A 111,827-nucleotide genomic window follows, 5' to 3' on the forward strand; every position below is an offset into this window, starting at 1 on the left:
ACACACCACAGGGGCGGCACGCCACGGCACTTTCAACCAATAAATAATTGGTATCAACAAACTTGGCACACTATTGAGTTCTCAAACAACAGGAGCAAACGAATACTCTCCAAAACAATTTCTTCCGAAATCCGCTTTGCTTTTCTTCGCTGCGATGTTTCTACTTTATTTCATTCCTTTTCTTTCTGTCAAATCCGCGTTTCCGCTTCATTTACCTCGAGAAAAGGAACCCATCACAAAAACCCAGCTAATTCGCCTGCGCACTCGGGCGCATGACAGTCGCTGTCTTTTTATCGAAGGGGCTTGTCGCGTTCCGGCCGGCTGTTTCACAACCAGCGGCGGCGACTCAGAAAACATTACACGGCACCGGACGGGCCCGCAAATCGCCGGCGGGTGATGCCCGCCACTGATGCCGAAGGGCCCGCGGCCTCCCCTGACCAGGGGGACTGCGGGCCCTTCGACGTGGCCGGCTGACGTGCGAACGCCCGTGGATTCAGGCAGACACTTCGACCATGGCGAGCGTGCGCTTGCCGCGGCGCATCAACAGGTATTTGCCATGCAGCAACTGCTCGCTCCCGACTGCGGCGTCCGGATCGGTAATCTTCTGGTTGTTAACGTAGGCGCCGCCCTCGGCTACGGTCCGCCGCGCCGCGGAATTGCTGGCGGCCAGGCCCGACTGGACCAACAGGTCGATGATGCCGGTGGTAGCTGCACCGGTCACAGCGCTGGGCAGCTCGGCAGTGGCGGCGACAAGAGTCGCCTCGTCCAACTCGGCCAGGTCGCCCTGCCCGAACAGGGCCGAGGACGCGGCGATCACCTTCTCGGTGGCTGCGGGGCCGTGCACAATCGACGTCACGTCGTAGGCCAACGCACGCTGTGCCTCACGGGCATGCGGCCGTTCGGCTACTGCGCGCTCAAGCGCTTCGATCTCCTCGCGGGAACGGAAGGTAAAGACCTTGAGCCGCTGCACCACGTCCGCGTCGGCAGTGTTGAGCCAGAACTGGTACATGGCGTAGGGGCTGCACATGTCCGCATCCAGCCAGATGGCATTGCCCTCGCTCTTGCCGAACTTGGTTCCGTCGGAGTTAGTGATCAGCGGCGTGCCGACGGCGTGGACAGACTGGCCCTCCACCTTGCGGATCAACTCGATGCCGCTGGTGAGGTTGCCCCACTGGTCGGATCCGCCGGTCTGCAAGATGCAGCCGTACTGCCGGTACAGCTCCAGGTAATCCATGCCCTGCAGGATCTGGTAGCTGAATTCGGCGTAGCTGATCCCCTCGTCCGAGTTCAGCCGGGACGCGACGATGTCCTTCTTGACCATCGTCCCCACGCGGAAGTGCTTGCCGATGTCGCGCAGGAAGTCCAAGACACTCAGTGGCGCCGTCCAGTCCAGATTGTTGACCATTCGCGCGGCGTTCGTACCGTCGAAGTCCAGGAAGCGCTGCACCTGTCCCTGCAGGCGGTCCACCCATTCGGCGACGGTTTCCTTGGTGTTCATGGTGCGCTCGGCGGTAGGTCGGGGATCGCCGACCAGCCCGGTGGAGCCACCTACAAGGCCCAGCGGCTTGTGCCCCGCCAGCTGAAGCCGGCGCATGGTCAGCAGCTGGACCAGGTTGCCCAGGTGAAGGCTGGGTGCGGTGGGGTCGAAGCCGCAGTAATACGTGATCGGGTCCCCCGCCAGCAGCTTCTCCAGTTCGGCTTCATCGGTCGAAACATGGACAAGGCCGCGCCACTTCAGTTCCTGCCACACATTGGCAAAACCAGGGTCGTTGCGTTGGGAAGCCAGAAACGTATTATTCACGGATACCAAATTATCAGCCTTCGATGCCCTCGGGGACGTCGCCTTCGGCCAGCAGCCGGAGCCGCTGGGTCGGACGGGTCATGGCAACATAGAGATCTCCGACGCGGCCGCCGACCCGGTGCAGCAGCTCACCCGGCTCAAGCACTACGACGGCATCGAACTCCAGGCCCTTGGCCTCCTGCGGACCCAGCACGCTGATGTCCTGTTCCATCCCGCCGGCACCGCCGCCCACGCGTGCCCCGTAGGCCGCGGCCAGCGCACTCCGGACGTCCGGCAGGCGGTGGTCGGAGGCAATAACAGCCAACAGACCGCCGTCGGCGGCGGCAAGCTCCTCGGGCATGACCTCCAAAAGCCGTTCGACCATGCGACCCTCCGGCACCCGGTCCACGACCGGCGACCAGCGGCCGTCGCGCACCGCCTTCGGAGCCGTCACGACCAGGCCCGCTGCGTTGGCCATCCGGACGGCGGCCTGCGCAATCTGGGAGGGCGTGCGGTAGTTCACGGTGAGTTCTTCAAGCTGCCAGCGGTCGCCGGCGAACGGCTCGAGCGCCTGCTGCCACGATTCCGCGCCGGCGGGAGAGCTCGTCTGCGCGATATCGCCGACGACGGTGAACGACTTGAGCGGGCAGCGGCGCATCAGCAGCCGCCACTGCATGGCCGACAACTCCTGCGCCTCGTCAACCACAATGTGGCCAAAGGCCCAGGTGCGGTCAACGGCGGCCCGTTCGGCAGCGGTGAAGCGGGTCTGCTGCGCCTGGTTGTAACCGGCCAGGTCCTCGGCGCTGACCACGCCGTCGATCCCGATATCACGCAGCATCTGGTCGACGTTCCGCAGCGACTGCTCCGCATTGGCGACGTCGCGGGCCCGCTCGGCATCTCGCTGGGCCTTGTCACGCCCGGCCGAGGCATCCATGTCCCCGAGCAGCTCCGCGGCTTCATCCAGCAACGGCACATCGGCTTCCGTCCACGGCGCATCCGCGGGGCGCAGCAGCAGCTTGCGTTCGGCGTCCGTCAGATCGGGAGCGGCCGCCTCGAGATGGGCCGGCTTGCTGAGCAGTTCCCTGACCAGCTGTTCCGGGGTCAGCGGCATCCAGCACAGATTAAGCGCCACCCTGACATCGCGCGAGGTGCGCACGTCTTCGATCAGATAGGCACGGTCCGCGTTGGTTCCCGGTCCGGACGATTTCTCCAGTGCCTCCCCCAACTGGTCCGCCAGTTCGCGCAACAGGATTTTCACGAACGTAACCCGGGCCGTGTTGTGTGGTTTGCCGGTCGCCCGTGCCCGGTCGCGGGCCCGTGCCACTTGGCGCGGCGTCAGCGTCAGCATGGTGCCTTCGACGTTAAGCCTGCGCGGTTCCGCCGGAAGCCTCTGCCGGTTGGCCACTGCGTTGGCCACGACGCCGGCCATGTCCAGGCGGCCTTTGATCTCGGCCACGGCCGGGTTGCTCTCGGACACGGCCCGTACGCCGGGCATCAGGCCGCCCAGGGTGGACATCACCACTCCGGTCTCGCCCAGCGAGGGAAGCACCCGCTCGATGTACTTCATGAAAGAGTTCGATGGCCCCACCAGCAGCACGCCGGCCGACTTCAGCCGTTCGCGGTGCGAATACAACAGGTAGGCCGCCCGGTGCAGGGCGACGGCGGTCTTGCCCGTACCGGGACCGCCCTGCACCACGAGGATCCCCGGCATCGGGGCCCTGATGATGCGGTCCTGTTCGGCTTGGATAGTGCCGACAATGTCGGACATGGCTCCGGTCCGCTTCGAATTCAGCGCCGCCAACAGGGCCCCTTCGCCCTGCAGGACCCCGTCCTCGGAGAGCATGGTCGGATCCAGCACGTCGTCTTCGATGCCCTTGACCTGGTGCCCCTGCAAAATCAGGTGCCGGCGCCGCCGGACTCCCAGCCGTTCGAAGGCCGTAGCCTGGTAGAACGCCCCGGCTTCGGGGGCCCGCCAGTCCACCATCAGCTGCTGCAGGTCTGCCGTGCTGAGTCCGATCCGCCCGATGTAGCGGCGGTCGCCGTCGTCCAGATCAAGTCGGCCGAACACCAACCGGTCGTCCACGGCGTTCAGTTGCGCCAGCCGGTCTTCGTACATGGTGGCGAACGCGTCGCGCTCGGAGATGTTCTGCATGCTTCCCACGGCGCCGCTGCTGCGGACGCGGGCCAACTGTTCCTGTTTCTCGGCGCGCAGTTCTTCCAGCCGACGGTACAGCCCCGCCACATAGGCGCGCTCAAGTTCTAGCTCGGCATGGGCCGAAGGCGATTCAGGCATACGTGTTCCCTCCCCAAAAGGCAGACCGTCCATTCTACTACCGGCGCGCCAAATTTTCTTCCGCCGGAACGACCGCGGGCGGGTGGGCACGCACCCTTTCGCCAAGGACGCAATAGCCGGGGCTATTCACGCACCAGCGAGCGGATGCGGTGTCCGGTCAGGGCAGACCTGCCCCGCAGGGCCGAGAGCTCGAGGACCACGCCGAATCCGGCAACCTGCACCCCTGCCCGTTCGAAGAGACGGCACGCCGCGCCGAGGGTCCCGCCGGTGGCCAGCACATCGTCCAGAATCAGGACGCGCGAACCCGGCACCAGTTCATCGGCATGGATTTCCAACGTGGCCGTGCCGTACTCCAGCGCGTAGTCTTCGGAAATCGTCCTGCGCGGCAGTTTGCCTTTCTTGCGCACAGTGATGACCCCGGTGCCCGAGGCATACGCGGCCGCGGCCGACAGCAGGAAGCCGCGGGCCTCGACACCGGCGACGGCGTCGAATTGGCCCTCGAACGGGTCGATTAGGGCATGCACCAAGGCGTGCAGCGCCTCGCCGTCGGCAAATACGGGAGTAAGGTCCCGGAAGATGATCCCTGGCTTCGGATAGTCCCGAACCGTTTCAGAAAGACGGTTGACCATGGCTTCAACTGATTCGCGGGGACGTTCATTCACCCGTCTACCCTACCCGCTGCCGGCGCGCCGGCGCGGCTTCGCGGCCCGGTACTGCGAGACCGTCGGGTCCCCTTCAAGCCAGAAACGCCATGGGTAGGCCGCGGTGCCGCCCTCGCCGCTCACGCCCACCCGCGGTCCGGTCCGCACATGCTGATGGGAGGCCCGGACTGCCGGCCGTGCGAGTTCCAGTTCCCCCTGGGCGAAGGCCCTGCCGTTGTCGGCAAGCGTCAGCCCCAGGGCAGTGGCCAGCCGGGCCGGCCCCCGTGCCAGTTCCGCATCGTTTTTGGCCGAAGCACGCCGGCTTCGGGCAAGGTCAAGGCCTTGGGTGATTTCACCGGCGCGGAGCAGGGCCCCGGTGGCCTGGCCGTCATGGCCGCACACGATATTCACGCAATGGTGCATGCCATAGGTGAAGTAGACATAGATGTGGCCCGGCGGGCCGAACATCGCCTTGTTGCGGTTTGTCGGGCCGCGGAAGCCATGCGATCCCGGGTCGTGCTCGCCCATGTAGGCCTCTACCTCGGTGAGCCGTACGGCTACTGTTCCCTCGGGCGTGGTGTGTGTCAGGCGGGCGCCGAGCAGCCCCGGAGCAACGTCCACGGCGGGCCGGGCAAGCCAGTGAAGTAACGCTGCGTCCACTAGGCCGGCTGCACCCGCTGGTAGAAGCGCGTCAGGGCTTCGAGCCGGTGGGCCGAATCATGCACATGGCCGCCGCCCAGCACCGTGGCGAGGGCATCCAGCCGCGCGTGCCAGCGGGCCATTAGGGCTTCGGGCGATATCTCTCGCCCGATGTTGTGCACCAGCAGCAGGCGGGTCTTGCCGTCGGCCGGTTCCAGCATCCAGTGCACGGTTCCGCTGCCCTCCGGAGCGGTCCAGGTGTAGTCGAGACGGCTGCCGGCGAGCACATACTCAACGTCCCCCTCAACCGTCCGTTCCGGCAGGGTGAATTCGACGGCGCCGCCGGTCTGCAGCTCCACGCGGCCGGGGCCCAGCCACTTGCCGAACAGATCCGGCTCGGTCAGGGCCGCCCAGACCTCCGTTGCGGCGGCGTCGAGCAACCGTTCGAAACGCAGGCTTGTGCGCCCCGAATCCTTTTGGGCGGTGCCCATCGAGTGCGAGAGCCGGAAGTGGCGGGCATAGGCCTCGCGCAGCCGTGCCCATCGACCGGGCTCCGGGTTTGACGGCCGCCCGCCAGCGACGGCGGCGAGTGCGTCCAGGATTGTTTGCCAGCCCGCGCTGCCTTCGGTCAGGAAGTCCGGCCCCTCGGCGCGCGAGCGGAACTGCAGCAAGGTACCGCCGTCGCTCTCCAGCACCCGCCATTCGATGACCGCTTCCTGCCCCAGCTCATCCTCCCAGCTGATCTGCAGGCTGAGCGGCGGATTCAGCTGCAGGACCGTACCGCTGGTGGTGCCGCCGCCCAGATCCAGCTCATAGGTATGGCCCAGCTGCCAGTCGGCGTCCAGCGTCCCGAGCCATTTAGCGACGTTGTCCTTTTCCGCCAGAAGGCTCCAGATGTAGCTGCGCGGGTAATCGAGCTGTCGGTCGAAGGCCAGGACGTAGTCCCCGTCAACCCGCTCGATCCGACCCTCCGGCACCAGCTTTTCCTCGTCCTGGCTCAGCGTCGACATGCTCGCTCCCTCGGCTCAGTGGCTCTCGACCCGTCGCTTCACAAACTACCGCAGCACTATTTGCTACCGGCCGGTAACTTACCCGTGCCGGGGTGCGGACGGCTCAGGGGCGGCCGCCGGAGACGTAGCCGCGTGCGCCGTCCAGCGCTGCCTCAAGCGCCGCGATCTGGGCGGCCACGGCGGTCGGGGCGGTGCCGCCCTGCGAACTGCGGCTGGCCAGCGAACCTTCGACCGTGAGCACTTCACGCACCTGTGGAGTCAGCTGCGGGGAAATAGCCGCGAATTCCTCGTCCGTCAGGTCCCAGAGTTCAACTCCGCGGCTTTCGGCCTGTCTTACGGCGGCACCGGACAGCTCGTGAGCTTCCCGGAACGGAATGCCCTGACGGACCAGCCATTCGGCGATGTCGGTGGCGAGCGCGAAGCCTTGCGGGGCCAGCGCCTCCAGCCGCTCGGTATTGAAGACAAGGGTTTCGATCATGCCGGCGACGGCGGGCAGCAGCAGCTCCAGGGTGTCTGCCGCGTCAAAGACCGGTTCCTTGTCTTCCTGCAGGTCACGGTTGTAGGCCAGCGGCAGGCCCTTGAGCGTGGCCAAGAGCCCCGTCAGGTCGCCGATCAGCCGGCCGGCCTTGCCGCGGGCCAATTCCGCGACGTCCGGATTCTTCTTCTGCGGCATGATCGAGGAGCCCGTGGAATAGGCATCGTCCAGCGTCACGAAGGAAAATTCCTTGGTGGCCCACAGGATGACTTCTTCCGATATCCGGGACAGGTCCACGCCGATCATGGCCGCGACCCAGCTGAATTCGGCAAAGACGTCCCGCGCGGCAGTTCCGTCGATCGAGTTCCAGGTTGCGGAGTCGAAGCCGAGGTCCGCCGCGACGGCGTTGGGATCCAGGCCGAGCGAGGAACCGGCCAGGGCACCGGAGCCGTAGGGAGAGACGGCGGCCCGCTTGTCCCAGTCCGCCAGCCGCTGGACGTCCCGCAGCAGCGCCCAGGCGTGGGCCAGCAGGTGATGGGACAGCAGCACCGGCTGCGCGTGCTGAAGGTGGGTGCGGCCCGGCATGGCAACCTCCGGATACCGGCGGGCCTGGGTGAGCAGCGCATCGATGGTTGCCAGCACTCCCCCCGCGATGATCCGTGCGTGGTCGCGCAGGTACATCCTGCCCAAGGTGGCGATCTGGTCGTTGCGGGACCGTCCGGCCCGAAGTTTTCCGCCCAGCTGGGCGCCGGCCCGTTCGATCAGCCCGCGCTCCAGGGAACCGTGCACGTCCTCGTCCGACTCGGCCGCCACATACGCGCCCGACCGCACGTCGTCGTCGAGCCGGTCCAGGGCGGCGAGCATGCCTTGCAGTTCGGCGTCGTCGAGCAATCCGGCCTGGTGCAGGACCTTGGCGTGGGCCCGGGAACCTGCGATGTCGTACTGCGCCAGGCGCCAGTCGAAATGCGTGGACTTGCTCAACGCGGCCAGGGCATCGGCCGGGCCGCCGGCGAAGCGGCCGCCCCAGAGGGCGCCTTCGTTGGTGTGCCCGGTGGGGCTCTTCGGTTCCTGCGTCACGTTGTGTCTTCCCTTTCCGCCAGGTTGCCCTGGTGACGGTTCCGCACCCGGCCGTGCCGGCCGGCGGAGATGGCTCGTTGTGCCGGCTTCCGCGCCGGCGTCCGCTGCTCCTGCTGCTGCTGCTGCTGCTGCGACTAGGTTATGGGGTTCAGGCGTTGCGCGAGGATTCGTCGGCGAACTGCAGGAACCGTGCGGCGAGCGCCGCTCCGCCGGCCGGATCCCGAGTCACCAGCAGAACGGTGTCGTCGCCCGCAATTGTGCCCAGGACCGACGGCATGACCGAGTGGTCGATGGCCAGCGCCAGGAAGTTGGCCGCCCCCGGCGGTGTCCGCAGGACCACCAGGTTTGCGGAGGCCTCGGCGGTGACCAGCAGGTCGGCACAGAGCCTGGCCAGCCGGGCGTCCAGGATCTCCTGGGTGACACCGCTCTGCGGCGTGCGTTCCCCGCCCTCGCCGGGCACCGCGTAGATCAGCCCGCCGTCCTGGCCGCGCACCCGTACCGCACCCAGTTCCACCAGGTCCCGCGAGAGCGTGGCCTGGGTTACCTGGACACCCTCGTCCGCCAGCCGGGCGGCCAGTTCCGCCTGCGAGCGCACCGACTCGCCGGTGAGGATCGCGGTGATCTTGGCCTGGCGGGCGGTCTTGGTGGCCGGCATCGTGTTCACCGCCGTCAGCTCCCGGCCAGTGGAGCCAGCGACGACCGGTCCATCAGCCATGCCATGAGCGCCTTCTGGGCGTGCAGCCGGTTCTCCGCCTCGTCCCACACCACCGACTGGGGGCCGTCGATGACCTCGGCGGCGATCTCGTAGCCGCGGTAGGCGGGCAGGCAGTGCAGCACGACGGCGTCGTCGGCTGCCAGCTTCAGGGCCGCCTGGTCCACGGCGTAGTCCTTGAACAGTTCCAGCCGCTCCGCCTTCTCCTCTTCCTGCCCCATCGAGACCCATGTGTCCGTGGCGACGACGTCGGCCTCCGCCAGCGCCTTGGCGGGATCCGTGGTGACCAGAACCGAGCCGCCGGTTTCGGCGGCGCGTGCTTCGGCTTCGGCCACGACCGACGCCGCCGGGAGGTGCCCGGCGGGTCCGGCGATCCGCACGTGCATCCCCGCCGTCGCTCCCGCGAGCAGGTACGAGTTGGCCATGTTGTTGGCCGCATCGCCCAGATAGGTCAGGGTGAGTCCGGCCAGCTTGCCTTTGTGTTCCTGCACCGTCAGCAGGTCGGCCAGCAACTGGCAGGGGTGGTAGTCGTCGGAGAGCGAGTTGATGACCGGCACACGGGACAGCGCCGCCATCTCCTCCAGCCCGGCATGGGCGTAGGTCCGCCAGACGACCGTGGAGACCATCCGTTCCAACACCTTGATGGTGTCGGAGACGGACTCTTTGTGTCCCAGCTGCGATTCGCCGGGATTAATGACCAGCGGCACCCCGCCCAGGTCCGCGATTCCGGCGGCGAAGGACACCCGGGTGCGGGTGGAGGTCTTGTCAAAGATCACGGCCACGGTCTTACGTCCCGCCCCGTCGCCGGCATACGGCTGGTAGCGGTAGGGGGACCGCTTCATGTCGGCGGCCAACTGCAGCACTTCCGCCTGTTCGGCCGGGCTGAGGTCGGTGTCCTTCAGGAAGTGGCGGGTCATGATGCGTCCTTGCTGGTAGCGGCGGCCAGGGCAGCCGCGGTGGTCAGGATGTCCGGCAGCGCGGCGGTGAACCGGGCGGCCTCTTCGGCGGTCAGGATCAGCGGCGGGGCCAGCCGCAGCGTGCGCGGGCCGGGATTGTTGATGATGAAGCCGGCTTCCAGGGCGGCGGCCACCGCGGCAGCGGCGATGTCGGCATCCAGGTCGATCCCGATCAGCAAGCCCTCGCCGCGGACCTCGGCGACGTGTTCCAGGCCGGCCAGCTCCGCGCGCAGCCGCTCCCCCAGTCCGGAGGCGTGGGCCAGCAGCCCGCGCGACTCGATGGCCTGCAGCGTCGCCAGGCCTGCCGCCGTCGCCACCGGGTTTCCGCCGAACGTCGTTCCGTGCTGGCCCGCCGTCAGGAGTCCGGAAGTAGTTGCCCCGAAGGTGATCAACGCGCCGACGGGCAGCCCGCTGCCCAGGCCCTTGGCCAGGGTGATGGCATCCGGGACGATCTGCTCGCCACCGGCCACGCCGCCCTGGAACGCGAACCAGTTGCCGGTGCGGCCGACGCCGGTCTGCACCTCGTCCAAAATCAGCAGCGCGCCCGCGGCCTTGGTAGCTTCGCGCGCCGCCTTCAGGTAGCCCGCGGGCAGCGGCCGGACGCCCACCTCCCCCTGGATTGGTTCCAGCACGACGGCGGCCACGGACTCGTCGACGGCGGCGCGGAGGGCCTCCTCGTCACCGAAGGGAAGGTGGACCACGCCGCCGGGCAGCGGTTCGAACGGTTCGCGGTAGGACTCCTTGGCCGTCAGCGCCAAAGCCCCCATGGTCCGGCCGTGGAAAGCGCCCTCCAGGGCCAAAATCTTGCTCCGGGTGGGGCTCGAGTTTCGCCGGGCCAGCTTGAACGCCGCTTCGTTGGCTTCGGTGCCGGAGTTGGCAAAGAACACCTTGGAACCTGCCGGAGCGGCGGCGAGCTGCAGCAACCGCTCCGCCAGCGCAATCTGTGCCGGGCTGGTGAAGAAGTTGGAGACGTGGCCGAGGGTGGACAACTGGGCGGCCACGACCCCGGTCAGGAACTCGTCCGCGTGGCCGAGCGCGTTCACCGCGATCCCGCCGAGCAGGTCCAGGTATTCCCTGCCGTCCGCGTCCCACACGATGCAGCCCTTGCCGCGCACCAAGACGCGCTGCGGGGTTCCGAAGACCCCCATCAGCGACCCGCGGTATTTCTCCAGCAGCTGCCGGTTGTCCAGGCCTTCCAGTGCTTCCAGCCCGGCGAGGCCGGCGGCCGGGGAAACGGTATGCGGGGTGTTCATGCTGCGTCTCCGTCCGGGACGACCTGGGTGCCGATGCCGGCCGCGGTAAAGATTTCCAGCAGGATCGAGTGCGGCATCCTGCCATCGACGACGGCGGCGCGCTCCACTCCCCCGTCGACCGCCTTGAGGCAGGCTTCCATCTTGGGAATCATGCCGGACTGCAGCCGCGGCAGCAGCTCGCGCAGCTCCCCCGCCGTCAGCGACGAGATCAAGGAGGACTTGTCCGGCCAGTTGGCGTACAGCCCCTCGACGTCGGTGAGGATGACCAGCCGTGAGGCGTGCAAGGCGTCCGCCACCGCAGCGGCCGCGGTATCGGCGTTGACGTTGAGCACCTGGTTGGTGCCTTCGCCGTCGCCGCCGATTTCCGGTGCCACGGTGGAGATCACCGGGATGCGCCCGGCGTCGAGCAAATCCAGGATGGCGGACGGGTTGACGCCGACGACTTCGCCGACCAGGCCCAGGTCGATGTCTTCGCCGTCCACCACGGTGCCCGTGCGCACCGCCTGCAGCAGCCCGCCGTCTTCACCGGAGAGGCCCACGGCGTACGGCCCGTGCGAATTGATCAGGCCCACCAGTTCCCGTCCGACTTGTCCGGTGAGCACCATGCGCACCACGTCCATGGCCTCGGGGGTGGTGACCCGCAGTCCGCCCTTGAACTCGGACTCGATGCCCAGCCGCGAGAGCATGGCGTTGATCTGCGGTCCGCCGCCGTGGACGACCACCGGCTTGATGCCGGCGTGGTGGAGGAAAACGATGTCTTCGGCGAACGCCTGCCGCAGTTCATTGTTGACCATGGCGTTGCCGCCGTACTTGATCACCATGGTGGTGCCGGCGAACCGCTGGATCCAGGGCAGGGCCTCGATCAGCGTGGCGGCCTTGTCCTGGGCCATCAGCATCGTGTTCATCTCGGTCCTCAGCTGGAGTAGGCGGAGTTCTCATGCACGTATTCGTGCGTGAGGTCGTTGGTCCAGATGGTTGCGGTCTCGCTGCCGGCATTAAGGTCGATCACCACGGCCACGTCGCGGCCGTTCAGGTCCACCAGGTCGCGCGGTTCGCCCACGCCGCCGTTTCGGCAGACCTGCACGCCGTTCATGCTGACGTTGAGCTGGTCCGGCTCGAAGGCGGCGTCGGTCGTGCCCACCGCGGACAGCACGCGGCCCCAGTTCGGATCTTTGCCGAAGATGGCGGTCTTGAACAAATTGGAGCGGGCCACTGCGCGGCTGACGGTTTCCGCATCCCGCTCGGAAGCGGCGTTGATCGTGGTGACCGCGATGTCGTGGCTGGCGCCCTCGGCATCGGTAATCAGTTGCCGCGCCAGCTCCGCGCAGACGCCGGTCAGCGCCGCGGTGAAGTCCTCCAGCGCGGGAATGGCCCCGGAAGCGCCCGAAGCCAGCAGCACCACCGTGTCGTTGGTGGACATGCAGCCGTCGGAATCCGTCCGGTCGAAGGTCAGCCGCGTGGCCTCGCGCAACGCCACCTGCAGCGCCGGCGGTGCGAGTTCGGCATCCGTGGTGATGACCACCAGCATGGTGGCCAGGCCCGGGGCCAGCATGCCGGCGCCCTTGGCCATGCCGCCGATGCTGTACCCGCCGCCGGTGAACAGGGCCTGCTTGGAAACGGAATCGGTGGTCATGATGGCTTCGGCCGCGTCGGCGCCGCCGTCGGCGGACAATGCCGCTGCAGCAGCTTCGACACCCGGCAGCAGCTTGTCCATCGGCAGCTGCTCGCCGATCAGCCCGGTGGAACATACGACCACGTCGCCCGAGGAAATACCGAGCAGGGCTGCGGTTTTCTCGGCGGTGGCGTGGGTGTTCTGGAAGCCCTCGGCCCCGGTGCAGGCATTGGCACCGCCGGAATTCAGCACCACCGCGTCCACGCGGCCGTCGCCGACCACCTGCCGCGACCAGTGCACGGGAGCGGCCGCCACGCGGTTCGAGGTAAAGACTGCCGCCGCCGCCCGCTGTGGTCCGTCGTTGACCACCAGCGCGACATCGGGCTTGCCGGAGGCTTTCAGGCCGGCGGTGGCACCGGCGGCACGAAATCCCTGTGGTGCGGTAACGCTCACGGTGCTATCCCCTGCTGGGTCAGGCCGGCGGTCTCGTCGAGGCCGAGGGCGATGTTCATGGACTGGATGGCGCCGCCGCCGGTTCCCTTGGTGAGGTTGTCGATGGCGCAGGTGACGACGGCGCGGCCCGCGTGCTCGTCGAAGGCCAGCTGCAGGACGGCATGGTTGCTGCCCTGCACCGACTTGGTATTCGGCCACTGGCCCTCGGGCAGCAGGTGCACGAACGGTTCATCAGCGTAGGCGGCCTCCCAGGCGCGGCGCAGCGACGCGGCATCCGTACCGGGTTTGATGCGCGCCGTGGCGGTGGTCAGGATGCCGCGGCTCATCGGCGCGAGGGTGGGAGTAAACGAGATCGTGACCGCCTCGCCGGCGGCCGCCGAGAGCCCCTGCTCGATTTCCGGAGTGTGCCGGTGTCCGCCGCCAACCCCGTAGGGGCTCATGCCGCCCATTACTTCCGAACCGATCAGGTGTACCTTCGCGGACTTGCCGGCCCCCGAGGTGCCGGACGCGGCGACAATCACCACGTCACCGGGCTCCAGCAGCCCGGCCGCGAAGCCCGGGGCCAGCGCCAGCAGCGAACTGGTGGGATAGCAGCCCGGGACGGCGATCCGGCGGGCGCCGCGCAGCTTTTCCCGGTGCCCGGGAAGCTCCGGAAGGCCGTAGGGCCAACTGCCGGCGTGGGCGGTGCCGTAGAACTTCTCCCAGGACACCGGGTCCACCAGCCGGTGGTCCGCGCCCGCATCCACCACCAGGGTGTCTGCCGGCAGCGCGGCGGCGATCTCAGCGCTGGCGCCATGCGGCAGCGCCAGGAACACCACGTCGTGCCCGGCCAGGTTCTCGACGGTTGTGTCGACCAGGACTTTGTCCGCCAGCGCATGCAGGTGCGGCTGCAGTTCCCCCAACCGCGAACCGGCACTGCTGTGGGCGGTGACGGCTCCGACGGAGACCTCGGGGTGGTTCGCCAGCAGGCGGAGGACCTCGCCGCCCGCGTAACCGCTGGCGCCGGAGACTGCAACCTTAATTGTCATGGCATCCAGCATACAGCAAGACTATGCACTGGAGAGGATAATTATGCATCGTCCTGCATGCCCTGCCGGCGGAAACGGCGGGCCGGGGCGCGGACGTTAGCGCCTACGATGGGTTCTGAGCCGGCCGGCCCTCAGCGGCCAGATTCCACCGCCGGCACCGACTGTCCCGAGTACCTTAAGGAGACCCTACATGGCCAAGGCGATCGTGGCCGCCGCACCCGGCGGTCCGGAAGTACTGCAACTGCGCGAGGTCGACACCCCCCGGCCCGGCCCGGGCCAGCTGCTGGTCAAAGTTGCCGCGGCGGGTGTGAACTTCGTCGAGACCTATGAGCGCAGCGGCGTCTACAACGTCCCGTTTCCGTACACGCCCGGCTCCGAAGCCGCCGGCACGGTCGAGGCCGTCGGCCCGGGGGTCGACGGCTTCGCCCCCGGTGACCGCGTCGCCTTCGCCGAGGGCGACCGCACCTACGCTGAGTTCACCGTGGTCTCCGCCGACGCGGCGCTCCCGGTGCCGGAAGGCGTGGACGACGACGTGGCGGCCGCCATCCCGCTGCAGGGCATGACGGCGCATTACCTCATTAACTCCAGCTTCAGGGTCCAGCCGGGCCAGACCGTACTCACCCATGCGGGTGCCGGCGGAGTAGGCCTGATCCTGACGCAGCTGCTCAAAGCCAAGGGCGCCCGCGTGATCACCACGGTGTCTACCGACGAAAAGGAAGAACTGGCCCGCAGCGCCGGCGCGGATGAGGTGCTCCGCTACGACGGCTTTGCCGGACAGGTGCGCGAACTGACCGCCGGCACCGGGGTGGACGTGGTGTACGACGGCGTCGGCAGGGACACCTTCGACGGTTCGCTGGCCAGCCTGCGCACCCGCGGCATGCTCGTGCTCTTCGGCGGCGCGTCGGGCCAGGTGCCCCCGTTCGACCTGCAGCGGCTCAACCGGGGCGGCTCCTTGTTCGTCACCCGCCCCAACCTCGCCGACCATCTGCTCACGCCGCAGGAGCGGCGCTGGCGCTCCAGCGAATTGTTCGACGCCGTCCTGTCGGGCCGCCTGGACATCCGGATCGGCCGGACATATCCGCTGGCCGAGGCGGCGCAGGCACACGAGGACCTGCAAGCCCGCCGCACCACGGGCAAGCTGCTGCTGGTTCCGTAAGGGCGGCCCCCGGTTGCCGTCGACGCCCGCCCTCGCTGCCGGCGCCGGCGGTCCCGGCGCCGGCGGAGGAGGAGGAAATTGCCGCGGACGGGGAGTGCGGGCGGAGCGCCTGCCCTCCCCGTTCAGCCCTGGACAGCCGCAGTTTCCCGGTAGGTGATTTTCGGGTCGGCCGACCCGCCAACGGCCAGCGCCGCGGCGAGGCCGGGCGGCACTTCCCCGCCGGCATCCGCGAGGGTGAGGTCCAGCAGTTGCAGCCCGGGACGGTCTCCCGCTTCCCCGGGCCAGCCGGACAGCTGGGGTTCGCCGTCCGCACCGGCGACGCCGATCGTATCGGGCGGCAGCCGCAGGCCGTGGCCTGTCGACTTCAGCACGGCCTCTTTCCTGGTCCACAGCCGGGCCCGCAGCAGGCGCGGGTCGGCTGCCTGCTCCACCAGGGTCCGCTCCGCGTCCGTGAGCATGACGGCGTCGATGTTGTCCTCCGGCCGAAAAGCGTCCGCCCAGGCGTCTTCGATGTCGACTCCGAGCAGCACGGGCCGGAAGGACAGCGCGGCCAGCAGCCAGCGGCCCGAGCGGGCGTAGCTCAGGCGGGCGGGGGCCGGAGCGCCGTCCAGCAGCAGGTGCGGCTGGCCATGCCGGCCATCGTTGCCCCGCGTGCATTGGCGGCAGTCGAAGGCGAGCCGCATCCGGTCGGGGTCGACGTTCAGTTCCCGCGCCGCCAGCAGGCGGACGGCTTCGCGGTTGTGGGCGCGGACGCTGGGGCGCCGGTCCGGCCCGCTGGCGGCCGGGAACCCGTTTGGCAGCTGCACCAGCTGCAGTATCACCTGGGCCTTCATGCGTTCCTTTTCCCTTTCCCCCACGACGGCGGGGCCCACCTGCGCCGGTGGGCCCCGCCGTCGTCATTCATGGCAGTAACCGGTTACCGCTGAACGGCACCGCAGCGGGCTGCGGCCAGCTCCACGGCCTGGGCCCGTGCCGCGGAGGCCTCGTCGGCGGTCAACGTGCGGTCATTCGCCCGGAACCTGAGCCCGAAGGCCAGCGACTTCTTCCCGTGCTCGATCCCGGGGCCCGCATAGACGTCGAACAGGGCCACATCTTCCAGCAGTTCACCGGCGCCTTCACGCAGCGCCTCGCGGACTGCTTCGGCCGGAACCGACGAATCGACGACGAGCGCTACGTCCTGGGTGGAGACCGGGTAGGTGGACAGATGCTTGGCCACAATCACATCGGCGGCGGCCTCAAAGAGTGCCTCGCCGTTCAGTTCCATGGCGGCAGTCCGCGCCGGCAGGTCCCCGTCCTGGAGCAGCTTCGGATGCAGCTCGCCGGCGTAGCCGACGACCTCGCCGGTGCGCAGGGACAACTGCGCGGTCCGGCCGGGGTGGAAGGCCTGGTGCTGTCCCTGGGCGACGACCAGTTCAATGCCGAGGACGTCGCCGACGGTCAGTGCGGCGTCCAGTGCGTCCGACCATTCCCAGTGGCGGGGCGTGAACCCTGCGCCCGGTGCCGCCTCGTGCCCGATCAGGACCGCGGCCACATGCCAGGGCTGGTCCGGGATCCCTGCCTGCAGTTCCTCGAGCACCTCGTCCGACGGCCTGGCGCCCAGCGGGGGCAGGACCGGAGACCCGATCTTGCCGCCGGGCAGGAACACCAGGCCGCCTTCGTACAACGCCAGATCGCGGAAGCCGCGGGAATGGTTGCGCCGTGCAGTCTCCAGCAGTCCCGGCAGCAGGCTGGTGCGCAGGTACCCGAATTCGGCGGAGATCGGGTTCGCCAGCTTGACGGCGGCCGCACCGGAGCCGGCCTCGGTAGTTCCGAACGTTTCGTTCTGCCCGGTGGAAACGAAGGGGTAGCTGAGCACCTCGGTCAGGCCGGCGTCCGCCAGGGACTGCAGCACGCGGCGGCGCTGCTGCTGCCCACGGGACAGGCCGCGCCCCGGCGGGGCCACCGGCAGGGTGGCCGGAATCCGGTCATAGCCCACCAGCCGGGCTATTTCTTCGACCAGGTCCTCCTTGATGGCCAGGTCGGGCCGCCAGCTGGGCGCCGTGACGCGCAGGCCGCCGTCGTACCGTTCGAAGGAAGCGCCGATGCCGGTCAGGGCGGATTCAATCTGCCCTGCCGTGTACTCGAAGCCGATGAGGCGGGAGGCGAAACCGTCGGGCAGGTCGATCTCGACGGGTGCCGGACGTGACCCGACATCCGTCGCGGCGGTGTCGGCCGTGCCGCCGGCGAGTTCGACCAGCAGGTCCACGGCGCGCTGCGCCGCCTCATCCGCAATTTCCCAGTCCACTCCGCGCTCATTGCGCTTGGACGCCTCGGACGGCAGCTTGTGGCGGCGCCGGGTGCGGCCCATGGAGACGTCGTCGAAATGGGCGGACTCAATCAGCACATTCGCGGTTCCGTCCCCGACCTCGGTTTCGGCACCGCCCATCACCCCGGCCAAACCGATGGCGCCGCGGTCATCCGTAATCAGCAGGTCCTCGGTGGAGAGCCGGCGCTCCTTGCCGTCCAGGGTCACCAGGGTCTCGCCCGGATTGGCCCGGCGGACCACGATCGGGCCCTGGAGTTTGTCCGCGTCATAGAAGTGCAGCGGCTGGCCCAGTTCCAGCATCACGTAGTTGGAAATGTCCACAACCAGCGAAATGGAGCGCATGCCGGCCAGGCGCAGCCGGGAGGCCATCCACTGGGGCGTGGGCCGCGACGGGTCGACGCCGCGGACCGTGCGTGCCACGAAGCGGTCGCAGCCGGGCTTGCCGTAGACCGGGGACTGGTCTTCGAGCCGGACGGGGTGGCCCTCGCCGGCCGCTTCGGGAACAACGACGCGGCTGGCCGGGTCGACGAATTCGGTGCCGGTGGCCAGCGCGTATTCACGGGCCACCCCCCGAATGGAGAAGCAATAGCCGCGATCCGGCGTCACGTTGATCTCGGCCGCCTCGTCGGTCAGGCCGAGCAGTTCCATCGCGTCGGTGCCGATCTCCGGGTCGAGTCCCAGCCGGGAGAGCACGATGATGCCGTCGTGGTCCTCGCCGATGCCGAGCTCTCGGGCGGACGCGATCATGCCGGCGGACGTGTGGCCGTAGGTTTTGCGCGGGGTGATCCGGAAATCCCCCGGCAGCACCGCGCCGGGCAACGTCACCACGACTTTGTCGCCCACCTCGAAGTTGTGGGCTCCGCAGACGATGCCCTGCACGCCGGACGGGTCGATGCCGTCGCCGCTGAGCGGCTGGCCGGCGCCTTCGGGCGCCACACGCACCTGGCACCAGTTAATGGTCTTGCCGTTTGACTGCGGCTCCTTGACCAGGTCGAGGACCTGTCCCACCACGATCGGTCCGGAGATCGAATCGGACGGACGGTGAACGTCCTCTTCTTCGAGTCCGACCTTGACGAGGTCGGCCATAACGTCCTCGGCGGTGGCGTCTGCGGGAACCTGCGCGTACTCGCGCAACCAGGAAAGGGGAATACGCATAGTTCTAGATCTCCATCCCGAAGTGCTGGCTGAAGCGGATGTCGCCTTCGATCATGTCGTGCATGTCCGGGACGTCGTTGCGGAACATGAGGGTGCGTTCGATGCCCATGCCGAAGGCGAAACCCGAGTAGACCTCCGGATCGATGCCGGCAGCGCGCAGCACATTGGGGTTGACCATGCCGCAGCCGCCCCACTCGATCCAGCGGGGGCCGCCCTTGGCGCCCGGATGCCAGATGTCCATCTCCGCGGAGGGCTCGGTGAACGGGAAGTAGGCCGGGCGCAGGCGGATCTTGGCCTCGGCGCCGAACATCTGCCGCGAGAAGTGCTCCAACGTGCCGCGCAGGTCGGCCATCGTGAGCCCCTTGTCCACGGCCAGGCCTTCAAACTGGTGGAAAACAGGCGTATGGGTCGCGTCCAGTTCATCGGTGCGGAACGTCCGGCCCGGGCACAGCACGTACACGGGCAGGTCCCGTTCCAGCATGGAGCGGACCTGCACCGGCGATGTGTGGGTCCGCAGCACCAGGTGCGCCTCGGGCGGTTCCACGAAGAAGGTGTCCTGCATCTCCCGTGCGGGGTGGTCCGGCTTGAAGTTCAAGGCGTCGAAGTTGAACCACTCGGATTCCACCTCCGGCCCCTCGGCGATCTCCCAGCCCATGCCGACGAAGATGTCGCTGACCCGTTCCTGCAGCGTGGATAGCGGGTGCCGGGCACCGGCGCGGCGGCGGCGCGGAGCCGCGGTAACGTCCACTGCCTCCTCGACGAGGATCTGCGCCTCCCGTTCGGCCTCCAGTTCGGCGGTGCGGGCGGCCAGCGCCTGGTTGATGCGCCCGCGGGCCGGACCCACGATCTTGCCGGCCGCCGCCTTGTCCTCCTTGGCCAGCTTGCCGATTTCGCGGTTGGCCAGGCTAAGCGGGGACTTCTCGCCGGCGTGGGCGAGCCGGGCAGTCTTGAGCCCGTCCAGGTCGGAGGCAGCCTTGAAAGCCATCACCGCCTGCTCGACGGCGGCGGCTACCGCGGCTTCGTCGAGGGGGCTCGGCACGGGTGGCTCCTGGACTGGGGGTGTCACGTCAGACATGTGCTGTGGGGACCTCGGAATAGGTTAAAGGGTTTCCGCCCGCGTACGGGCAACCAGTCCAGTCTAGTTCACGGGCCGGCACCGACCCGAAACGCTTACGATGGGCCCATGACGCCGTCCGAGAAGCTGCGTGCCGCCTGGAACCTGCTCAACGGCTCCACCCTGTTGGGGCTGACCCTCGCCGCCGCGGTCCGCTGCAGCCTTCATCCCGGACCCCATGGCCTGATCCTGGCCCACGGCTTTCGGCCCGGGCTGCCGAAGGCCGCTGCCTTTACCGTGGGCAACGTGGTGCTGTTCCGCGACGCTGCGGCCGGGCTGGCCGGCAATCCGGTGCTGCTGGGCCACGAATCCCGCCACAGCAGCCAATATGCCTGGTGCCTGGGCCTGCCGTTCCTGCCGCTATACGGCTTCGCTGCCGCCTGGTCGTGGTGGCGGACCGGCGACCCGGCGTCCCGGAACATCTTCGAGCGGCTGGCCGGGCTGCAGTCGGGCGGCTACACGGAGCGGCCGGTGCGGCGGAGGACTGGACCGCGCGGCTCGCGGACCGTGCGGGCGGCCGGCTGAATTCCCTGCGGAAGCCCCCTCCTGGCCCTGTCGCCCGGTTCGAAGATGTGTTCTACTTAAAACATGAGGTGGTCCTCCCAGCAAGCGGAACCAGGCGCACTGCTCCCGTTGTCCGGACTCGTCCGGAGCGTCCAGACCCCCGGTTTCGCCGGCATCACATTCCATGAGGTCATGGCCAAGTCGGCGCTGAACCGCGTGGGCGCCGGCTCGCGGATGCCGTTCGAATGGACCATCAACCCCTACCGTGGCTGCAGCCACGCGTGCGTGTATTGCTTCGCCCGCAAGACGCACAGCTACCTCGATTTGGACACCGGACTGGATTTTGACAGCCAGTTGGTGGTCAAGGTGAACGTGGGCGAGGTCCTCCGCCGCGAGCTTGCCAAACCGTCGTGGAAGCGCGAACACGTGGCCATGGGCACCAACACCGATCCTTACCAGCGGGCCGAGGGCCGCTACAAGCTGATGCCGGAGATCATCAAGGCCCTGGCCGGGTCAGGAACCCCGTTTTCGATCCTGACCAAGGGCACCTTGCTGGCCCGTGACCTGCCGCTGCTGCGTGCGGCGGCCGGGGACGTCGAGGTCGGCATGGGGATTTCGCTCGCCATGACCGACGCCGGACTGGCCCGCCGTGTGGAGCCGGGAACACCCGCGCCGCGGGCCCGGCTCGAGCTGATCGCCAAGCTCAGCGACGCCGGCCTGCCGTGTTCGGTGATGGCCATGCCGATCCTGCCCTGGCTGACGGACTCGGAGGACGCGCTCGACGGGCTGTGCGCGGCCGTTGCGGCAGCCGGGGCCACCAGCATGACGGCGGGCGCGCTGCACCTTCGTCCCGGCGCCAGGGAATGGTATCTGCAATGGCTGGCCAAGGAATACCCGCAACTTGTGGGCAAGTACCGCCGCCTCTACGACGGCGGCACGTATGCCGCCAAGGACTATCGGGTCTGGCTGGCGGACCGGGTCCGGGAAGCCAAGCGCCGGCACGGATTGGAAAACGCTGCCCGGCTGCGCGACGTGCCCGTGCGGCCACCGGCGGAAAGTCCGGCAGCGCCGTCGGGCACGCCGGCCGCAGCGGGACAGGCGACGTTGTTCTAAGTGTCCGGGCAACGCTTCGGCCCCGGCAGGACGACGGGTACCGGCGGGAGCCGTTACGCGGGACGGGCGGCGGTGCGGCCTGCAGCGGTCAGCACGGCTTCGAGGATCGGAAAATCGGCGGGAATCCACGGCAGGGCCGCGGCTTCTGCCGCCTCCAGCCGGACCCAGCGCAATTCGTCGTGATCTTGCAGCGGCTTCGGCAGCCCGTCGGTGATGTAGGCACACCATACGCGCATGGCCGCCGCCTCATTCAGCGGCCAGCCCTGCGGGAGCGGACCGGAGACTTCGACTCCCAGCTCTATTCCGACCCCCAGTTCCTCGCGGATTTCGCGGCGCAGGGCGTCTTCGCAGCTCTCCCCCGGCTCCACCTTGCCGCCGGGAAACTCCCACAGGCCGGCCAGCGCCTCCGGCGCGGTGCGCCGGGCGGCCAGTAATCTGTTCGGGGCGTCGCGGGCGTCGAGGATGGCTGCGCCGACAATCTGTTTCAGGCTCGTTTGCACGCGGTTCAGTCTACGGGGCGGGTCCGGCCCGGTTCCCACGGCCCCGGACTATGCCGCAGACCACAGGCCACACGGGTCCGGAATGGGATGCCGTGCCGCCGCGTTGCCGTACAGTGGCAGCCGGCGCCCGCAACTGCCGCCCGTGCCCAGGCCCCGGCATGCAGGCTTGCGCCGGCGCCCAGTTGTCCGTCCGACCGAAAGCCGATCATGAATTCCCCGACACTCGTCACCGCACGGAGGCAGACCGAAAACCGCCGGACGGCGTGGGCCATCGTCGCCTTGGCCATGGGCGGCTTCGGCATCGGCACGACGGAATTTGCCATCATGGGCCTGCTGCAGAATGTGGCGGCCGGTTTGGACGTCTCCATCCCGGAGAGCGGGCACCTGATTTCCGCCTATGCCCTGGGCGTGGTGGTCGGCGCGCCGCTACTCGCAGCCCTCGGAGCCAAGCTTCCGCACAAGCACATGGTCCTGGGGCTGATGGTCCTGTTCACGCTCGGGAACCTCTCGTCGGTGTTCGCGCCCGACTACGCCACGATGCTGGCCACCCGGTTCATTTCCGGCCTTCCGCACGGCGCCTATTTCGGCGTGGCCGCCGTCCTGGCCGCCTCGCTGGTCTCGCCGACCCGCCGCGCGCAGGCGGTCGCCATGGTCATGCTCGGGCTCTCGGTGGCCAACGTCGTCGGCGTCCCGTTGGTCACCTGGCTGGGCCAACAGTACGGCTGGCGCCTGATGTTCGTGGCCGTGGGCATCGTCGGCGCGGTGACGATACTGATGCTCCAGCGCCTGGTTCCCTTCACCCCCGCGCACGCGGAGGCCGGCATCCGTCGGGAACTCGGCGCCCTGAAACGGATCCAGGTCTGGTTGGCGCTGTTGATCGGTGTCGTCGGCTTCGGCGGATTTTTCGCGGTGTATTCCTACATCAGCCCGACCATGACCGAAGTGACAGGCCTCGCCCCGGCCGCCCTGCCGCTGATTGTCGGCCTCTACGGCCTGGGCATGGTCGTCGGCACCTTCATCGGCGGCAAGTTGGCGGACCGCTCGGTGATGGGGACCATCTACCAGGTGATGACGGCAATCATCGTGATTTTGGTGTTCTTCTGGGCGGCCTCATCCATTGCCGCCCTGGCAATTCCCCTCGTGTTTCTCCTCGGGGCCGCAGGATCGAGCCTGATCCCGGCCCTGCAGACACGCCTGATGGACGCCTCCCCCAACGCCCAGACCCTGGCCGCCTCGCTGAACCATTCGGCGTTGAACATGGCCAATGCCCTCGGTGCTTTCCTGGGCGGCCTCGTGATCTCCTGGGGCTGGGGATATGCCGCGCCGGCGCTGGTCGGCGCCGGGCTGGCATCCTTGGGGCTGGTGATCGCCGCTCTCAGCGGGGCGCTCGAGAAACGGCGCAGCCTCGCCTGAGGCGGATCGTGCGGCGGGCCGGCCGGCCAACAGCTAGCCTGCAGGCCCGCGTCGACGCTGGGACCTCGCGGAGGCGTACAGGCAGACGGTGGCCGCCGTGCCGACGTTCAAGCTTTCGGCCTGGCCGTAAACCGGCACGGCGACCCGGTGGTCCGCGGCGGCCAGTTCTTCCGACGACAACCCTTGGGCTTCGTTCCCGAAGAGCCAGGCGGTAGGCGCTGCCAGATCCGGCAAACTGCCGGCCACGCCCTCGTCCCCGGCCGCGGGAGTTTCTCCCAGCCGGGCCAGGGCGCTGCGGTCCTGCAAATCGTCCAGATCGAGGGTGCCGTAGCCGTCGGCTGCCAGCATGGTTGCACCGGCGGCGCGCACGGCCGCCGCCACGTCACCGAAATCGTGACCGTTCACCACCGGAAGGTGGAAGAGTGATCCGGCCGTGGAACGGACGGCCTTGGGATTGTAGATGTCCACGCTGGAGTTGGTCAGGATCACGGCATCGGCGCCGGCGGAATCGGCGGCCCGCAGGATGGTGCCGGCGTTGCCCGGGTCCTGCACGCGGACCATGACCGCCAGCAGCAGGGGTTTGCTTTGCAGGACCTCGTTCAGCGGACGGTCCAGGTAGTGGCAGACGGCCACGATCCCCTGCGGGTTGACCGTGTCTGCCATTGCCGCCAGCACCGCATCGGTGGCCAGCCGCAGCGGCACGCCGTCGGCGAGGTCCGCCAGTTCAGGCGAGCGGTCCAGGCAGGCTTCGGTGGCGAAGACCTCGGCCACGATGCCGCTGTTTCCGGCGCCAAGATGCGCCCGGTGGGCGGACAGGGCCTCGCGGACAGCCTGCGGGCCTTCGGCCAGGAATTGGCGGCGCTTTAAACGCACCGAGCGCCCGGCAAGCTTTGCCACGTCCCTGACCCGATCGGCTCGGGGGTTGGACATGATGGCTTGCGGGCGCCCGGTAGTGCTCATACAGCGACTATAACGTCGCCACATAAGCGTTTATGCATCCGGTGCTTATTCGGCAACCTTCTGGCGGGCCTCGCCGCCGGCGGGCTCGAAACCGGCGGCCTTGGCGGCCTCCACGGACTCGAACCAGTACACGGGAGTGGTGTTCTCGTACCAGGTGGAGCCCGGGACGTGGTACTTCTTGGACTGGTTGCCCTTGATGGTGTATCCGGCGGGAGCGTCCTCGCCGTCAACAGCCTTCACGGCGCCGGCAACTTCTCCGCCTTCAGCGGCGGGCGCGGCAGCCTTGGCGGCGGCCGGAGCGGTCTTGGCGGCGGCGACAGGCTTGGCGGCGGCGGTCTGGCGCTCTGCCGGAGCCGAAGTGTCGGCCGGCAGGGCGTCCTTGGCTACCTGCACCAGAGCGGCGAAGGCGCCGGCGTCGGACACGGCCAGCTCGGCCAGCATGCGGCGGTCGACCTGGACCTCGGCGGCCTTCAGGCCCTGGATGAGGCGGTTGTAGGTCAGGCCGTTGGCGCGGGAGGCAGCGTTGATGCGCTGGATCCACAGGCGGCGGAAATCACCCTTGCGCTTGCGGCGGTCGCCGTAGCTGTACACGAACGAGTGCAGCAGCTGTTCCTTGGCCTTGCGGTACAGGCGGGACCGCTGTCCGCGGTATCCGGCAGCCCGGTCCAGAATGACCCGGCGCTTCTTGTGGGCGTTGACCGCCCGCTTCACACGTGCCACGTGCGTACTCCTTTTGATGATTGGTGCCCGGTGCTCGGCCGCCGCGATCGGCGGCCGGGGGCAAAACTAGCTGGATGGCCCTTGCGGCGTCGCCGCGCGGACCAGAGGGGAGAAAATCAGATGCCGAGCATCTTCTTGATGTTGCGCACGTCGGCCGGAGCAACGATCTTGTCACTGGCAAGGCGTCGGGTCAGCGTGGAAGGCTTGTGCTCCAGGTAATGGCGGCGGTTGGCCTGCTGGCGCTTGAGCTTGCCGCTGCCGGTGAGCTTGAAGCGCTTCTTGGCGCCGCTGTGGGTCTTCTGCTTCGGCATGGCTGCCGTTCTCCTTACGTCTCCTCGGGTCGCTGCCGACCGTCGGCTCGTGCGGTGCCGCAAAACGGGCACCGGCGGTTTACTTGTCTACCGGCACCGGGCACTGAACCGTGCCCGGCGGTTGCCGGATGCTCTCTGTACGGTCTTAGTTCTTGGAACCGGACCGGCCAGCAGGTTTGGGTGCTGCAGGCCGCGCTGCCGGCTTGGGCCGGGCGGCGGGCTTGGGTGCCGCGGGCTTGGCCTCTGTGGCGGGCGCCGCGGGCTTCGCCGGAACCGATGGCTTGGCCTCGGCCGCCGGCTTAGCCTGCGCGGCAGGCTTCACCTGGGCGGCAGGCTTCGCTTGGGCGGCAGGCTTCGCTTGGGCGGCAGGCTTTGCCTGGGCGGCCGGCTTGGCCTGGGCGGCAGGCTTGGCCTCGGCTTCCGGCTCGACCGCAGGCGTGGCCTCGACCTCAACCTCGGGCTCGGCCGCGGCCGCAACCGCAGCCTCGGCTTCCGGCTGCTCCGCGGGCTCGGCCTCGGGCACAACCTCAACCTCAACCGCAGGAGAGGCATCGGCCGGCGCAGGTGCTTGGGCGGTTTCCTCCGGCTGGTTTGCCATTGCGGCAAGGCCTTCCGGCATAAGGTCGCCCAGGCTCTGCGTCAGCGGGTCCTGGTCGGCGGAGGTGTCCACCTTCTGCTTCTTGGCCTCGTTCGTTGCCTTCGCGTCGGCCTTCTGCGCGGCCCGGCGGGCTTCCGCCTTGGCTTCGGCCTTGTTCTTGGTCGGGCCGATCACCATGACCATGTTGCGGCCGTCAATGCGGGGAGTCGATTCGATCACGCCGACCTCGGCGACGTCCTCGGCGAACTTCTGCAGAAGGCGGATGCCCATTTCGGGGCGCTGCTGTTCGCGGCCGCGGAACTGGATCATGGCCTTGACCTTGTCGCCGGCTGCGAGGAACCGCAGCGCGTGGCCGCGCTTGGTCTCGTAGTCGTGCTTGTCGATCTTCAGGCGGAACCGGATCTCCTTGAGCACAGTGTTCGTCTGGTTCTTGCGCGCCTCACGGGCCTTGACCGCAGCCTCGTACTTGTACTTGCCAAAATCCATAAGCTTGCACACCGGAGGCTTTGCCTGCGGTGCGACCTCAACCAGGTCAAGATCCGATTCCGTGGCCAGGCGCAGGGCATCCTCAATACGGACGATCCCAACCTGTTCGCCGTTCGGTCCGACTAACCGCACCTCGGGAACGCGGATACGATCATTGATTCTTGGCTCGCTAATGTGTGGCTCCTGTCACTAATATCGGCTGCCGCTTGCAATGAAAGAAGGCCCCCCATTGCAAACGCAATCGAAGGCCTCGAAGTGGCGGCAGGCGGAAACAAGCTAGGGTTCCACCGGCTGGCCCGGGCACCTCACGCGAGGGTTTCCGGCTACAGCCTGCCGACCTGGACCCGGCAGCTCTGGCTAGCCATACCGACGGGTGGGAGAGGACTCCGCTTGCAGATCGGATCCTGCTCCGCACGTGCTGTGAGGCACATAAGTAACGGGATCCAATTGGTCTGTGACAAGCTTACCAGTATGAGCAGCTCAGATAACAATCCGCAGACCGACGGCCACCGCCACAGCTTCGCGCCCGACGCCGGTCCTGCCTCCAGCCAGGAACAGGAAGTCCTGGGCCAGATGCGCGACATCGCCGAAGTACCGGCCGTGGAAGTCATCACCACCGCGGCAGTCCATCTGATGAGCGCCGCCGCGGTTAAGTGCGGCCTGGCCGCCGGAGACGACGCCGAAGAGCTCAAGGACCTGGACGAAGCCCGCAAGCTGATCACCGCCTTGGCGGGGTTCGTCACCGCTGCCGCGCCGGAAATCGGCAGCCAGCATGCCGGCCCGTTGCGCGATGGCCTCCGGTCCCTGCAGCTCGCCTTCCGCGAAGCATCGGTCATCCAGGACGATCCGGGCAAGGGCCCGGGCGAGAAGTTCACGGGTCCGGTCAACTGACCGGCCCGGGCTCCCAGAACTGAACAAGGACGACGCCGGTGCCACGCACCGGCGTCGTCCTTTGTCTTTGCGCTTCTGGTTGCGGCGTTCGCCGGCGGGGTTCAGCGGGTGAACTTCAGCTCCAGCGAATCAACCCGTTCGGCAAACTCTTGCCGGGACTGGAGCCGCTGTTGGATCCGTCCCGCCAGGGCGCCCAACTCCTCGCGCCCCAGCCCGTCCCGCACCTGCAGGACCAGGCGCAGCTCCGGGCCGTGGCCTCCGCCGGCCACCACGGCTCCATCTGCCGCCCGAACCGCGATCCCGGTCCCGGGCTCCACGAACGAGGCCATGACCGCCTCCTCGCCGCCCGTGGCCTCGGCCACCCACTCCAAGAGCGCCGGATCGCGGTAGGAGGGCACCCACTCGTGCTGTTTGGCCAACGCCCACACTGCCGGCCGCCGGACAACGAACGTCAGGGCGGCGCCCGGATCCATAACCATCAGTTCGGCGTCTTCGGACACGGCCGCCAAGGCCGCCCGCGGCGCCTCCACGGCGACCGGCCGGGCCTGGGGATGCCAGGCTTCCAGGGCGGCCGTGTTACTGAACACCGGCAGCGCCCGGCGCCCATCCGGCGCCTGCAACGTCACCACGGCCATGTCGGCCTGTTTATCCGCTGTCAGGCCGTGGCTGCCCTCGGCCTCTTCTCCCAGCGTCGCCACGATGGGCACGAAAACGCGGGCGTTCGCCAGGGCAGCCACTACTTCCGCTTCGCCGCCGGTTCCGGCGGCAAGCCATTGCAGCGCCGCCTCGTAGCCGGGATCCGCGCTGCCGTCATCGTGGTCGAACTGGTGGAGCGGGTTTCCTTCACCGCTCAGGTCCCGTCCGGCCCAGCTTTGGCCGGCCGAGTCCCCCGCCCCGCCGGCTCCCGCCAGCGCGGCGGCGATATGGGCGGGCAGTTGCTTCTTGCCCATGCTGGTCCCTCAGCGCCGTCCCGCAACATCGAGGGCTTCGGGCAGCGTGAACTTGCCCGCGTACAGTGCCTTGCCCACAATCGCTCCCTCGACTCCGGCCGGAACCAGGTCGCGCAGCGTCCGCAGGTCATCCAGGCTGGAGATCCCGCCCGAGGCAACCACCGGCTTGTCGGTCCGCTCGCACATCTGCCGGAGCAGATCCACGTTGGGTCCGCGCAGCGTCCCGTCCTTGGTCACATCGGTGACCACGTACCTCGAGCAGCCGGCGTCTTCGAGGCGGGCCAGCACCTCCCAGAGGTCGCCGCCATCCTGCGTCCAGCCGCGGGCCGCGAGCGTGGTGCCGCGGACATCGAGGCCGACGGCGATGGCGTCACCGTGCCGGGCAATGGCGCGTGCTGTCCATTTCGGGTTTTCCAGCGCGGCGGTGCCCAGGTTGACACGCGCGGCCCCGAATTCAAGCGCGCGCTCCAATGACGCGTCGTCGCGGATGCCGCCGGACAGCTCCACCTTGATTTTCAGCTCGTCGGCGACGCGGCGCAGCACTTCCGTATTGTTGCCCCGGCCGAACGCCGCATCGAGGTCCACCAAGTGCACCCATTCCGCCCCGTCGTTCTGCCACGCCAGCGCAGCCTCCAGCGGATCCCCGTAGCCGGTCTCGCTGCCGGCTTCGCCTTGGACCAGCCGGACGGCCTGGCCGTCGGCAACGTCGACCGCGGGCAAAAGTTCAAGGATGGAGGTTTGGTTCGTCATGGTTCTTCCGCTTTCTGCGCGCCGTCAGCGGGCGCGGGATGGGTGTGGTTACTCGGCCGGTCCGAGGGTGAGCAAGTAGGCAGCCAGCAGCGACAGGCCGGCCAGGATCCAGAAGACGATCACCAACCACTTGGGCAGCCGCTGCTGCCGGAACGAGATGGCGCCGCCGGCCAGCAGCCCGGCCAGGCCCATCAGGAGGATGCTGCCCATGGCTACCTCAGCGTCTTCAACCAGTTGCGCAGCAGCTCCGCGCCGGCGTCTCCGGACTTTTCCGGATGGAACTGGGTAGCACTCAGCGGACCGTTTTCAACGGCCGCTATGAACGGGGCGCCGTGCGTGGACCAGGTCACCAGCGGCGGCGTCATCGCGGGTTGGGTGACGTCGAAGTTCCAGTGCTGCACACCGTAGGAGTGCACAAAGTAGAAGCGCTCCTCTTCGATCCCGGCAAACAGCCGGCTGCCCTCCGCGGCGTCCACGGTGTTCCACCCCATGTGGGGCACGACCTCCGCCGGCAGCGCTTCCACGGTTCCCGGCCATTCCCCGACGCCCTGCGTGCGGACGCCATGTTCCACGCCTTCTTCGAACATGACCTGCAGGCCAACGCAGATTCCCAGCACGGGCCGGCCGCCGGCCACCCGGCGTCCGATCCAGCGAAGCGCGTCCACGGACTTGAGCCCCTGCATGACCGTGGCGAAGGCGCCGACGCCGGGAACCAGCAGGCCGTCTGCGTCGAGGACGTCGTCGGAGGCATGGCTCAGCGTGACGTCGGCACCCACGTGCTCCAGCGCGCGGACTGCCGAGCGGACGTTCCCGGAACCGTAGTCCAGTACGGTGACCTTGGGCGCAGCCGTCACAGGGCTCCCTTCGTCGAGGGAATGCCCTCGACACGTGGATCGGCTTCGACGGCGGCGCGGAGTGCCCGGGCGAAGGCCTTGAACTGGGCCTCGACGATGTGGTGGGGGTCCCTGCCGCCCAGCACGCGCATGTGCAGGCAGATCTGGGCGTGCAGTGTGATCGATTCGAACACGTGGCGGGTCAGCGATCCGGTGAAATGTCCGCCGATCAAGTGGTACTCCTGGCCTGCCGGTTCTCCCGTGTGCACCAGGTAGGGCCGGCCGGAGATGTCCACGACGGCGTGGGCCAGCGCCTCGTCCAGGGGCACCGTGGCTTCGCCGAAACGGCGGATCCCGGCTTTGTTGCCCAGCGCTTCCTTCAGGGCGTCGCCGATGGTGATGGCGACATCTTCGACGGTGTGGTGCGCGTCGATGTGCGTGTCCCCGCTGGCCTTCACGGTCAGGTCGACGAGCGAGTGCTTCGCCAGGGCGGTGAGCATGTGGTCGTAGAACGGCACGGTGGTGCTGATCTCGGAACGGCCGGTGCCGTCGAGGTCCAGTTCAACCAGCACGGACGACTCGCTGGTGATGCGTTCGAGGCGTGCGGTACGTCCGGTGGTGGTTTCCACGGTCATGGGAGTCCTTTGACGAATTGGTCGACCGGCACGAGCCGGTTCGCTCTTACTAGTTTAGGAGACGGGGCTCGCCACGAGGGCCTTGATGCCGTTGAGGAAGGCTGTGGTCTCGGCCTCAGTGCCGGCGGTTACCCGCAGATGGCCCGGGATCCCGACGTCGCGGATCAGCACGCCGGCTTCCAGCAGTCCCTGCCACACCGAGCGGGGGTCCTCCAGCCCGCCGAAAAACACGAAGTTTGAGTCGGACGGCGCCGGGTCGAGTCCCAGCTCGGCCAGCCCGTCGACAATGCGGTCCCGTTGCGCCTTGATGTCTTCGACGTTGGCCAGCAGCGCATCGGCATGGTCCAACGCGGCCAGGGCCGTTGCCTGCGTAACGGCGGAGAGGTGGTAGGGCAGGCGGACCAGTCGCAGCGCATCGGTAATCTGCGGTGCGGCGGCGAGGTACCCGACCCTGGCGCCTGCCAGCGCGAAGGCCTTGCTCATGGTGCGGGAAACGATGAGCCGCTCCCGCCCCGGCAACAGTGTCAGCGCGCTCGGCGTTCCGGCGTGGGCGAACTCGGCGTAGGCCTCGTCCACGATCACGATGGCCTTGGAGGCTTCCCCCGCTTCATACGCCGCCTCCACGACCTCAAGGCCCAGGGCGGTGCCCGTCGGGTTGTTCGGGGAGCAAAGAACGACCACGTTTGCCGCGGAGCCGGCCACAGCGGCGGCGGCAGCGTCCGGGGACAACGTGAAGTCTGCCCCCCGCGGAACGGCCACATAATCCGTGTCCGTCCCGCTGGCCAGCAGCGGGTACATGGAATAGGTGGGCGGGAAGCTCAGCAGGGTGCGGCCGGGGCCGCCGAAGGCCTGGAGGATTTGCTGCAGGACCTCGTTCGATCCGTTGGCGGCCCAAATGTTCTCTGCGGTGAGGCCGTGCCCCAAGTAGCGGGCCAGCGCCGTCCTCAGCTTCGTGAACTCGCGATCCGGATACCGGTTCAGACCCGCGGCAGCCTCGCTGACGGCCGAGACGATGGCCTGACGGACAGCATCGGGCAGGCCATGGGTGTTTTCGTTGACGTTCAGGAGGACGGGAACCTCCAGCTGGGGCGCACCATAGGGCTCCAGGCCCCGGAGATTTTCCCGCAACGGCAGGCGGTTCAGGCGTTCTAACTGCTCACTCACCGGTCCAGTTTAAGCTTCGGCCCGCCCGGGGCAGGAATCGGGCGGGCCGAAGCAGCTCATATTACGGCTGCCTCAGCGCGCGGACGGGACCAGCAGCTGCTGCCCGGCGTGGACGATGTCCCCCTGCAGGCCGTTCAATTGCGCGATCTCGAAAATGACATCGTGGGGGTTGCGGTCCGGCGCGGACTGCACTGCTATGTCCCACAGTGACTGGCCGCTGCCGACCGTGACGGTCGCCGCCGGCCCCGGCCCCAGCCCCCCGGCGGCGGCCATTGCCGGAGCAGTGAAGAAACCGATCAGGGTCAGGGCTGCGGCCGCGGCGAGCATCAGCGGCAGGCCGATCAGCAACAAACGGCCGCGGCGGGTCAGCCGCAGGCCTGTGCTGGTACGAAGGCCAGCGGGCTGCGGTGCGAGCTGGGCGGACATGGTGCCACCTTTCCGATATTCGATCTATTTCGGCTGGTTTCGATCGTCTTGCAACGGTATTCGAACGTATCTTCGAATACGTCTTCTACAGTTTTAGCACTGGTGATCGAACATTGTCGAGACTCAGTCGAACAAATGTTTGAAATTCGCTACCGCCTCGCCTAGCGTTGTAAGCGTCGGGCGGCAGTAAGAGCAGTGCATCAGCCGCCACCGACAAAACAGTTGAGACAACAGTCCATGTGCGGTTCCGCTACGGCGCCGGCGCAGGGACCACTACGGGGAGACCGGGGCCGGACATGTCGGAAGAGACCACCACCACTGCCGGAGCGAAGCGACGCGGCCGGCCCGTCAAAGTGGGGCGCAGCCTGACGCCGAGGCAGAAGAAGATCCTGGAAACCATCCAGCGCTCCGTTATGTCACACGGATACCCTCCGTCCATGCGCGAGATCGGTGACACGGTCGGTCTGGCAAGCCTGTCCAGCGTCACGCACCAGTTGGCCCAACTGGAGAAGATGGGCTACATCAGGCGCGACCCCAAGCGTCCCCGTGCCATGGAAATCCTGACCCCGCTGACACTCGAGCACGGGGGTGTGGAAATCGTCGGAGTCGATGAACCGCAACAGCTGCGCAGCTCCAGCGGCGTCGCCGTATCCGAGCTGACCACGTCATCCGACACGGCGATGGTGCCGCTGGTGGGAAGGATCGCAGCGGGCGGGCCGATCCTGGCGGACCAGGCGGTCGAGGACGTCATGCCCCTGCCGCGGCAACTGGTGGGACACGGCGAGTTGTTCATGCTCAGGGTCTCGGGCGATTCCATGATCGATGCGGCCATCTGTGACGGCGACTGGGTCGTGGTCCGCCAGCAGCACACGGCCGAGAACGGCGACATCGTGGCGGCGCTGCTCGACGACGAAGCAACGGTCAAGACCTTCCGGCAGCGCGACGGCCACACCTGGCTGTTGCCGCAGAATACCCAGTACGAACCGATTCTTGGCGACCACGCAACCATCATGGGCAAGGTTGTCTCGGTGATGCGGGCCCTCTGACGCGCCCGGTCTCCCCGGTCCGCGCTGCAGCCACCCCGGGATCCCCTGCCCGCACGGGCGGTCCCCGCGCAGGGCCCCGCTCGCTCCGGAACGGGCGTGCCCCCAACCCGTTCAGGCTGAGGCCGTAGCCAGCCTTTCCAAGACCTGGCGGGCCGTGGCGCCGTCCTTGGTACTCCAGAAGGGCGGCAGGGCGCTGCGGAGGAAACTCCCGTAGCGCGCCGTCGCCAGCCGTGAGTCCAACACGGCCACCACTCCACGGTCGTTTGACGCGCGGATCAGCCTCCCGGCTCCCTGGGCCAGCCGCACGGCCGCATGGGTCGCCGAGACCGTCATGAAACCGTTTCCCCCGGACTGCGCCACGGACCGGGTTCGGGCAGTCGTGAGCGGGTCATCCGGCCGGGGGAACGGAATCCGGTCGATGACCACGAGCCGGCACGCGGAACCGGGAACGTCGACGCCCTGCCAGAGCGTCATGGTGCCGAACAGGCAGGTGTCGGGCTCTTCGGCGAATTGGCGGACCAGCGCGCCCATCGACGATTCGCCCTGGCACAGGATGGTCAGGTCGGTGCGCCCGCGCATCTCGGCCGCGGCTTCTTCTGCCGCACGCCGCGAGGAGAACAGGCCCAGGGCGCCGCCGCGCGAGGCCAGCAGCAGCTCCTCGAGTTCATCGAGCTGTTCCGGGCTGGTGCCCCGGCCCGGCTTCGGCAGATGCGACGCCACGTAGAGCACGCCCTGCCTGGGGTAATCGAAGGGGCTGCCCACGTCCACGCTGGAATAGGCGGGCGCGCCGGCTCCGAGCAGTCCGAGCGACCCGGCGACGGCATCGAAGGTCCCCCCGACCGACAACGTCGCCGATGTCAGCACAACGGTATGTTCGTCGAACAAGCCCTCACGCAGCCGGGACGCCACCGAGAGCGGCGCTATGTTCAACGTTGCCGGCTGGTCGTCATTGGCGGCGTAGTCGCCGGCCTCGCCATAGGTGCTGGGACGGGTCGCCCAGATGACCTCCCGGGAGTCCGGAGCGGACAGCAGCCGTTCGGCCAGTTCCAGCACGGCCGCGAGCCGTGAGCGCGCCATCTGCCGTCCGCCGTCCGCTGCCCCCGCACCCTCGGGCTTCGAGTCGGAGAGCGCCGCGCGGGCCGCTTCCCGTACCTGCGCAAGAACCAGCTCATGCTCCTCGCGGAGGCCGGCCGCCAGCAGGCCGGTGGGCACCGACTGCAGGACGTCCTCCAGCGCATCGGCGGCGGAGTTCAAAGGCTCCACGCTGATCCCCGTGTGTTTGCGTGCCGTCGAGGCGGCGGTACGCACCATGGCGGCGGAGAGTTGCCCCGCGACGGCGCTGGTGACGCGGTCCTGCAGCTCATGGGCCTCGTCGATGACCACCACGTCATAGTCCGGGAGTACCGCGACGCCCTCGAAGGCGTTGATGGCCAGCATGGCATGGTTCGTGATCACGATGTCTGCCTCCGCCGCGCGGCCCCGTGCCAGTTCGCTGAAGCACTCGGCGGCCAGGGGACACTTCTGGGCGCCCAGGCACTCCATGGAGCCGACGGAGACCTGTCGCCAGGCCCGGTCGCTGACACCGGGCACCAGTTCATCCCGATCCCCGGTGTCGGTCTCCTGCGCCCACTCGCGCAGGCGCACGACTTCCTTGCCCAGCGCGCCCGAGGCGCCGGAAGCCGACGCTGCGCCGGCCGGAGCAGGATGCGGAACCGCGTCCTCGCCGAGGCTGAACAGCGCCGCCGGCGCGTCCTCGTCCGGAAAGCCGCCCGCGAGCTTGTGCAGGCAGAGGTAATTGTTCCTGCCCTTGAGCAAAGCGACGTCCAGCGGCCTGGGCAGCTCGTCGGCGACGGCCTCCAACAGCCGGGGCAGGTCCCGCTTGACGATCTGCGATTGCAGCGCCAACGTTGCCGTGGAGACGATCGCCGGCTTCTCCCCCTCCAGCGCCTGGACCATGAGCGGCACCAAGTAGGCCAGCGACTTGCCGGTGCCTGTGCCCGCCTGCACCAGCAGGTGTTGCCGGCGCTCGAAGGCCTCGGCCACTTTCGCCGCCATCTCGTGCTGGCCGGCACGGTGCTGCCCGCCCATCTCCTGTACGGCGACGTCAAGCAGCCGCAGCGCCTCACCGGCGGGAACCTGGAGGTCAGTCATGCCGGAGGAACTGTTCCAGCTCCGATGCCAGACCCTCGCGCACCATCACGTCGAGCCGCGTGCCGTCCCCGCCATGCTCCATGGAGAGGATCTCGGCGTCTTCATTGTGCAGGCGGCTAATCACTTCGCCGCGGTCGTAGGGCACCAGCAGCTGCAGCTTCACACTGGGCCGCGGGATTGTCTCGCTGACGAGCCGAAGCAGCTCATCAATGCCCTGCCCGGTCCGCGCCGAGACCACGACGTGCCGCGGTTCACGCTGGCGCAGTCGCTCGACCACGAACGGATCGGCGGCATCGGCCTTGTTCAAGACGACGATTTCCGGAATGTGCCGTGCTTCGATTTCGGTCAGCACCTCGCGCACCGCGGCGATCTGGCCCTCCGGGTCGGGATGCGAGACGTCGACGACGTGCAGGATGACGTCGGCGTCGGCAACCTCCTCCAGGGTGGAGCGGAAGGCTTCCACCAGCTGCGTCGGCAACGACCGGACGAAACCTACCGTGTCGGCGAGCGTGTAACCGATACCGTCCGGTGTTTCCGCCCGGCGGACGGTCGGATCCAAGGTGGCGAAGAGCGCGTTCTCGACCAGCACACCCGCATCGGTCAGGCGGTTGAGCAGCGACGACTTGCCGGCATTGGTGTAGCCGGCGATTGCCACCGACGGCACGGCATTGCGGCGGCGGTTGGCGCGCTTGGTTTCCCGTGCGGGCTTCATGCCGGTGATCTCCCGGCGCAGCTTCGCCATCCGGGTACGGATGCGCCGGCGGTCCAGCTCGATCTTCGTCTCACCGGGCCCGCGGGAACCAATGCCGCCGCCGGCCGCCCCCACCCGGCCGCCGGCCTGCCGGGACATGGACTCGCCCCAGCCTCGGAGCCTGGGCAGCAGATACTCAAGCTGGGCCAGCTCTACCTGGGCCTTGCCTTCGCGGCTCTTGGCATGCTGAGCGAAAATATCCAGGATGAGCGCGGTGCGGTCAATGACCTTGACCTTCACGATGTCTTCCAAACCGCGGCGCTGCGACGGCGAAAGCTCGCCGTCGACAATGACCGTGTCGGCGCCGGTGGACATCACAATGTCGCGCAGTTCCTGGGCCTTGCCGGAGCCCAGGAAAGTCCCCGGATCCGGCTTCAACCGGCGCTGGACAATACCGTCCAGCACCTCGGAGCCGGCTGTCTCGGCCAGCGCTGCCAGCTCCCGCAAGGAATTGTCGGCGTCGTCGGCCGTGCCTTCGGTCCAGAGACCGGCGAGGACAACGCGCTCCAGGCGCAGCTGCCGGTACTCAACCTCGGTGACGTCCTCAAGCTCGGTGGACAGGCCGGCTACGCGCCGCAGGGCGCGGCGTTCCGCGAGGTCCTGCTGGTCGCCGTCGAATTCGGAATGCTCGGCATCAAGTTCGGAGAGTGCCTGGGCTCTGCCGCCGACGCCCTGTTTGCCGCGCGCGGCGGTGTCGCGGGCCAGGATACGGTCGATGACCGCCTGGATTTCGTCAGGCGTCATTTCCGGTTCCGGTGTCGGCTGGGGGTGGTTGGTGGTCATGCTCTCCTTCGAAATGTCCGTGGTCTTATCGTAGTCCTCCGGGATGCGGCCGGCAGAGCCCGAAGATGCAGTTTGTGGATGATTCGCCAAAAGTCCTCCTGGCATGGGCCCGGGCGCTGCCGGGCGGGAAAGGCGGGGCTGCCGCCCGGCCGGGCGGCAGGGCAAGCAGCGGGTGCCGGGGGCCGCCGCAGCCCTTGCGGCGGCTGCGGCACCGGATCAGAAGGGACTCGAGTGAGCCTTCGGGAACGGTGATTGCCCGGCGGCCGGGGAGGTCAAGGCCTCAACCATCGGCACGCGCTGTCCGGCTACGAACGGGGACAGCAGGTTACGGCGCAATCACAGGTTTTTCATGCCTCCCACGGTATCAGAGCCGACGTTGCTTAGGTGGGCCTAGATACCGATTCCGCGGTCGGCGCACTAATCTGGCCGATTATGGGAACAGAGCACTACTTCAGCGCGCAACCAGGCAATCCCGAGGTTCGCCGCACCCTCACCGTCGAGCTGGATGGCCACATGCGGCAGCTGCAAACAGCCGGAGGCATCTTCAGCCCGGACGGCCTCGACAAGGGCACGGCGGTGCTTCTGGACGAGGTCCCGCCGCCTGCTCCGGAAGGCAACCTGCTCGATGTCGGCTGCGGGTGGGGACCGCTCGCGCTCACCATGGGGCTGAAGTCCCCCGGTGCCACGGTGCTGGCCGTAGATGTCAATGAACGCAGCATCGCCCTGACCAACGACAACGCCGCGTCGCTGGGGCTGGCCAATGTCCGTGCCTGCCGCCCGGAAGACGTTGACCCGGCCCTGCAGTTCCACACCATCTGGTCCAATCCTCCGATTCGGATCGGCAAGAGCGAGCTTCACGCACTGTTGCTGATGTGGCTGCCCCGCCTCGCACCGGGGGGCACCGCCTGGCTGGTCGTCCAGAAGAACCTGGGATCGGACTCGCTGCAGCGCTGGCTCGCGGCCGAACTGCCGTCAGACTACGCGGTCAGCCGTGAAAGCACCGCAAAGACGTTCCGGGTGCTCTGCGTGCGGCGGGCCGGTTGAGCCGCTTCGGTCAGGCCACCACGCCTCGGGACACGAGCACGGCGGGGCCGCTCAGCTCCACGTGTTCCCGTCCGTCGGCCGCAGGGATGAACCGGACCCGGACAACGCCGCCCGGCACGCCGACCTGCCAGTCGTCGGGTGCGCCCGCACCCGCCCAGTAGCGGATGGCGGCGGCGGCAGCGCAGGCGCCGGTCCCGCAGGACTGGGTCTCCCCTACCCCGCGCTCGTGCACGCGCATGCTGATGTGCCCGGCGCCGTCGGCGACGAGGGGTTCCGCCGGCACGACAAATTCAACATTCGTTCCGTTCTCCGGGACCGGGTCCACCGCCGGCGCGTGGAACAACTCGGTGGCGGCCAGTTCTTCGAGCCCGGCGAGGGCGACCACGGTGTGCGGGTTCCCCAGACTCACCGACAGTGCCGGCCGCGGCACCTGGAGGCCGCCTGCGCTGACCGTCGAATCCATCGCCCTGGCGGCAGCCTCCGCCGGGTAGATGAACTCCCACGGCCCCATGTCCACGGCGTAGCCGTTGGCTGACCGGCTGACCGTTTTGGTTCCCGCCCGGGTTCCGATGGTCAGCGACTCACCGGCCGGCAGCTGGACGAGTCCTTCGGCCAGCAGAAAGTGCACGAAGACGCGGACCCCGTTGCCGCACATTTCCGAGGTCGAGCCGTCGGCGTTGTAGTAGTCCATGAACCACTCGGCCTCCGGCGCGCTCTCCAGCAGCTCGCGGCCCTCGGGAAGGTGCCGGGACCGGACCGCACGGATGAGCCCGTCGGCGCCGATGCCGAGGTGGCGGTGGCAGAGGCCGGCGACCGCCTCGGCCCCGAGGCGCTTGGCCCCGTCGGGATCGGCAATGAGCACAAAGTCGTTGCCGGTGCCGTGTCCCTTGGCAAAGGGCAGCCCGGCGAGGGCCGACAGATGATCAGGCATGGGGTTGTTCACGGCTCAAGCTTAGCGATGAGCGCTGCCGCCTTGTCCGCCGCCAGCGGATCCTCCCAGTCCAGCCAGTGAATCCTCGGATCGGCGCGGAACCAGGTCAGCTGGCGCCGGGCGAACTTGCGGGTGGCGGCGATGGTGTCCTCGGCGGCCTCGTCCCGGGTCCATTCACCGTCGACCACCTTCAGGAACTGGGCGTAGCCGAGCGCGCGCGAGGCAGTCCGGCCCTGGCGCAGGCCCTGCCGGTCCAGTGCCGCGACTTCCTCCAGCAGCCCGCGTTCCACCATCGTATGGACGCGGCCGGCCAGGCGGTGCTTGAGCCGCTCGCGGTCCACCCGGAGGCCGATCTGAACGGTCGGGCGGACATACTCCCGCTCCGGCATGTAGGAGCTGAACGGACGCCCGGTCAGTTGCCGCACTTCCAGCGCCCGGATGACCCGGCGGGCGTCGGCCAGCCGCCCGGCGGACACCGGGTCGACCTGCCGCAACCGCTCCCGCATCGCTGCGAGGCCGAGCCTTTCCAGCTCCTCTTCGAGGCCGCGGCGCAGGGCCGGATCGGTACCCGGAAACTCGATCGCATCCAGGGCGGCCCGTACATACAGTCCGGAACCACCGACGAGGATGGCCCGGCGCCCCCGCCCGTGCACGGCGTCGATCGCTTCCCTGGCCTGGTGTTGGTAGGCAGAGACACTCGCCTCTTCCGTCACGTCGAGGATGTCCAGCAAGTGGTGCTCGATGCCTTGCCGCTCGGCCGGATCGATTTTGGCCGTGCCGATGTCCATGCCGCGGTAAAGCTGCATGGCGTCGGCGTTGATTACTTCCCCGCCCAGCCGCCGGGCCAGCGCGACGGCGAGATCCGATTTTCCGGAGCCGGTGGGACCGACGACGGCGATGACCGCCGGGCCGCGCGGCGCTTGGGGGTGGACCGGCATCGCCGTCAGGCGGTTCGGCCCGGCAGCGCGGGCATGCCCAGCGACACCTGGGAGGGCTTGCCCGCGGCGGCCGGTACCGCACAGGAATCCGCCTGGGAGCGGTCCCACGCGTCCCCGGCGCGCGAGCGGCGCAGCTGGTAGTCCGCTTCGGATGCCGGGTCGGCGATCAGGTGGAACGGTGCCGCCTCGGTGACGGTCACCGTGACCAGATCGCCCGGCCGCGGCGTCGGCGCGCCCGCGGGCACGGAAAAGTGCACCAGCCGCTGATCCCGGGCCCGCCCGGAGAGCCGGTGGGTCGCTTCCGCCTTGCGTCCCTGCTGCGCGGTCACCATGACCTCGAGCCGGCTGCCCAGTTGTTTGGCGTTCTCTTCGGCGGCAATCCGGTCCTGCAGGGCAATCAGGCGCTCGTAGCGTTCCTGCACCACGGCCTTGGGCAGCTGGTCCGGCAGTTCCGCGGCCGGCGTGCCGGGCCGCTTGGAGTACTGGAAGGTGAAGGCACTGGCGAAGCGGGCCCGTTCCACCACCTCCAGCGTGGCTTGGAAGTCCTCCTCCGTCTCCCCGGGAAATCCGACGATGATGTCGGTGGAGATGGCCGCGTGCGGAATCCGTTCCCGGACCTTCTCGAGGATGCCGAGGAATTTCGTGGACCGGTAGGACCGGCGCATGTCCTTCAGGACCTTGTCCGACCCGGACTGCAGCGGCATGTGCAGCTGCGGCATGACGTTGGGTGTTTCGGCCATGGCGTCGATGACGTCATCGGTGAACGCCGCCGGGTGCGGGCTGGTGAACCGGACCCGCTCGAGGCCGTCAATGCTGCCGCAGGCCCGCAGCAGCTTCGCGAAGGCGCCGCGGTCGCCGAATTCCACGCCGTAGGAGTTCACGTTCTGCCCCAGCAGCGTGACCTCGATGGCGCCGTCGTCGACGAGGGCCTGGACCTCCGCCAGGATGTCCCCCGGCCGGCGGTCGCGTTCCTTGCCGCGCAGCGAGGGCACGATGCAGAACGTGCAGGTGTTGTTGCAGCCGACCGAGATGGAAACCCACCCGGAGTACACCGCGTCGCGCTTGGTGGGCAGCGTCGAGGGGAAGACATCGAGCGACTCGAGGATTTCCAGCTGCGCCTCGTTGTTGTGCCGGGCACGTTCCAGCAGGGCGGGAAGCGAACCCACGTTGTGGGTGCCGAACACGACGTCGACCCAGGGCGCCTTCCGGAGGATCGTCTCCCGGTCCTTCTGCGCCAGGCAGCCGCCGACGGCGATCTGCATGCCGGGGTTGCGTTCCTTCACGGGGGCGAGCTGGCCAAGGTTGCCGTACAGCTTGTTGTCGGCGTTCTCCCGCACCGCACAGGTATTGAACACCACGACGTCGGCCTGCCCGCCTTGGGACTCGACCATGCCGGCCGCCTCGAGGAGCCCGGCAAGCCGCTCGGAATCGTGTACGTTCATCTGGCAGCCGAACGTGCGCACTTGGTAGGTGCGGGCTTCGTGCTGCGTCTCGATGGGCGGGGCTGGGGCAGTCAAACTCACCTTACAAGGGTACGGCCTGCGGCGGGACCGGCCACAATTCGCACGGCCGGCAAATCAGTACCAGTTATTGGTCAGCTGGAAGTCCAGGGCCAGGCACGGCGAACCGTACCGGGACTCGATGTAATCCAGGCCGCGGTCGAGCCGGATCCGGAAAACATATCCGCCGTCGGTCGATTTCTCAACGCCGGCGTTGCCTTCCGACTCCTGGTTCCAGAGTTCTTCGAGGCAGGCCAATTCCCCGGCACCCCAGCCGGGGGCCTGGCTTGCTGCTCCGGTGCGGGCGTCGGCTGGCTCCGGGCCGGTCGCGGGCGCCTCGGCAGGAGCCGAGGAGCCGCCCTGGTCTGCCGGCGCGCCGGCCGCCGGTGCCTGTTCTTCGGCCGCGCCGGCTGCGGCCTGCTGATCGCTTGCCCCCGGTGCGGTTTGTTCTTCGGCCGTGCGCCCGGCAGCTGCCTTACCGGCTGGGTCTGTCGCCGCGCCCTCCCGTGCCGCGCCCGCCTGCGCTCCGGCGTCGCCGCGTTGCCCCGGATCCGTCGGGCCGGAGGCTTCCTTCTCCGCGGGCTCTGCTGCAGGGGTTTCGGGCGCCCGTGCGGCGGCAGTTTCCTTTTCTTCCGTGCGCGCCTCCGGCGCCCGGTCGGCCTTCGGGGCGGTTGCGTCGGTGGACGCTTCCTCCGTTTGCTGCCGCTGGGCCGCACGCGCCAACGGCCGCTGCCCCTCGTCCGGGTCGCTCCAGCCCATCAGTTGCTTCACCGGGGCTGCGATGAGTCCCACCGCTGCGGACGGGCTATGGCCGTTGTGGAGGGCGCCCGCTGCCCCGGTTGCGCCGAGGGCGGCCACAGAGCCGAGAGTCAGCCCCGCCGCGATCCGGAGGCGGCGCCGCCTGCGGTTGCTCCTGCGTAGCTGGGTGGATTTTCGTCGTTGATTCTGCGATGGGCTCACAGTCGCACAATGATACCGACCAAACCCCGGAAAGTCTCAATTGCATAACGAAGCCGTTTAGAACTCCGGGTTGGCGGCGGTGCCGAGTTCCTCGTCGGCGACCCGGTAGGCCAGCGAGGGTGGATAGCCCTTCCGTGCCAGCATCGAAACCAAGCGCCGCAGATGCTTGTCCCTGGCCGACCTGTCGTTCAGTTCCCAGTCGGGACGGATCTTGCGGCGAACAAGTCCCCGCGCGGCTTCCAGCTCATCGTCGGGCGAAAGCTGGTCAAGTGCCTGCTCGGCGATGTTGCCGGAGATACCCTTCTCCGCGAGTTCCCGCTTGAGGGCAGCGCGCGCCAAGGAACGGGTCTGGGAGCGGCTGCGCACCCACATTTCGGCGAACCCGGCGTCGTCAATGAGATTGACTTCTTCGAATCGGTCGAGCACCGCCTCGGCGACGTCGTCCGGGACGCCGCGCTCAGCCAGCTTTGCGGCCAGCTGCGCGCGGCTTTTCGGGGACCGTGTCAGCGCGCCCAGCACAATCGAGCGTGCCACCGCATGGGGATCCGCCTCGGGCGCCAGGTCGGCCGGGCTGCCCGGCGTTGGCCCGGCGGCCGGACCATGCCTGCGGGCCACCTAGAATCCGTCGACTGCCTTGAGCTTCGGTCCGCCTTCTTCTCCGCTGTCCGGAACGGGGTCGATCCCGAGCTTCTGTCGGATTTTGCGCTCCAGCTCATCGGCCAGGTCCGGGTTGTCGATGAGGAACTTGCGGGCGTTTTCCTTGCCTTGGCCCAGCTGGTCGCCGTCGTAGGTGAACCAGGCGCCCGACTTCTTGACCAGCGAATGTTCCACGCCCATGTCGATCAGGCCGCCCTCGCGGGAAATGCCATGACCGTACAGGATGTCGAACTCGGCCTGCTTGAAGGGCGGAGCCATCTTGTTCTTGACGATCTTGGCGCGGGTACGGTTGCCCACCGGGTTGGCGCCGTCTTTCAGGGTCTCGATGCGGCGCACGTCGATGCGCACGGAGGCATAGAACTTCAGCGCCTTACCGCCGGTGGTGGTCTCCGGGCTGCCGAAGAACACGCCGATCTTTTCGCGCAGCTGGTTGATGAAGATGGCCGTGGTCTTGGACTGGTTGAGCCGCCCGGTGATCTTTCGCAGGGCCTGGCTCATAAGTCGGGCCTGGAGCCCCACGTGGCTGTCACCCATTTCGCCCTCGATCTCAGCGCGGGGCACGAGGGCTGCGACGGAGTCGATCACGATGATGTCGAGGGAGCCGGAGCCGATCAGCATGTCCATGATTTCCAGGGCCTGCTCACCGGTATCCGGCTGCGACACCAGCAGGGCGTCGGTGTCCACCCCGAGTTTCTTGGCGTATTCCGGGTCCAGCGCGTGCTCGGCGTCGATGAAGGCTGCGATGCCGCCGTTGCGCTGGGCGCTGGCCACGGCGTGAAGCGCCACGGTGGTCTTGCCGGAAGATTCAGGACCGTAGATCTCGACCACGCGGCCGCGCGGCAGGCCGCCGATGCCCAGGGCAGCGTCCAAGGCGATCGAGCTGGTGGAGATCGTTTCGATCGGGGCGCGCGTGTCGTCGCCGAGCCGCATCACCGACCCCTTGCCGAACTGCTTGTCGATCTGCGCCAGCGCAGCTTCCAGTGCCTTCTCGCGGTCAGCTGGTGCGGCCATTGTTCACCTCAGTCTCTTGCGGCCCTCGGGCCATTTTTTGTCTTGACGTCTTCCGACCGTAACCGCCGGTTCGGACAAAATGGGATCGGCAGCGGAGCGTGTGGATGATCCGTCCACTCGGGGGTCTGTGTAGAAGCTTAGCGGGATCCGAACACACTTTCGAACATATCGGCATTGGGCGCGGCGTGTCTGTTCAGCCGCGCGGCTCGCGGTCCTTGCCCCATCGCCTCTCGGGCGGAACGTCCTGGACATCGCAGAGGGCCAGCCACACGGTTTTGGGCGGGATTCCCGCGGCCAGCGCTTCGGCCGCGGTACGGCCCCCGAGCTGACCCAGCACCAGGTCGGCAGCCAGGACATGCGAGTATGCGGGACCGAATTCATCGTCCATCAACCGCCAGAAGTCACTGGTTCGCACGCGTCCATCTTCTCACGTGTCCGTCCGGCCTCAACCGGCCGGACGGAGATTCGGCGCCGTCGGAATAAGGGTACGGCGCGTCAGGCCGCCGTTGCCCTGCGTGTGCATGCTGCTCATTACAATGAGCCCATGACAGACCACGCCACAGGCAGCGCAGATGCAGGGTTCGATGCGGCCATCGAAGCACTGGAACGGCAGCTGAGCCTGCTCTGGCGCCGGGCCAGGGCGAATTCGCACCGGGTGGCACGAAACGTCCACCCGGACATGGAACCTGCCGCTTACGGACTGCTGTTGATCCTGCAGCGGGAGCGCTCCATGCGCCTGACCGACCTGGCGGCCGCCATCGGGGTGGGCAAACCCTCCGTCAGCCGCCAGATCGCCATGCTGGAGCAGTTGGGACTGGTTGGCAAGGAGGCTGATCCACTGGACGGACGGGCCCAATCCATCACCTTGACTCCGGCCGGGCTGGAAAAGCTGGCCGAGGCACAGGCCGCCCGCAAAATCGCCTTCCACGAGCGGCTTGGCGACTGGTCCGTCGAGGACCTGTCCACGCTGGGACAACTGCTGGACCGGCTGAACGCTTCGTACGCCAACGAGCCGCCCGTCCACTAGCGGCACAACCTCCGGGACGAGAGGCGCGGCGTGGCATCGGCGGGCACAACAAAAACCGGCCGGTCCGCCACGGGGCGGAACCGGCCGGTTCAGGTTTTCGGGTCAGTAGCGGGCGGAAGCCAGTCCGCGCAGCTCGTCCGGCAGCTCGTCGGGAATGGCCCCGACAAATTCCCGGGACAGTTCCTGAGGAACGGTGTCGGGAATGACGACGCCCTCGGCGTCCGCGACCCGGTCGCTGACTTCGCGGAGCATGTGCGACAGGGGAACGTCCAGGGCCGAGCAGATCGAGGACAGGAGTTCCGACGATGCTTCCTTCTGGCCGCGTTCAACTTCGCTCAGGTATCCGAGGGAGACGCGGGCGCTGTGCGACACTTCTCGAAGGGTGCGTCCCTGACGCTGCCGGACATCGCGGAGGACGTCGCCAATCTCGTGTCGTAGCACCACCATCTTGCGCTCCTTCTGCTCCGTGCGCGGTTCTTCGGCCAATCCCACATCACGCCAACGGACTACACCGTTTACGGACACGGGCTGCTTTACCATCTGTATCGCCTTGCTCCCTCATGAGGTATGCGGCTCGCGCCGCTGTCTTCCAAGCCTAGGCCAACAACGTAACAGTTGCTGACACCCTTTGATAACTACTGAATCAAAGTTTTTGTTCCCGGGCCCGAATCTCCGGTGCCGGCGGGACCGGGAGCGGCGTCGATCGCGAGGCCCAGTTGCTCGATGGCCGCGTCACACGCCAGCCGCCGGATGCGGGCGCGGTCCCCCTCGAAACGGTATCCGACGGCGCGCGTGCCTTTCGGAGAGGCCACGCCGATCCACACGGTTCCCACGTCCCGTCCCCCGTGCGGTTCCGGTCCCGCCACCCCGGTCGTGGATACCGCGATGTCGGCCTGCAACACGCGCCTGGCGCCGTCGGCCATCTGGCAGGCGACCGCTTCCGTGACCGCGCCCTCGCGCTCGAGCAGGTTCGCGTCGACGCCGAGCACCGCCGTCTTGATCCGGCTCTGGTAGGACACCACGCCGCCGCGGAGCGCGCCCGAAGCTCCCGGAACGGTGGCCAGTTCCGCAGCCACCATTCCCGCCGTCAGTGATTCGGCCGTGGCCAAGGTCACCTTCCGGGCGATGGCGGCCCCTACGACCACCGAGGCGGGCGTGCTCACAGCCGGCCCTGCGGCTTCGCGAGGGCGGCACGGCGCAGCGCCACTGCCTTGACCACGTAGTCGATGCCTGTTGCGACGGTGACGACGACGGCGACCGCCATGACGGCAAAGGCGACCCAGACGGCCCAGGATCCGAGCCACGCCTCCAGCGGCAGGAGGTACAGGAAGATCGCCAGGGTTTGCAGCACGGTCTTCAACTTGCCGCCGCGCGAGGCCGGCATGACGCCGTAGCGGATGACAACGAAACGCAGCAGGGTGATGCCCAGCTCCCGGACCAGGATGACGACGGTGATCCACCACGGCAGGTCGCCCAGCACCGACAGGAGGATCAGGGCCGCACCGATCAGGAGTTTGTCGGCGATCGGGTCGGCTATCTTGCCGAAGTTGGTGATCAGGCCCCGGGACCGCGCCAGGTCGCCGTCAAGCTTGTCGGTGTAGATCGCGACGGCAAACACCGCCACGGCCAGCCAGCGAAACACCTGCCCTGCTCCGGCGTCGGCCAGCAGGAACCAGATGAAAAACGGGACCAGCAGGATCCGCACGGTGGTGAGGACGTTGGCGATATTGAGCAGGGGCACGGGGCGGGACACTGAATCAGTCACGGTTTCAAGGCTACCCGCCCGCCGTGGCCCTTCGGCCGCCGCCGGCGGGCATGCGGCGCCCGCCTCAGCGCCCGGTCAGGCTCCAGGCGTCCTCGGATCCTGAATCGTCGTCGTCGTAGTAGTCCTCCGCCTGCGGCCGGGAGGCCAGGTCTTCGGCGACCAAGTCACGCGGGCCCTCGAAGCCGTGGTTCGCGTTGGCGTTCTCCGCCAGCGCCTCCGTCAGCGGATCGGCCTCGCCGGCCGCGGCCGGGGCGGCCGCCGGCGGCTCATCGCCACGGATGGCGGCAAGCGTCGCGGCCAGGTCGTCCGGCTTGACCAGCACGTCGCGTGCCTTCGAGCCCTCGGACGGGCCGACCACGCCCCTGGACTCCAGCAGGTCCATCAGGCGGCCGGCCTTGGCGAAGCCCACGCGCAGCTTCCGCTGCAGCATCGACGTCGAGCCGAACTGCGTGGTGACCACGAGTTCGGTCGCCTGCAGCAACACGTCCAGGTCGTCACCGATGTCGTCGTCGATCTGCTTCTTCGGCGCCTCGACGGCGACGTCGTCCCGGTAGACGGCCTGCAGCTGTCCCTTGACGTGTTCCACGACCTTGTGAATTTCCGATTCGGAGACCCAGGCGCCCTGGACGCGGATGGGCTTGTTGGCGCCCATCGGCAGGAACAAGGCGTCGCCCTGGCCGATGAGCTTCTCCGCGCCGGGCTGGTCGAGCACCACGCGGGAGTCGGTCACCGACGAGGTGGCGAACGCCATCCGTGACGGCACGTTGGCCTTGATCAGGCCGGTCACCACGTCCACCGACGGCCGCTGCGTGGCCAGCACCAGGTGGATGCCGGCGGCGCGGGCGAGCTGCGTGATGCGGACGATGGAGTCCTCGACGTCCCGCGGGGCGACCATCATCAGGTCGGCGAGCTCGTCCACGATCACCAGCAGATAGGGGTAGGGCTTGATCACGCGCTTGGACCCGGCCGGCGGCACAACCTTCCCGTTGCGCACGGCCTTGTTGAAATCATCGATGTGCTTGTAGCCGAAGTTGGCGAGGTCGTCGTAGCGGGTGTCCATCTCCCGGACCACCCACTGCAGCGCCTCGGCCGCCTTCTTCGGATTGGTGATGATCGGCGTGATCAGATGCGGCACGCCCTCGTACGCGGTCAGTTCCACGCGCTTGGGGTCCACCATGACCATCCGCACCTCGTCCGGCGTCGAGCGCATCAGGATCGAGGTGATCATCGAGTTCACGAACGAAGACTTGCCCGCGCCGGTAGCGCCGGCGACGAGCAGGTGCGGCATCTTGGCCAGGTTGGCCAGCACGAAGCCGCCCTCCACGTCCTTGCCCACGCCCATGACCATCGGGTGCTCGGTCTTGCGGGCGTTGTTGGACCTGAGCACGTCGCCCAGGGAGACCGTTTCGCGGTCGGTATTCGGGATCTCGATGCCGATGGCCGATTTGCCGGGGATCGGCGAGAGGATGCGCACGTCCGAGCTGGCCACGGCGTAGGAGATGTTCTTGGACAGCGCGGTGACACGTTCGACCTTGGTGCCCGGCGCCAGCTCGATTTCGTAGCGGGTCACCGTCGGACCGCGGGAGAAGCCGGTGACCTTCGCGTCCACCTTGAACTGGTCCAGCGTCTCGGTCAACGCCTTGACGACGGCGTCGTTGGCCTCCGAGCGTTCCTTCGAGGGCGGTCCCGGGGGGAGGAAATCCGAGGGCGGCAGCGTGTAGGCGACGTCGCCGGCCAGCTGCAACTGCTCGGTGCGCTGCGGGATCGGGGTGGTCGGCGGCTGCGGCTGGACCGGGGTGGACGGGACGATGGGGGCCGCGGCCGCCGGCGCGGCGGCAGGCAGCACCGGCAGCGCCTCGGTGGCGCCTTCGGGTACCAGCCCCTGGTTGCGCTTGATTTTTTCGACGGCGAGCTCGGCCTGGGTGGGCCTGCGCACTCCCGGCGGCACGGCCGGTGCCGCCTGCTCCGTTCCGGCTTCTTCCTCCGGCTCCCCGGCCTCGATCACCGGTGTTTCGAACGCCTCGTCGAAGAAGAAACCCTCGTCCTCGCCGCCGTCGGTCTCTTCGGCCTTGCGCTTGCCGAAGAGCTTGCGCCGCGGCTTGGGTTCCTTGGCCGGGGCGTCGTCGGCGTAGAGGTAGCTCTGGTCATGCCCGTCGGCGGCCGGCCGGTACCCGGCTTCTGCCGACGGGTCCTGGCCCATCAGGTGTTCGTAGAGCATCCGCAGGCGCATGGGTATGTGGCGGAACGGCGTGGCGGTCACGATCAGGATGCTGGTGAAGGCCAGCAGTGCGTAGAAGGCCACCGCCAGCCAGGTGTTGACCGCTGCCAGCGGCGCGGCAAGCAGGAACCCGGCCATGCCGCCGGCCGCCCACAAGGCATCGAAGCCGTCGGCGAGGGCGGGCTGGCCGCCGATCACGTGGGCCAGCCCGGAACCGGACGCCAGCGCCAGGATAAGGCCGATGGAGATGCGGCTGTTGGCGGGAGAGTCCTCCGGGCAGCGCATCAGGCGCACGGCCATGATCACCAGCAGCACGGGCAGCACCAGCGCCATCCAGCCGAAGGTCCCGCCGGCCATGGCGTGCACGGCGTCTCCGAACCAGCCGTCGAGCGCCCACCACTCGACGGTGGCCACGCAGCCGGCCAGCAGCAGCAGGAAGAAGCCGGTGCCGTCGCGGCGCAGTGCGGGGTCGGGCCGCACATCGGGGCCCAGCTTCCGGACGCCCGCGGCCACCGGACGCGCCACGGCCATCCACAGCCCCTGGATCAGCCGGGCCAGCAGCGGCAGTTGCTCTTCCTGGGGCTGCACCTCGAGCACCTTGGTCTTGCTGGAACGCCCCGAGGAGGAGCGCGCAGTGGTGCCTGTAGCCTTACCGCGCGACTGCTGGGTGCCTTTTCGGGCAGGGGAAGTACGAGTCGCCATAGTGGCTAGGTTACCGGCTGCCCGGCGTGATCCGCGGGATTTGGCTCCGGCGGATCGGCTGCGCCGGGTGCGGGATCAGGCCTCCAGGACCACGGGAACGATCATCGGCCGGCGGCGGTGCCGTTTGTTCACCCACGTGCCGATCACCCGGCGCACGACCTGCTGCAGCTGGTAGGTCGTGTGGTCCATGTTGGTGACCACGGCTTCTTCGAGGGCGGCGATGATCCTGGGTTTGATGTCGTCGAACACCGAATCGTCCTCGGCGAACCCGCGCGCATGGATTTCGGGACCGGAGACGATCTGGCCGGTGCTGCGGTTGACCACGGTGATGACGGAGATGAAGCCCTCCTCGCCCAGGATCCGGCGGTCCTTGAGGTCGGCGTCGGTGATTTCACCGATGCTGGATCCGTCCACATACACGTAGCCGCATTCGATCTGGCCGACAATCCGGGCCGTGCCGTCCTTCAGGTCGATCACCGATCCGTCGTCCGCGAGCAGCACGTTCCCGGCGGGCACGCCGGTTTGCTCGGCCAGCCGCCCGTTTGCAATCAGGTGGCGGGTCTCGCCGTGCACCGGGAGGGCGTTTTTGGGCCGCAGGATGTTGTAGCAGTACAGCAGTTCCCCGGCCGCGGCGTGGCCGGACACATGGACCTTGGCGTTGCCCTTGTGGATGACGTCGGCGCCAAGCTTGAGCAGGCCGTTGATCACCCGGAAGACGGCGTTCTCGTTGCCCGGGATCAACGACGACGCCAGGATCACCGTGTCCCCCGCGCCGACCTGCACACGGTGGTCGCCGTTGGCCATCCGCGACAGCGCCGCCATCGGCTCGCCTTGCGACCCGGTGGACATCAGCACGATCCGGTCGTCCGGGAAGTCCTCCACGTTTTTCAGGTCCACGAGGATGCCCTCGGGAACGTTCAGGTAGCCCAGTTTGGCGGCGATGCCCATGTTCCGCACCATGGAGCGGCCGACGAACGCCACATGCCGGCCGTGGGCCGCGGCGGCGTCGAGCACCTGCTGCACGCGGTGCACGTGGGACGCGAAGGAGGCGACGATGATGCGTTTTTGCACCTGGCCGAACAGGCGCTCCAGCACGGGGCCGATTTCCTTCTCGGCCGTGGTGAAGCCGGGGACGTCGGCGTTCGTGGAGTCGGCCATGAAGAGATCCACGCCCTCCTCCCCCAGCCGGGCGAACGCGCGCAGGTCCGTGATGCGTCCGTCCAGCGGCAACTGGTCCATCTTGAAGTCGCCGGTGTGCAGCACGGTGCCGGCCGCGGTGCGGATGAAGACCGCCAAGGCGTCCGGGATCGAGTGGTTGACCGCCACGAATTCGCATTCGAAGGGACCGAACTGCTCGATCTGGCCCTCCGCGACGGTGAGGGTCTGCGGTTTGATCCGGTGCTCGGCCAGCTTCGCCTCGACCAGGGCCAGGGTCAGCTGGGAACCGATCAGCGGGATGTCCTGCCGCATCCGCAGCAGGTACGGGACGGCGCCGATGTGGTCTTCGTGCCCGTGGGTCAGGACCACCCCGACGACGTCGTCGAGCCGGTCCTCTATGTACGAGAAGTCCGGCAGGATCAGGTCCACCCCCGGCTGGTGCTCTTCCGGGAACAGCACGCCGCAGTCAACCACCAGCAGCCTGGAGTCGATCTCGAAGACCGCCATGTTGCGGCCGATTTCCCCGAGCCCGCCGAGCGGAACGATCCGGAGCGTCCCCGGTTCAAGCAGCGGCGGCGTGCGCAACTGGGTGATGGTGGACTCGCTCATCGGGCGGTCAGACCCCCAGCGCCAGGCCGGCCTCGGCCAGGTCGGCGCGGACCGGCGCGAGCTCGGCCTCGGTCGGTTCCACCAGCGGGAGCCGGACCACCGAATTGGGCAGAACGCCCTGCCACTTCAAAATCTGCTTGGCGGCGACCGCGCCCTGGATGTGTGTCATCACCGCCCGGATGATCGGGTCCAGTTCGAAGTGCAGCCGGCGTGCGGTGGCGAAGTCCCCCGCCAGTGCCGCATCGACGAGCTCCCGGAACTGGCGGGTGGCCACGTGCGCGGTCACGCTGACCACGCCGACCGCGCCGGCCGCCATCAGCGGCAGGGTCAGGCCGTCGTCGCCCGCGTAGACGTCGAGGTCCGTGGCGGCCAGGACGCGGGTGGTCGCGGCGTAGTCCGCCTTGGCGTCCTTGAGCGCGACGACGAGCGGATGCTCGGCCAGCCGGATCAGGGTTTCGGTCTCGATGTTGATGCCGGCGCGGCCGGGGATGTCATAGACCATGACGGGCAGGCCGATGGCCGAAGCGATGGTCTCGATGTGGGCCTGCACGCCGGCCTGGCTCGGCTTGTTGTAGTAGGGGGCGGTGATGAGCAGTCCGTCCACGCCGGCGCTGGCGGCGCGCCGGGAGAGACTGACCGAGTGGCGGGTGTCGTTGGTGGTGGACCCGGCAATGACCTTGGCCCGTCCCCCCACAGCCTCGACGACGGCCCGGAACATGCCCTCGTTCTCGTCGTCGGTGAGCGTCGAGGTCTCGCCGGTGGTGCCGGTGACGACGAGCCCGTCGCATCCGTCCTGGACCAGCTTGTCCGCCAGTTCCGCTGCCTTCCCGTAGTCGACCTCGCCCTCCTCGGTGAAGGGGGTGACCATTGCGGTGACCATGGTGCCAAAGGGATACTCACGAACGTCAGACTCAACCATAGGGAAAACGTTACCGTGTCCGCGGGTCCTATCGGCAATGGCGTACAAGGCGCGACACAGAGCTTCACGTCACGTGCCGCGGCTCCCGCCGCCGTTGCGCCCGGGCCCCGGCGGCCGGAGCAGGCGGGCATGTCAGCGGGGCGCGGGGAGGCGGCCCAGGAAACCGGTCAGCAAGGCGGTCACTTCGTCCTGGGCGGCGAGGCAGCCGGCGTGGTCCAGGCCCGGCAGCTCGGCAAAGTGTCCGTCCTGCAGCAAGGCCGCGGCCTGGCGCGACTCCGCGGCGCGCGGGTGGTCCTCGCTGCCGGCAATCAGCAGGACGGGTAAGCGGATGCGCTGGACCTGGCGGGGATCGAGGCCGGGCAGCTCTTCGCCGGCGCGGAAGTAGGCGGCAAGCGCCGCCGGGTCGTTGGCCAAAAAGGCCTGCCGGGTGGCCGCGTCCACCGGCACGGCGCGGCGCTCGTTCCAGCGGCGGAGGAACTCTTCCATCCCGCCCGTCTCAAGCGCGTCCAGGTAGTCGGGGAAGAAGAGCTTGCCGACCTGGCCGGCCATGCTCCGGTGGGTTCCGCCCAGCATGGTCAGCGAGCGCAGGCGCTGCCGCCGGTACACCGCCATCGCGAGTCCTACCCGCGCGCCGAAGGAATAGCCGAAGTAGTTCACGCTCTCCAGCCCGCAGGCGTCCAGCACCGCTTCGACGTCGCCCATGAAACGCTCCATCGTGTAGGCGCCCACGTCGTGTGGCTTGTCGCTGCGGCCGTGCCCGCGCATGTCCAGCGAAATCACCCGGTGCCGCGGCTTGAGGGCACGCTGGTAGCCCAGCCCCCGCCAGGTGGCCTTGGACAGGGCGGTTCCATGGACCAGCAGCAGTGGCTCCCCGGTGCCGGTGTCCTCGAAGGCCAGCCGCACGCCGTCCTCCCCGTTGACGGCAAATCCCATCATGGCCGCTCCAGCGGCAGCCGCGTTCTCCAACCTGTTCATTCCCTCACGGTATCGCGTGCCGGCCGCCGGTCTCACAGCCGCCTCCACGCCCGCTGTGAGATTATCGGTGCATGCGCCCAGGTTCCACCCGCCCGCGGATCGCCGGGATTGATGCCGCCCGCGGCATCGCCTTGCTGGGCATGATGGCGACCCACATCTTTGCGCCGTGGACCGCCGGCACGGACCCGCAGCCGAACTTCGTGGGCCTGGTCCTCTCCGGGCGCTCCTCGGCGCTGTTCGCGGTCCTGGCCGGGGTCGGGCTGGCGCTGCTCACCGGCGGCAGCCGCGGCCACCGGGGCGGGAGCCTGGCCGCGGACCGCGGGGGCATTGCCGTGCGTGCGCTGCTCATTGCCACGGTCGGCATGATGCTGGGCGCGCTGGAAGTCAACGTCGCGGTGATCCTGATCCATTACGGCGTGCTGTTCCTGTGTGCGCTGCCGTTCCTGCAGCTGAGCCGCGGTGTGCTGGCGCTGTGGGCGGCCGGCTGGATCGTCGTCTCGCCGGTGCTGGCCCACGTGCTGCGGCCCTGGGCGGAAGCGGCGGTGCAGCCGGCCGAGCTGGGCCACAACCCCATGGTCTACGACCTGCTGACGCCGGCCACGCTGCTCAGCGATGTTTTCCTCACCGGCTACTATCCCGTGGTGCAGTGGCTGGGGTATCTGCTGGCGGGCCTGCTGATCGGGCGGCTGGAGCTGCAGCGCACCGGCGTGCAACTGGGGCTGCTGGCTGCCGGCGCGGTGCTGGCCGTGGCGGCCAAGGCCGGTTCCTGGTTCCTGATGGAGCGGCTCGGCGGATACGCGGAGGTCGCGGCGACCGAGGCGGCACGGCGGCCGGACTTCGATCTCGTGTACCCGGTGAACATGAGCTGGATCGAGCAGCGCGGCTCGTGGTGGTGGCTGGGCGGCTCGTCGCCGCATGCCGGTACGACCTTTGACCTGCTGCACACGGTGGGCACGTCGGCCGTGGTCCTGGCGGTGTGCCTGCTGCTGACGTCCCGGCTGCCGTGGCTGCTGCTGCCGCTGGCGGGCGCCGGGGCCATGACGCTGACGCTCTATTCTGCCCACGTCTGGGTGCTCAGCGCGTTGCCGCCGGCTGCTCCCGAACTTCCGACCTATCTGTGGCAGGCAGCGGCAGCGGTGGCGGTGGGTATGGCCTTCCTCGCCCTGGGGTGGCGGGGACCGTTCGAGCTGGTGACCTCGACCGCGGCCCGGCTGACCCGGGAGGCGCTGCGGCCGGCGGGCAGCCGTGGCCGCTGAGCGGTCTAGGAGCGGCTGAGGCTGATGGCGTGGCGCATCGACTCGCGGGCACGCTTGCGGTCCCCCGCGGCGTCATAGGCGCACGAGAGGCGGAACCAGCTGCGCCAGTCCTCCGGCGCAGCTTCGGCCTCGGCCTGGTACACCAGGAACTCCCGGTCGGCCGCCTCCCGCACGATGCGCCCGCCCGGCGTGCGCGGCAGGTCGTCCACGGGCAGCCCGCCTTCGGCTTCCAGGGTCCGGGCCAGCCTGGACATCCGCGCGCCGAACAGCAATTCCCGGCTGAGCGCCCAGGCCCCGATGATCGGCAGGACCACCAGCGCAATGCCCAAGCCCTTGGCTACGGGGTCGGGTTCGCTGAGCATCAGCCAGGCCCGCTGCAGCGTGGCTCCCAGGTAGCCCACCAGCAGCACGATAATCACGCCGACCCAGATCTTGGCTCCGTGCCGGGCATACCAGCCGATGCGGCCGTTGCCGCCGTCCGCTGCGGGGCCCGTGTGTTCGGCGTTGCTCATGAAAGTTCCAGGTACCCGTCGAGTCCGTAGGTCAGTCCGGGCCGCCCGGCGACGGTCCGGACGCCCAGCAGGACGCCGGGCATGAAGGAGGCGCGGTCGAAGGAATCGTGCCGGATGGTCAGTTGTTCGCCCGGCCCGCCGAGCAGCACCTCCTGGTGCGCCACCAGGCCGCGCAGCCTCACGCTGTGCACGCGCACGCCTTCCACGTCGGCGCCGCGGGCCCCGTCCAGCGTCGTGGTGGTGGCGTCGGGGCCGGCGGGAACGCCGGCGTCCATGCGGGCGGCGGCCACCAGCTGCGCCGTGCGGACCGCGGTGCCGGAGGGCGCGTCCACCTTGTCCGGGTGGTGCAGTTCGATGATCTCCACCGATTCGAAGTACTTGGCGGCGGTGGCGGCGAAGGCCGAGGCCAGCACGGAACCGAGCGCGAAGTTGGGGGCGATCAGCACGCCCGTTCCGGGATGCTGTTCCAGCAGTTCCGCCAGCGAGTCGCGCCTGGCCTGGTCCCAGCCGGTGGTGCCGACCACCGCGTGCATGCCGTGCTCGACGGCGAAGCGGACGTTGGCCTCGGTGTTGTCCGGGGTGGTCAGGTCGACCACGACCTGCGTCCCCGCGGCCACCAGCTCTTCCAGCGCGTCGCCACGCTTCAGCGCGGCCACCAGGTCCAGGTCAGGGGCGCTCTGGATGGCCGCGACGGCCTCGCTGCCCATCCGTCCGCCGGCGCCCAGCACGGCCACCGCAAGTTGCTCAGTCATGCCCTCCAGCGTATCGCTACTGGCCGATGCCGACCCATTCGGTGCTGCCGTCGGCGAAGTGCTGTTCCTTCCAGACCGGCACCTCTTCCTTGATCCGGTCCACCAGCTCCGAGCAGGCCGCGAAGGCTTCGGCGCGGTGCGCCGACGCGACGGCGGCGACCAGGGCCGGGTCGCCGATCGCCAGCGGGCCGGTGCGGTGTGCCACCCAGATGCGCACGCCGTCGTGGTCCGCGGCGATGCGCCCCGCGACCTCGGCGATCACGCGCTGGGCGCTGGGGTGGGCGGAGTAGGACAGCGCGGCCACGGCCTGGCCGCCGTCGTGGTTGCGGACCACGCCGCTGAAGCTGACCACGGCGCCGCACTCGGCGGAGCCCACCGCGGCGGTAGCTTCGCCCGCGTCGATCGCCTCGCCGGTTACCGCGGCGTACAGCACCGTGCTGGTCATGGTTGTCCTCTCATCGGCTGCATGCTTCCAGTATCCCTTGGCCGGCGTTGACCGGCGCGGAGCGCGTCAGCCGGCATGGCCTGCGTCGGTGTCGCCTTCCAACTGCGCGCAGATGTGCCCGATCAGCGGATCCAGGGCGGCCAGGCCGTCGCGCACTCCCCCGGGAGAGCCGGGCAGGTTGACCACAAAGGTGGACCCGGCGGTCCCGGCCACGCCCCGGCTCAGCGCGGCCAGCGGGGTCTTGGTCCGCCCGTACGCGCGGATGGCTTCCATCACCCCGGGCAATTCCCGTTCCAGCGCGACGGCGGTGATTTCCGGGGTGCGGTCGTCGGCGGCCAGCCCGGTGCCTCCGCTGGTGACGATCACCCGGGGCCCGGCGGCGAGCATCTTCCGCAGCGCCTGGCGGACGGGTTCGCCGTCGGCGACGATCTGGGGGACGCCGGCGGCCAGCCCGTGTCCGGCCAGCCACTCGGAGATCAAGGGGGCGCATTCGTCCTCGTAGGCACCGGCCGCGGCGCGGGTGGAGGCGACGATGATGCCGGCGGTCCTGGCGCTCACAGCGCCCAGTCCCCGCTCTTGCCTCCGGATTTTGCCAGCACCTTGATGTCGGAGATGACCGCGTGCTTGTCCACGGCCTTGACCATGTCGTACAGGCTCAGTGCCGCCACCGAGGCGGAGGTCAGCGCCTCCATTTCCACGCCGGTGACCGAGCGGGTCTTCACCGTCGCCTCGATCCGCACGGATTCCGCGGTCGGGAAAAAGTCGACCGTGACCTTGCTGATCGGCAGCGGGTGGCACAGCGGGATCAGCTGCGGCGTCTGCTTGGCCGCCATGATCCCGGCGACCCGGCTGACGGCCAACGCGTCGCCCTTGGGCAGCGAACCGGCGGCCAGGAGTTCCACCACGTCGGGGCGGGTGATCAGCACGGCCTGCGCCGTGGCTTCCCGGGTGGTTTCGTCCTTGCCGCTGACATCGACCATGTGCGCCGTGCCGTCCTCGCGGACGTGGGTCAGGCGTTCTGCTTCACTCATAGCAGCCATATTTCCACGTCCTGGCCGGCTTCGGCGCGTTCCATCCCCACGGGCAGGTGGACCAGCGCGTTGGACTGCGCCAGCGCGTGCACCAGGTGGGACCCCGCTCCGCCGACCAGTTGCACCCGTCCGCCGTCGTAGCGGCCGCGCCGCACCTGGTGTTTGCCGGCCGGTGACTCCGCGGCTTCCGCCAGCGGGGCGCGCAGCACCGCCCGCGGAGCGGGGGCTCCCAGCACGGCCGTCAGCGCCGGCCGCAGGAACATCTCGAACGAGACCAGGCAGCTGACCGGGTTGCCCGGGAACGCCAAGAACACCGCCTCGCCGATCCGGCCGGCGCCTTGCGGCCCGCCCGGCTGCATAGCCACCGAGGCGAAGGCCACCCCTTCGGGCTCGAGCGCCTGCCGGACCACTTCGAAGGCCCCCTTGGAGATTCCGCCGGAGGTCAGCACCAGGTCGGCGCCGTGGCGGCGCAGGTCGTCGTCGAGCCGGCGGCGGAACCCGGGCGCGGAGTCCGCCAGGATCCGGCTCGAGACCACCTCGCAGCCGGCCTCCCGCAGCGAGGCCGCCAGCAGGGTGTTGTTGGCATCGTAGATCTGCCCGGCCCGCAGCCGGGCGCCGGCGGCCACCACCTCGTCGCCCGTGCTCAGCAGCAGCACCCGCAGCCGCGGCCGCACGTCGGCCGAGGCCAGGCCGAGCGCGGCGAGCAGGCCCAGCTGCGGCGCCTTCAGCAACGTTCCGGCCGCCAGCGCGAGGTCGCCGGCGGCGATGTCGCTGCCGGCGGCGCGGACGAACCGGCCGGCCTCGGTTTCCGGCAGGGTTACCGTGCCTCCCTCGCCCTCGGCCGGGAAAGAGTCCGGCACCGCTTCCTCGATCGGCACGACGGCGTCCGCCCCCGCGGGCAGCATCGCCCCCGTCATGATCGGCGCGGCCGCGTTCGGCGGCAACGCCGGGGCGGCATAGCCGGCGGGAATCGCCGGGGCCACGGCGAACCCCGCCCCGCCGGTTGTCTCCGCGCTGCGGACCGCGTAGCCGTCCATCTGCGAGTTCGCGAAGGGCGGCAGGCTCATCGGCGCGGCCACGTCGGCGGCCAGCACCCGCCCGAGGGCCGACGCCAGCGCCACCGTCTCGCTCCCGGCGAGGCAGTCCCGTGCGGCGTGACGGAGCAATTCCTCGACGACGGCGCAATGCCCGGCAACGCTCTGTGCCACTGGCCCTCCTTGTCGCAGGCGGAACCGACGGCCGGGTGCCGGAAAGGGTGCCGCGCGTGCATGTTCTGCTGCCATCCTAGGGGACGGCCTTGGGCGGCCCCGCGGGGCTTCCCCGGACGGGGACGTCAGCGCGGGTAGATCGACACCTCGGCCGCCTTGACCACAAAGTGCACGCGTTCCCCCGGCGCCAGCGACAGGTCGGAAACCGCGGCGGGCGTGACCTCGGCGGCCAGCTCGCCGGCCCTGACCGTGACCAGGCCGCCGTGCGGCACCAGTTCGGTCACGGTGGCCGCCACGGCGTTGCGCGGGCTGCCGGCCGGCAGGTCGGGGAACAGCGCCACCGAGGCAGGACGGAACACCGCCGCCGCGGGGTCCCCGGGACGCAGCCCGGCTTCGGCTTCCCCGCTCCAGTGCGTCCCGTCGGCGCCGGCCAGTCCGGTCTCCGTGGCGGTGCCGGTGACGAAGTTCAGGCCGGTCATCCCGGCGGCGAAGGCACTGCGCGGCCGGGCAAACACCTCGCGCACCGGCCCCTGCTCGACGATCCGCCCGCCGTCCATGACCACCACCCGGTCGGCCAGCAGCAGGGCATCCAGCGGCTCGTGGGTGACGATGACGGCGCTCCGCCCCGCCAGCACCCGGCGGAGCAGCCTGCGCAGGGCCGGGGCGGCCGTGATATCCAGGGCGGACATCGGCTCGTCAAACAGCAGCAGCGAGGGGTCGGCCGCCAGCGCGCGGGCTACCGCGACGCGCTGCGCCTGGCCCCCGGACAGCTCACCCGGCCGACGGTCGGCCAGCCCGGAGGCTTCCAGTTCCGCGAGCCAGTGCCGGGCGGCCCTGCGGGCATCGGCCCGGGAAGCTCCCCGGCTGCGCAACCCGTAGGCAACGTTGGCCTCGACGCGCAGATGCGGAAACAACAGCGGTTCCTGCGCCAGCAGGCCGACGCCGCGGGCATGGGCGGGCACCCAGCGGTCCGGCTGTGGCTGCCCGGCGCTGAACAGGACCTTGCCGTCCAGTTCCGCCCGGCCCCAGGCGGGACGGAGCAGCCCGGCAACCAGACCCAGCAGGGTCGACTTGCCGGCCCCGTTCGGGCCGAGCACGGCGACGGTTTCTCCGTCCGCGACGCTGAAGTCCGCCTCGAAGCCGCGGGACGGCAGCCGCGCGGTCAGGTCCAGGCTCATGGGACACCCGCCGCCCGGCCCGGGCCGCTCCTGCGGTGGACCAGCATCACCACCGCGACGGCGACCACCACCAACACGAGCGACAGCGCCACCGCGGCATCCGCATCGGTTTCCCGCTGCAGGTAGATCTCCAGCGGGAGCGTGCGCGTGACTCCCTGCAGGCTTCCGGCAAAAGTCAGGGTGGCCCCGAACTCGCCCAGGCACCGGGCAAAGGACAGCACCGCCCCGGAGAGCAGCCCGGGCAGCACCAGCGGCAGGGTCACCGTGCGCAGGACGCGGGACGGCCTGGCGCCCAACGTCGCCGCAACCGTTTCATACCTGGTGCCCGCCGTGCGCAGCGCACCTTCCAGGCTCAACACGAGGAACGGCAGCGCCACGAAGGACTGCGCGAGCACCACGGCCGTGGTGGAGAACGCGATCTCTATGCCGATCATTTCGAAGGTGCCGCCGAGCAGCCCGCGCCGGCCGAACGTATACAGCAGGGCCAGGCCGCCGACGACGGGCGGCAGCACCAGGGGCAACAGCACCAGCGACCGGACGACCTGCTGGCCGGGGAAACTGCTGCGCGCCAGCACCAGCGCCATCGGGACGCCCAGCACGATGCACAGGGCCGTGCTGGCGGCGGCAGTCCGCAGGCTCAGTCCCAGCGCGGCCAGCGCCGGCTCGGAGGTCACGAGCCGTGGGAACTCCGGCCAGTTCACGCGCGCGGCCATCCCGGCCAGCGGCAGCAGGACGAAGACGGCGCCGGCCGCAGCCAGCGGATACACCCAGTAGGGCACCGGGGCGCGCACCGCCGTCGTCGTCGTCATGTTCTCCCGTTCGTTCCGAAGGTTGTCCGCATCCCATCCGGGCGCCCTGGCCGGGGCCGGGCGCCGCGCTGCGCTTAGGGCGGGCCGAATCCCGCCGCCGCCAGGGCCTTCCGGCCTGCGTCCCCGGTCACGAGATCTACGAAGGCCTCGGCTGCCGCCGGGTTGTCCGCCCCCTTCAGGCCGACGATCGGGTAGGCGTTGACCGCCTGCCCGGCTTCGGGGATGGAGATGCCGCGGGCCTTTCCTCCGGCGCCCTGCACGTCCGTCGCATACACCAGGCCGGCGTCGGCCTGGCCGGAGAGCACCTTGCCCAGGACGTCGGTGACCGACTGCTCTTCGCTGACCGCCGGGATGTGGACGCCGGCGGCGCGCTGGACGGCGGCGGCCGCGGCGCCGCAGGGAACCTGGGGTGCGCACAGCACGGTTTTGACCCCGGGTTCGGCCAGGTCGTCCAGCGACGAGACGCCGGCGGGGTTCGCGGCGGGCACCGCGATCTGCAGCACGTTGGTGGCAAAGACCGCCGGCGGGCCCTCGTTCAGTCCGTGGCCGCCAACCAGGTCCATGGTCGCCTGGTCGGCCGCCGCGAAAACGTCCGCCGGGGCCCCTGCCAGGATCTGGGCGGCGAGGTCCGAAGAACCCCCGCTGTTCAGGCGCACCTCCACCCCGGGGTGGCCGGCCTCGAACTCGTCGGCCAGCCCGGAGAAGACGGAGTGCAACGACGCCGCCGCGAAAACGGTCACCGTGCCCTCGGGCCCGGAACCGTCCGACCGGCCCGCCGCGCCCGCTCCCGACGGCCCCGGCGCCGCGCACGCGCTGCCGGCGAGGACGCAGGCCGCGGCCGCCGCCGGGCCGGCCAGGCGCTGCCAGCGGCGCACCTCAGCTCGTCCCCGACGGCGTCTCAACGGCGACCATGGTCGCCTTGACCGAGGCCACCGCCACCGACCCCGGTTCGATGCCGAGGTCCCGCACGGCTTCGGCACTCATCAAGGACACCACCCGGTGCGGACCGCACTGCAGCTCCACCTGGGCCATCACCGCGTCCAGCCGGACATCGGTCACGATCCCCACGAAGCGGTTGCGGGCCGAGCTGCCGATCCCGGTGGGATCCTGGGGCAGGGCAGCCTGCTCCCGGGCCAGGGCGGCCAGCTCCGCGCCGTCCACGGTCGCCCGGCCGGAGGCGTCCCGGTGCTTGGCCAGCGCTCCGGCGTCGATCCAGCGGCGCAGGGTATCGTCGCTGACCCCCAGGAAGCGCGCAGCATCCGAGATGCGTATCTGCGTCATGGAAAGCAGTATAGTTCCGCAAATGCGGAACCGGACACGTTCGGGTTGCGTCCGGTGTCGCCCCTGCCGGAACCATCCCGCATGCGCCGCCCTCCGCCGGGTACCCTCGAGGTATGAGCGTTGATCTGGGAATGCCGCAGGTTCCCGGCGGGACCGCGTCCGCCGCGGCCCCGGCGCGCCCCGCAGGGACCGGCCCGGCGCTGGTGGACCGCTTTGGCCGGGTGGCCACCGACCTGCGGATCTCGCTGACCGACAAGTGCAATCTCCGCTGCACCTATTGCATGCCGGCCGAAGGCTTGGACTGGCTGGCCAAGGAACAGGTCCTCAGCGACGACGAGGTGGTCCGGCTGGTACGGATCGCCGTCGGGCGGCTGGGCGTGCGCGAGCTGCGCCTGACCGGCGGCGAACCCCTGGTCCGTGCCGGGCTGGTGGACATCATCGCTGCCGTCCGCAACAACCACCCCGACCTGCCGGTGTCGCTGACCACCAACGCCCTCGGGCTGGAGAAGAAGGCGGCCGCCCTGAAGGCGGCCGGCCTGACCCGGATCAACGTCTCGCTGGACTCGCTGCACCCGGAGACGTTTGCGCAGCTGACCCGCCGCCCGTTCCTTGACCGGGTGCTCGCCGGCATCGAAGCCGCCGACGCGGCCGGCCTGGGCCTGCTGAAGATCAACGCGGTGCTGATGCGCGGCATCAACGACGCCGAGGCGCCCGCGCTGCTGGACTGGGCGGTGGAACGGGGCTACGAGCTAAGGTTCATCGAACAGATGCCGCTGGACGCGGACCATGGCTGGACCCGGCAGAACATGCTGTCGGCCGCCGAGATCCGCGCCCTGTTGGAGCCGGTCTTCCTGCTCTCCCCGGACCCGCGCTCACGCGACGGCGCCCCGGCGGAACGGTGGGAGGTGCGGCGGCGGGGCCGCCCCGGCGTCGTCGCCGGCACCGTGGGAATCATCGCCTCCGTAACCGAGCCGTTCTGTGCCGACTGCCGCCGCACCCGGGTCACGGCCGAGGGCAAGGTGCGCTCCTGCCTGTTCTCGCACGAGGAAACTGACCTGCTGGACCTCCTGCGCTCCGGCGCGGACGACGAGGCAGTGGCGGAACGGTGGCGGCATGCGATGTGGGGCAAACCCAAGGCCCACGGTATGGATCATGCGGGTCTGGGCGGCACGGACTTCGTCCAGCCGGACCGGACCATGAGTGCGATAGGCGGATAGATGATCATCCGGTATTTTGGGGCGGCGCAGGCCGCCGCCGGCGTCGAGGAGGAATCCCTGCCGCTGCCCGACGGCAGCACGCTGGAGACGGTGCTGCGCGAGGTCATCGCCCGGCACAGCACCGCGGCGGCGAAGGAACCGGTGCCCGTCGGTGCCGGGGCCGTCCCCTCGGCTGGGGGCGGGCGTCCGATGCCTGCCGCACCCGGCAGGTCGTCCGCTCCCTCCATGGAGTCGGTCCTCGCCCGGAGCAGTTTCCTGCGCAACGAGGTGGCGTGGAAGGACCGGCAGGCACCGCTGGCGGCAGACGACGTGATTGACATCCTGCCGCCGTTCGCCGGCGGCTGACCGCGCCCCCTCATCTCCGTGGAGGCGGACGGCGGCCGGTTACCGGCCGCCGGGCGGGCAGGGGCCCGGTTACCGGCCGAAGTCCGCCGCAGAGTCGAAGGGGCCGACGACGGTGACCACGCGCGGCGCCGCTGCCAGTTCGACGGCGAGCTCCCGGACCTGCCCGGCGGTCACGGCCTCGATCCGGGCGAGCGACTCGTCGATGTCCAAGAACTCCCCCGACACCAGCTCGGCCCGGCCCAGCCGCGACATCCGGGAACCGCTGTCTTCCAGGGCCATCACGATGCCGCCGGAAAGCTGGCCGACGGCCCGGCGCAGCTCGTCGGCGGAGATGCCGTCGGCCGCCAGCCGGTCGAGCTCGGCCCCGAGCAGGTCGATGACCTGGCCGGTCTTGGCCGGCGAACAACCGGCATACATGCCGAAGTAGCCCGCATCGGCGTAGGCGCCGGAGAACGAATAGGTGGCGTAGGCCAGGCCCCGTTTCTCCCGGATCTCCTGGAAGAGCCGGGAGGACATGCCGCCGCCCAGCACGGCATTGAGCACGCTCATGACGAAGCGGCGCTCGTCGGTGGCGTTGATGGACGGGCAGCCCATGACGATGTTGGCCTGCTCGACCGGGCGGCGGTGCACGTACGTGCCGGCGACGGGGGCGATGGCTGCGGCCGCCGTCTCCCGCCTGGGCACCGGGACCGCACCGGCCTCGAGGTGCCAGCCGGCCGACTCCAGGGCGGCGAGCACCTGGGCGCACACCGCGTCGTGGTCCAGCCCGCCGGCCGCGGTGACCACCAGCTCGTCGGGCCGGTAGTAGCGCTGGTAGTGGGCCCAGACCGATTCCCGGGCCACCGCCTTGATCGCCTCCGGCGTCCCGCCGATCGGCCGGCCCAGGGGGTGCCCGCCGAGCACCGCCTCAACAAATTTTTCGTGGCAGACGTCCGCGGGATCGTCATTGTCCATGGCGATCTCTTCGAGGATGACTCCGCGTTCCTGCTCCAGCTCCTGCGGGTCAAGGACCGCGGAGGTGATCATGTCGGCGATCACGTCGATGGCCATCGGCAGGTCCGAATCCAGGACGCGGGCGTAGTAGCACGTGCTTTCCTTGGCCGTGGCCGCATTGGATTCGCCGCCGACCTCGTCGAAGGCGGAGGCGATGTCCAGCGCCGTCCGGCGCCTGGTGCCCTTGAAGAGCAGATGCTCCAGAAAGTGGGTCGAGCCGTGTTGGCCCGCGGCTTCATCCCGCGAGCCAACACCGACCCAGAATCCGATCGTCGCCGACCGCTGGCCGGGCATCGCTTCGGTCAGCACCCGCACTCCCCCGGGCAGCACCGAGCGGCGCACGATGGCGCCGCCCGGTTCGCCGTGGACCAGTGTGGGGTCCGACCCGCCGAGCTCGGTGGCGTCGGCATGCTGCATGCTGCCGACCAGCGGCAGGGCGACGACGGTCATGCTTACTCGGCCACGGCCTCTTCGGCCGACGCCTCGTCGGCTGCGGCGTCCTCGGCCACTACGGGGGCGAGGGACAGCTTGCCGCGGTCGTCGATCTTGGTGATCTCGACCTGGACCTTCTGGCCCACCGACACCACGTCGTCGACGTTGTCCACGCGCTTGCCGCCGGCCAGCTTGCGCAGCTCGGAGATGTGCAGCAGGCCGTCCTTGCCCGGGGTCAGCGACACGAAGGCACCGAAGGTGGTGGTCTTCACGACCGTGCCCAGGTAGCGCTCGCCCACCTCGGGGATCTGCGGGTTGGCGATCGCGTTGACGGCGGCGCGGGCGGCTTCGGCGGCCGCACCGTCGGTCGCGCCGATCAGCACGGTGCCGTCGTCCTCGATGGAGATGTCCGCGCCGGTGTCTTCCTGGATCTGGTTGATCATCTTGCCCTTCGGGCCGATGACCTCGCCGATCTTGTCCACCGGGATCTTGACCGAGATGATCCGCGGGGCGAATTCGCTCATTTCGTCCGGCTGGTCGATCGCGGCATTGATCACGCCGAGAATGTGAAGCCGTGCCTCGCGGGCCTGCTTCAGGGCGGCGGCCAGCACGGACGCCGGGATGCCGTCGAGCTTGGTATCGAGCTGGATGGCGGTGACGAACTCCGAGGTACCGGCGACCTTGAAGTCCATGTCGCCCATGGCGTCCTCGGCACCCAGGATGTCGGTGAGCGCCGCGTAGCGGGTTTCACCGTCGACCTGGTCGGAGACAAGTCCCATGGCGATGCCGGCGACCGGGGCCTTCAGCGGCACGCCGGCGTTGAGCAGGGACAGGGTGGAGGCGCAGACCGAGCCCATGGAGGTGGAGCCGTTGGAGCTCAGCGCCTCGGAGACCTGGCGGATGGCGTACGGGAACTCTTCACGCGACGGCAGCACCGGCACCAGAGCGCGCTCGGCCAGCGCGCCGTGGCCGATTTCGCGGCGCTTGGGCGAGCCCACGCGGCCGGTCTCACCGGTGGAGTACGGCGGGAAGTTGTAGTTGTGCATGTAGCGCTTGCGCGTCACCGGCGACAGCGAATCGATCTGCTGCTCCATCTTCAGCATGTTCAGCGTGGTGACGCCCAGGATCTGGGTTTCGCCGCGCTCGAAGATGGCCGAGCCGTGGACGCGGGGCAGGACCTCGACCTCGGCGGTCAGCTTGCGGATGTCGCTCAGCCCGCGGCCGTCGATGCGCACCTGCTCGGTGAGGATGCGCTGGCGGACAACCTTCTTGGTCACGGCGTTGAAAGCCGCGGAAATTTCCTTCTCGCGACCGGCGAATTCCGCCGTCTCGGTGCCGGCCAGCTGCGCCAGGATCTCGGCCTTGAACGCGTCTGCGGCCTCGTTGCGCTGCTGCTTGTCGCCGATCGAGAAGATTTCCGTCAGCTTGGCAGCTGCGGCGGACTCCACGGCGGCGAAGGCATCGTCCTCGTAGTCCTTGAAGATCGGGAATTCGACCGTCGGCTTGGCCGCGCGGGCGGCCAGGTCGGACTGGGCCTCGCACAGCGCCCGGATGAACGGCTTGGCGGCCTCGAGGCCCTCGGCCACGACCTCTTCGGTGGGCGCGGTGGCGCCCTCTTCCTTGATCAGGTTCCAGGCGTTGTCGGTGGCTTCGGCCTCGACCATCATGATGGCGATGTCGTTGCCGGCGGCGATGCGGCCGGCCACCACCATGCTGAACACGGCGCGCTCCAGTTCGGAGTGCTTGGGGAAGGCCACCCACTGGCCGTCCACGAGCGCCACGCGGACGCCGCCGATCGGGCCGGAGAACGGCAGGCCGCTCAGCTGGGTGGACATCGAGGAGGCGTTGATCGCGACGACGTCGTACATGACGTCGGGATTGATGGCCAACACGGTCACCACTACCTGGACCTCGTTGCGCAGCCCCTTGACGAAGGCGGGGCGCAGCGGGCGGTCCATCAGGCGGCAGGCCAGGATCGCTTCGGTGGACGGGCGGCCTTCGCGGCGGAAGAACGAGCCCGGGATGCGGCCGGCGGCGTACATCCGCTCTTCCACGTCGACGGTCAGCGGGAAGAAGTCGAAGCCTTCGCGCGGGGACTTGCCCGCCGTGGTGGCGGAGAGCAGTGCGGTGTCTTCGTCGATGTAGACCATTGCCGAGCCGGCCGCCTGCTGGGCCACGCGGCCGGTTTCGAACCTGACCACGCGCTGGCCGAACCGGCCGTTGTCGATGACAGCTTCTGAGTACTGAATTTCGGGACCCTCCAAGAGAGCCACCTCCGTTTCTTCGAGTGCGGAGGCCGCCGGTATCTGCCCAAACCTGCGAGGCCGCTTCACGGCCAGCCTGCCTGTACGCCACCCGGTCTTCGATCGAGACCTACGGGCAAGCCCTTAAGGGCGTCCCGGAAGCCACTACCGAGGACCGCGAATGCCGCGATACCGAAAGTCTCCAGTTGATGTAGTTATCGGCCGACGGTCTCCCGGCGGCCGTGCTCCTGCCGCGCCGCAAACCGGCGCGGTAGGAAAAAGGCGGCTCTCCTGTCCCCGTGTCGCAGTGGACGGAAGAGCCGCCTCCGTCACTGACTAGCGGCGCAGGCCGAGGCGCTCGATGAGCGCACGGTAGCGCGTGATGTCGGTGTCACGCAGGTAGGTGAGCATGCGACGACGGCGGCCGACCAGTGCCATGAGGCCCCGGCGGGTGTGGTGGTCGTGCTTGTGCATCTTCAGGTGTTCCGTCAGGTCGGAGATGCGACGGGACAGAACAGCGATCTGAACCTCGGGAGAACCCGTGTCGCCCTCGTGCGTGGCGTATTCCTTGATGATTTCCTGCTTGAGCGCGGCGTCTAATGCCACAGTAACTCCTAGAAGTTGTGCCGTGAGGCCCGAGTCAGCACTTCGCTGCCGGGGGCTCCGCAGTCTCCGCCGGCCGCCAGAGGCTTGCCGGCAGCAGAGCACGGAGGGATACAGCCGCCACGGACCGCAGCCGAATCCATCGGCCAGTTTACCTGTTGCGGGCTTGGTCTGTCGAAAGCAGGCTTCGGGTACGCACCACGTCGTCGCGCATTTGGGCGATCAGGGCCTCGGGGCCGGTGTAGGCCACCATGCCGCGCAGGCGTTCCACGAACTCGACCACCACCTGCTGCCCGTAGAGATCGAAGTCGTCCGTGTCCTCCTGCGGCCGGTCGATGACGTGCGCCTCGACCCGGCGGCTGGCGCCCTCGAAGGTCGGATTCGAGCCCACCGAGATGGCGGCCGGCCACCTGGTGCCGTGCTGGTCCACCAGCCAGCCGGCGTAGACGCCGTCGCCGGGGATCATGCCCGTTGCATGCTTGGACAGGTTCGCGGTGGGAAAACCCAGTTCCCGGCCGCGGGCGTCGCCGTGCACGACTTCGCCGCGCATCCGGTGGGTGCGTCCGAGCACCTCCGCCGCCGTGGCGACATCCCCCGCGGCGAGGGCTTCCCGGACCCAGGACGACGAGTAGCGCCGGCCGCTGCCCGCGGCGCCGAGGTCCGCATCGGTTTCATATTCGTCGACGACCTCGACGGTGAAGCCGAACTGCCGGCCCAGTTCCTGCATGGTGTTCAGGTCGCCGGCGTTGTTCTTCCCGAACCGCGTGTCGTGGCCGATGACGACGGCGGTGGCGCCGAGGGTCTCCACGAAGACTTTGCGGACGAACTCCTCAGGGGTTTCGCCGGCCAGTTCCAGCGTGTAGGTCATCATCAGCAGCCCGTCCAGGCCGCTGGCCTCCAGCGCCTCGACCCGGTCCTGCAGTCCCATGATCAGCTGCGGGGCGGCGTCCGGCCGGTGGACCTGGGAAGGATGCGGATCGAAAGAAATCGCCACCGCCCGCGTCCCGCGGGCGGACGCGGTCTCCACCAGGCGGCGCAGCACCTGCTGGTGGCCGCGGTGGACGCCGTCGAAATTTCCCAGCGTCACCACTGACGGACCATAGCCGCGGGGTACGTCGGCCAGGTCTTTCCAGTAGTGCACAGCAAACTCCTCGTCGGTCGGGGCCTTCAGCGGGTGCGGACCCGTCGCCGGGACCCCTTCCATTATGGACGACCTTCGGAGGGCTTCGCGCCCGCCGCCGGCCGGTGCCGCCAGAGCCACCACAGGCCGATGACCGGCAGCAGCAGGGGGACGTATCCGTACCCCTGGCCGAAGCCCGACCACACCGTGTCCTGCGGCAGCAGCTGGGGATCCAGCACGCTCAGCAGCCCGACGGCCAGGACTCCCACGAGTTCGATGCTCACGGCGGCCACCGACAGCCAGTAGGAGCGGGTCCCGGACCTGGCCAATGTAACGGTCGCCAGGATGTACACGACGGCGGCGAAGGCGGACAGCAGGTAGGCCACCGGCGCTTCCGAGAACTTGGTCGCTATCTGGTAACCCGCCCGGGCGGTGGCGGAGAGCGCGAACACCCCGTAGACCGCCACCAGGAGCCGGCCGGGACCGGTGGCGCGGCCTGCGGCGGCGCTCACGTCCCGGGTATGCCTTGCCCGTTGTTGTTCCTGGCCGGGTTTCATACGGCGATCGCTCCGTCCCAAATTTGTTCCATTCTCACCAGCATGACGAATACCGTGATTCCCGCCGCCCCCAGCACCAGGTTGCTCCACCGGCTGCGGTCCATGATGGCCCACCAGAAGGCTGCTACCGGAACCAGCAAGGCGGTGATCAGGTAGCCCCAAAATTCCCAGGTTTCCCCGCTGACGGGCTCACCGGAAGCCTGTCTGATGATACCGGCCGCCCCGTAGACGAGCAGAAACAGCTCCACCGCGGCGACCGAGAGAATCGTGACGTCGTTGGGACCGTGTTTCAGGAGGGCGGCAACCACGCAGATGACCGCGGCAAGCAGGGTGACCACCGTGCCGGCGATGAAAAAACCGTCGATGATCACTGTGCGTCCGCCTCGTTTCCCGGTGCGAACACCAGCAGGGGCCTGGCTTGCGCATCGTTGTCTTCCAGCAGCGCCACCAGCGATCCGTCCGGGGCGAACGCCGCCGTCGCGCCGGGTGCTCCGGCGGCCGGGATGCGTCGGCCGTGTGATACATCGTCGGCCTCGGTGGCGCTGAGTTCCCGGACCGGGAACAGCACCCGCGCGGCCTCGTCGAGGCCCGTCATCCGCAGGTCGTCGGCCAGTTCATCCAACGTGGCTGCGTTTTCGATCCGGAACGGACCCACCCGGGTCCGGCGCAGGGCCGTCAAGTGCCCGCCGACGCCCAGCCGCTGCCCGAGATCGCGCGCCAGCGCACGGATGTAGGTTCCCGACGAGCATTCGACGGTGACGTCCACGTCCTGCACCTTCCCGCCGCGGCCGCGCCGTATGCCGTGGACCTCGAACCGGTGGATCGTGACCGGCCGGGCGGCCAACACCACGTCCTGTCCGGAGCGCACGCGCGCGTAGGACCGCTGGCCGTTGACCTTGATGGCCGAGACGCTGCTCGGTACCTGCAGGATCTCGCCGGTCAGTTCGGCGACGCCGTCCCTGATCTGCTGTTCCGTCACGGCAGCGGCGATGGTTTCCGCCGTGACGTCGCCCTCGGCGTCGTCGGTCACCGTGGACTGGCCGAGCCGGATGGTGGCGTCATACGTCTTGGGGGCGCCGACGATGTAGGTCAGCAACCGGGTGGCCTTATTGACGCCGACCACCAGCACGCCCGTGGCCATGGGGTCCAGGGTGCCGGCGTGGCCAACCTTCCGCGTTCCGGCCAGGCGGCGCATGCGGCCGACAACGTCGTGGCTGGTCCACCCCTGCGGCTTGTCGACGAGTATCAATCCGGAACGGAGCAGGCCAGAAGTCACGCCTTTCAGTATATGGCGTCCCGGGGAAACGGCCGGTCGGGGCTTAAAGCGTGCATCATTGACAGCCTCCGGGGGCTGCAATATTTTGAGCACACTGCGTGCCGTGGATGCGGCCTCCAAGGGATTTCAGCAGGCCAGCGGCACAGTCGCCTCTTCGGCATCACTTGCCCTTGTTCTCCGGCCACTCCGCCGGCCTGCGAGTCGTCCGGGGTGCCCCGCGGCTCTCTTCAGGAGCTTCATCGTGAAAAAATCATCGCTGTATCTCGCCCTTCCTTTGGCGCTCGGACTTGCGTTCGGCACCGGCCTGGCACCGTCATCGGCCCACCGGGAGAGCCCGGAGCCTCCGTCGGCGACCGTGCTGGCCGAGGGGCTGCAATCGCCGCTGAGTCTTGCGGCCGGCCGGCACGGCCTGTTTGTGACACAGAACTTCGCCGGCGTCCTGAACCGGATCAAGCGCCATGGCGATCCCGAAGTCCTGTACCGCTCCGGCGGACCCCAGGTCGCGTCCGCCTCCCTCTACAGGCACACGGTCTACTTCTCCGAGGGCACCGGTGCCGGCGGCATGGACGGGCTGCCGAACGTGCAGTGGATCAAGTCGTTGGACCTGCACGACGACGAGGCCGCGCCTCAGAAGATCGCCGACGTGGCGGCCTATGAGAAGAAGCACAACCCGGACGGCCGCGTCACCTACGGCTTCCGCCATGTGAAGGACCGGCAGTGCCTGGACAAGATTCCGGAGGGGATCCCGGCCAAATACAAGGGCAACGTCGACTCCAACGCCTATGCCACGGCCGCCAACAGGCACAGCATTTATGTCGCCGACGCCGGCGGCAACGCCATACTGAAGGTCGACAAGCACAGCAAGCGGGTCAGCACCGTAGCGGTGCTGCCGCCGGCATCCTTCCGGGTCACCGCTGCGCTGGCGGCAGGCATGGGCCTGCCGGATTGCGTGGTCGGCCAGAAGTACTATCTGGAGCCGGTGCCTACGGACGTTGAGTTTGGCCGGCACGGCTGGCTGTACGTCACCTCGCTGCCGGGCGGTCCCGAAGACGGGAGCATCGGCGCGCTCGGCCGCGTCTTCAAGGTCCATGCCCACACCGGGAAGGTCGTGCAGCTGGCGGGGGGCCTGTCCGGCGCCACCAACCTGGCGGTCAGCTCACGCGGCGACATCTACATTGCCGAGATGTTCGGCAACAAGATCTCCGTGCTGAAGAAGGGCCACGACAAGGTGCGGACGTTCTTCGAGACCACTGCCCCGGGTGCGCTGGAGATCCGCGGCGACCGGCTCTACGCCACAACCAATGCGCTCCCTGACTTCACCGGCAAGACACCTCCCGACGGCAAGGTCATCAAGATCCGGCTGCACTGATCCGCGGCTGCCGGGACCGGAAAATGGGCGGGCCACCTGCGCACAGCAGGTGGCCCGCCCTTTGGTGCAACGGCCGTCGGGCCGTGCAGCGGTCGTTGATCAGCGCGGCCCACGCCCGGGAGCAACGGCCCTGGGCCGCAGCGGGACGTCAGTGGGCGCGGAAGCCGCTATTCCGGACGCGTTCCGCGGCCGGCGTCGTCCTGGTCCTCGTCTTCGGGCTTGCGGTACGGGTCCTCTTCGCCGGCAAAGGCGGCGCCTTCGGCCAGGGCCGCGACCTCGGCGTCCTTGGCCTTCGCGGCCCGCAACAGCTCCTCCAGGTGGCTGGCGTTCACCGGAATCTCGTCCGCGACGAATTCCAGCGTGGGCGTGAGCCGGGCGGTGATGTTCCGGCCCACTTCCGCCCGCAGGACGCCCTTGGCGGACTCCAGTGCCTTGCGGGTCCCGTCCTGCTCTTCGGCGTCGCCGAACACCGTGTAGTAGACGGTGGCGTGCTGCAGGTCGTTGGTCACCCGGGCGTCCGTGATGGTCACAAATCCCAAACGGGGATCCTTGACCCTGCGCTCAAGCGCCTGGGCGACCACAACTTTGATCCGGTCGGCCATCTTGGCGGCGCGTGCTGGGTCTGCCATGACCCCTCCTCAATTCTCGTGTTGATGGCGGAACAGCGGGCGCCCGGCGGCGATGCCACCGGACGCCCGCTGCAGGCCGACTGCTAGACGCGCGGCTTTTCGCGCATTTCGAAGGTCTCGATGATGTCGCCTTCCTTGAGGTCGTTGAACGACCCAAGTCCGATGCCACATTCGAATCCTTCGCGGACCTCGGTCGCGTCGTCCTTGAACCGCTTGAGCGAGTCAACGGTGAGGTTCTCGCCGATGACCTTGCCGTCGCGGGTGACGCGCGCCTTGGTATTGCGGCGGATCGTGCCCGAGCGGACGATGGAGCCGGCGATATTCCCGAACTTGGACGAACGGAAGATCTCGCGGATTTCGGCCGTGCCCAGCTGTGCCTCTTCGTACTCCGGCTTCAGCATGCCCTTCAGCGCGAGTTCGATATCATCGATCGCCGCGTAGATGACCGAGTAGAAGCGCATGTCCACGCCCTCGCGGTCGGCCAGTTCGGCCACCCGCTCGGCCGGCTTGACGTTGAAGCCGATGATGATGGCATTGTCCACGGTGGCCAGGTTGACGTCGTTCTGCGTGATGGCACCGACACCGCGGTGGATAACGCGCAGCTGGACATCCTCGCCCACATCGATCTTGAGCAGCGAGTCTTCCAGCGCCTCCACGGCACCGGACACGTCGCCCTTGAGGATGAGGTTGAGGGTGTCGACCTTGCCCTCGGCCACGGCCTTGTCGAAGTCCTCGAGGCTGATGCGCTTGCGGCGCTTGGCCAGGGCTGCGTTGCGGTCCGCGGCTTCACGCTTCTCGGCGATCTGGCGGGCTGTGCGCTCGTCGTCGGTCACCAGGAAGGTGTCGCCGGCGCGCGGGACGGTGGACAGACCCAGCACCTGGACCGGACGCGACGGTTCGGCCTCGGTGACGGATGCGCCGTCTTCATCGAACATGGCACGGACGCGGCCGTGCGCGCTGCCGGTGACGATGGCGTCGCCCACCCGCAGCGTTCCGGACTGGACCAGCACGGTCGCCACTGCGCCGCGGCCCTTGTCCAGGTTCGCCTCGATCGCGATGCCGCGGGCGTCCTTGTTCGGGTTGGCCCGCAGGTCCAGGGCGGCGTCGGCGGTCAGCAGCACGGCCGAGAGGAGATCCTCGATGTGCAGGCCCTCGCGTGCCGAGACGTCCACGAACATGGTGTCGCCGCCGTATTCCTCCGGAACCAGGCCGTACTCGGTCAGCTGGCCGCGGATCTTCTCCGGGTTGGCGCCTTCCTTGTCGATCTTGTTCACGGCGACGACGATGGGCACGCCGGCAGCCTGCGCGTGGTTCAGCGCTTCCACGGTCTGCGGCATGACGCCGTCGTCCGCGGCCACCACCAGGATGGCGATGTCGGTGACCTTCGCGCCGCGGGCACGCATGGCGGTGAACGCCTCGTGGCCCGGGGTGTCGATGAAGGTGATCTTCCGGTCCCGGTCATCGTGCTGGAAGTCGATCTGGTAGGCGCCGATGTGCTGGGTAATGCCGCCGTGTTCGCCTTCGCCCACCCGGGTGTTGCGGATGGCGTCCAGCAGGCGGGTCTTACCGTGGTCCACGTGGCCCATGACCGTCACGACGGCGGGGCGCCGCTCGAGGTCGGCTTCGCCCTCGGCCTCGAGTTCGGCGTCGAGGTCGATGTCGAACGAGTCAAGCAGTTCGCGCTCTTCGTCCTCCGGGGAGACAACCTGGATCTTGTAGCCCAGTTCAACGCCGAGCAGCTCGAAGGTGTCCTCGTCCAGCGACTGCGTGGCGGTGGCCATCTCGCCGAGGTGGAACAGCACGGTCACCAGCGCTGCCGGATTCGCCTCGATCTTGTCGGCGAAGTCGGTGATGGAGGAGCCGCGGCGCAGCCGGACAACGGTGCTGCCGTCGCCGCGGGGTACCGAGACGCCGCCCAGCGACGGTGCGCTCATCTGCTCCAGTTCCTGGCGCTTGGCGCGCTTGGACTTGCGCTGCTTGCCGCGGCCGGCGCCTCCCTTGCCGAAGGCACCCTGGGTACCGCCGCGTCCGCGGCCGCCCTTGCCGAAACCGCCGCCGGCCGGCGCCGGTCCCCCGGCTCCGGGGCGGGCCGGAGCTCCCGGACGTCCGGGAGCGCCGCCGCCGCGGCCGGCCGGAGCCGGGCGCTCGGTGCGGTTGGGCATCATGCCCGGCGTAGGACGGGCACCGCCCGGACGCGGTGCGCCGGGACGAGGTGCGCCCGGCCGCGCGGGAGCCCCCGGACGCGGTGCAGCGCCGGGACGCGGTGCGGCAGGACGGGGACCGCCCTGACCGGCTGCCGGAGGACGCGGGCCGCCCGGACGGGGCATGCCCTGCGAGGTTGCAAAGGGGTTGTTGCCCGGACGCGGAGCACGCTCGGCGTCACGGTCGCCGCGGCCGCGGGGCATGCCCTGGGACGTGGCGAAGGGGTTGTTGCCGGGGCGCGGGCCACCGGGGCGCGGGGCACCGGGGCGGGCCGGGGCGGGACCGCCGGGGCGCGGAGCTGCCGATCCCGGCTTGGCAGCCGGTGCTTCTGCACGCTGCGGCGCCGCTTCCGCTGCCGGAGCTGCCGGAGCGGCAGGAGCCGGTGCCGGTGCCGGTGCTGCCGGGGCGGCAGGCGACGGCTTGGCGGCCTCCGCGGCCGGAGCCGGGGCGGCCGGAGCGCTGGGAGCGGGCTTCGCTCCCGGCTTGGGCGCTGCTGCCTTGGGTGCTGTCTTGGGGGCCGCCTGCTCCCCCTTCGGGGCGGCGGCGGGGAACGCGTCGCGAAGCTTCTTCACGACGGGTGCCTCAATGGTCGATGACGCTGAGCGGACGAATTCGCCCAGCTCCTGCAGTTTGGATACTGCATCTTTCGAGGTAATACCGAGCTCTTTTGCGAGCTCGTGTACGCGGACCTTGGCCACATTTCTCCTGTCTCGGTCCGCACGAGGCAGGTCTGCCGGGCACGAACCGTCTAATTCTTGCTGCGGCTTTCAGCAGAATGGGCTGAAAGGCCGCGGGCGGAGCACAATGAAGTACTCATCACTTGGCACTCATCGGGTTTCCATCAGTTTTCTGACCCGCTTTCAGGTTGGACGGTTGGGGTGACGGGGCCGGCCGCGGTGGCCGCCTCGTCGTCAGCACGGAACTGGTCTGCAACAGTGCTGCTGTCAACAGTGGCCCGGAAGGCCCTGCCGAAGGCATGCCGTTTCAAAGCCAGTTCCATGCAATCCGGTCCGCGGTGCATCCAGGCACCGCGTCCAGGCCTGCGGCGGCCCGGATCGACGACGACGGTGGGAACACCGTCGACTTCTTCGACTGCCAGCCGCAGCAGAACGGCCTGGTCTTCCCGGCGCCGGCAGCCTATGCAGGTCCGCTGGGGCGGCGTGGCCGCCTGGGCGTGCGCCTGCAAGGGCTTTTGACTGTCGGGAAACCCGGCCATGGATATTCTACCGCTTCCAGTGCCCGGCCAACGAACCGGGCGTGTTGCAGGCCCGAAACCGGGCGTGGTTTTTGCTTCTTGCGCGCTATTGGGCCATGGCCGCGTCGGACACGATGTCGATCCGCCAGCCCGTCAGTTTTGCCGCAAGCCGGGCGTTTTGCCCTTCCTTGCCGATCGCCAGCGACAGCTGGTAATCCGGCACCACGACCCGGGCGGAACGCGTCTCCGGGTCGGTGATGGTCACGGAGCTGACCCGCGACGGCGAGAGCGCGCTGGCGATGAACGTCGCCGGATCCTCGCTGAAGTCGACGATGTCGATCTTTTCGTCGTGCAGCTCGGTCATGACGGCCCGCACGCGGGAACCCATTTCGCCGATGCAGGCACCCTTGGCGTTGAGTCCGGGCACGTTGGCCTTGACGGCGATCTTCGTCCGGTGGCCGGCCTCCCGCGCCAGGGCAACAATCTCCACGCTCTTGTCCGCGATCTCGGGTACTTCCAGTTCGAAGAGCTTGCGCACCAGGCCGGGATGGGAACGGGACAGGGTGATCGAGGGGCCCTTCATGCCGCGGTGGACGTCCACCACATAGGCGCGCAGGCGCGTGCCGTGCACGTAGCTCTCCCCCGGGACCTGTTCGGGCGGCGGCAGCAGCGCCTCCACCGTGCCAAGGTCCACCTGGACCATGTGGGGGTTGTGCCCCTGCTGGATCAAGCCGGACACCAGCTCCCCCTCCTTGCCGCGGAAGGCGCCCAAGACGTTGTCGTCCTCGGCGTCGCGCAGCCGCTGGAGGATGATCTGGCGTGCCGTGCTGGCCGCGATCCGGCCGAATCCGCTGGGCGTGTCGTCAAACTCGCCGATCACGGTGCCGTCGTCGTCCACTTCGGCCGCCCAGATGGTGACGTGGCCGCTCTTGCGGTCCAGTTCGGCCCGGGCCTGGTCGATGGAACCGGGGGACTTGTGATAGGCCACCAGCAGGGCCTGCTCGATCGTGGGGATCAGCAGGTCCAGCGGAATTTCGCGTTCGCGCTCCAGCAGCCGCAGGGCGCTCATATCGATATCCATCTCAGGCCTCCTCCTCGTTCTCCAGCTCGCCGTCGGCGGCGGCAATCGTGTCGTCGTCTACCGGGGCGAACTCCACTTCGACCTTGCCGGAGCGGATGTTCGTAAAGTCCAGGTGGACCGGTTCGCCGGGACGGGGCTTCATGCCCTTCTTCGGCGCTTCTTCCGGCCGCACGGTCACGCCGGCCTCGCCGACCTCCAGCAGGCGGCCGGCAACGTCGTCGCCGGCGACCAGCTTGACCTTGACCAGCCGGCCCACGTTCCGGCGCCAGTGGCGCAGCTGGGTGAGCGGCCGGCTGAGCCCCGGCGAGGATACCTCCAGGCTGTAGGCGCGGCCGTCGTCGCGCGGATCCTCATCCAGCGTCTTGGAGAGGGCCTGCGACACCTCGGCGATGGCATCGAGCCCTACGCCGCCGGTCTGGTCCTCGGGCAGGTCCACGACGACGTGGACGATGCGCTGTGATCCGGCGTGGCGGATTTCCACATCCTCGAGGAACAACTCGTGCGCGGCCACGGACGGTTCCAGCAGCTCTTTCAGGCGTGCGGCCTCCGCGGACGTGTCGGTACCGGATGTCCCTCCGGTAGTGGGCACGCCGCTGTGATCGCGCCGCTGGGCCATACTGCCTCCCTGTTTCGGTAAGTCTCGCTTCTAGACTAGCGACTTTACCGTCACCGGTGGCCTCCCGGCGGCCAGTTCCCGGCCTACGCCGGTGCAGCGGACGCCGAAGCCGTGACATCATCTTCAGTTGTGGGATCTACTTCAAGGCGCCGCGGCGGCAACCAGGCCGCGCCATCCCGGGCGTGGCGCCGGGCGCCGCTGCTGTTGCTCACCGCGGCGATCGTGGTCAGCACCGGCACCGTGGTGGCGAGCATCACCGAACCCGCCCCGCCCCCCAGCACCACCGAGCAAGCCCGCCTCGACGCTCTGGCCGGCCTGGAGAACCTGGCCTCGGCCTTCGAGGAACACGACGACGACGGCGCCTCCCCCACCGCCGACCTGCTCCGGACCCAGGCGGACCTGCTGCGGCTGACCACGTCGTGGCCGTCCGGGTCCCCTGCCGCGCCGGACACCGCGGCCCCGTCGTCCCCCGCCGGCTTGGCCGGCAGCCCGCCCCCGGCCGCAAGGCCACCCGGTCCCGGGGAGCTGGCCGGGCTGGCCGGCGACCTGCTGGCCGACGCCCAGGAGACGGACCCGGGGCTGGCCCGGCTGCTGGCCTCGATCGGCTCCGCGGTGTTCGCCCAGGCGCAGGTTTTGGCCGGCGGTTCGGAAGTGGCTGCGCCGTGGGAAGCCCCGGAGATACCGCCCGCCTCCCCCGGCTGCGCCGCCCCTTCCGCTCCGGCCGGGGACGTGACACGGTCGACGACGCCCGGCGCGCCGACGACGGAGGAGGCCTTGGCCGCCGTCGTCCGCAGCCACGAGCGCCTGGCCTACGCCTATGAAACGGTGCTGCCGCGCCTCGCGGGCGCCGAACGCGCGGTCGCCGCCGAGCGCCTCGCGGCGCATGCCGGCGCCGCCGGGGACTGGCGGGCGGTGGCGGCGGCCGAATGCCTGGCCCTGCCGCTGCCGGAGCCGGCGTATGCCCTGGGCAGCGACTTCGCGGCCGATCCGCTGCCGGCGCTGCAGGGCGCCGAGGAGGCTTCCCTCCGGCCGCTGGCCGACCTGGTCGCGCTCAGCAGCGGGAGGGTGCGGGAGCACGCGGTGTCCGGCCTCGCCACCGCCACGGCGGACCTGGCGGCCTCGACCGGCGTCGTGCCGCCCGCCCCGGGACTGGACGACGAACTGCTGGCCGCGCCCGCCACCGGCTCGTGACGAGGGGGCAGCTGGCCGCCCCCTCCGGTCCGGATCAGCGGCCCAGCACGTTCTCCTGCAACACGTCGTAGCCAAGCTTGAGGATCAGGGCCGCGACCACGGCCAGGAAGACCACGCGGATGAACTTGCTGCCCTGGGAGACGGCCATCCGTGCACCGACGTAACCGCCGGCCATGTTGGCGACGCCGAGCACCAGCCCGAGCCCCCACAGCAGCGCCCCGCTGGGCAGGAAAAAGGCCAGGGCGCCCAGGTTGGTGGCCATGTTCACGATCTTGGCCTTCGCGCTGGCAGCCAGGAAGTTGTAGCCGAGCAGCGCCACCATCGCGATGATCAGGAACGAGCCGGTGCCGGGACCGATCAGGCCGTCGTAGAAGCCAATGACCAGCCCGATTCCGGCGGCCGCACCGAGGTGCCGGGCGCCCTTGTACCGCAGCCGGGTCAACGATCCCGCCGTCGGACGCAGCGCGGTAAAGACGGCCACCGCGATCAGGGCGACGACGATGATCGGCTTAAACACCTCGGCGGGCAGCACGGTGGCCACGATCGCCCCGCCGAAGCTTCCCGCCAGCGCGACGCCGGCCATTGGCAGCGCGGTTTTCAGGTCCGGGTGCGCCCTGCGGTAATAGGTCACTGCGCTGGTGGTGGTGCCGAAGATGGAGCCCATCTTGTTGGTGGCCAGTGCCTGCACCGGGCTGATGCCGGGGACCAGCAGCAGCACGGGCAACTGGAGCAGGCCGCCGCCGCCCACCACGGCGTCCACCCAGCCGGCGGCAAAGCCACCCACGACCACGAGGGCGAGGGTGGCCAGCTGCAGTTCCTCGAGTCCGGAGCTCACCTCCCGGCCAGGGCCGCCAACTGCCCGGCGGCCTCGGCCAGCGGCACGTTTTCGGCCTGCCCGGTGGCCCTGTCCTTGACTTCGACCACGCCGTCGGCCAGGCCGCGGCCGACCACCACGATGGTGGGCACGCCGATGAGTTCGGCATCGGAGAACTTCACGCCCGGAGAGACCTTGGGCCGGTCGTCGTAGATGACATCGACGCCGGCGGCGGACAGTTCCTCGGCCAGCCTGTTGGCTGCCTCAAAAATTTCCGTGCCCTTCCCGGTGGCGACGATGTGGACGTCGGCCGGGGCCACGTTGCGCGGCCAGGCCAGGCCCTTGTCGTCGTGATAGGCCTCGGCGAGTGCGGCCACCGCACGGGTGACGCCCACGCCGTAGGAGCCCATGGTCACCGTGGCCAGCTTGCCGTTGCGGTCCAGCACCTGCAGGCCCAGTGCCTCGGCGTATTTGCGGCCCAGCTGGAAGATGTGGCCCATTTCGATGCCGCGGGCCGCCTCCAGCGGACCGGAGCCGTCCGGCGCGGGGTCCCCTTCGCGGACCTCGACCGACTCGACGACGCCGTCCCAGCCGAAGTCGCGTCCGGCGACCAGACCGAACACGTGCTTGCCGTCCTCGTTCGCGCCGGTGATCCAGCGCGTGCCGGGCACCACCCGGGGATCCACGAGGTAGAGCAGGCCGGTGGCCGACTCGGTCCCGAGGACCGCGGCGTCCAGGCTCTCGCCGGGACCGATGTAGCCCCTGACCAGGCCGGGATGCTTTTTCAGGTCTTCCTCGGTGGCCGCCTCGACCTCGACTTCGCCGCCCACCGGGAGGAAGGCACCGATGTTCGCCTCGACGCGCTTGAGGTCGACGGCGCGGTCGCCCGGTACGCCAATGACCACCAGGCTCCGCTCTCCGGTGGGCAGCTTGATGGCCAGGACGACGTTCTTCAACGTGTCCGCGGCGGTCCATTCCCCGTCCGCGCGCGGTGCCAGCTGGTTGGCCGCGGCCACCAGGGTGTCGATCGTGGGGGTGTCCGGGGTGTCCTTGACTTCGGCGGCCGGGGCGTCGGCGTAGTCCACCGGCTCCGGTGCGACGGTGGTGACGGCCTCCACGTTGGCGGCGTAGCCGCCGGGCGAACGCACGAAGGTGTCCTCGCCGATCTCGGTGGGATGCAGGAACTCCTCGCTCTTCGACCCGCCCATGGCGCCGGACGTGGCCTTGACGGTCACCACTTCCAAGCCCAGGCGCTTGAAGATCCGCAGGTAGGCGCGCCGGTGCGCGTCATAGCTGACGTCCAGGCCCTCGTCGTCGACGTCGAAGGAGTAGGAGTCCTTCATGATGAATTCGCGGCCGCGCAGCAGCCCGGCGCGCGGGCGGGCCTCGTCGCGGTACTTGTTCTGGATTTGGTACAGCGTCACCGGCAGGTCCTTGTACGAGGAGTACAAATCCTTGACCAGCAGGGTGAACATTTCCTCGTGCGTGGGGGCCAACAGGTAGTCGGCACCCTTGCGGTCCTGCAGGCGGAACAACCCGTCGCCGTACTCGGTCCAGCGATTGGTCGCCTCGTACGGTTCGCGCGGCAGCAGCGCCGGGAAATGGACTTCCTGGGCGCCGATGGCGTTCATCTCCTCGCGGACCACGGCCTCCACCTTGGCCAGCACCTTCAGGCCCAGCGGCAGCCAGGAGTAGATACCGGGGGCGGCGCGGCGGATGTAGCCGGCGCGCACCAGCAGCTTGTGGCTGGCAACTTCGGCGTCGACCGGGTCATCGCGCAGGGTGCGCAGGAACATGCTGGACAGGCGAAGAACCACTGCAGGAATCCGTTTCTCAAGGGTTGGGCCGGCAGGGCCCGCGAAATTCAACTGCCTTCTAATCTACTGGCTCCGCGCGCATGCCAGCGACAGCCCGCGGGGGCGGGACGGCGGCGGCCGCCAGAGCGTCTGGACGCACCCTTGCGTCGGGTCTAGGTTGATGTCACCTAACCAGTAAATGAGGGAGGCGGAGACGATGCCGCACCCGGCGGCGCCCGTGGCGCCGGCCGTATCCGTCGCAGGGCTCACGGTGGTCCGTGCCCGTAAGCCCGTCCTGTCCGACGTCAGCTGCGAAATCTCCGCCGGAACCATCACCGGCCTGCTGGGGCCTTCGGGCAGCGGCAAGACCACGCTGATGCGGGCCATCGTCGGGGTGCAGAAGACGGCCGGCGGGACGGTCACCGTCCTGGGACTGCCCGCGGGACACCGCGAGCTCAGGCACCGGATCGGCTACGTCACCCAAGACCCGAGCGTGTATCCCGATCTTTCGGTCCGCGAAAACGTCCGCTACTTCGCCGCGCTGCACGGCCGGTCCGCGTCCGACGTGGACGAAGCCCTGGATTCCGTGGGACTTGCCGGGGTGGCGGGGCGCAAGACCGCGGACCTCTCCGGCGGCCAGTCCAGCCGGGTGTCGCTGGCATGCGCTTTGGTGGGCAGGCCCGACCTGCTGGTGCTCGACGAACCGACCGTCGGCCTCGATCCCGTCCTGCGCGTGGAGCTCTGGGATCATTTCGCGGCCCTTGCTGCGGCGGGCACCACCCTGCTGGTTTCGAGCCACGTCATGGAAGAGGCCTCTCACTGCGATGATCTGTTGCTGCTGCGCGACGGCTCCCTCCTGGCCCAGCTCACGCCGGCGGAGCTGGCCGAGCGCGGCGGCACGGTGGACCTGGAAAAGGCTTTCCTCCACATGATCCGGAGCCGGGAGGCGGCGGCATGAACGCATCGATGACGCTGGCCACCGCGCGGCGGGTGCTGGCCCAGCTGCGCCACGATCCGCGCAGCATCGCGCTGATCGTCGTGGTTCCCGGCATCCTGCTCGGCGTGGTCTACCTGTTGTTCGACAATGAGGCGCTGCCGCCCGGTGCGCCGCGCACCTTCGATCGGGTGGGCCCGATGATGCTGGCGATCTTCCCGTTTGTCGTCATGTTCCTGATCACCTCCATCACCATGCTCCGCGAACGGACCACCGGCACCCTGGAACGCGTCCTGTCGACGCCGATTAACAAGGCCGACCTCCTCTTCGGCTATGCCCTGGCGTTCGGGCTGATGGCCGCCCTCCAGGCCACGGTGACGACGGCGGTGGCCTACCTGGTTTTCGGTCTCGACATCGAAGGCAACGGGGCGCTGGTGGTGATGGTCGCCGTCGTCAACGCGGTTCTGGGAGTGGCGCTGGGACTCTTTTGTTCGGCCTTCGCCCGTACGGAGTTCCAAGCGGTGCAGTTCATGCCGGTAGTGGTGGTCCCGCAGATCCTGCTCTGCGGCCTGTTTGTGCCCAGGGAGCAGCTGTCCGACTGGCTGGAAACCATAGCGAACGCCATGCCGTTGACCTACACCGTGGATGCGCTGCAGCAGATCGCGGCCCACGCCGAAGCCACCGGGGACCTGTGGTTCGACGTGGCGGTTGCGGCCGGCTGCGTCATCGTGGGACTGCTGCTCGCGTCACTGACGCTGCGCCGGCGGAGCGCGTGAAGGGTGGACACGGCATGCTTCCGGGCACCTCCCCCGCCTAAAACAAGACGGTGGCGAAGGTGCCGACCTGCCGGAAGCCGACCGCGGCGTAGGCGGCCATGGCCCGGTGGTTGTAATCGTTGACGTAGAGGCTGGCGACCGGCGCGTACTTGCGGGACAACTCGACGACGGCGGCCATGCAGCCGGCTGCCAGCCCGCGGCCGCGGTAGGCGGGGTTCACCCAGACGCCCTGGATCTGCACCGCGTCGGCGCTCACGTTGCCCAGTTCTGCCTTGAAGACGACCTGCCCCTGGCCGTCCCGGCGGATCAGCGAGTGTCCCTTCCCGATCAGGGTGGCCACGCGCTGCCGGTAGTGCTGGCCGCCGCCGATCAGCGGCGAGTACCCGACTTCCTCCTCGAACATCGCGACGCAGGCGGGCACCAGCACCTCAAAGTCGTCGTCGGTGGAGAACCGTACCTGCGGGTCCGCGGGCACGGCGGGAGTTCCGCGCAGCTCCATCAGGGGCTGGTTGGGCCGGACGTCGAAGGCCCGCGGATGGGCGGTCCGGTACGAAGACCAGATGCCGAGCACCCCCTCGGCCGGCCCGAAGATGGAGGACATGCGCCGCCCGCCGGCGGCCAGGTGGGCGCCCAGCCTGGCGCCCTGTTCGGCATCCAGCCCGGACGGGACCACGTTCACGCCCGCCCAGCAGGCCCCGGTGAGGACGCCGTCGTCGTACATTCCCAGGATGTGGGCACCGGACGGGGTGGGGCCGGCGGTCCCGGCGGTCTCCAGGTGGGCAGCGAGGAAGACGTTGGCCACCGGATCCGCGCGCACCAGCGCCCAAAGGTCCGCGGTATCCGCATCCGCCAGCGGCCGTATTCCGGCATGCTGATCGGCGGGCACGGCCCCGGCCGCACCCGCCGCGTCACGGCTAGCTGACGTTAACCACGGGGCTACCCTTGACAGCATTCTCGCCATCGGAGTCACCCATCTCCTCGGCAATCCTCAATGCTTCTTCGATCAGCGTTTCCACAATCTGGTCTTCGGGGACCGTCTTGATGACCTGGCCCTTCACGAAGATCTGGCCCTTCCCGTTGCCGGAGGCCACACCCAGGTCGGCTTCGCGGGCTTCGCCCGGTCCGTTCACGACGCAGCCCATCACGGCGACGCGCAGCGGCACCTCCATGCCTTCGAGCCCGGCGGTGACTTCGTCGGCCAGCTTGTACACGTCCACCTGGGCTCGCCCGCAGGAGGGACAGGAAACGATTTCCAGTTTGCGTTCCCGCAGGTTGAGCGACTGCAGGATCTGCAGGCCGACCTTGATCTCTTCCACGGGCGGGGCGGACAGGGACACACGGATAGTGTCCCCGATCCCCTTCGAGAGCAGCGCCCCGAAGGCGGTGGCCGACTTGATGGTGCCCTGGAAGGCCGGACCGGCCTCGGTGACACCGAGGTGCAGCGGCCAGTCGCCGCGTTCGGCCAGCAGTTCGTAGGCGCGGACCATGACCACCGGGTCGTTGTGCTTGACCGAGATCTTGAAGTCGTGGAAGTCGTGTTCTTCGAACAGCGACGCCTCCCAGACGGCGGATTCGACCAGCGCCTCCGGGGTCGCCTTGCCGTACTTCTGCATCAGCCGCGGGTCCAGGGAGCCGGCATTGACGCCGATCCGGATGGAGGTGCCGGCGGCCTTTGCGGCCTCGGCGATCTCCTTGACCTGGTCGTCGAATTTGCGGATGTTGCCCGGATTGACGCGGACGGCAGCGCAGCCTGCATCGATGGCGGCGAAGACGTACTTGGGCTGGAAGTGGATGTCCGCGATCACCGGAATCTGTGACTTCTTGGCGATGATCGGCAGGGCCTCGGCGTCGTCGGCGCTGGGGCAGGCCACTCGGACAATGTCGCAACCGGAGGCCGTCAGCTCGGCAATCTGCTGCAGCGTCGCGTTGATATCCGTGGTGGGCGTGGTGGTCATCGACTGCACGCTGATGGGCGAGTCCGACCCGACCCCGACGGAGCCGACCTTGATCTGCCGGGTCTTGCGGCGCGGCGCCAGGACTGGCGGTGGTGAAGCTGGCATTCCAAGATTGACCGAGGTCAAAACGTCCTCCATGTGCCGATAGGCAGTTGCTGATCAGGTTTCATTATCCCCTTCCCGCCGGGCGTTGGCACATGCAGCGGGAGTGGGAAGGATCATGCGTGGTGGGCGAACGCCCCGGTGACGGGCTTCCAGTCGGTGACTTTCAGGCCGGAGACGAAGTTGTTGACGTTGAACGGATCCTGCTTCAGCTCCTCCAGCAGGCTGGCTTCGTCCTCGGCGGTGAAGATCAGCAGCGCGCCGGTGCCGTCGGCGTAGGGGCCGGAGGCCAGCAGGCGGCCCCGGTCCAGGAAGCCGCCCAGCCAGGCGCGGTGGGCGGGACGGTATTCGTCCCGGCCGGGCTCGGAATCGGCGGCGTAGACATATTCGACGGCAAAGACACTCATGGTCTTCACCTTACCCGCCGGTGGATGTGGGCGGGCTATTGGCAGGACGAGTGTGGATGGGGCGGGGCTATTGGTGACGCCGGTGGTTGGCGCGGGGCTATTGGCAGGACGCGTGTGGTTGGTGCGGGGCTATTGGTACGAAACGAACCAGGGAGCCGGCTTCACGCCGGTGTAGGTGCGTTCCGGGCTGAAGGTCGGGGTGTCTTCGTCGTAGAAGTTCTTCCAGCCCATCCAGATGTTCTTCGGCAGGTCCTCCCGGAGGACCCGCCAGGTGTCCAGTTTCTGGTCGGGCCCGCCGTGGCCGTCGGCGTGCAGCACCAGGGCCAGCTCTTCGTGGCCGGTTTCCAGCTCCTGGCGGTCCGAAATCATCTGGTACTGAAACTGGTGCAGGATCAGCACCTTCTGGGGCAGGGAGTTCTTCCGGGTGAGTTTCGCCAGCCAGTCGCTGACCCGGTTGATCTCCGCTGCGGACACCGAGCCGATTTGCTCCATGTGACGCTGTCCCTTGCCCAGCCGCCATTCCGGGTCCAGGGCCAGGCCCACATGCGGTTCCTTCAGCAGATCCTCGTACATCTTGGCCCGGCTGAGGAAGTCCGACCGGCCCGGCTGCAAATCCAGCACCACGTACACCCCGGCCTCGCCGGCGGCATCAATCCACGGGCGCAACTCGTTTGGATCCGTCTCCTCCGAATAGTCGCCGTCCTTGCCGGCCGAGGCGCTGGCAACCGTGGCAATGATCTCGAAGGCCGGGACCACCGGTTCCTTGCTGTGCGGTTGGTACTGCTTGGCGAGTTTCTTCACGCGCTTCACCGACGCCTTGGGAACCTGCTCGCCGAGCGCGCCGAGGGCGGGCCCGGAGGGATGCCCGTACAGCGCCACCATCCGCCGGGACGGGAAGGCCATCTGGCCCCCGCCGGGCAGTTCCGGCACGGTCAGTGCTGCCGTGGTCCGGCGCGCGAAGGTGTCGCCGCTGCCGAACTCTTCGCCGACGGCGAGCACGCGGTTCTCGGGTTCTTGGCGCAGGAATTCGATGGTCTCGCTGCCGTGCCGCGGGTCTGCGTGCGGGTCCTGGAAGACCCGGGCGCCTGCCGCCTCCACGACCGCAAGGGTCGCGGGATAGTCCCGCCCGCCGTCCTTGTCCGTCAACACCGAGACGGCTGCGGGCTCCTCCGCACGCTCGGGCGCCTCCATGTCCCCGTCCGGGGGCAGGATTTCCGCGTCCGCCAGCAGCGGGGCCCACGCCTCGATGCCTTGATCCGGGTCGGCGCCGGACACCGTCGATGCGGTCTTCAAGGCCGCGGAGCCGGCAGCGGCCGAGGCGGCGGGCCCGGCAGCGGCCGAGGCGGCGGGCCCGGCCGCGGAGCCGGCCGTGGTCGAATCAGAGGGCCCGGCCGCGGAGTTGGCTTCCGGCGCGGCGCTCGGGGAGCCCTCCGGCTCGGCGGGCGGCCGGCCGAAAGCCTTGACTTGGCGGACGCCGAGGCGCTCCAGTTCTTCGGCCAGCCCGTCTCCCGCCAACAGCAGCGGCACACCCATCGGTACCGATTCGGCAGCCGCGGCAGCTATGGCCTCGGCGTCGCCGGGAGGCGCGACGAACGCCACGGGACTGGAGTCAAACAACGCCTGGCTGGCGGCGAGCGATGCTTCGGCGTCGGAGCCGGCAAGCACCTGCGGATCGGCGGCACCAGCCCTCAACTGCACGCGATCCGGGGCAGCCTCCGTTGACGCTGCCGATGATGGCGGATCCTGGGCCTCGCCCGGCGCGGTGCAACCGGCAAGTACAACAGCGGCCGCCAGGACGGCGGCGGCGCCGGCCCTGAACCGGGGCCTGCGGCCCATCGACGCCGCCCGGGCGGTGCCCCGAAGGCGCGCTGCGGTGCGGGCTGTACGCGGTGCCGTGCTCACAGGTCGTGGCTCCCTTCGCCGGTTCCGGCCAGTCTAACCACGGGGACCGGCAGGGTTCCAACCAACGGCGGGCGCGCCGCGCACAAGGGACTGCCGCGCACACGGGCATGCACCGCCGTCGTGCCGGATCAGGGGAGGTGGCGGTTTCGCCAGGGCGCCGCCATGCCGGATCAGCCGAAGATATTGACCGGTTTGACGATGTCTGCGTAAATCAGCAGCGCGCCCATGCCCATCATCACCACGGCCACCACGTAGGTCAGCGGGAGCAGCTTGGCGATGTCCACCGGCCCCGGATCCGGGCGGCGGAACAGCTTGGCGAAGCCGCGGCGGATGGCCTCCCAAAGCGCGCCGGCCACGTGCCCTCCGTCGAGCGGCAGCAGCGGGATCAGGTTGAACACGAACAGCGCCAGGTTGACCGAACCGACCAACCCGATCAGCGAGGCTGCCCGCGCCTCGAAGGGAATCTCGTCCATCGCGCTGATCTCGCCGGCAATCCGGCCCACGCCCACCACGCTCATCGGCCCGTTCGGGTCGCGCGGAGCATCGCTGAAGGCGGCCTCGGCCACGTCCGCCAGTCGCTGCGGCAGATGGAGCACCACGCCGGTGATCGCCTGCAGGTTCTCCCCCACGGCCGGGAGCACGTCGGCGGCCGGCTGCGGTACCAGCGCGGTGGTGGCGCCCATCCCCACGAAGCCCGCCTGCTCCGTCACCGGCTCGCCGTCGCCGTCGAGCAGCGGTTGCCCGGCGTCGTCGAATACCGGGCGTTCGGTGAGGATCGGGGTGATGGTCGTAGTGATTTCCCGGCCGTCGCGCTGGAGGGTGATCGGCGTCTGCTCCCCCGCCGCGGCCCGGATCCATTCGGTCAACTGGTACCAGTCGGTGACCGGCCTGCCGTCGAAGGCGGTGACGGTGTCCCCGGGCCGGATGCCCGCCGCGGTGGCGGGAGCCTCGGGATCGCTGGGCAGGCAGTCGGTCTGTCCGGTTTCGGCGGCCTGGGACGCCGGGACCACGCATTTATTGACCTGGGCAATGGTGGTGGTGGCCTGGGCGGTGCCGAAGCCGACCAGCACGATGCCGATGAGCACCGTGCCGATGACCAGGTTCACGAACGGACCGCCGAGCATGATGATGATCCGTTTCCAGACCGGCAGTTTGTAGAACATCCGGTTTTCGTCGCCGGGCTGCAGCCGCTCGGCTTCGGCCTGCCGGGCGTCGTTGGCCAGTTGCTGGAACATGCCGGTGCTGGACCGGCGGACCGCGCCGCCGCCGACGCCGCGGCCGCCCCCGTCGCCTCCGCCGTCCATGACCCTGCCGCCGTCCTTGCCGCCCCGGGCGCTGTCCTTGGCCGGCGGGTACATGCCGATCATCGACACGTAGCCGCCGAGCGGGATGGCCTTCACGCCGTATTCGGTCTCGCCGCGCCGTCGGGAGAAGAGGGTCTTGCCGAAGCCGACCATGTACTGGGTGACCCGCACCTTGAACAGCTTGGCGGGCAGCAGGTGGCCCACCTCGTGCAGGGCGATGGACACGGCGATGCCGACGGCCACGAAGAGGACGCCGAGAATGAAAAGCAGAATGGTCACAACATAGCCAAACGTTCGTGGGCCCGCGAGCGTGCCCAGTCCTCTGCGGCCAGCACTGCCGCCACGGTCAGTTCGTCGGACGGCGCGTGCGCATCCACCACGGCAGCCACCGTCTCCACAATCTCGTCGAAGCGGATCCGGCCGTCGTGGAAGGCGTCCACGGCTTCTTCGTTGGCCGCGTTGTAGACGGCCATGAAGGTCCCGCCGCGGCCGGCCGCCTCCTTGGCCAGCCGCACCGCGCCGAAGACCTCCTCGTCCAAGGGCTCGAAGGTCCAGCTGGTGGCACGGCTCCAGTCACACGGCTGCGCGGCGCCCGGTACCCGCTCCGGCCAGCCCATGCCGAGGGCGATCGGCAGGCGCATGTCCGGCGGCGACGCCTGCGCGATGGTGGATCCGTCGGTGAACTGCACCATCGAGTGCACCACCGACTGCGGGTGCACCACCACGTCGATCCGCTCCAGCGGGACGTCGAAGAGCAGGTGGGCTTCGATGACTTCCAGCGCCTTGTTCACCATCGTCGCCGAGTTGGTGGTGACCATCCGGCCCATGTCCCAGGTGGGGTGGGCCAGCGCCTGCGCCGGAGTGACGTCGCGCAGCTCGGCCCTGCTGTAGCCGCGGAACGGCCCGCCGGATGCGGTGACGATCAGCCGGTCCACTTCGGCGGCCGTGCCCGACCGGAGCGCCTGGGCCAGCGCCGAGTGTTCCGAATCCACCGGCACGATCTGCCCGGGCCGCGCGGCCTGCTTGACCAGGGACCCACCGGCAATGAGGGACTCCTTGTTGGCCAGCGCCAACAAGTGGCCCGCGCCGAGCGCGGCCAGCGTGGGGGCCAGGCCGATGGACCCGGTAATGCCGTTAAGCACGACGTCGGCGTCCGGCCACGCGGCGATCCGCGCCGCGGCGTCGGGGCCGGCAAAGAGCTCCGGCGAGTAGCCGGACACGCCGGCGTCCGCCGCGGCGGCCTTGATGGCCGTGGCCAGTTCATCCACCGTCCCGGCGGCGGTTCCGACCGCCTGGGCCCGGGTGTGGACCGCCTGCCGGGCGGCCAGTTCCACGTTGCCGCCGGCTGCGAGCGCCGTGACCTCGAAGCGTTCCGGGGCCGCGTCCACGACGTCGATCCCCTGCGTGCCGATCGAACCCGTGGAACCCAGCAGCACTACCTTGCGTCGGGCGGGAAGCGGTGCGGCGCGGGGCGGATCTCGGAACTCCATGCGCTCAATTATCCAGCACGGGCGGTCCGCCCGCCGAGCGCCAGCTGTGGGGCGTCCAAGTTACCCCTTGGCTTCGAGATCACCGGTTGTACGGGGTGATCTCGAAGCCATCCCCTGACCTGGTGTGCAGATCATCCTCTACGGCGCGTAATCCCGACGACACTCCTGGCCGCGCGGGCTGCTCCACCGGTCGTGCGGGACACGGCACCGGTGCAGGGAAAATCTGCCAGTGCAGGGTTTGTGGGCCCTGCACCGGCAGCGGAACCTTGCACCGGCGTCGATGTCAGCGCCTTGGCGCCCCCCGGCGAGCGCGGCGTTGCCGACTACGGCGAGCCATCGCCGCCACCGGCTACCCCTGCTTGACCGCCAGCACGTTGCAGGAGGCGCCCAGCAGGATGGTTTGCGCCGTGGAACCCATCACCAGCTTGCCTACCGGCGTGCGGTTACGCACCCCGATGACAATCAGGTCCGCCCCGGACTCTTCGGCGGCGTCGAGCACGTCGTCGGCGGCCAGCCCGTCCGAAATGCCGTGCCTGATGCTGAAATCAACGCCGGCCCCCGTCAGGACCGATTCCAGCCGGGTGACGTCGGCGGCGTCCGCATAGGTTGGGTCCACCAACCGGTCGGCCCGGGTGGTGTTGACCACCAGCAGCTTCGCCGAACGGCGGCCGGCCTCGTCGATGGCGGCGGCCAGTGCGGCGTCGCCCAGTGCGTTGGGAACATACCCCACCACTATCGTCGTCATGCGCTGACCTCCTTGCCTTGAGGGTTCTCGTCGTCGAGCATCGCCGATTCCATCACGCGCTGCCGCTTCTTCATCCAGAAGGACAGCGCGAAGATGACGACCAGGGCGATGTAGATGCCCGCCGAGATCGGAGTGGAAACCAACGCCATCGGATCACCCTGGGAGATGGCCAGCGAACGCCGCAGCTGGCTCTCGAAGATCGGGCCCAGGATCATGCCCACCACGAGCGGGGCGATCGGGTAGCCGTACCGGCGCATGAAGAAGCCCAGCACGCCCACCACCAGCAGCACGAACACGTCGACCGGGGTGAAGTTCACCGAAAACGCACCCATGGCTGCGAAGACCAGGATGCCGGCGTAGAGGTACGGCCGCGGGATCTGCAGGATCTTCACCCAGATGCCGACCAGCGGCAGGTTCAGGACCAGCAGCATCAGGTTGCCCACGTAGAGGCTGGCGATCAGTGCCCAGACCAGGGCGCCCTCGACCTCGAACAGCAGCGGCCCGGGCTGGATGTTGTAGCGCTGGAAAGCCACCAGCATCATCGCCGCCGTCGCCGTCGTCGGAATGCCCAGCGTCAGCAGCGGGACCAGCACGCCGGCCGCGGCCGCGTTGTTGGCCGACTCCGGCCCGGCCACGCCTTCGATGGCGCCGCGCCCGAATTGCTTCTTGCGCGCGCCCCTGGCCAGTTTCTTCTCGGACGCATAGGACAGGAAGGTGGCCACGTCGGCGCCGCCGGCCGGCATGGTGCCGATCGGGAAGCCGATGAAGGTCCCGCGCAGCCACGGCTTCCAGGACCGCCGCCAGTCCTCCTTCTTCATCCACGACGTCCAGCCGCCGGTCACCGGGATGACCTTGACGGGCCCGTGCCGCAGCCGGGACGCCACGTACAGCGCCTCGCCCAGCGCGAACAGCCCCACGGCCACCAGCACCACGTCGATCCCGTCCGCCAGGAAGGGGCTGCCGAAGGTGTAGCGCTGCTGGCCGGTCATCAGGTCCACGCCCATGAACGCCATGAACAGTCCCAGCCCCAGCGAGGCCAGGCCGCGCAGCACCGAGGCGCCCAGCAGCGCGCCGACGGTCAGGAACGCCACGACCATCAGGGCAACGTACTCCACCGGACCGATTTGCACGGCGAACGCAGCCACATAGGGCGCCACGAAACTCAGCAGCACCGTGGCCACCGTGCCGGCGATGAAGGAACCGATTGCCGCCGTCGCCAGCGCCGCGGCACCGCGGCCGGCTTTCGCCATCCGGTTGCCCTCGAGCGCGGTGACGATGGAGGCGGATTCACCGGGCGTGTTCAGCAGGATCGACGTGGTCGAGCCGCCGTACATGCCGCCGTAGTAAATGCCGGCGAAAACGATGATCGCCGCCGTCGGCTCGAGGCTGTAGGTGATCGGCATCAGCAGGGCAACGGTCATCGCCGGGCCGATACCCGGCAGCACCCCCACCGCCGTTCCGACCAGGACGCCGCCCAGGGCGTACAGCAGGTAGATCGGCTGCATCGCCACGGAGAAGCCCTCGAGGAGGGCGTAGAAGTTATCCATTCAGGAACGGCACCCCTTCGAGCACGCCGGCAGGCAGCGAGACGCCGAGGAGCCCGGCGAACGCGAACTGCAGCAGCAGCGCCATGACTACCCCGACCACGGCCGCACGCCACAGCGGCTTGGCGCCGAGCGCCCACGCCGCGCCGACGAACAGCACGGCCGCGGCAACCGGCCAGCCCAGCGGCACGATCAGGAAAATATGAACGACGACGGCGCCCGCCATCTTGGCGACGGTCAGCCAGTCCGTCTTGACATCCGGATCGATGTCTTCGCCCTCTTCGGCCTCGCCGGTGACGCCGCGCAGCAACTGCACGATCAGGCCGGCACCGACGGCCACCAGCAGGCCGGAGACGATGTACGGCAGCGCCCGGGGCCCGATGTCGCTGGCCGCGTCGGGCGTTTCGATCCCCGCCCCGGCCACGAACCCGACGATCCCGATGCTCAGGATCACGGCCGCGAAGATTATTTCTCCGAGCGGCTTGCCCGGGGCGGCAGTGCCGCCCCGGACCGCTCCAGTAGTGGAAGAGGCCATGGTTACTTCACGAGACCGATATCCGTCAGGGTCGCGGTGACTGTCTTGATGTCCTCCGTCAGGAAGCTCTCAAATTCTTCGCCGGCCAGGAACGCGTCGCCCCAGTTGTTGGTGGACAGGGTTTCCTTCCACGCATCGGTGTCGTGCAGCTCGGTCATCAGTGCCGTGAGCTTCTCCGCCTGGGCATCGTCGATAGACCCGGGAGCCACGACGCCGCGCCAGTTGGTGAGCACCACGTCCATGCCCTGCTCCTTCAGCGGCTTGACCTCGGGCAACTGCGGCGCCGCCTCCGGGCCGGAGACCGCCAGGGCGCGCAGCTTGCCGGCCTTGACCTGCTCCGCGTACTCCCCCACGCCGGAGATGCCGGCCGAGACCTTGTTGCCCAGCAGCGCCGCCAGCGATTCCCCGCCACCGGAGTACGGGATGTAGTTCAGGCTGTCGGCGCCGATTCCGGCTTCCTTCAGCATGAGGCCGGCCAGGATGTGGTCGGCGCCGCCGGCGGAGCCGCCGGTGATGGAGACGCCCTTGCCCTTGGCCTTGACGTCGGCGATCAGGTCGTCGATCGTCTGGTACGGCGAGTCGGCGGGAACGACGACGACGAGCGGCTCTTCGGTGAGCCGGGCGATCGGCGTGGTGTCTTCGATCCGGTTCTTCGACTTGTTGGTTTCCACGGCCCCGACCATGACGTACCCCATCACCATCAGGGTGTCCGGGTTCTGTTCGGTGGCCAGCTTCGCCAGCCCGTTGGTGCCGCCGGCGCCGCCGATGTTGACCACCGAGGCGCTGGAAACCAGGTCGTTTTCCTGCAGATCCTTCTGAATGGCGCGGCCGGTCTGGTCCCAGCCGCCGCCCGGGTCTGCCGGGACAATGATGTTCAACTTGTCGATGCCGGCTTCTTCGGCACCGCCCCCGCCGCCACCAGTGGAGCCGCAGGCTGCCAGGACCAGGGCGGATGCTGCCGCGGCGGCCACCAGGGCCGAACGGCGTCTCATCGTACGGTCGAGCTTCATGTAGGTTCTTCCTCCTCCAACCGGCGTGATGGGCATCACCATGCCGTGCGCCCCAGCGTAGGGGCCGGCCCGGCGCGCGGGAAGAATGCGGTCATTGTGGCCGTATTGGTCATTGTGGTCACAACCGCGCCCCGCGCCGAGGCACCAGATGGCGGCTGCAAAGTGGCGCAGCTAACAGCATGAGAAAATGGTGGTGTGTTCCAATCCCTGTCGCTGCGGACCCAGCTGTTTGTGCTGCAGCTGTCCATCCTGCTCGCCGTCGTGCTGGTGGCCGGCTCGGTCGCCATTTCGATGCAGGAGCAGCAGATCCGCGACGCCTACGAGGGACGGATGATCGGCGTGGCACGCTCGGTGGCGCAACTGCCGTCCATTGTGGACGCCTTCGACGACGAAGACCCCAGCGAGACCATCCAGCCGATCGCCGAGCTCATCGCGCAGTCCACGGGCGTGACCTATGTGGTGGTCACGGACGACCGCGGGATCCGCTACTCACACCCGAACCCGGCATTGATCGGGCAGATGGTTTCCACGGACCCGTCGATCCCGTTGTCCGGCGAGACGTTCGTGGGCAGGCAGACCGGCACGCTGGGCGAGTCGTGGCGGGTGAAGGTGCCCGTCTATGACCGGTCGGGCGGAACCGTGATCGGCACGGCGTCGGTCGGCACCTTGGAATCAACGCTGCGCGATGACCTCAACGACGACTTGCCCGTTCTGCTGGCCTGGCTCATCGCGGCGGCACTGGTCGGATCGGCTGGCGCGATCTACATCTCGCGGCTGGTGTGGCGGCGGATCTATCAGCTCGAGCCGGAGGAGATCGCCGCCCTGCTCGAAACGCGCGACGCGATGCTGCACGGCATCGGCGAGGGCGTGGTCGCCGTCGACGACCGCGGGCGCATCGCCTTGCTCAACGATGAGGCGAAACGCCTCCTGGAGGTCTCCGATGCCGCTTTGGGCCAGCCAGCCACCACCATCCTGGAACCGGAGCTGGCAGCAATGCTCGCGGCCACCGGCGGCGCCGACGAAACGGTCCTCGCCGGCGAACGGGTGCTGCTGGCCCGGGCCAATGCGGCCACCGTGGACTCGCGCCGCGTGGGCAGCGTCCTCATCCTGCGTGACCGCACCGAACTGCACCAGCTGCTGCAGGATTTGGACGGCGCACGGGATGTCACTCAGGCCCTGCGTGCCCAGGCACACGAATTTTCCAACAAGATGCATGTGATCTCCGGCCTGCTGGAACTGGGCCGCGCGCAGCAGGCGGTGGACTTCATCTCGCGCTCCGGCCACGGCGGGTCGGTGGTGGCGGGCGAACTGGCCCCGGGCATCACGGACCCGGACGCGGCCAGCCTGCTGATGGCCAAGACCACCATCTGCGACGAAAAGGACATCAGGCTGCTCATCGATCCGGCATCCGAGCTCGCCCCGGACGGCACCACCGATGCGGTCACGGTGCTCGGGAACCTGATCGACAACGCCATCGAAGCCGTGGGGATGCAGGGAACCATCACCGTCGCCATCGCCAGCGGCCCGGCCGGCTGCACCATCACGGTCGCCGACGACGGCCCCGGCATCCCGGCGGAGGAATACCACCGCATCTTCGAGCCCGGCGTCTCGGGCAAGGAGGCCGCGCTGCCGGGCAGCCGGGGGTTCGGCCTCGCGCTGGTCAGCCGCGTCGCCGCGCGGCGCGGAGGCAGCGCCCGCGTGGCGGCGTCGGCCTCCGGCGGCGCCGAGTTCACGGTCACGTTCTCGCCCACCCCGCCCAACGCCCGCGCGCACGAAATTCCGGTCCCATGAGCCAGATCCGCACGGTCGTCATCGACGACGACAAAGAAGTTGCCGGCGTGCATACCGGCTTCCTGCTGGCCCACGGCGCCTTCGACGCCGTGGGTACCGCATACACCGGGGCCGAGGGCCTGGCCATGGTCGCGGCGCTACGCCCCGAACTGGTGCTGCTGGACATCCACCTGCCGGACATGAGCGGCATCGAAGTGCTGCGCGCGGTCCGGAACCTTCCCGGCGAACCTGTCGACGTGATCGCGATAACTGCGGCACGCGAACTGGACACGGTGCGGGCCGCGATGGCCGGCGGCGTGCTCCACTACCTCGTCAAGCCGTTCAACGCGCGGGTGCTGATGGAGCGGCTGGACGCCTATGTGGAACACCGCCGGCACATCAGCGGCAGCGACGACTCCGCCGTGCTGGACCAGGACGGCATCGACCGGCTGCTCGCGCCGCAGCTCGAGGCCGGCAGGGAGTCCGCCCGGCGGGACGCGGACGGAACGGCCGAAGGCCCGGCGCCCCGCGGCGCCTCGGGCGCACCCCGGCTGTTGCCGCGCGCTGCCGCCGCCTCCGGAAGCGATGCCGGCCGCGCCGCGCTTTCCGCCGTCGCGCTGTCCGGCTCCGGGGCCGCGGTTCCGCTGCCCAAGGGCCTGTCCCTGCCCACCCTGGAGGCGGTGATCGCCGACCTGCATGCGGCCGGCGCGGCCTCCTCTGCGTCCGAGGTCGCCGGGCGGCTGGGCCTGGCCCGGGTCAGCGCGCGGCGCTACCTGGAGTACCTGGTGTCGCGCGGCGAGGCACGGATCACCCCGCGGTACGGGGCAGCCGGCCGGCCGGAGAAGTTTTACGTCCCGATAGGCCGCTAGGACTGTGTTCCGGTCCCGCTCACAAGTCAGGACGGGGCCTGCGTCCCGACCAGACGTTAGGACGGGGTTTGCCCGGCCCGCCGCAGGATCTGCTCGGCGTGCTTGAGGACCGGCCCGTCGACCATTTGGCCGCGGAACCGGAAGGCCCCGGATTCGGTGGCGGCGGCGGCCAGCAGCGCGGCCGCATGGTCGGTTTCTTCCTCGCCCGGGCGATAAGCGGCCCGCACCACGTCGGCCTGGCTGGGGTGGATGATGGCCTTGGCCGCGAACCCCGAGGCGACGGCGTCCTCAGCCTCGGCGGCGAGCCCGCCGAGGTCCGCTATGTCGAGGTAGACCGAGTCGATGGCGGCCTTGCCGTAGGCGCCGGCGGCGAGCAGGACCTGCGAACGCGCCTGCCGGGCCACGTCCCGATAGGTTCCGGACGCGAACCGGCTGGAGCTGCCGCCCAGTGAGGCGACCAGGTCCTCGGCTCCCCACATCAGCGCGGTGACGTTCGCGCAGCGTGCCAGTTCCGCGGCGCGCAGCACGCCGAGGGCCGTCTCGCACAGGGCCACCACCGAGTACTCCCCCAGTCCGCCGGCCGCCGCCGCGTCCTCCGCCTTGGCCAGCATGATGGTGCGGTAGCCGGACCGGCGGACGGCATCCAGGTCCGGTGCGTGGTCGGCGGTGCCGGCCGCGTTGACCCGGACGATCGTCCGTTCGGGGTCCAGCGGGTTGTCGATGATGGCTGCCCGGGCCGCCGCACGGTCGGCCGGAGCAACGGCGTCCTCCAGGTCCAGGATCACCGCGTCGGCGCGTGCGGCCGCCTTGCCGTACCGGTCCGGGCGGTCAGCCGGACAAAACAGGATGGCCGGTCCCATGCCGAAGCCGGTCATCGGCTTCCGTCCCCGGGCCGGCCGTCCCACAGTTCGGCGTCGGCCGTTTCCGAGCCCGCGATGGCGTCCGCGTGGCCATCCTTGGTCCACATCAGGCAGCTGCGCGTCACCGTGGCGACCACATCCCCGTGTTGGTTCCGGCCGGTATGGTGCATGGTCACCACCCCGGTCCCCGGCCGGGACCGGGACAGCCGCTTGTCGGTGACCACCGTCTCCGTGTACAGGGTGTCCCCGTGGTAGAGCGGGTGCGGGAACGTCACGTCGGTCATGCCCAGCTGAGCCACGATCGTGGACTGGGTGAGCTGGCCGACCGACTGGCCCACCACGGTGGCGAGGGTGAACATGGAATTCATCAGCCGCTGGCCGAACGGCTGCTCCGCCGCCCACGCCGCGTCGAGGTGCAGGGCCTGGTTGTTCATGGTGGCGGTGGTGAAGAAAACATTGTCCGCCTCGGTGACCGTCCGGCCCGGCCGGTGCGCGTAGATGACGTCTGCCTCGATCTCCTCGAAGTAGAGCCCGCGCTGGATGATCACTTTCTGCGCCCCGGCCGCTTCCGACGGCGTCGCCGCTGCCCCGGCGTCGGTGTTCACCGGGCACCCGCCTGGTACTGGTCGACCCGGAGCTCGGCTCCGGTGGCCGCCACGACGTCCCGCATGTCGACGCCGGGGGCCGTCTCGCGCAGCACCAGTCCCTGCTCCCCGACGTCGATGACCGCCAGGTCGGTGATGATGGTGTCCACGCAGCCCCTGCCGGTCAGCGGCAGTGTGCATTCGGTCAAAATCTTGGGATTCCCGTCCCTGTCCACGTGTTCCATCATGACGATCAGCCGTTTGGCGCCGAAGACCAGGTCCATGGCACCGCCCATGCCCTTGACCATCTTGCCGGGGATCATCCAGTTGGCCAGGTCCCCGGTCCGGGACACCTGCATGGCGCCGAGAACGGCGACGTCGACGTGCCCGCCGCGGACCATGCCGAAGGAAGCGGAAGAGTCGAAGATCGCCGCTCCCCGGTTGAGCGTCACGGTCTCCTTTCCCGCGTTGATCAGGTCCGGGTCGATGTTGTCCTCGGTCGGATAGGGGCCGACGCCGAGGATCCCGTTCTCCGAATGCAGGATGACTTCCACGCCGTCGGGGATGTAGTTGGGGACGAGGGTGGGCATGCCGATGCCCAGGTTCACGTACTGCCCGTTTTCCAGTTCCCGGGCCACCCGGGCGGCCAATTCGTTGCGCGTCAGCGCCATGGCGTGCTCCTTACTTCCCGGTCGCGGTGTCTTGGCCGGCCAGCCGCACCGTGCGTTTTTCGATCCGCTTTTCCACCTCCGGCGCCACCACCACCCGCTGGACGAAGATGCCGGGGGTGTGGATCTGCTGGGGGTCCAGTTCGCCCGGTTCCACGAGTTCCTCGACCTCGGCGATCGTGATCTTGCCGGCCATGGCGCACAGCGGATTGAAATTCATGGCGGTCACGTGGAACACCAGATTGCCCAGCCGGTCGCCCTTCCAGGCGTGCACCAGGCCGAAGTCGGGCCGCAGGGACTCCTCCAGCACGTACTCGGCCCCGCCGAAGCTGCGGACCTCCTTCGGTTCCGACGCCTTGGCGACCCCGCCGTCGGCGTCGTATTTGCGCGGCAGCCCGCCCTCACTGACCTGGGTGCCGACACCGGCAGCCGTATAGAACGCGGGTATCCCGGCCCCGCCGGCGCGCAGCTTCTCCGCCAGCGTCCCCTGCGGGGTCAGCTCCACTTCCAGCTCGCCGGCCAGGAACTGCCGGGCGAACTCCTTGTTCTCGCCCACGTAGGAGCTGATGGTGCGCCGGATCCGCCCGTCGGCCAGCAGCACGCCCAGTCCCCAGTCGTCCACGCCGCAGTTGTTGCTGATGGTTTCCAGATCGGTGGTGCCGGCGTCGTGCAGGGCCTGGATCAGCGCCACCGGAATGCCGCACAGGCCGAAGCCGCCCACGGCCAGCGAGGCGCCGTCGGGAATGTCCGCCACGGCCTCCGCGGCGGAAGCTACTACCTTGTCGATCACTGCGTCCTCCTCTGCCTGCGGTCCGTCAAAGCCCCAGTTCGCGGGCGATGAGCATCAGCTGTACTTCGGTGGTCCCTTCCCCGACCTCCAGGATTTTCGAGTCACGGTAGTGGCGCGCCACCCGGAATTCGTTGATGAAGCCGAAGCCGCCGAAAATCTGCGTGGCATCGCGGGCGTTGTCCATGGCGGCTTCGCCTGCCACCATCTTGGCAATCGCGGACTGGGTTTTGAAGTGTTGGCCGGCGAGCATCCGGGCGGCGGCGTCGTAATACGCCAGCCGCGCCGTGTGCGCGCGGGCCTGCATCCGGGCGATCTTGAACTGGATGGCCTGGAAGGAGCCGATGCTGGTGCCGAAGGCCTGGCGCTCCTTGGCGTAGCGCACCGCCTCGTCCACGCAGCCCTGCGCCGCGCCCGTGGCCAGCGCGGCGATGGCGATCCGGCCCTCGTCCAGGATTTGCAGGAAGTTCGCATACCCCCGGCCGCGGCGGCCCAGCAGGTTCTCCTCCGGGACCCGGACGTTGTCCAGGGTGAGCGGATGCGTGTCGGAGGCGTTCCAGCCCACCTTGTTGTACGCCTTCTCGGCGGTGAAGCCCGGCGTGTCCGTGGGAACCAGGATGGTGGAAATCTCCTTCTTCAGCGAGCCGTCGTCGCGCTCCGAGGTGCCGGTGACCGCCGTGACGGTGACCAGCCGGGAGATGTCGGTGCCGGAATTCGTGATGAATTCCTTGTGCCCGTTGACCACCCACTGCCCGTCCACGAGCTCGGCCCGGGTCTTCGTGCCGCCCGCGTCGGAGCCCGCTTCGGGTTCGGTCAGGCCGAAGCCGGCGAGCGCCTCGCCGCTGGCCAGCATGGGCAGCCACTGTTGTTTCTGGTCCTCGCTGCCGAAGCGGTAGATGGGCATGGCCCCCAGCGAGACCCCGGCCTCCAGGGTGATCGCCACCGATTGGTCCACCGCACCGAGTTCTTCCAGCGCCAGGGCGAGCGCAAAGTAATCGCCGCCCATGCCGCCGTACTCCTCGGGGAACGGGAGGCCGAACAGTCCCATTTCGCCCATCTGTGCCACCAATTTGTACGGGAAGCTGTGCTCCTCGTCGTGCTTGGCGGACACCGGGGCCACCACCTCGCGGGCAAATTCCCGCACGGTCTCCACCAGGTCCTGGTAGTCCTCGCTCAGTGAAAAGTCAGGCATGGTCATGCCCCTTTCTGTTCAGGTTCTTCGGGGACAAGATCCGCTGCCCGCACGACGGCGACGATCTGGCCGGCCTTGACCAGGTCGCCGGGTTTGAGGTTGATGCTGGCCTCGCCGGCGATTGCGGCGCTCAGCTGGTGTTCCATCTTCATCGCTTCCACCGTCAACAGCGGCTGGCCGGCCACCACCCGCTCACCGTTGGCCACCGCCACCGACGTCACCGTCCCGGGCATCGGCGAGCGCACCTCGGGTGATGCCTCCCCCTCGGCTTGGCGGACCCCCGCCAGGGCATCGGCGAGCCGGCGCTCCCGGCCGCGGACGGTCACCCGGGCCGACCAGCCGGCGTCGCCCAGCCAGATCGTGCCGTCTGCGCCGAACGCGTGGCGCAGCGGCCGGCGGAGTCCGTCGACCTCCGCCGCCTGCCCGGCCCGGTCCAGCACGACGGCGTAGCTGCCGCCGCCGGCCGTCACCAGGGCACCGGCGGGCGAGCCGGCGGCCGCGTCCCCCGTCCAGGCCACCGTGACCTCGCGGTGTTCTCCGCCGCCAAGGTCGAAGCTGACCGTGCCCGGGCGCGGCCCGCTCAACCGCCAGCCCTCGCTCCGCCAGGCGGACCCCGCGCCGCCGGCGGCACATGCGTGGATCCGCGCGTCCCGTTGCCGGAGCAGCCAGTCCACGGCAGCCACGCACAGTTCGGCGTCACCGGGCCGGCGGAACTGCTGGTGTTCGATCTTCCGGTCGATCAGCGTGGTGTCCAGCCGACCGGCCCGCACGTCCTCGTCGGCCAGCAGGCTGCGGAGGTGCTCGATGTTGGTATGGATGCCCAGCACCATGGTGTCGGCGAGCGCACCGTCCAGCCGTGCCAGGGCCTGCTGCCGGTCTTCGCCCCAGGCGACCACCTTGGACAGCAGCGGGTCGTAGTCGGAGGGGATGACCAGCCCGGGCAGCAGCGAACTGTCCACCCGGATGCCCTCCCCGGCGGCTTCCTCCAGGGCCAGCACCGTGCCCGCCGAGGGCAGGAACTGCTGCGAGGGATCCTCCGCGTAGACGCGCGCCTCCACCGCGTGTCCCGTGAGCACGACGTCGGACTGGGCCAGCGTGAGCACCTCACCGGCGGCGATGCGCACCTGCCACTCCACCAGGTCCAGGCCGGTCACCAGCTCGGTGACCGGGTGTTCCACCTGCAGCCGGGTGTTCATCTCCATGAAGAAAAACTCGTCGGGGGCGTCGTCGGAGACCAGGAACTCCACCGTTCCGGCCCCGGTGTAGTCCACCGAGCGGGCGGCGTTGCAGGCGGCCTCGCCGATCCTGCCGCGGGTGGCGGCGTCGAGCAGCGACGACGGGGCCTCCTCGATGACTTTCTGGTGCCGGCGCTGCAGCGAGCATTCGCGCTCCCCCAGGTGGATCGCGTTGCCGTGCCGGTCGCACAGCACCTGAACCTCGATGTGCCGCGGCCGGGCGATCAGCCGCTCGAGGAAGAGCGTGTCGTCGCCGAAGGCGGAGGCGGCCACCCGGCGCCCGGCGGCGAGCGCGGCGCGCAGTTCCCCGGGCCGCTGCACGGCCATCATCCCCTTGCCGCCGCCGCCGGCCGACGGCTTGATCAACAGCGGGTAGCCGACCTCTTCGGCGGCCCGGACCAGCCCGTCGTCGTCCAGCCCCGGTTCCGCGATCCCGGGAATGACCGGGACCCCATGCGATGCCACGTGGTTCTTGGAGCGGATCTTGTCCCCCATGATCCCGATCGCCCCGACATTGGGTCCGATGAACACGATGCCGGCCGCCTCCAGCGCCTGGGCGAACGCCACGTTCTCGCTGAGGAAGCCGTAGCCGGGGTGGACGGCCTCGGCGCCCGTGGCCTTGCAGGCTTCGATCACCGCGTCGATACGCAGGTAGCTCTCGGTGGCCGGGGCGGGCCCGATCCGCACCGCGATGTCGGCCTCGCGCACGTGGCGGGCCCCGGCGTCGGCATCCGAATAGACGGCCGCGGCCCGGATGCCCATGGCGCGCAGCGTGCGGATGACCCGGCAGGCGATTTCGCCGCGGTTGGCAACCAGGACGGTTTCAAACACTCTGGATCACATCCTGAACAGGCCGAAGGCGGTCTCGGGCAAGGGACTGTTGGCGCAGACGTCAAGGGCGAGGCCGAGCACGGTCCGGGTCTGCGCCGGGTCGATGATCCCGTCGTCCCAGAGCCGGGCGGTGGAGTAATACGGGTTGCCCTGCGCTTCGTACTGCTCCCGGATGGGGGCCTTGAACGCCTCCTCGGCCTCGGCGCTCCACTCCTCCCCGCGGGCTTCCAACTGGTCGCGTTTGACGGTGGCCAGGACCGAGGAGGCCTGGTTGCCGCCCATCACCGAAATGCGAGCGGCCGGCCACATCCAGAGGAAGCGCGGCGAGTAGGCGCGGCCGCACATGGAGTAATTGCCGGCGCCGAAGGACCCGCCGATCACCACGGTCAGCTTCGGCACCCGGGCGGTCGCGACGGCGGTCACCATCTTGGCGCCGTGCTTGGCGATGCCGCCGGCCTCGTAGTCGCGGCCGACCATGAAGCCGGAAAGGTTCTGCAGGAAGACCAGCGGGATGCCGCGCTGGTCGCAGAGTTCAATGAAGTGCGCGCCCTTGAGGGCAGATTCGGAAAAGAGCACCCCGTTGTTCGCCACGATGCCCACCTGATGCCCGTGGAGCCGGGCGAACCCGGTGACCAGCGTGGTGCCGTACTCCCGCTTGAACTCGTGGAAGCGGCTGCCGTCCACCAACCGGGCGATGACCTCGCGGACGTCGTAGGCGGCGTTGACGTCCACCGGAACGGCTCCGTAAATTTCCTGCGGTTCGGCCGCCGGAGCCTCCACGGGCGCTGTCTCCCAGGCCGGTGTCCGGCACGGGAGCGTGGCCACGATGTCGCGGACAATCTCCAGCGCGTGCACATCGTTCTCGGCCAGGTGGTCGGTAACCCCCGAGGTCCGCGCATGCAGTTCGCCGCCGCCGAGTTCCTCCGCGGTGACAACTTCGCCGATGGCCGCCTTCACCAGCGGCGGGCCGCCCAGGAAGATGGTGCCCTGGCCGCGAACGATCACGGTTTCGTCGCTCATCGCCGGAACGTAGGCGCCGCCGGCCGTGCAGGAACCGAGCACCGCGGCGATCTGCGGGATTTTAGCCGCCGACATCCGCGCCTGGTTGTAGAAGATGCGGCCGAAGTGCTCGCGGTCCGGGAAGACGTCGTCCTGCTTGGGGAGGAACGCGCCGCCGGAGTCCACCAGGTAGATGCACGGCAGGTTGTTCTCCAGCGCCACCTCCTGGGCGCGCAGGTGTTTCTTGACGGTCATCGGATAGTAGGTGCCGCCCTTGACGGTCGCATCGTTGCAGACCACCAGCACGTGGCGACCGTGCACCAGGCCGATGCCGGCGATCATCCCCGCCCCCGGCGAATCGCCGTCGTACATTCCCTCTGCGGCCAGCGGCGCGATTTCCAGGAACGGGCTGCCCTCGTCCAGCAGCGTGTCGACCCTGTCCCGCGGCAACAGCTTGCCCCGCTCCAGGTGGCGCCGGCGCGAGCCCTCCGGCCCGCCCGCCGCCACCGAAGCCAGGCGGGCGTGCAGTTCGGCAGCCAGCCGGCGCTGCTGCTCGTCGTTGGCCCGGAAGCTGTCACTGGTAGTGTCCACCCGGGAAGCCAGTGTCTCCATCGACACCTTCCTGGCCGAAGCCGTCGCGCGCCCACGCCCGCCGCCCGCTGGGGGGCAACTGGCCTGAAGGACGCATTTTGGTTAGTCTGTACTAACTGAAATCAGGCTAGTGGCCGTTAAGTGTCTTGTCCAGCACTTATTCGGCACCTTCTCGAAGGAACCGATCCATGCCCGCAGCACCGCATGCCGCCGCCGTGACGCGCCAGACCGGCCGCAGCCTGGCCAAGGCCACCCGGAGGGCCGCACTGCTGGACGCCGCTGCCCGCCTCTTCGCCGAGCGCGGCTTCAACGGCGTGTCCATCGAAGACCTCGGCTCGGCGGCCGGCGTCAGCGGGCCGGCCGTCTACCGGCATTTCGAGAGCAAACATGCGGTGCTGGCGGCACTGCTCACGGGCGTCAGCCAGGACCTGCTCGACGGCGGCCAGGACGTGGCGGCCGGCCAGCAGGACGCCGAGGAGGCGCTGCGCGGCCTGGTCGCCTTCCACGTGGACTTTGCCTTGAAGAATCCCGACGTCATCCGGGTCCACGACAGGGACCTGGACAGCCTCCCCGCCGAGGACTCGGCGCTGGTCCGGACGCTGCAGCGCACCTATGTGGAGGTGTGGGTTTCCGTGCTGGCGCGGCTGCTGCCGGAGGCGGACGCGGCGCAGTTGCGGGTCCGCGCACACGCCGTCTTCGGACTGATCAACTCCACGCCGCACTCGACCCACCGGAGCCGGCAGCCGCGGGAAGCCTGGCGCCGCAATCTGCTGGAACAAATGGCTTGGGCCGCGTTGAAAGCCGAGTAGGGTGTATCAGACACCAACTAGCCGAAAGGTCTGCTGTGATTGAGCTTCGTCCTGTAGAACCTGCCGACCTCGACGAGTTCTTCGAGTACCAGCAGGATCCCGACGCCAACCATATGGCGGCGTTTGCCGCCCGGAATCCGTCTGACCGCGGCGTGTTTGATCTCCACTGGCAGAGCCTGCTCAACGACGAGTCCATCACCGTGCGCACCGTCACCGTCGACGGCGAGGTGGTGGGCAGCGTGCTGGCCTACCCCAACGAGGGGTACCCGGAACTGAGCTACTGGACGGCGAAGTCGCAGTGGGGCAAGGGCGTCACCACCGCGGCCGTCGAGGCCTTCCTGCGGGAATTTTCCGCGCGTCCCATCCGGGCGCGGGTGGTCAAGGACAACCTTGGGTCGGTCAAGGTCCTGCACAAGCTCGGCTTCCGGACCGTCGGCGAGGCCCAGGGCTTCGCCAACGCCCGCGGCGCCGTGGTGACCGAGGAGATCCTCGAACTGGCCTGAGCCGCCTCTGCACCCTGATCACACCATGGCCAGCACCATGGCCGGGCTGATCACACCATGGCCAGCACCATGGCCGGGTCCGACAGGATCGTGCCCACGTCGGCGAGGAAGCGTCCCGCCTGCTCCCCGTCCACCACGCGGTGGTCGAAGGACAGGCTGAGCGTCACCACATCGCGCAGCGCCACCTCCCCCCGGTATTCCCACGGCTGCCGGCGCACCGCGCCGAGGGCAAGGATGGCCGACTCCCCCGGGTTCAGGATCGGCGTTCCGGCGTCGATGCCAAACACCCCGATGTTGGTGATGGAGATGGTCCCCCCGCGCAGATCGGCCGGGGCGGTCCTGCCGGCGCGTGCCGTCTCGGTCAGCTCCCCCAGGGCCTCGGCCAGCCGGTGCAGGTCCATCCGGTGCGCGTCCTTGATGTTCGGCACGGTCAGTCCGCGCGGGGTCGCCGCGGCGATGCCCAGGTTCACGTAGTTCTGCTGCACGATCTCGCCGGCGTCCCCGTCCCAGCGGGAGTTCAGCTCGGGGCGGCGCTCCAGCGCCAGGCACAGGGCTTTGGCGGTGATGGTCAGCGGCGTGAGTTTCAGGGCGGCGAACGCCTTGCCCGCCTTGAGCCGCCGGATCAACTCCATGCTCTCCGTCGCGTCGACGGTAAGGAACGAGGACGCATGCGGGGCGGTGAAAGCACTGGCCACCATGGCGGCGGCGGTGTGCTTCCGTACGCCCCTGACCGGGATCCGCGTCTCGGCCTCCGCGGCGCCGCCGAGCCAGCCGCCGGCCGTCCCGGACACGGCGTCCGGGGCCGCGACCGCCGGGGCCGCTGCGGCCGCCTCGTGGACGGCGAGGACGTCGTCGCGGGTGATCAGGCCCCGTTCTCCGGTCCCGGCCACCTGGGCCAGATCGACTCCGAGGTCCTTCGCCAGCTTGCGGACCGGCGGGGTGGAGCGTGGCCGCTCCGGGATCGTCCCGGACGGTTCGGCCAAGGCCTGACCGGGCGCCCCGGCCGGCCGGCCGGCGGCCGCAACATCCGCGGCTCCGGCGGGCTCCGTGTCCGGCGCGCGCCCGTCCAGGGTCGCCGGATAGGTGGCCGGCACCGCCGCGGTGGCCGCCCCTCCGGTCTTGCGCGGGCGCCGGGCCGGCCGCCCGTTCCCTTCGGCCGCCGCACCGTACCCCACCAGGTTCGCCTCGCGGCGCGGTTCCGGCGGGCTTCCCGCGGCCTTGACGCCGTCGTCGCCCTGCCCCGCGTCTTCCACCTCGATGGAGACGATCGGCTCGCCCACGCTGACCGTGGTGCCGGGTACCTCATGCAGGGTCCGGACCACGCCGGCGAACGGCGAGGGCAGCTCGACCACGGCCTTGGCGGTTTCCACCTCGCCCAGGATCTGGTTGAGCTGGACCGCGTCGCCCTCGGCCACGCTCCAGCTGACAATCTCCGACTCGGTGAGCCCTTCGCCCAGGTCCGGCAGTTTGAATACCTTGATCCCCACGGGTTCAGTCCTCCAGTCCGGTCAGGGAGTTGGGCCGGCCGAGCACCCGGTCCACGCCGTCAAGGATGCGGTCCAGGTCCGGCAGATGATGCCGCTCCATCTTGGCCGGCGGGTACGGAATGTCCATCCCGGTGATCCGCACCGGCGCGTGTTCCAGATGATAGAAGCAGCGTTCGGTCAGGCTGGCCGCGATCTCTGCACCGAGCCCGCCGGTCCGGGCCGCCTCGTGGGTGACCACCAGTCGGCCCGTTTTCCGCACGGAGGCCTCCACGGTGGGAAAGTCCAGCGGCGACAGCGAGCGCAAGTCAATGACTTCCACCGACACGCCGTCGTCCTCGGCGGCCTGCGCGGCCTCGCGTGCCGTCTGCACCAGCGCGCCGTAGGCCACCAGGGTCACGTCCGACCCGGGCACCTCCACCCGGGCGCTGCCCAGCGGCAGCGCGGACTCCAGCGCATTCTCGTCCACGTCGCCCTTGGTGTGGTACCGCCGCTTCGGCTCGAAGTAGACCACCGGATCGTCGGCGGCGATGGCCTGCTGGATCATCGTGCAGGCGTCCTGCGGGTTGGACACTGCCACCACCCGCAGACCGGACGTGTGGGTGAAATACGCCTCCGGGGATTCGGAGTGGTGTTCGGCCGCGCCGATGCCGCCGCCGAAGGGCACCCGGATGGTCAGCGGCATCTTGACCCGGCCGCGGGTGCGGTAGTGCAGCTTGGCTACCTGGCTGACAATCTGGTCGAACGCCGGGTAGATGAAGCCGTCGAACTGGATTTCGCACACGGGCCGGTAGCCCCGGTAGGCCATCCCGACGGCGGTGCCCAGGATCGCGGACTCGGCCAGCGGGGCATCGATCACCCGGTGGGCGCCGAAGTCCTTTTGCAGTTCGTCGGTAATGCGGAACACCCCGCCCAAGGCTCCGATGTCCTCGCCGATGATCACCACCCTGGGATCGTTTTCCAGGGCCTTGCGCAGCCCGGTGTTGATGGCGCGTCCAAACGTCATGGTGGTCATCAGCGGCCTCCCTCGGCAGCGTCGAACGAATCAAGATAGCGCTCGTAGTGCGCGCGCTGTTCTGCCAGCACGGGGTGCGGCGCCACGTAGACGTTCTCGAACAGTTCCAAGTCCGCCGGGTCGGCCATGCTCGTGCACCCGGCCCGCATCTCGGCCGCTGCCTGGTCGGCCGCGTCCCGGACCCGCTGTTGCAGGCCCTCGTCCAACAAGCCCTCGGCCGCCAGGTGGGCGGCCAGCCGGTCGATCGGATCCCGGCTCTTCCAGTCCTCCAGCTCGTTCGCGTCGCGGTAGCGGGTGGGATCGTCCGCCGTCGTGTGCGGTCCCATCCGGTAGGTGACCGCTTCGATGAAGGACGGGCCGCCGCCGCTGCGCGCGTGCTCCAGCGCCCGGCGGGTCACCGCCAGGCAGGCCAGGACATCGTTGCCGTCCACCCGGTAACTGGGAATGCCGAATCCGGGCGCCCGGTCGGAGAGTTTGCCCTGGGCCTGCAGTGACACCGGTTCGGAGATCGCCCACTGGTTGTTCTGGCAGAAGAAGATCACCGGCGCCTGGAAGCTGGCGGCAAACACCATGGCCTCGTTCACGTCGCCCTGGCTGGTGGCGCCGTCGCCGAAATACGTCACCGCCACGGCGTCGTCGCCGTCGAACTTGACCGCCATGGCGTAGCCGGTGGCGTGCAGCGTTTGCGCGCCGATGATGACCTGCGGGGTGGCCATGTTGATCTCGTAGGGGTCCCAGCCGGAGGGCCTGTTGCCGCGCCAAACGCGGATCATGTCGGTCAGGTCCACGCCGCGGCAGTACGCGACGCCGTTTTCCCGGTAGCTGGAGAAGACGAAGTCGTCCTTGCGCAGGGCGCGGCCGGAACCGATCTGGGCCGCTTCCTGCCCCAGCAGAGGCGGCCACAAGGCGAGCTCCCCCTGCCGCTGCAAGGCGGTGGCTTCCTGGTCCAGGCGGCGGACCACCACCATGTCCTGGTAGAGGCCGGCGAGTCGGTCGCCGTCGATATCCTCCAGCCAGGGGTCGAACTCCCCGCTGGGGGCCCGCGTGCCGTCCGGCGCGAGCAGTTGGATGTAGCTTTCCTGGTTATGCGGACCGGCCGGGTCCGTGCCTGGTAAGGACACTTGCGACACTCCCTTTGCGTCTTCAGGGCCGGGAACTCTTGTGGACCTCCCGGCGCCGGACAGCCCCGCCTGCACCTTTGCCCGCGGTTGATTGTGACACTACTCACATCCGGCAAGTGGCGCAATGATCCGGACAAAAACTGAGCAGAATGCCCTGTCGGGGCCGGGCAGGTCGTGCTAGTCTGCGCATTATGCGGAATCTGGACGGCACCGACCTGCGGTTACTGGCAGCCCTGACGCAGGATCCGCGCCGGACGGTCGTGGCCCTGGCGCAGATCCTGGGCCTGTCCCGCAACACGGTGCAGGCGCGCATGGCCCGGCTGGAAAAGGACCAGGTGTTCCTGTCCTTCGACCGGCGGATCAATCCCGCCGCCGTGGGATATCCGCTCGCGGCCTTCATCCACATCCACGTGCACCAGCCGAAACTGCAACAGATCACCGACGAGCTGGCCCGCATTCCGGAAGTACTCGAAGCGATCGGCATCACCGGCCAGGCGGATATCCTTGCCCGCGTCGTCTCCGAGGGCGCCGAGGACCTGTTCCGCGTCAACGGCAAGATTCTGGCGATCGACGGCGTGGAGCGGACCGACACGTCGCTGGCCATGCACGAACTGATCCCGTTCCGGATGGAACCGCTGCTCTCCCGCGGTGCCGGGGCGACCGGCTAGCTGTCAGCTCGGGTGCTGCTGCCCGCGCTGAGCACCCGGGATGGGAAGATCATTTCCGGACCCGTGCGCCTGGCTCATGCCCGCTGATCCCGAGCGCCCGCAACAGTGCGGGCCCGGCATCCTTCTGCCGGGCCCGCAGTGTTATCTGTGGCGGCGCGTTGCAGCAGGCGCGCGCCGCCGTCGTCGTCTCAGTGAACCGTGGCCTTCTCCGCGCCGACGCCGGTGAGCGAGCGGACCTCCATTTCGGCCTGCTTGGACGCGTCCTCGCGGTTCTTGTCCAGCACGGTTCCCAGCCAGCCCAGGAAGAACGCGAGCGGGATGGAGACGATGCCCGGGTTGTTCAGGCCGAAGATGGCAAAGTCCGCGCCGGGGATCATCGACGTCTCCTTTCCGGAGACCACCGGGGAGAACACGATCAGGACGATGGCCGCGCCCAAGCCGCCGTACATGCTCCAGACCGCACCCTGGGTGGTAAAGCGCTTCCAGAACAGCGAGTAGACGATGGTGGGCAGGTTGGCCGAGGCGGCCACGGCGAACGCCAGCGCCACCAGGAAGGCCACGTTCTGGCCCTGGGCGCCGATGCCGCCGAGGATGGACACGACGCCGATGACCACCACGGTGCGGCGGGCCACCCTGACCTCGCCGGCCGAGTCGACCTGTCCCTTGCGCACCACGTTCGCGTAGATATCGTGCGCGAAGGAGGCGGCCGCGGTGATGGTCAGGCCGGCCACCACCGCCAGGATGGTGGCGAAGGCGACTGCGGAGATCAGCCCCAGCAGCACAGGGCCGCCGAGCGCGAAGGCCAGCAACGGTGCGGCGGAGTTGACCCCGCCCGGAGCGCTCTTGATGGCTTCCAGGCCGATCAGCGCCGCGGCGCCGTAGCCCAGCACCAGGGTGAACAGGTAGAACGCGCCGATCAGCCAAATGGCCCAGACCACGGACCGGCGGGCCTCCTTGGCCGTCGGCACGGTGTAAAAGCGCATCAAAACGTGCGGCAGGGCCGCGGTGCCCAGCACCAGGGCCAGCGCCAGCGAGATGAAGTCCAGCTTGGACGCCTCCGAGACGCCGTACTGCAGGCCCGGGTTGAGCAGCTCGGGGTTGCCGGCGGTTTCCACGGCGGCACCCAGCAGTTCGGACAGGTTGAAGCCGTGCAGTGCCAGCACCCACACGGTCATGATGAACGCACCGGCGATCAACAGGCAGGCCTTAATGATCTGGACCCAGGTGGTGCCCTTCATGCCGCCAACCAGTACGTAGAGGATCATCAGTGCACCGACGACGGTGATCACCAGAGACTGTCCCAGCCTGGAGTCAATGCCGATCAGCAGCGAGACCAGGGCGCCGGCTCCGGCCATCTGCGCCAGCAGGTAGAAAAAGCACACGGCCAGTGTGGTGATGGCCGCGGCAATCCGCACCGGGCGCTGCCGCAGCCGGAAGGACAGGACATCGGCCATGGTGAACTTGCCGGTGTTGCGCAACAGCTCGGCCACCAGCAGCAAGGCCACCAGCCAGGCCACCAGGAAGCCGATCGAGTACAGGAAGCCGTCGTACCCGTTGATCGCGATCGCGCCGCAGATGCCCAGGAACGACGCCGCGGAGAGGTAGTCGCCGGCAATGGCGGTACCGTTCTGACCGCCGCTGAAGGACCGGCCCGCCGCATAGTAGTCGGCCGCGGTCTTGTTGTTCCGGCTGGCCCGCAGCACCACCACCAAGGTCACGCCGACAAACAGGGCGAAGATCAGGATGTTGATCCAGGTGGAATCCTTGATGTCGTCCGCCGTGACGGCCAGCGGAATGTTCACGGCGTGCCTCATTTGGTGTCCTCCGGTAGGCCTACGCCCTCGTTTTCGAGGCTGTGGCGGATGTCAGTGGCGATCGGGTCCAGCTTCTTGTTCGCGTAGCGGACGTACCAGGTGGTGATGGCGAAAG

The 111,827-nt window shown here is 69.0% G+C and carries 110 protein-coding genes (1 of these 110 running past the window's edge); 21 read left to right on the forward strand and 89 right to left on the reverse strand.

Annotated elements, in window-relative coordinates; translation table 11 throughout:
• On the forward strand, positions 1-276 hold a 276-nt coding region (locus tag AC5RTY_RS12420), incomplete at its 5' end, for a hypothetical protein (protein WP_494050279.1).
• Between the two features lie 217 nt (positions 277-493).
• Here the strand turns inward: AC5RTY_RS12420 and tyrS are convergent.
• The 12 genes from tyrS to argC all read right to left on the reverse strand — a co-directional run bounded on the left by tyrS (position 494) and on the right by argC (position 13,929).
• The gene (tyrS, locus tag AC5RTY_RS12425; RefSeq protein WP_494002362.1) at positions 494-1,810 is read right to left on the reverse strand and encodes a tyrosine--tRNA ligase; all 1,317 of its coding nucleotides are present in this window, start codon (positions 1,808-1,810) and stop codon (positions 494-496) included.
• 4 nt (positions 1,811-1,814) lie between these two features.
• The gene (locus tag AC5RTY_RS12430) at positions 1,815-4,073 is read right to left on the reverse strand and encodes a HelD family protein (protein ID WP_494139623.1); all 2,259 of its coding nucleotides are present in this window, start codon (positions 4,071-4,073) and stop codon (positions 1,815-1,817) included.
• A 122-nt stretch (positions 4,074-4,195) separates the two neighbouring features.
• Positions 4,196-4,702, reverse strand: a complete 507-nt coding sequence (locus AC5RTY_RS12435) for an adenine phosphoribosyltransferase (RefSeq protein ID WP_493977814.1) — start codon at positions 4,700-4,702, stop codon at positions 4,196-4,198.
• 42 nt (positions 4,703-4,744) lie between these two features.
• Entirely contained in the window at positions 4,745-5,374 is a 630-nt protein-coding gene (locus AC5RTY_RS12440; RefSeq protein ID WP_494002364.1) for a DNA-3-methyladenine glycosylase, read from the reverse strand.
• The gene (locus tag AC5RTY_RS12445) at positions 5,374-6,363 is read right to left on the reverse strand and encodes an SRPBCC domain-containing protein (protein WP_494002365.1); all 990 of its coding nucleotides are present in this window, start codon (positions 6,361-6,363) and stop codon (positions 5,374-5,376) included. Before AC5RTY_RS12445 ends, AC5RTY_RS12440 begins: the two co-directional genes overlap by 1 nt.
• A 103-nt stretch (positions 6,364-6,466) precedes the next feature.
• A complete protein-coding gene (gene argH, locus AC5RTY_RS12450; RefSeq protein ID WP_494002366.1) occupies positions 6,467-7,915 on the reverse strand; it encodes an argininosuccinate lyase in 1,449 nt (482 codons plus the stop codon).
• 148 nt (positions 7,916-8,063) lie between these two features.
• Positions 8,064-8,630 (reverse strand): arginine repressor, encoded by a 567-nt coding sequence (locus AC5RTY_RS12455; RefSeq protein WP_494002367.1) that lies wholly within the window; start codon positions 8,628-8,630, stop codon positions 8,064-8,066.
• The gene (gene argF / locus AC5RTY_RS12460; protein WP_494026334.1) at positions 8,585-9,544 is read right to left on the reverse strand and encodes an ornithine carbamoyltransferase; all 960 of its coding nucleotides are present in this window, start codon (positions 9,542-9,544) and stop codon (positions 8,585-8,587) included. Before argF ends, AC5RTY_RS12455 begins: the two co-directional genes overlap by 46 nt.
• Positions 9,541-10,836, reverse strand: coding sequence for an acetylornithine transaminase (locus tag AC5RTY_RS12465; protein ID WP_494026335.1), 1,296 nt, complete (start codon positions 10,834-10,836; stop codon positions 9,541-9,543). Before AC5RTY_RS12465 ends, argF begins: the two co-directional genes overlap by 4 nt.
• Positions 10,833-11,741, reverse strand: a complete 909-nt coding sequence (argB, locus tag AC5RTY_RS12470; RefSeq protein ID WP_494026336.1) for an acetylglutamate kinase — start codon at positions 11,739-11,741, stop codon at positions 10,833-10,835. Before argB ends, AC5RTY_RS12465 begins: the two co-directional genes overlap by 4 nt.
• An 8-nt stretch (positions 11,742-11,749) precedes the next feature.
• Positions 11,750-12,901, reverse strand: coding sequence for a bifunctional glutamate N-acetyltransferase/amino-acid acetyltransferase ArgJ (gene argJ, locus AC5RTY_RS12475; RefSeq protein WP_494026337.1), 1,152 nt, complete (start codon positions 12,899-12,901; stop codon positions 11,750-11,752).
• Positions 12,898-13,929 carry an N-acetyl-gamma-glutamyl-phosphate reductase gene (gene argC / locus AC5RTY_RS12480; protein ID WP_494026338.1) on the reverse strand — a complete coding sequence of 344 codons (1,032 nt, stop codon included), beginning with the start codon at positions 13,927-13,929 and terminating at the stop codon, positions 12,898-12,900. The genes argJ and argC overlap by 4 nt, the downstream gene beginning before the upstream one ends.
• 190 nt (positions 13,930-14,119) lie before the next feature.
• Between argC and AC5RTY_RS12485 the strand changes: the two genes are divergently transcribed.
• Positions 14,120-15,085 (forward strand): quinone oxidoreductase family protein, encoded by a 966-nt coding sequence (locus AC5RTY_RS12485; RefSeq protein WP_494023837.1) that lies wholly within the window; start codon positions 14,120-14,122, stop codon positions 15,083-15,085.
• A gap of 122 nt (positions 15,086-15,207) precedes the next feature.
• On the opposite strand, the gene AC5RTY_RS12490 is transcribed toward AC5RTY_RS12485, so the two are convergent.
• The 3 genes from AC5RTY_RS12490 to pheS all read right to left on the reverse strand — a co-directional run bounded on the left by AC5RTY_RS12490 (position 15,208) and on the right by pheS (position 19,620).
• Positions 15,208-15,918, reverse strand: coding sequence for a 4'-phosphopantetheinyl transferase family protein (locus AC5RTY_RS12490; RefSeq protein ID WP_494026339.1), 711 nt, complete (start codon positions 15,916-15,918; stop codon positions 15,208-15,210).
• An 83-nt stretch (positions 15,919-16,001) separates the two neighbouring features.
• Positions 16,002-18,545 (reverse strand): phenylalanine--tRNA ligase subunit beta, encoded by a 2,544-nt coding sequence (gene pheT / locus AC5RTY_RS12495; RefSeq protein WP_494026340.1) that lies wholly within the window; start codon positions 18,543-18,545, stop codon positions 16,002-16,004.
• Between the two features lie 4 nt (positions 18,546-18,549).
• Positions 18,550-19,620, reverse strand: a complete 1,071-nt coding sequence (gene pheS, locus AC5RTY_RS12500; RefSeq protein WP_494026341.1) for a phenylalanine--tRNA ligase subunit alpha — start codon at positions 19,618-19,620, stop codon at positions 18,550-18,552.
• A 108-nt stretch (positions 19,621-19,728) separates the two neighbouring features.
• On the opposite strand from pheS, the gene AC5RTY_RS12505 reads away from it, so the two are divergent.
• Both AC5RTY_RS12505 and AC5RTY_RS12510 read left to right on the forward strand, forming a co-directional pair.
• On the forward strand, positions 19,729-20,184 hold the full coding sequence (locus AC5RTY_RS12505) for a hypothetical protein (protein WP_494026342.1): 456 nt from the start codon (positions 19,729-19,731) through the stop codon (positions 20,182-20,184).
• Positions 20,185-20,247: 63 nt separating this feature from the next.
• Positions 20,248-21,276 carry an Rv2578c family radical SAM protein gene (locus AC5RTY_RS12510; protein ID WP_494026343.1) on the forward strand — a complete coding sequence of 343 codons (1,029 nt, stop codon included), beginning with the start codon at positions 20,248-20,250 and terminating at the stop codon, positions 21,274-21,276.
• A 53-nt stretch (positions 21,277-21,329) separates the two neighbouring features.
• On the opposite strand, the gene AC5RTY_RS12515 is transcribed toward AC5RTY_RS12510, so the two are convergent.
• On the reverse strand, positions 21,330-21,776 hold the full coding sequence (locus tag AC5RTY_RS12515) for a (deoxy)nucleoside triphosphate pyrophosphohydrolase (protein WP_494002379.1): 447 nt from the start codon (positions 21,774-21,776) through the stop codon (positions 21,330-21,332).
• A gap of 207 nt (positions 21,777-21,983) precedes the next feature.
• Here AC5RTY_RS12515 and AC5RTY_RS12520 point away from each other — a divergent pair, with 207 nt between their 5' ends.
• Positions 21,984-23,189, forward strand: coding sequence for an MFS transporter (locus tag AC5RTY_RS12520; protein WP_494026344.1), 1,206 nt, complete (start codon positions 21,984-21,986; stop codon positions 23,187-23,189).
• Between the two features lie 33 nt (positions 23,190-23,222).
• Here the strand turns inward: AC5RTY_RS12520 and AC5RTY_RS12525 are convergent, their stop codons facing one another.
• From AC5RTY_RS12525 to infC, 4 genes are all read right to left on the reverse strand, one after another.
• The gene (locus tag AC5RTY_RS12525) at positions 23,223-24,149 is read right to left on the reverse strand and encodes a TrmH family RNA methyltransferase (protein ID WP_494139624.1); all 927 of its coding nucleotides are present in this window, start codon (positions 24,147-24,149) and stop codon (positions 23,223-23,225) included.
• 45 nt (positions 24,150-24,194) lie between these two features.
• Positions 24,195-24,869, reverse strand: coding sequence for a 50S ribosomal protein L20, sunset domain variant (gene rplT, locus AC5RTY_RS12530; RefSeq protein WP_494139625.1), 675 nt, complete (start codon positions 24,867-24,869; stop codon positions 24,195-24,197).
• A gap of 116 nt (positions 24,870-24,985) precedes the next feature.
• Entirely contained in the window at positions 24,986-25,180 is a 195-nt protein-coding gene (gene rpmI, locus AC5RTY_RS12535) for a 50S ribosomal protein L35 (RefSeq protein ID WP_493977772.1), read from the reverse strand.
• A 145-nt stretch (positions 25,181-25,325) separates the two neighbouring features.
• The gene (infC, locus tag AC5RTY_RS12540) at positions 25,326-26,396 is read right to left on the reverse strand and encodes a translation initiation factor IF-3 (protein ID WP_494139626.1); all 1,071 of its coding nucleotides are present in this window, start codon (positions 26,394-26,396) and stop codon (positions 25,326-25,328) included.
• A gap of 339 nt (positions 26,397-26,735) precedes the next feature.
• Here infC and AC5RTY_RS12545 point away from each other — a divergent pair, with 339 nt between their 5' ends.
• Positions 26,736-27,155: a DUF1844 domain-containing protein gene (locus AC5RTY_RS12545; RefSeq protein WP_494002384.1), complete on the forward strand. Its 420-nt coding sequence runs from the start codon at positions 26,736-26,738 to the stop codon at positions 27,153-27,155.
• Positions 27,156-27,256: 101 nt separating this feature from the next.
• Here AC5RTY_RS12545 and AC5RTY_RS12550 read toward each other — a convergent pair whose 3' ends face one another.
• From AC5RTY_RS12550 to AC5RTY_RS12580, 7 genes are all read right to left on the reverse strand, one after another.
• Positions 27,257-28,105 (reverse strand): SseB family protein, encoded by an 849-nt coding sequence (locus tag AC5RTY_RS12550; RefSeq protein WP_494002385.1) that lies wholly within the window; start codon positions 28,103-28,105, stop codon positions 27,257-27,259.
• A 9-nt stretch (positions 28,106-28,114) separates the two neighbouring features.
• Entirely contained in the window at positions 28,115-28,855 is a 741-nt protein-coding gene (priA, locus tag AC5RTY_RS12555) for a bifunctional 1-(5-phosphoribosyl)-5-((5-phosphoribosylamino)methylideneamino)imidazole-4-carboxamide isomerase/phosphoribosylanthranilate isomerase PriA (RefSeq protein ID WP_494139627.1), read from the reverse strand.
• 48 nt (positions 28,856-28,903) lie between these two features.
• Entirely contained in the window at positions 28,904-29,065 is a 162-nt protein-coding gene (locus tag AC5RTY_RS12560) for a hypothetical protein (protein WP_494002387.1), read from the reverse strand.
• 2 nt (positions 29,066-29,067) lie between these two features.
• A complete protein-coding gene (gene hisH / locus AC5RTY_RS12565; RefSeq protein ID WP_494023829.1) occupies positions 29,068-29,709 on the reverse strand; it encodes an imidazole glycerol phosphate synthase subunit HisH in 642 nt (213 codons plus the stop codon).
• Positions 29,706-30,323, reverse strand: a complete 618-nt coding sequence (gene hisB, locus AC5RTY_RS12570; protein ID WP_494002389.1) for an imidazoleglycerol-phosphate dehydratase HisB — start codon at positions 30,321-30,323, stop codon at positions 29,706-29,708. Before hisB ends, hisH begins: the two co-directional genes overlap by 4 nt.
• 54 nt (positions 30,324-30,377) lie before the next feature.
• Entirely contained in the window at positions 30,378-31,487 is a 1,110-nt protein-coding gene (locus AC5RTY_RS12575) for a histidinol-phosphate transaminase (protein WP_494014161.1), read from the reverse strand.
• 72 nt (positions 31,488-31,559) lie between these two features.
• Positions 31,560-31,913: a LysM peptidoglycan-binding domain-containing protein gene (locus AC5RTY_RS12580; RefSeq protein WP_494014162.1), complete on the reverse strand. Its 354-nt coding sequence runs from the start codon at positions 31,911-31,913 to the stop codon at positions 31,560-31,562.
• Between the two features lie 296 nt (positions 31,914-32,209).
• On the opposite strand from AC5RTY_RS12580, the gene lexA reads away from it, so the two are divergent.
• Positions 32,210-32,959 (forward strand): transcriptional repressor LexA, encoded by a 750-nt coding sequence (gene lexA / locus AC5RTY_RS12585; RefSeq protein WP_493977762.1) that lies wholly within the window; start codon positions 32,210-32,212, stop codon positions 32,957-32,959.
• Between the two features lie 111 nt (positions 32,960-33,070).
• On the opposite strand, the gene AC5RTY_RS12590 is transcribed toward lexA, so the two are convergent.
• Both AC5RTY_RS12590 and hflX read right to left on the reverse strand, forming a co-directional pair.
• Entirely contained in the window at positions 33,071-35,110 is a 2,040-nt protein-coding gene (locus AC5RTY_RS12590; protein ID WP_494026346.1) for an ATP-dependent DNA helicase, read from the reverse strand.
• A complete protein-coding gene (hflX, locus tag AC5RTY_RS12595) occupies positions 35,103-36,644 on the reverse strand; it encodes a GTPase HflX (protein WP_494002393.1) in 1,542 nt (513 codons plus the stop codon). The genes AC5RTY_RS12590 and hflX overlap by 8 nt, the downstream gene beginning before the upstream one ends.
• 432 nt (positions 36,645-37,076) lie before the next feature.
• Here hflX and AC5RTY_RS12600 point away from each other — a divergent pair, with 432 nt between their 5' ends.
• Positions 37,077-37,688 carry a class I SAM-dependent methyltransferase gene (locus AC5RTY_RS12600; protein ID WP_494026347.1) on the forward strand — a complete coding sequence of 204 codons (612 nt, stop codon included), beginning with the start codon at positions 37,077-37,079 and terminating at the stop codon, positions 37,686-37,688.
• 10 nt (positions 37,689-37,698) lie between these two features.
• Here AC5RTY_RS12600 and dapF read toward each other — a convergent pair whose 3' ends face one another.
• From dapF to AC5RTY_RS12635, 7 genes are all read right to left on the reverse strand, one after another.
• Positions 37,699-38,619, reverse strand: a complete 921-nt coding sequence (gene dapF / locus AC5RTY_RS12605) for a diaminopimelate epimerase (protein ID WP_494002534.1) — start codon at positions 38,617-38,619, stop codon at positions 37,699-37,701.
• Between the two features lie 8 nt (positions 38,620-38,627).
• On the reverse strand, positions 38,628-39,557 hold the full coding sequence (gene miaA / locus AC5RTY_RS12610; RefSeq protein WP_494002395.1) for a tRNA (adenosine(37)-N6)-dimethylallyltransferase MiaA: 930 nt from the start codon (positions 39,555-39,557) through the stop codon (positions 38,628-38,630).
• Positions 39,558-39,562: 5 nt separating this feature from the next.
• Positions 39,563-41,080, reverse strand: a complete 1,518-nt coding sequence (gene miaB, locus AC5RTY_RS12615; protein WP_494026348.1) for a tRNA (N6-isopentenyl adenosine(37)-C2)-methylthiotransferase MiaB — start codon at positions 41,078-41,080, stop codon at positions 39,563-39,565.
• A gap of 54 nt (positions 41,081-41,134) precedes the next feature.
• Positions 41,135-42,016 (reverse strand): hypothetical protein, encoded by an 882-nt coding sequence (locus AC5RTY_RS12620; RefSeq protein WP_494139628.1) that lies wholly within the window; start codon positions 42,014-42,016, stop codon positions 41,135-41,137.
• A gap of 57 nt (positions 42,017-42,073) precedes the next feature.
• Positions 42,074-42,631: a regulatory protein RecX gene (locus AC5RTY_RS12625; protein WP_494026350.1), complete on the reverse strand. Its 558-nt coding sequence runs from the start codon at positions 42,629-42,631 to the stop codon at positions 42,074-42,076.
• Positions 42,632-43,684 (reverse strand): recombinase RecA, encoded by a 1,053-nt coding sequence (gene recA / locus AC5RTY_RS12630; protein WP_494026351.1) that lies wholly within the window; start codon positions 43,682-43,684, stop codon positions 42,632-42,634.
• 193 nt (positions 43,685-43,877) lie between these two features.
• Positions 43,878-44,099 carry a DUF3046 domain-containing protein gene (locus tag AC5RTY_RS12635; protein WP_494002400.1) on the reverse strand — a complete coding sequence of 74 codons (222 nt, stop codon included), beginning with the start codon at positions 44,097-44,099 and terminating at the stop codon, positions 43,878-43,880.
• Positions 44,100-44,228: 129 nt separating this feature from the next.
• Between AC5RTY_RS12635 and AC5RTY_RS12640 the strand changes: the two genes are divergently transcribed.
• Positions 44,229-44,711: a MarR family winged helix-turn-helix transcriptional regulator gene (locus AC5RTY_RS12640; RefSeq protein WP_494026352.1), complete on the forward strand. Its 483-nt coding sequence runs from the start codon at positions 44,229-44,231 to the stop codon at positions 44,709-44,711.
• Positions 44,712-44,813: 102 nt separating this feature from the next.
• Here the strand turns inward: AC5RTY_RS12640 and AC5RTY_RS12645 are convergent, their stop codons facing one another.
• The 7 genes from AC5RTY_RS12645 to AC5RTY_RS12675 all read right to left on the reverse strand — a co-directional run bounded on the left by AC5RTY_RS12645 (position 44,814) and on the right by AC5RTY_RS12675 (position 53,057).
• Positions 44,814-45,251, reverse strand: coding sequence for a helix-turn-helix domain-containing protein (locus tag AC5RTY_RS12645; RefSeq protein ID WP_493977754.1), 438 nt, complete (start codon positions 45,249-45,251; stop codon positions 44,814-44,816).
• 95 nt (positions 45,252-45,346) lie between these two features.
• The gene (locus AC5RTY_RS12650; protein WP_494139629.1) at positions 45,347-45,874 is read right to left on the reverse strand and encodes a CinA family protein; all 528 of its coding nucleotides are present in this window, start codon (positions 45,872-45,874) and stop codon (positions 45,347-45,349) included.
• Positions 45,871-46,476: a CDP-diacylglycerol--glycerol-3-phosphate 3-phosphatidyltransferase gene (gene pgsA, locus AC5RTY_RS12655; protein WP_494026354.1), complete on the reverse strand. Its 606-nt coding sequence runs from the start codon at positions 46,474-46,476 to the stop codon at positions 45,871-45,873. The genes AC5RTY_RS12650 and pgsA overlap by 4 nt, the downstream gene beginning before the upstream one ends.
• A gap of 64 nt (positions 46,477-46,540) precedes the next feature.
• Positions 46,541-49,396, reverse strand: coding sequence for an FtsK/SpoIIIE family DNA translocase (locus AC5RTY_RS12660; RefSeq protein ID WP_494026355.1), 2,856 nt, complete (start codon positions 49,394-49,396; stop codon positions 46,541-46,543).
• Positions 49,397-49,471: 75 nt separating this feature from the next.
• Positions 49,472-51,163: a ribonuclease J gene (locus AC5RTY_RS12665; protein ID WP_494026356.1), complete on the reverse strand. Its 1,692-nt coding sequence runs from the start codon at positions 51,161-51,163 to the stop codon at positions 49,472-49,474.
• Positions 51,164-51,170: 7 nt separating this feature from the next.
• Positions 51,171-52,082 (reverse strand): 4-hydroxy-tetrahydrodipicolinate synthase, encoded by a 912-nt coding sequence (dapA, locus tag AC5RTY_RS12670; RefSeq protein WP_494014173.1) that lies wholly within the window; start codon positions 52,080-52,082, stop codon positions 51,171-51,173.
• Between the two features lie 132 nt (positions 52,083-52,214).
• On the reverse strand, positions 52,215-53,057 hold the full coding sequence (locus AC5RTY_RS12675) for an alpha/beta fold hydrolase (protein ID WP_494139630.1): 843 nt from the start codon (positions 53,055-53,057) through the stop codon (positions 52,215-52,217).
• 71 nt (positions 53,058-53,128) lie between these two features.
• Between AC5RTY_RS12675 and AC5RTY_RS12680 the strand changes: the two genes are divergently transcribed.
• Positions 53,129-54,313 (forward strand): heparan-alpha-glucosaminide N-acetyltransferase domain-containing protein, encoded by a 1,185-nt coding sequence (locus AC5RTY_RS12680; RefSeq protein ID WP_494026358.1) that lies wholly within the window; start codon positions 53,129-53,131, stop codon positions 54,311-54,313.
• 5 nt (positions 54,314-54,318) lie between these two features.
• Here AC5RTY_RS12680 and AC5RTY_RS12685 read toward each other — a convergent pair whose 3' ends face one another.
• The 10 genes from AC5RTY_RS12685 to AC5RTY_RS12730 form a co-directional block, all read right to left on the reverse strand.
• Positions 54,319-54,825, reverse strand: a complete 507-nt coding sequence (locus AC5RTY_RS12685; protein WP_494023815.1) for a tetratricopeptide repeat protein — start codon at positions 54,823-54,825, stop codon at positions 54,319-54,321.
• Positions 54,822-55,577, reverse strand: coding sequence for a 4-hydroxy-tetrahydrodipicolinate reductase (dapB, locus tag AC5RTY_RS12690; RefSeq protein WP_494026359.1), 756 nt, complete (start codon positions 55,575-55,577; stop codon positions 54,822-54,824). Before dapB ends, AC5RTY_RS12685 begins: the two co-directional genes overlap by 4 nt.
• 16 nt (positions 55,578-55,593) lie before the next feature.
• Complete coding sequence (locus AC5RTY_RS12695) at positions 55,594-56,022, reverse strand: molybdenum cofactor biosynthesis protein MoaE (protein ID WP_494002410.1); 429 nt, start codon at positions 56,020-56,022, stop codon at positions 55,594-55,596.
• A gap of 66 nt (positions 56,023-56,088) precedes the next feature.
• Positions 56,089-56,580 (reverse strand): MogA/MoaB family molybdenum cofactor biosynthesis protein, encoded by a 492-nt coding sequence (locus AC5RTY_RS12700; protein ID WP_494002411.1) that lies wholly within the window; start codon positions 56,578-56,580, stop codon positions 56,089-56,091.
• Entirely contained in the window at positions 56,577-57,053 is a 477-nt protein-coding gene (moaC, locus tag AC5RTY_RS12705) for a cyclic pyranopterin monophosphate synthase MoaC (RefSeq protein WP_494026360.1), read from the reverse strand. Before moaC ends, AC5RTY_RS12700 begins: the two co-directional genes overlap by 4 nt.
• The gene (locus AC5RTY_RS12710; RefSeq protein WP_494026361.1) at positions 57,050-58,261 is read right to left on the reverse strand and encodes a molybdopterin molybdotransferase MoeA; all 1,212 of its coding nucleotides are present in this window, start codon (positions 58,259-58,261) and stop codon (positions 57,050-57,052) included. Before AC5RTY_RS12710 ends, moaC begins: the two co-directional genes overlap by 4 nt.
• Positions 58,262-58,386: 125 nt before the next feature.
• The gene (locus AC5RTY_RS12715) at positions 58,387-59,439 is read right to left on the reverse strand and encodes a sulfate/molybdate ABC transporter ATP-binding protein (protein WP_494026362.1); all 1,053 of its coding nucleotides are present in this window, start codon (positions 59,437-59,439) and stop codon (positions 58,387-58,389) included.
• Positions 59,436-60,248 (reverse strand): ABC transporter permease, encoded by an 813-nt coding sequence (locus tag AC5RTY_RS12720; RefSeq protein WP_494002415.1) that lies wholly within the window; start codon positions 60,246-60,248, stop codon positions 59,436-59,438. Before AC5RTY_RS12720 ends, AC5RTY_RS12715 begins: the two co-directional genes overlap by 4 nt.
• Before the next feature lie 74 nt (positions 60,249-60,322).
• A complete protein-coding gene (gene modA, locus AC5RTY_RS12725; protein ID WP_494026364.1) occupies positions 60,323-61,123 on the reverse strand; it encodes a molybdate ABC transporter substrate-binding protein in 801 nt (266 codons plus the stop codon).
• Position 61,124: 1 nt separating this feature from the next.
• Positions 61,125-61,529 (reverse strand): TOBE domain-containing protein, encoded by a 405-nt coding sequence (locus tag AC5RTY_RS12730; RefSeq protein ID WP_494002417.1) that lies wholly within the window; start codon positions 61,527-61,529, stop codon positions 61,125-61,127.
• Between the two features lie 113 nt (positions 61,530-61,642).
• On the opposite strand from AC5RTY_RS12730, the gene moaA reads away from it, so the two are divergent.
• Together moaA and AC5RTY_RS12740 are read left to right on the forward strand one after the other, a co-directional pair.
• Complete coding sequence (gene moaA, locus AC5RTY_RS12735; RefSeq protein WP_494026365.1) at positions 61,643-62,746, forward strand: GTP 3',8-cyclase MoaA; 1,104 nt, start codon at positions 61,643-61,645, stop codon at positions 62,744-62,746.
• A complete protein-coding gene (locus AC5RTY_RS12740; RefSeq protein WP_494002419.1) occupies positions 62,747-63,091 on the forward strand; it encodes a MoaD/ThiS family protein in 345 nt (114 codons plus the stop codon). It begins immediately after the preceding gene.
• A 69-nt stretch (positions 63,092-63,160) separates the two neighbouring features.
• On the opposite strand, the gene AC5RTY_RS12745 is transcribed toward AC5RTY_RS12740, so the two are convergent.
• The 7 genes from AC5RTY_RS12745 to truB form a co-directional block, all read right to left on the reverse strand.
• A complete protein-coding gene (locus AC5RTY_RS12745) occupies positions 63,161-64,534 on the reverse strand; it encodes a M16 family metallopeptidase (protein WP_494026366.1) in 1,374 nt (457 codons plus the stop codon).
• A 2-nt stretch (positions 64,535-64,536) separates the two neighbouring features.
• Positions 64,537-66,780 (reverse strand): polyribonucleotide nucleotidyltransferase, encoded by a 2,244-nt coding sequence (locus tag AC5RTY_RS12750; protein WP_494023859.1) that lies wholly within the window; start codon positions 66,778-66,780, stop codon positions 64,537-64,539.
• Positions 66,781-67,095: 315 nt separating this feature from the next.
• Positions 67,096-67,365, reverse strand: coding sequence for a 30S ribosomal protein S15 (gene rpsO / locus AC5RTY_RS12755; protein WP_494002421.1), 270 nt, complete (start codon positions 67,363-67,365; stop codon positions 67,096-67,098).
• 148 nt (positions 67,366-67,513) lie between these two features.
• The gene (locus AC5RTY_RS12760; RefSeq protein WP_494002536.1) at positions 67,514-68,503 is read right to left on the reverse strand and encodes a bifunctional riboflavin kinase/FAD synthetase; all 990 of its coding nucleotides are present in this window, start codon (positions 68,501-68,503) and stop codon (positions 67,514-67,516) included.
• A 62-nt stretch (positions 68,504-68,565) separates the two neighbouring features.
• Positions 68,566-69,039 (reverse strand): hypothetical protein, encoded by a 474-nt coding sequence (locus AC5RTY_RS12765; RefSeq protein ID WP_494002422.1) that lies wholly within the window; start codon positions 69,037-69,039, stop codon positions 68,566-68,568.
• Positions 69,036-69,404, reverse strand: coding sequence for a hypothetical protein (locus AC5RTY_RS12770; RefSeq protein WP_494014384.1), 369 nt, complete (start codon positions 69,402-69,404; stop codon positions 69,036-69,038). The genes AC5RTY_RS12765 and AC5RTY_RS12770 overlap by 4 nt, the downstream gene beginning before the upstream one ends.
• Before the next feature lie 2 nt (positions 69,405-69,406).
• Positions 69,407-70,315: a tRNA pseudouridine(55) synthase TruB gene (gene truB, locus AC5RTY_RS12775; protein WP_494074801.1), complete on the reverse strand. Its 909-nt coding sequence runs from the start codon at positions 70,313-70,315 to the stop codon at positions 69,407-69,409.
• Positions 70,316-70,556: 241 nt separating this feature from the next.
• Between truB and AC5RTY_RS12780 the strand changes: the two genes are divergently transcribed.
• Positions 70,557-71,684, forward strand: coding sequence for a ScyD/ScyE family protein (locus AC5RTY_RS12780; RefSeq protein WP_494074800.1), 1,128 nt, complete (start codon positions 70,557-70,559; stop codon positions 71,682-71,684).
• Between the two features lie 167 nt (positions 71,685-71,851).
• Here AC5RTY_RS12780 and rbfA read toward each other — a convergent pair whose 3' ends face one another.
• From rbfA to rimP, 5 genes are all read right to left on the reverse strand, one after another.
• Positions 71,852-72,313 (reverse strand): 30S ribosome-binding factor RbfA, encoded by a 462-nt coding sequence (gene rbfA / locus AC5RTY_RS12785; protein ID WP_494074799.1) that lies wholly within the window; start codon positions 72,311-72,313, stop codon positions 71,852-71,854.
• An 83-nt stretch (positions 72,314-72,396) separates the two neighbouring features.
• Positions 72,397-75,213, reverse strand: coding sequence for a translation initiation factor IF-2 (gene infB, locus AC5RTY_RS12790; protein ID WP_494109962.1), 2,817 nt, complete (start codon positions 75,211-75,213; stop codon positions 72,397-72,399).
• Between the two features lie 143 nt (positions 75,214-75,356).
• Entirely contained in the window at positions 75,357-75,731 is a 375-nt protein-coding gene (locus tag AC5RTY_RS12795) for a YlxR family protein (RefSeq protein ID WP_494002427.1), read from the reverse strand.
• An 85-nt stretch (positions 75,732-75,816) separates the two neighbouring features.
• On the reverse strand, positions 75,817-76,791 hold the full coding sequence (gene nusA / locus AC5RTY_RS12800) for a transcription termination factor NusA (protein WP_494014189.1): 975 nt from the start codon (positions 76,789-76,791) through the stop codon (positions 75,817-75,819).
• Between the two features lies 1 nt (position 76,792).
• Positions 76,793-77,407 carry a ribosome maturation factor RimP gene (gene rimP, locus AC5RTY_RS12805; RefSeq protein ID WP_494014190.1) on the reverse strand — a complete coding sequence of 205 codons (615 nt, stop codon included), beginning with the start codon at positions 77,405-77,407 and terminating at the stop codon, positions 76,793-76,795.
• Between the two features lie 129 nt (positions 77,408-77,536).
• On the opposite strand from rimP, the gene AC5RTY_RS12810 reads away from it, so the two are divergent.
• On the forward strand, positions 77,537-78,598 hold the full coding sequence (locus AC5RTY_RS12810; protein WP_494026370.1) for a DUF4439 domain-containing protein: 1,062 nt from the start codon (positions 77,537-77,539) through the stop codon (positions 78,596-78,598).
• 34 nt (positions 78,599-78,632) lie between these two features.
• On the opposite strand, the gene AC5RTY_RS12815 is transcribed toward AC5RTY_RS12810, so the two are convergent.
• Positions 78,633-79,433, reverse strand: a complete 801-nt coding sequence (locus tag AC5RTY_RS12815) for a sulfite exporter TauE/SafE family protein (RefSeq protein WP_494002431.1) — start codon at positions 79,431-79,433, stop codon at positions 78,633-78,635.
• Positions 79,430-81,229 carry a proline--tRNA ligase gene (locus AC5RTY_RS12820; RefSeq protein WP_494002432.1) on the reverse strand — a complete coding sequence of 600 codons (1,800 nt, stop codon included), beginning with the start codon at positions 81,227-81,229 and terminating at the stop codon, positions 79,430-79,432. Before AC5RTY_RS12820 ends, AC5RTY_RS12815 begins: the two co-directional genes overlap by 4 nt.
• Before the next feature lie 196 nt (positions 81,230-81,425).
• On the opposite strand from AC5RTY_RS12820, the gene AC5RTY_RS12825 reads away from it, so the two are divergent.
• A complete protein-coding gene (locus AC5RTY_RS12825; protein ID WP_494109958.1) occupies positions 81,426-82,166 on the forward strand; it encodes an ABC transporter ATP-binding protein in 741 nt (246 codons plus the stop codon).
• Positions 82,163-82,918: an ABC transporter permease gene (locus tag AC5RTY_RS12830; protein ID WP_494026372.1), complete on the forward strand. Its 756-nt coding sequence runs from the start codon at positions 82,163-82,165 to the stop codon at positions 82,916-82,918. Before AC5RTY_RS12825 ends, AC5RTY_RS12830 begins: the two co-directional genes overlap by 4 nt.
• 37 nt (positions 82,919-82,955) lie before the next feature.
• Here the strand turns inward: AC5RTY_RS12830 and AC5RTY_RS12835 are convergent, their stop codons facing one another.
• The 10 genes from AC5RTY_RS12835 to AC5RTY_RS12880 all read right to left on the reverse strand — a co-directional run bounded on the left by AC5RTY_RS12835 (position 82,956) and on the right by AC5RTY_RS12880 (position 93,912).
• Positions 82,956-83,804, reverse strand: coding sequence for a GNAT family N-acetyltransferase (locus AC5RTY_RS12835; RefSeq protein WP_494026373.1), 849 nt, complete (start codon positions 83,802-83,804; stop codon positions 82,956-82,958).
• Between the two features lie 28 nt (positions 83,805-83,832).
• The gene (ispG, locus tag AC5RTY_RS12840) at positions 83,833-84,999 is read right to left on the reverse strand and encodes a flavodoxin-dependent (E)-4-hydroxy-3-methylbut-2-enyl-diphosphate synthase (protein ID WP_494002538.1); all 1,167 of its coding nucleotides are present in this window, start codon (positions 84,997-84,999) and stop codon (positions 83,833-83,835) included.
• A 92-nt stretch (positions 85,000-85,091) separates the two neighbouring features.
• The gene (locus tag AC5RTY_RS12845; protein ID WP_494014196.1) at positions 85,092-85,382 is read right to left on the reverse strand and encodes a YciI family protein; all 291 of its coding nucleotides are present in this window, start codon (positions 85,380-85,382) and stop codon (positions 85,092-85,094) included.
• 129 nt (positions 85,383-85,511) lie between these two features.
• The gene (locus AC5RTY_RS12850; protein ID WP_494139631.1) at positions 85,512-87,284 is read right to left on the reverse strand and encodes a hypothetical protein; all 1,773 of its coding nucleotides are present in this window, start codon (positions 87,282-87,284) and stop codon (positions 85,512-85,514) included.
• 170 nt (positions 87,285-87,454) lie between these two features.
• On the reverse strand, positions 87,455-88,867 hold the full coding sequence (locus AC5RTY_RS12855) for a M50 family metallopeptidase (RefSeq protein ID WP_494074796.1): 1,413 nt from the start codon (positions 88,865-88,867) through the stop codon (positions 87,455-87,457).
• Positions 88,864-90,078 carry a 1-deoxy-D-xylulose-5-phosphate reductoisomerase gene (dxr, locus tag AC5RTY_RS12860; RefSeq protein WP_494023797.1) on the reverse strand — a complete coding sequence of 405 codons (1,215 nt, stop codon included), beginning with the start codon at positions 90,076-90,078 and terminating at the stop codon, positions 88,864-88,866. The genes AC5RTY_RS12855 and dxr overlap by 4 nt, the downstream gene beginning before the upstream one ends.
• Before the next feature lie 349 nt (positions 90,079-90,427).
• On the reverse strand, positions 90,428-90,823 hold the full coding sequence (locus AC5RTY_RS12865; protein ID WP_494023796.1) for a universal stress protein: 396 nt from the start codon (positions 90,821-90,823) through the stop codon (positions 90,428-90,430).
• Positions 90,820-92,370 (reverse strand): tripartite tricarboxylate transporter permease, encoded by a 1,551-nt coding sequence (locus AC5RTY_RS12870; RefSeq protein WP_494002440.1) that lies wholly within the window; start codon positions 92,368-92,370, stop codon positions 90,820-90,822. The genes AC5RTY_RS12865 and AC5RTY_RS12870 overlap by 4 nt, the downstream gene beginning before the upstream one ends.
• A complete protein-coding gene (locus tag AC5RTY_RS12875) occupies positions 92,363-92,902 on the reverse strand; it encodes a tripartite tricarboxylate transporter TctB family protein (protein ID WP_494002441.1) in 540 nt (179 codons plus the stop codon). The genes AC5RTY_RS12870 and AC5RTY_RS12875 overlap by 8 nt, the downstream gene beginning before the upstream one ends.
• A gap of 2 nt (positions 92,903-92,904) precedes the next feature.
• Entirely contained in the window at positions 92,905-93,912 is a 1,008-nt protein-coding gene (locus AC5RTY_RS12880) for a Bug family tripartite tricarboxylate transporter substrate binding protein (RefSeq protein WP_494023794.1), read from the reverse strand.
• Positions 93,913-94,107: 195 nt separating this feature from the next.
• On the opposite strand from AC5RTY_RS12880, the gene AC5RTY_RS12885 reads away from it, so the two are divergent.
• Complete coding sequence (locus AC5RTY_RS12885; protein ID WP_494002443.1) at positions 94,108-95,703, forward strand: ATP-binding protein; 1,596 nt, start codon at positions 94,108-94,110, stop codon at positions 95,701-95,703.
• On the forward strand, positions 95,700-96,551 hold the full coding sequence (locus AC5RTY_RS12890; protein ID WP_494026377.1) for a response regulator: 852 nt from the start codon (positions 95,700-95,702) through the stop codon (positions 96,549-96,551). The genes AC5RTY_RS12885 and AC5RTY_RS12890 overlap by 4 nt, the downstream gene beginning before the upstream one ends.
• A gap of 56 nt (positions 96,552-96,607) precedes the next feature.
• Here AC5RTY_RS12890 and AC5RTY_RS12895 read toward each other — a convergent pair whose 3' ends face one another.
• The 7 genes from AC5RTY_RS12895 to AC5RTY_RS12925 are packed head-to-tail and all read right to left on the reverse strand — an operon-like array spanning position 96,608 to position 104,319.
• Positions 96,608-97,426 carry an HpcH/HpaI aldolase/citrate lyase family protein gene (locus AC5RTY_RS12895; RefSeq protein ID WP_494026378.1) on the reverse strand — a complete coding sequence of 273 codons (819 nt, stop codon included), beginning with the start codon at positions 97,424-97,426 and terminating at the stop codon, positions 96,608-96,610.
• The gene (locus AC5RTY_RS12900; protein WP_494002446.1) at positions 97,423-98,016 is read right to left on the reverse strand and encodes a MaoC family dehydratase; all 594 of its coding nucleotides are present in this window, start codon (positions 98,014-98,016) and stop codon (positions 97,423-97,425) included. The genes AC5RTY_RS12895 and AC5RTY_RS12900 overlap by 4 nt, the downstream gene beginning before the upstream one ends.
• A complete protein-coding gene (locus AC5RTY_RS12905; protein WP_494026379.1) occupies positions 98,013-98,666 on the reverse strand; it encodes a CoA transferase subunit B in 654 nt (217 codons plus the stop codon). The genes AC5RTY_RS12900 and AC5RTY_RS12905 overlap by 4 nt, the downstream gene beginning before the upstream one ends.
• A 10-nt stretch (positions 98,667-98,676) precedes the next feature.
• Positions 98,677-99,453, reverse strand: a complete 777-nt coding sequence (locus AC5RTY_RS12910; protein ID WP_494026380.1) for a CoA transferase subunit A — start codon at positions 99,451-99,453, stop codon at positions 98,677-98,679.
• A gap of 25 nt (positions 99,454-99,478) precedes the next feature.
• Complete coding sequence (locus AC5RTY_RS12915) at positions 99,479-100,642, reverse strand: acyl-CoA dehydrogenase family protein (protein ID WP_494102188.1); 1,164 nt, start codon at positions 100,640-100,642, stop codon at positions 99,479-99,481.
• Positions 100,643-100,644: 2 nt separating this feature from the next.
• Positions 100,645-102,708 (reverse strand): acetyl/propionyl/methylcrotonyl-CoA carboxylase subunit alpha, encoded by a 2,064-nt coding sequence (locus AC5RTY_RS12920; protein ID WP_494139632.1) that lies wholly within the window; start codon positions 102,706-102,708, stop codon positions 100,645-100,647.
• Between the two features lie 6 nt (positions 102,709-102,714).
• Entirely contained in the window at positions 102,715-104,319 is a 1,605-nt protein-coding gene (locus tag AC5RTY_RS12925; protein WP_494026382.1) for a carboxyl transferase domain-containing protein, read from the reverse strand.
• Between the two features lie 167 nt (positions 104,320-104,486).
• Between AC5RTY_RS12925 and AC5RTY_RS12930 the strand changes: the two genes are divergently transcribed.
• Positions 104,487-105,107, forward strand: a complete 621-nt coding sequence (locus tag AC5RTY_RS12930) for an SACE_7040 family transcriptional regulator (protein WP_494014208.1) — start codon at positions 104,487-104,489, stop codon at positions 105,105-105,107.
• A gap of 35 nt (positions 105,108-105,142) precedes the next feature.
• The gene (locus tag AC5RTY_RS12935) at positions 105,143-105,610 is read left to right on the forward strand and encodes a GNAT family N-acetyltransferase (RefSeq protein ID WP_494002453.1); all 468 of its coding nucleotides are present in this window, start codon (positions 105,143-105,145) and stop codon (positions 105,608-105,610) included.
• 50 nt (positions 105,611-105,660) lie between these two features.
• Here AC5RTY_RS12935 and AC5RTY_RS12940 read toward each other — a convergent pair whose 3' ends face one another.
• From AC5RTY_RS12940 to pdhA, 3 genes are read right to left on the reverse strand one after another with little or no spacing between them, the layout of a single operon-like run.
• Positions 105,661-107,097, reverse strand: a complete 1,437-nt coding sequence (locus AC5RTY_RS12940; RefSeq protein ID WP_494026383.1) for a dihydrolipoamide acetyltransferase family protein — start codon at positions 107,095-107,097, stop codon at positions 105,661-105,663.
• 4 nt (positions 107,098-107,101) lie between these two features.
• Entirely contained in the window at positions 107,102-108,109 is a 1,008-nt protein-coding gene (locus AC5RTY_RS12945; protein WP_494026384.1) for an alpha-ketoacid dehydrogenase subunit beta, read from the reverse strand.
• Positions 108,109-109,230 (reverse strand): pyruvate dehydrogenase (acetyl-transferring) E1 component subunit alpha, encoded by a 1,122-nt coding sequence (gene pdhA / locus AC5RTY_RS12950; RefSeq protein WP_494026385.1) that lies wholly within the window; start codon positions 109,228-109,230, stop codon positions 108,109-108,111. The genes AC5RTY_RS12945 and pdhA overlap by 1 nt, the downstream gene beginning before the upstream one ends.
• Before the next feature lie 191 nt (positions 109,231-109,421).
• Between pdhA and AC5RTY_RS12955 the strand changes: the two genes are divergently transcribed.
• Positions 109,422-109,898 (forward strand): Lrp/AsnC family transcriptional regulator, encoded by a 477-nt coding sequence (locus tag AC5RTY_RS12955; protein ID WP_494023783.1) that lies wholly within the window; start codon positions 109,422-109,424, stop codon positions 109,896-109,898.
• 188 nt (positions 109,899-110,086) lie between these two features.
• On the opposite strand, the gene AC5RTY_RS12960 is transcribed toward AC5RTY_RS12955, so the two are convergent.
• Positions 110,087-111,712, reverse strand: coding sequence for a monocarboxylic acid transporter (locus tag AC5RTY_RS12960; RefSeq protein WP_494139633.1), 1,626 nt, complete (start codon positions 111,710-111,712; stop codon positions 110,087-110,089).
• Positions 111,709-111,827: the 3' portion of a DUF485 domain-containing protein gene (locus tag AC5RTY_RS12965; protein ID WP_494002459.1), read on the reverse strand. Its footprint extends 250 nt past the window's final position; 119 of the gene's 369 nt are visible here — the last part of the coding sequence; its start codon lies beyond the right edge, outside the window; the stop codon is at positions 111,709-111,711. The genes AC5RTY_RS12960 and AC5RTY_RS12965 overlap by 4 nt, the downstream gene beginning before the upstream one ends.

The organism is Arthrobacter sp. Y3224055 (genome assembly GCF_059090825.1).

Excerpts from the sequence above, each read along its gene's own strand:
- AC5RTY_RS12430 (WP_494139623.1), bottom strand. The coding sequence starts at position 4,073 with ATGCCTGAATCGCCTTCGGCCCATGCCGAGCTAGAACTTGAGCGCGCC.
- AC5RTY_RS12435 (WP_493977814.1), bottom strand. The coding sequence starts at position 4,702 with ATGGTCAACCGTCTTTCTGAAACGGTTCGGGACTATCCGAAGCCAGGG.
- AC5RTY_RS12445 (WP_494002365.1), bottom strand. The coding sequence starts at position 6,363 with ATGTCGACGCTGAGCCAGGACGAGGAAAAGCTGGTGCCGGAGGGTCGG.
- AC5RTY_RS12455 (WP_494002367.1), bottom strand. The coding sequence starts at position 8,630 with ATGGCTGATGGACCGGTCGTCGCTGGCTCCACTGGCCGGGAGCTGACG.
- argF (WP_494026334.1), bottom strand. The coding sequence starts at position 9,544 with ATGACCCGCCACTTCCTGAAGGACACCGACCTCAGCCCGGCCGAACAG.
- AC5RTY_RS12465 (WP_494026335.1), bottom strand. The coding sequence starts at position 10,836 with ATGAACACCCCGCATACCGTTTCCCCGGCCGCCGGCCTCGCCGGGCTG.
- argB (WP_494026336.1), bottom strand. The coding sequence starts at position 11,741 with ATGAACACGATGCTGATGGCCCAGGACAAGGCCGCCACGCTGATCGAG.
- argC (WP_494026338.1), bottom strand. The coding sequence starts at position 13,929 with ATGACAATTAAGGTTGCAGTCTCCGGCGCCAGCGGTTACGCGGGCGGC.
- AC5RTY_RS12485 (WP_494023837.1), top strand. The coding sequence starts at position 14,120 with ATGGCCAAGGCGATCGTGGCCGCCGCACCCGGCGGTCCGGAAGTACTG.
- AC5RTY_RS12490 (WP_494026339.1), bottom strand. The coding sequence starts at position 15,918 with ATGAAGGCCCAGGTGATACTGCAGCTGGTGCAGCTGCCAAACGGGTTC.
- pheT (WP_494026340.1), bottom strand. The coding sequence starts at position 18,545 with ATGCGTATTCCCCTTTCCTGGTTGCGCGAGTACGCGCAGGTTCCCGCA.
- pheS (WP_494026341.1), bottom strand. The coding sequence starts at position 19,620 with ATGTCTGACGTGACACCCCCAGTCCAGGAGCCACCCGTGCCGAGCCCC.
- AC5RTY_RS12505 (WP_494026342.1), top strand. The coding sequence starts at position 19,729 with ATGACGCCGTCCGAGAAGCTGCGTGCCGCCTGGAACCTGCTCAACGGC.
- AC5RTY_RS12510 (WP_494026343.1), top strand. The coding sequence starts at position 20,248 with ATGAGGTGGTCCTCCCAGCAAGCGGAACCAGGCGCACTGCTCCCGTTG.
- AC5RTY_RS12520 (WP_494026344.1), top strand. The coding sequence starts at position 21,984 with ATGAATTCCCCGACACTCGTCACCGCACGGAGGCAGACCGAAAACCGC.
- AC5RTY_RS12525 (WP_494139624.1), bottom strand. The coding sequence starts at position 24,149 with ATGAGCACTACCGGGCGCCCGCAAGCCATCATGTCCAACCCCCGAGCC.
- rpmI (WP_493977772.1), bottom strand. The coding sequence starts at position 25,180 with ATGCCGAAGCAGAAGACCCACAGCGGCGCCAAGAAGCGCTTCAAGCTC.
- AC5RTY_RS12545 (WP_494002384.1), top strand. The coding sequence starts at position 26,736 with ATGAGCAGCTCAGATAACAATCCGCAGACCGACGGCCACCGCCACAGC.
- AC5RTY_RS12550 (WP_494002385.1), bottom strand. The coding sequence starts at position 28,105 with ATGGGCAAGAAGCAACTGCCCGCCCATATCGCCGCCGCGCTGGCGGGA.
- priA (WP_494139627.1), bottom strand. The coding sequence starts at position 28,855 with ATGACGAACCAAACCTCCATCCTTGAACTTTTGCCCGCGGTCGACGTT.
- AC5RTY_RS12560 (WP_494002387.1), bottom strand. The coding sequence starts at position 29,065 with ATGGGCAGCATCCTCCTGATGGGCCTGGCCGGGCTGCTGGCCGGCGGC.
- hisB (WP_494002389.1), bottom strand. The coding sequence starts at position 30,323 with ATGACCGTGGAAACCACCACCGGACGTACCGCACGCCTCGAACGCATC.
- AC5RTY_RS12580 (WP_494014162.1), bottom strand. The coding sequence starts at position 31,913 with ATGTCCGCCCAGCTCGCACCGCAGCCCGCTGGCCTTCGTACCAGCACA.
- lexA (WP_493977762.1), top strand. The coding sequence starts at position 32,210 with ATGTCGGAAGAGACCACCACCACTGCCGGAGCGAAGCGACGCGGCCGG.
- AC5RTY_RS12590 (WP_494026346.1), bottom strand. The coding sequence starts at position 35,110 with ATGACTGACCTCCAGGTTCCCGCCGGTGAGGCGCTGCGGCTGCTTGAC.
- hflX (WP_494002393.1), bottom strand. The coding sequence starts at position 36,644 with ATGACCACCAACCACCCCCAGCCGACACCGGAACCGGAAATGACGCCT.
- AC5RTY_RS12600 (WP_494026347.1), top strand. The coding sequence starts at position 37,077 with ATGGGAACAGAGCACTACTTCAGCGCGCAACCAGGCAATCCCGAGGTT.
- dapF (WP_494002534.1), bottom strand. The coding sequence starts at position 38,619 with ATGCCTGATCATCTGTCGGCCCTCGCCGGGCTGCCCTTTGCCAAGGGA.
- miaA (WP_494002395.1), bottom strand. The coding sequence starts at position 39,557 with ATGCCGGTCCACCCCCAAGCGCCGCGCGGCCCGGCGGTCATCGCCGTC.
- recA (WP_494026351.1), bottom strand. The coding sequence starts at position 43,684 with ATGGCCGCACCAGCTGACCGCGAGAAGGCACTGGAAGCTGCGCTGGCG.
- AC5RTY_RS12640 (WP_494026352.1), top strand. The coding sequence starts at position 44,229 with ATGACAGACCACGCCACAGGCAGCGCAGATGCAGGGTTCGATGCGGCC.
- AC5RTY_RS12645 (WP_493977754.1), bottom strand. The coding sequence starts at position 45,251 with ATGGTAAAGCAGCCCGTGTCCGTAAACGGTGTAGTCCGTTGGCGTGAT.
- AC5RTY_RS12660 (WP_494026355.1), bottom strand. The coding sequence starts at position 49,396 with ATGGCGACTCGTACTTCCCCTGCCCGAAAAGGCACCCAGCAGTCGCGC.
- AC5RTY_RS12665 (WP_494026356.1), bottom strand. The coding sequence starts at position 51,163 with ATGAGCGAGTCCACCATCACCCAGTTGCGCACGCCGCCGCTGCTTGAA.
- dapA (WP_494014173.1), bottom strand. The coding sequence starts at position 52,082 with ATGGTTGAGTCTGACGTTCGTGAGTATCCCTTTGGCACCATGGTCACC.
- AC5RTY_RS12675 (WP_494139630.1), bottom strand. The coding sequence starts at position 53,057 with ATGAACAGGTTGGAGAACGCGGCTGCCGCTGGAGCGGCCATGATGGGA.
- AC5RTY_RS12680 (WP_494026358.1), top strand. The coding sequence starts at position 53,129 with ATGCGCCCAGGTTCCACCCGCCCGCGGATCGCCGGGATTGATGCCGCC.
- AC5RTY_RS12685 (WP_494023815.1), bottom strand. The coding sequence starts at position 54,825 with ATGAGCAACGCCGAACACACGGGCCCCGCAGCGGACGGCGGCAACGGC.
- dapB (WP_494026359.1), bottom strand. The coding sequence starts at position 55,577 with ATGACTGAGCAACTTGCGGTGGCCGTGCTGGGCGCCGGCGGACGGATG.
- AC5RTY_RS12695 (WP_494002410.1), bottom strand. The coding sequence starts at position 56,022 with ATGACCAGCACGGTGCTGTACGCCGCGGTAACCGGCGAGGCGATCGAC.
- moaC (WP_494026360.1), bottom strand. The coding sequence starts at position 57,053 with ATGAGTGAAGCAGAACGCCTGACCCACGTCCGCGAGGACGGCACGGCG.
- AC5RTY_RS12715 (WP_494026362.1), bottom strand. The coding sequence starts at position 59,439 with ATGAGCCTGGACCTGACCGCGCGGCTGCCGTCCCGCGGCTTCGAGGCG.
- AC5RTY_RS12720 (WP_494002415.1), bottom strand. The coding sequence starts at position 60,248 with ATGACGACGACGACGGCGGTGCGCGCCCCGGTGCCCTACTGGGTGTAT.
- AC5RTY_RS12730 (WP_494002417.1), bottom strand. The coding sequence starts at position 61,529 with ATGACGCAGATACGCATCTCGGATGCTGCGCGCTTCCTGGGGGTCAGC.
- moaA (WP_494026365.1), top strand. The coding sequence starts at position 61,643 with ATGAGCGTTGATCTGGGAATGCCGCAGGTTCCCGGCGGGACCGCGTCC.
- AC5RTY_RS12740 (WP_494002419.1), top strand. The coding sequence starts at position 62,747 with ATGATCATCCGGTATTTTGGGGCGGCGCAGGCCGCCGCCGGCGTCGAG.
- AC5RTY_RS12745 (WP_494026366.1), bottom strand. The coding sequence starts at position 64,534 with ATGACCGTCGTCGCCCTGCCGCTGGTCGGCAGCATGCAGCATGCCGAC.
- AC5RTY_RS12765 (WP_494002422.1), bottom strand. The coding sequence starts at position 69,039 with ATGAAACCCGGCCAGGAACAACAACGGGCAAGGCATACCCGGGACGTG.
- rbfA (WP_494074799.1), bottom strand. The coding sequence starts at position 72,313 with ATGGCAGACCCAGCACGCGCCGCCAAGATGGCCGACCGGATCAAAGTT.
- AC5RTY_RS12795 (WP_494002427.1), bottom strand. The coding sequence starts at position 75,731 with ATGGCCGGGTTTCCCGACAGTCAAAAGCCCTTGCAGGCGCACGCCCAG.
- nusA (WP_494014189.1), bottom strand. The coding sequence starts at position 76,791 with ATGGATATCGATATGAGCGCCCTGCGGCTGCTGGAGCGCGAACGCGAA.
- rimP (WP_494014190.1), bottom strand. The coding sequence starts at position 77,407 with ATGGCCCAGCGGCGCGATCACAGCGGCGTGCCCACTACCGGAGGGACA.
- AC5RTY_RS12825 (WP_494109958.1), top strand. The coding sequence starts at position 81,426 with ATGCCGCACCCGGCGGCGCCCGTGGCGCCGGCCGTATCCGTCGCAGGG.
- AC5RTY_RS12830 (WP_494026372.1), top strand. The coding sequence starts at position 82,163 with ATGAACGCATCGATGACGCTGGCCACCGCGCGGCGGGTGCTGGCCCAG.
- AC5RTY_RS12845 (WP_494014196.1), bottom strand. The coding sequence starts at position 85,382 with ATGAGTGTCTTTGCCGTCGAATATGTCTACGCCGCCGATTCCGAGCCC.
- dxr (WP_494023797.1), bottom strand. The coding sequence starts at position 90,078 with ATGGAGTTCCGAGATCCGCCCCGCGCCGCACCGCTTCCCGCCCGACGC.
- AC5RTY_RS12865 (WP_494023796.1), bottom strand. The coding sequence starts at position 90,823 with ATGACGACGATAGTGGTGGGGTATGTTCCCAACGCACTGGGCGACGCC.
- AC5RTY_RS12870 (WP_494002440.1), bottom strand. The coding sequence starts at position 92,370 with ATGGATAACTTCTACGCCCTCCTCGAGGGCTTCTCCGTGGCGATGCAG.
- AC5RTY_RS12875 (WP_494002441.1), bottom strand. The coding sequence starts at position 92,902 with ATGGCCTCTTCCACTACTGGAGCGGTCCGGGGCGGCACTGCCGCCCCG.
- AC5RTY_RS12880 (WP_494023794.1), bottom strand. The coding sequence starts at position 93,912 with ATGAAGCTCGACCGTACGATGAGACGCCGTTCGGCCCTGGTGGCCGCC.
- AC5RTY_RS12890 (WP_494026377.1), top strand. The coding sequence starts at position 95,700 with ATGAGCCAGATCCGCACGGTCGTCATCGACGACGACAAAGAAGTTGCC.
- AC5RTY_RS12895 (WP_494026378.1), bottom strand. The coding sequence starts at position 97,426 with ATGACCGGCTTCGGCATGGGACCGGCCATCCTGTTTTGTCCGGCTGAC.
- AC5RTY_RS12905 (WP_494026379.1), bottom strand. The coding sequence starts at position 98,666 with ATGGCGCTGACGCGCAACGAATTGGCCGCCCGGGTGGCCCGGGAACTG.
- AC5RTY_RS12915 (WP_494102188.1), bottom strand. The coding sequence starts at position 100,642 with ATGCCTGACTTTTCACTGAGCGAGGACTACCAGGACCTGGTGGAGACC.
- AC5RTY_RS12925 (WP_494026382.1), bottom strand. The coding sequence starts at position 104,319 with ATGGAGACACTGGCTTCCCGGGTGGACACTACCAGTGACAGCTTCCGG.
- AC5RTY_RS12930 (WP_494014208.1), top strand. The coding sequence starts at position 104,487 with ATGCCCGCAGCACCGCATGCCGCCGCCGTGACGCGCCAGACCGGCCGC.
- AC5RTY_RS12945 (WP_494026384.1), bottom strand. The coding sequence starts at position 108,109 with ATGACCACCATGACGTTTGGACGCGCCATCAACACCGGGCTGCGCAAG.
- AC5RTY_RS12955 (WP_494023783.1), top strand. The coding sequence starts at position 109,422 with ATGCGGAATCTGGACGGCACCGACCTGCGGTTACTGGCAGCCCTGACG.
- AC5RTY_RS12960 (WP_494139633.1), bottom strand. The coding sequence starts at position 111,712 with ATGAGGCACGCCGTGAACATTCCGCTGGCCGTCACGGCGGACGACATC.